The sequence below is a fragment of the uncultured Tenacibaculum sp. genome (assembly GCF_947494125.1).
Lineage (GTDB): Bacteria > Bacteroidota > Bacteroidia > Flavobacteriales > Flavobacteriaceae > Polaribacter.
Genome location: NZ_CANLTU010000002.1, coordinates 403,701 through 519,043, shown reverse-complemented (window position 1 = coordinate 519,043; position 115,343 = coordinate 403,701). Strand labels below are relative to the sequence as shown.

The window sequence follows — 115,343 nt, the reverse complement described above, 5'->3', positions numbered from 1 at the left end:
TCCTGGTTTTAAAGCAGTTCCTTGTTCAAAAAACTGAGTCCCTAAAATTCGCTTAAAACTTTTCATATACCTACCATAACCATTATTAACATAGGTATTAGTAGCTAAATCTCCATAGATAGGTTTGTCTATTTCTTCAAAAGGAAAAAACACACTGCTTGGCAGTGATTTACTATTACTTTCAAATGGAACCATTACTGTTTTCCCATCTTTATAAACAGTACTAATTGTATTTGAAGTCCCAAAATCTAATCCACAGATATTATGCATACAGTCAAAAATTGAAAAGCGTGCAATTTACAATTAATCTTTAGTTATCTAAACAATTAAATTACTCTTTTACAAACTAGTTATAAAAGTCATAACCCTCACACTACACAATCCCAAACACTTAATAATCAATTAAATAAAACAAAAATGTATTCAATAATAATTTAAGACATGTGACTTTTCTTTTTTTAGAGTGTCACAATTTACAAGAACACTAATTATTAATAAATAAAAAATATTCAATTATGAAAAAACTATTATTAGGGGTATTAGTAACTATGGGGATAAGTGTTTACTCACAAGATTTACCACAAAATCCTGAACCTGGAAAATGTTATGTACGTTGTAAAACTCCAGAAGTATGGAATAACGAAGATGTTACTATTGAAATAGCTCCTGCTTACAAAAGAATTGTAACACATCCTGCAGAATATAAAACAGTTACAGAAAGAGTTATAACTAAAGAAGCGGGTCAACGTTTAGAAATTGTACCTGCTGTATGGGAAAACAAAATGGTAACCTATACCGCAAAAGATGATGCGAATAGATTACGAATTGTTAAAGCAACTTTTAATCCTGATGAAAAAACAATTGAAACGAAGGCAGCTTCTGCTCGTTGGGAAATGAGTGAAAAAGCTCCTGATTGTGAATCTAGCGATCCGAATGATTGTAGATACTGGTGTTATAAACCAACGCCTGCTAAATTCAGAACAATTCCAATTACTAAATTAAACAGAGACGCAAGTACTGAAAAAATAGCGGTTTCTGGATTTGAAAAATCATATACTAAAAGAGTAATGGTAAAGCCACCTACTACTCGTAGTATAGAAATTCCTGCTATTTATAAAGAAATTAAAAAAACTGTATTGGTTAAAGATGCATGGCAAGAAGAAGTTACAATACCTGCTAAATATCAAAAAGTTACAAAAGAAGTTTTAATAAATAAAGGAGGATTAACTACTTGGAAAGAAGTTGAGTGTGAATTATTAACCTACAATCCATTACCTATTAATTGGAATTTAGGGAGTGCCACTTTAACTTCTGCTGCAAGAAGATTAATTGACAGTAGATTATTACCTGTATTAAAAGATGGTGTTCAAGTTGAATTAGCTTCTCATACTGATTCTAGAGGTTCTAAAGAATCTAATTTCGACTTGTCTGAAAGAAGAGCTCAATCTGTAGCTAATTACCTAATATACAAAGGTGTAAATGCTAGTCAATTAGTAGCTAAAGGTTACGGAGAATCTAGACTTAAAAATAGATGTTCTGATAGAGTTGCTTGTACTGAAGCTGAACACAGAGTAAATAGAAGAACTGAGTTTAGAGTTATTAATCAAAAATAACCCCTGAACTATCGCCCTTCAAAGCAAAAAACCGTTGGAATCCAACGGTTTTTATTTTTTTATAATAGTTTGAAAAAATGGATAATAATACTCGGTTAATATTAATCCCTTTTTATAGCCTAAAACTTTTTGTTTATAATTTATAAAGAGTAACGTTGGATACGAGGTAACTTTAAACTTTTTTACCAACTTTTTATTTACTTTCAGCTTTTCTTCACTAACCAAATCTTTGTTTAATGGTATGTCTGCTTCATATAAAATGAAATGCTTTTTTGATAAATCATTAAATTGTTGACTACTAAACAACTCTTTGTCTAATTTTTTACAAGGACCACACCAATCTGATCCTTTAAAGTAAACTAAAAGAGGCTTTTTTTCATTCTTTGCCTGTTTTAATGCTTCTTTGTACGTATTAGACCAATTTGTTTTCTCATTTACTTCTAAATGATTTTGTGAAAACAATACACTTTTAGTTACCAATAAAAACGCTATTAATACTACTTTTCTCATTTATGAAATATTATATGCCCTAAATGTAACAAAAATAATACCATTACTAATTTTAAAAAATTAATCTATTTTTCTAATTGTAGAACTACCTATAATTATTCCTTTTTTTAGTGTTGCCGCTCCTTTATATAAAACTTTGGTTTCTCCAAAAGCACTTACTCTAATTTTTTCTGAAGCATTGAACTTAAAAACTCCATCTCCGTACGAGGTTACTTTAACTTCTTTAGCCATAAGATCTGTAGCTAAAAACGTTGCTTCCCCATACGATGTTACTTTTAACTCTTTTACCTTTCCTTTGTTTATAGTTACTTTACTACTTCCATAAATAGAAAATCGTAATTTATTTGCTTTCACATTATTTATAACTGTTTTCGATTCTCCATATAAACGTATTTTACTTTCTGTTGCCAATTCTAAACTCTTAAATTCTATCTTCTCCTCTCCTCTTATAGAAAATATTTTTACTGGACTATGACGAACAATAATTTTAGCTTTGGTTCCTTTATAAATTGGTACTTTCCTTTTTGTATTATTATAAACTACCTTTTTATTTTTTGTTGTTGTTTTTGCTCCTTCTAAATAGATATGTAGTGTTTTATTTTTTAATTCATATAAAAATTTCTCTTCTGGTATTGCTATACTTTCTATTTCTATACTAGATTTATTCCCCTCTACAAATACGGTTTCTATATGTGGGCTAATAATTATTTTATTACACTCCCCTTGTAAATCAATTGTTTTATTTTGAGCTATTAAGGCAATATTCATTAATAATGTTAGCACTAAACATATGTATATTCTATTTTTCATAATTAACCTATTTTTATTCAAATTTTAAATATTTAATTAAATCTATTCTTGTTGCATTATAGGCTTTTAAACCTACAACAACTATTACCAATAATACTAATATTAAAGGTGTTATAATATATGGAAATATGGGCATTTCTATTCTATACACAAAATTATCTAACCAATTTTGCATTAAATAATAAGCTATTGGTACTAATATAATGGAAGCTATTAGCGTTATTCTTAAAAAGTTTTTTATCAACTGAAACATAATTTCTTTTACCGATGCTCCTAATGTTTTACGAATAGCTACTTCCTTTAAACGTTGTTGTATGGTTAGTGTTGCCAATGCAAACAACCCTAATAAAGCTATAATAACTACGATTACTGATAATATAAAAAACATACGCTGTTGTTTTTTATATTTATCATACGTTTTTGCAAACTTTTTATCTAAAAACTGATATGTAAATGGATATTTAGCATCTACATTTGATTTCCAGAAGCTTTCAATTTTAGCAATGGTATTGTCTATATCATCTGGCTTAATTTTAAACTGAACCGCTGGTAACCATTTTTTTGAAAAATCAAAGTTTTCCCATAGTGCAAAAAACATTGGAGCTATTTTTGTGTCAAATCCATCAAAATGATAATCTTTAACCATTCCAATCACTTCCATGGGAGCATCATTATCATCATCTAACCAACCTAAACCTAATTTCTCTCCAATAGGATTGTTATAAATTCCTAATTGTTTCGCTGCTGTTTCGTTTATTATAATTTTATTAATACTATCGGAAGCTATATTTTTTGAAAAACTCCTTCCTTTTATAACTTTTATGTTAGCAAAATCTATATAATTATAATCTACTAAGTTTGATGCGGAATTAAATCGTTTATCGTTTATTTTATGAATTAAAGATGTTCCATTTACAAAGCCCTCTCCTGGTACAAACATACTAGATGTGATATCTATAATATTTGGATGGTTTGCTAATACCTTTTTTGTTAATAGATATTTATCATAACTTTTCTCAATACTATATACATCTACAGATAAGATTTGTTCTTTATCAAACCCTAAATCTTTTTCAATCATATAATTAATTTGGCTACTAACTATTAACATACTAATAATAAAGAAACCTGAAATTAAAAATTGTAAGCCTAGCATAATGTTTCTAGCTAAATTCCCTTTTTTGCTTTTAGAAACACTTCCTTTTAATACTTCTATTGCTTTAAAATTAGATAAATACAATGCTGGAATACTTCCTATTGAAAATGATATTAAAATTACACTAACAAATAATATTCCTAAAGATTTAGTTTCAAAAATAGAAATTTCAACTTGAATAAATTCGTTAAAAAAAGGCAGCGCTAATTCTACAATTATTAATGCAAAAACAAACGATACTAAACCTTGAATTACAATTTCAAATACATATTGAAATAATAATTTTCTTTTAGATAAGCCAAGCGTTTTCTTTACCCCTACTTCTTTCGCTCTCTGACTTGCAGACGCTACTGATAAATTAATAAAATTAACACAGGAGATAATAATTAAGAGTATTGATAAACCTAGTAATACCATTAATAATTGATAATTACCTGTTCCACTAGGTCCTGCTCTTTTTGCTGTACTATGTAAATATATAGTACTTAACTTATCTAATAAAATACCTGGAGCATCAAACTTCTCATCAAACTCTTCTAATGTAACTCCTTCTTCTAGAGCAAATTTTTTATACACATTAACTAATATTCGAGTCATTTTTTCCTTAACCAACTCTATATCTGAACCTTTAGATACTCTACAAAATAATTCGTTATTATGATTCCCCCAATGAACCTCAAAAGGAGCTTCATATTGTAGCAATAAATCCGGCTCCTGATGTGCGTTTTCAGGAATTTTATAAACACAAGCTACAATATAATTTATTCCATTAATTTTTACAGTATTACCCACTGTTTTACTTCCTTTAAATATACGTTCTGCATATTCTACTGAGAGAGCTATATGCTTTCTTGTCTCAGCAAATTTTTGAACTGAACCTTTAACTATTTCAAAAGGGAAAAAATCAAAAAAATGAGGTTCAGTCAAAATTGTTTTATCTGTAAACTCATTTACATCTTTGTACTGTATTACTCTACTTCTATAAAAAGGATTTACCATTAAAGCTTCGGTAACTTCTGGTATTTCTTTTGGATATGTAAGATACATACCTGGATTTACCGTATACCAAACTTCACCAGATTTTGGTCGTTTTAAGTTTACTCTATAAACATCTTCTTTATTTGGATTCCACTGATTATAACTTTCTTCTTCGTTTAAATATAATAAAACGATTAATAAACCTGCTAAACCTAATGTTAATCCACTAATATTTATAAATGTATTTAGCCAATTTTTCTTGCTATTCCTATAAAATATCTTAAACCATAACTGTAACATACTATTCAAATTTTAGATATTTAATTAAATCTACTTTAGTTGCATTAAAAGCTTTTAAGCCTACAACCAAAAACACTAATAGTATTAATATTAAAGGTGTTATAAAGTATGGTAATAAAGGCATATCAATACGGAAAATAAAATTATCTAACCAACTTTGCATAAAATAATAAGCAATTGGAATTAATATTACTGATGCGACCAATGCTATTCTAATAAATTTTTTAATTAACTGAAACATAATATTTTGCACACTAGCACCTAAAGCTTTACGTATAGCTACTTCTTTTAACCGTTGTTGAATAGTTAATGTTGCTAGAGCAAATAAACCTAGAAGTGATACTAGTATTACTATAACTGTTAATGTAGTAAAAATGACTTTTTGCTTTTGATACTTTCGATATGTACGTGCAAATCGTTTATTTAAAAACTGGTAGCTAAATGGATACCCTTGCTCTACATTCTGCTTCCAATAATCTTCAATATCTGCGATGGTTTCTTCTATATTAGCTGGTTTAATTTTAAATTGCACAAACCTAAAATTTCGCTTCATCCAGTCAAAAGAATTCCAATGCATCATTATAATTGGAGGTATTTTAGTATCCATACCATATACATGGTAATCTTTAACCACACCTATTACATTTAAATTTTCTCCATTATTATCTTCTGACCTAAATCCTGTTTTAATTTTCTTTCCTATTGGATCGTTATAAATTCCAAATGACTTAGCCAATGTTTCATTAATTAATACATTTTTAATGGTATCTGATGCTAAATCTGTTTGTAAACTTCTACCCATTATAACTTTCAATTCAACCATATCCATGTACTCAAAATCCATTGCATTACTATTGGTTTGAACTGATATATCTTTATAACTTACATTGGTTGAGTTTGAATTCCCTCCTCCTGGAAGAAAATAATTACTTGTAACAATATCTATATTTGGATGTTTTATTAATTCTTTTTTAGCTAATAAATATTTTTTATACCTATCATTTGGATCGTTTATAGCGACTGTTATTACTTGGTCTCCATTAAACCCTAAGTCTTTATTCATTATATAGTTTACCTGCTTGTAAATAATTAATGAACCTATTAGAAAAAAACCAGATATTAAAAATTGAAATCCTAGCATAATATTTCTCGCGAATATTCCTTTTTTACTTCGAGAAACATTACCCTTTAATACTTCTACCGATTTAAAATTAGCTAAATAAATTGCTGGTATATTTCCTATTATAAACGATATGATTACAGCAATTAAGCCTACTTGATATATAGTATTACCTTCTAAAATTGAGATTTCCTTTCGCATGAAATCATTAAAATATGGCAGTAATAATTCTACAAAAATTACTGCAAATACATAAGCTATAATTCCCTGTAAAACTACTTCCAAAACAAATTGACGAGCTAAGGTTAATTTAGATAATCCTAATGTCTTTTTAACTCCTACCTCTTTTGCTCTCTGTGTTGCTGAAGCTGTAGATAAATTAATAAAGTTAACACATGAAATAATAATTAATAATATTGATAAACTTAACATTATAAGTATTAGTTCATAATTTCCTTTTCCTTCAGGCCCTGCATCGCCTGTTAAAGCTTTTAAACGGACATCTGTTAAAGGCTCTAATAATGTTTTAGTACCGTATTTCTCTTCCCATTCTTGAGTAGAAATCCCTTCCCTTTTCGCTTCTGGTTCTGTTTGATTTTTAAACCAAATTTCATCCATTTTTTGTATCAGGTTACCAGTTTCTGCTCCTTCATTAGTTTTTATAAATAATCCATAAGAGAAACTACCCCAATTTCCTTCTGGGTCTTTTTCATACTGGGTTACTATTTGAGGCATAAAATAATGCTTCCCTGTTATTTTATAAACTAAAACTACAGTAAATACTCTTTTGTTTATTTCTACTGTTTCCCCTATTGCTAAAGATACTTTTCCAAAAAGAAGTTTTGCTTTTTCTTCAGAAATAGCCATATGATTTCTTACTTTTTCAAATTCTTTTACGCTTCCTTTAATAACTTCAAATGGAAAGAATTCAAAAAAATTAGGTTGTCCAAGAAGAATATCTCTTGAATATACTTTTTTTCCTGCTGCTAATAATACACTATCATCATACCAATTACTTGACATATATACTGAAGATATTTCTGGAATATCTTCTTTATACTTAGCACCTTCCTTAGCTGTGTTACTAGCCCATATATCTCCATCAGACATTTCATGTACCACTCTATAAATTGAAGCCTTATTTTGGTTAGTACTATTATAACTTTCCTCGTCTTGTAAGTATAATAGTACAATAAGTAATCCGGCTAAACCTAAGGTTAGTCCCATAACATTAATTAAAATGTTTAACCAGTTTTTCTTACTGTTTCTATAAAATATTTTAAACCACGTTTGTATCATATCCTTTTTATTGAACTAAAATATCTACTTTGTGTTCGTTTTTCTTTTCCGAAACAATTTCTCCATCTTTTAATGTAACTACTCTTGATGAAAATTGTGCATCATATGAAGAGTGTGTTACCATTATAATAGTAGCTCCAGTAGCATGTAATTCTGTTAATAATTCCATTACTTCATTACCATTTTTACTATCCAAGTTTCCAGTAGGCTCATCTGCAAGAATTAATTTTGGTTTGGTTACTAAAGCTCTAGCTACCGCTACTCTTTGCTGCTGCCCTCCAGATAATTGTAATGGGTAATGCTTTGCTCTATGCGCAATTCCAATACGCTCTAATATTTCATTAACTCGTTTTTTACGCTCTGAAGATTTTACATTATTATAAATTAATGGTAATTCTACATTTTCATAAACTGTTAGCTCGTCTATTAAATTAAAGTTTTGAAATACAAAACCAATATTCGCTTTTCGTAAACTAGCTCTTTGCTTTTCTGTATAATTTGCTACTTCAGTTTCATCAAACAAATAGCTTCCTTCATTTGGTGCATCTAATAATCCTATTATATTTAATAAAGTAGATTTTCCACATCCAGATGCTCCCATAATCGAAACAAATTCTCCTTCTTTTACTTCTAAATTTAATGCGTTTAATGCTGTAGTTTCAACATCTTCAGTTCTATATACTTTGGTTAATTCTTTTATTACTATCATGTTTTTATTTTTTATTTCCATTTTAATTTAAATCTATCAGTAGTCTTATAATCTCTAATTCCTATTTTATAAAGACTATACTTTTAATGGACAAGAATTTGCTAATAACAATATTAAAAATATACTTATTCTTACCATCACTTTATTATTATTGAATATTTATTTCTTCTACGTTTTTAAAATCATCATAGTTAGATGTAATTACCTTATCTCCTTCTTTTAAACCATCTAAAACTTCATAATAAAAAGGATTTTCCCTACCTATTTTTATAGTTCGTTTCACTGCTTTATTTTCAGAATTTAAAACAAAAACCCATTTTCCATTTGTTGAATGATAAAATTGACCTTTGGATATTAATAATGCTTTGCTGTTATTTGATAAAAAGACTTTACTTTTTAAAGACATTCCTCTTTTAATGTCTTTAGGTAATGAATCCTTTTTAAATTGTAGCTCTATTTGAAATTGTCCATTAATAACTTCAGGGTGTATTTTAGAAAGTTCAATTTCATAGGTTTTAGTATTTATAGCTACATTACCTTGAATCCCTTCGTTTAGTTTTGCTATGTAATACTCATCTACCTTAGCCATTAATTTATAACCATTTAACACATCTATCTTACCAATTGGTTGCCCTTGATTATAGCTTTCACCCAAAATAGGATTAAAAGAAGATAACAATCCATTAACAGGTGCCTTAACAATAAAATTTTCTTTATTTTTTCTAAGTAACTCTAAGCTCTTTTGCATATTTGTTATTGAAGTATTTATTCTAAATAACTGAGTATCTCTACTCTTTTTTTCTTCTTTAACACTTAGCTTTATAACATTATTTCTTTCTTTTTGAAATTGAAATTGTTGTGCTGTTTTCTGATAATCATTCTTAGCAACCACTCCTTTATCAAAAAGCTTTTTATCTAAATCATACTGACGTTTTGCATTTTTAAAATCATTATCAATACTTAATAACTGTTGGTCTAATGTTAGTTGTTGATTTTTAATATTAACCCTAATATTTCTTAAATTATTAATTTGCTCTACAATTGCTGTCTCTTGTGTTAAATAATTTAACTCGGCATTCGGGTTATACACTTTAAGTAAAGGTGTACCTTTTTTTATCGTTTGCCCACTTTCAACAAAAATTTCGGCTACAGATCCTCCTTGAATTACATTTACTAATACCGATGTTTTTGGCTCTACAGTACTATTAAACAATACAACATCTTCAAAATCACCACTCGATACTTTACGTATACTTATATCTGTACGTTTTAAATTTACTTGGCTTTTACGAGTAACATTCATTAAGATAATTGCTACTAATAGTGCTATTGGAACTCCCCATAATATCATCTTTTTTGTTTTTTTGTTTTTTGGCTTTATTTTCTTATCCATTACTTTTATTGCTTTGTTTGATCTTACTAAAACGATAAATGTGCCACCAAAAAACACTTTACTAAACACCTGTAGATTAACAAGTTAATATTTTTATTAAAAATTTAAGTGTTCAAAATCGAACATTTATTTGTTCAAATTCAAACAACTATGTAACTATGTACTATTATGAGAAAAAAAGATGCAACCATATTAATTGTAGATGACGATGATGATATTTTATTTTCTGCTAGAATAAGCTTAAAAAAATATTTTTCAGAAATTATCACTACTAATAATCCTAAAAAAATTAGTAATCTTCTTACCAATAATATCATAGATGTTGTATTACTTGATATGAATTATCGTATTGGTTTTGAAGATGGTAAAGAAGGACTTTATTGGTTAAAACAAATAAAAGAAATTAGTCCAGAAACAACAGTAATATTAATGACAGCTTTTGGTTCTGTTAATTTAGCTGTTGATGCTATAAAACAAGGTGCTACAGATTTTATTTTAAAACCTTGGAAAACAGAAAAGTTATATGCAGTTGTTAATGCTGGTGTTGAATTGGCTAGATCGCTAAGAAAGACTTCTCAACTGTCAATTGTTCAAAAACAGCAGGATAAAGATTTTCTTCAACAAACCGAGCATATTATTGGTAATTCTTCAGCAATGAAATCTGCCATGAAATTAATGCAAAAAGTTGCTCCAACTGACGCTAATATTTTAATCTTAGGTGAAAATGGTACTGGTAAATATGTATTTGCAAAAGAAATCCATTTATTATCAGAAAGAAAAAATCACCCATTTATTCATGTCGATTTAGGTTCTTTAAATGAAAATTTATTTGAAAGTGAGTTATTTGGTTATACTAAAGGTGCTTTTACTGGGGCACAAAAAGATACTTTAGGTCGTTTTGAATTAGCCAAAGGGGGAACTATTTTTTTAGATGAAATTGGTAACCTTCCACTCCACTTACAAGCTAAATTACTAACTGTAATACAGAACAGAAAAGTAACTCGTCTAGGAGAAGGAACTCCCCGTGATATAGATGCTCGTATAATTTGTGCTACCAATGCGCCTATTCATGAAATGATTGAAAAACAAACTTTTAGGCAAGATTTACTCTTTAGAATTAATACCATAGAGTTAAATTTACCTTCTTTAAGAGAAAGAAAAGAAGACATCCTTTTATTAGCAAATCATTTTTTAAAAAAACTATCAAAAAAATATAGAAAAAGTATTATTGAGTTTTCTAAAGAAGCTACAAATGCAATGAAAAACTATCAGTGGCCTGGTAATATTAGAGAAATAGAACATATAATAGAGCGTGCAGTTATTATTACAGATTCAAATAATATTCAATTAGAGGATTTACATTTTTCTACAAAAAAATTGAATGTATCTTTAAGCGACAATCTTAATTTAGAAGAAACAGAAAAAATGCTAATTCAACAAGCAATGAATAAACATCAAGGTAATATATCTAAAGCTTCTAAAGATTTAGGGCTAACTCGAGCTGCTTTATACAGGCGTTTAGAAAAATTTGGACTTTAATATTTTGGGGAAATTACAAATTACACAGATTATACTACGTATTCTATTACTTATTATTAATGGAATCATTATTTTTTACACATACAACAAAGAGTTTATAGCAAATACTATAGGTTTTTCTTTTATTCTGAGTTTTCAAATATTCTTATTTATTGATTATTTAAAAAAACTATTTTCTGATATAGAGAAATCTATTGATTGTTTATTATACAATGATTATTCAAATACTATTTCAAAAGAAAAAAGAAAAAACTCATTACATAATAAAACTGCTCTACTACTAGAAAAGCATCGAAAATTAAGTTTACAGGCTTCTTCTGAAACTTTAATATTCAATAATATTATTGAAAGTTTAACTATTGGGGTTCTTATTTTAAGAAAAGATGCTAAAGATAATATTCAAGTATTTCAGATAAATAAAGCTTTTACTGATTTTTTAAAGATTCCTAGATTTTATAATTGGCAACTATTAAAAGAAAGAGTAGGAAACTTATCTCAATTTATTTCTGAATGGAAACATTTAAAACATACCATTACTTTAAAAATTAATAATAAAGAAGAAAATTTCTTTTTAAAAAGTTCTGCTACTAAAACTAACGAGTATCAATATTTAATTATTACGTTAGAAACTATTCAACAATTAATAAATAAAAAAGAAAAAGAAGCTTGGTATAAATTAATGAATGTTATGTCTCATGAAATTATAAATACCATAACGCCAATAAGTAGTTTAGCTGAAAATTTAGAAGGCTTAATTCAAGATGAAGCAGATGATGAAACTTTAGAAGAACTTTCAACAGGGTTAAAAATTATTAAAAAAAGATCAAAACATTTAACTTCTTTTGTAGATACCTATAGAAAATTAGCTGAGTTGCCTTTACCGAATAAAGAAAAATTAAATTTAGTTCCTCTCGTAGAGAATACAATAAGCTTATTTGACAAAGAGTTCAAACAAAATAAAATTCAAATCGAACTATTTACAATTGTAAACAATGAGGTTTTAGCTGATAAAGAGCAAATTGAACAAGTAATTATTAACTTATTATCCAATTGCATTTATGCTTTAAAAGGTATTTTAAAACCAAAAATAACTATTACAATAGAAACTACTAAGGAGAATCGTACTCACTTAAAAATAAACGATAATGGGGTTGGTATTTCTAATGAGATTAAAGATAATATATTTGTACCCTATTTTACTACCCGAAAAGATGGGTCTGGTATAGGCTTAACCTTAAGTAAGAGTATAATTGAAGCACATAATGGTATTATACAGTTTAAATCGTCTCTTAATTCTACAACTTTTACGCTAACATTCATTAACTAAGCACTAATTTACTTTTGTAAACATCAACTTATTCAATTATTAGCTTATTAATTGTATCCATATTACTTTCTTTTTTATAATTCTCAGCTTAAATACTAGTATATTATCAATTGAGTTACTTAGTTAAAGTATTTTAAGGCATTAGTACACAGATTATTCTATTTTTTACATATGTATACTCTATTATTAGGCCATTTTTAAGGGAATAGCACTGTATTACATATGTAACTCAACAAATGTCATTGATTATTCATGAATTGCACCTCTAAATAGATTTTTCTTATAAAAAACACTTAACTAACTTATTTAGAGCTGATTGAATACGATTACATAGAGTGTTTGTTTACTTATATATCAATTAAATTAAAAATAAATGCAAATTTATTTGGTTACAAAGGTAAATACATGTATATTTACAATCGTAAACAATAAATATATGTTTACAATTGTTAAATGATAGAGAGGCTAAAAAATATTTTAGATTATTACAATTTATCAGCCTCTAATTTTGCTGATAGAATTGATGTACCAAGATCGAGTATCTCACACCTGCTCTCTGGAAGAAATAAACCGAGCTTGGATTTTATTATAAAAGTTGAAAAGGCTTTTGAAGAAGTAGAATTGGATTGGTTAGTATATGGTAAAGGTAATTTTCCAAATACATTAAAAGAAGATTTTACAAATATTGAAGAGACTAACACTCCTCCATCATTATTTTCAAAACCTTCTCCTGACGATATTTCAAAAAAAAATAAAGAAATTTCGCTACAAGAGCAACAGGTAATAATAGATAAAAAGATAAAAAATATAGTTGTCCTATATGATGACGGTACTTTTGATGATTATAAAAAAAAATAGCATACAAATATTTTCCCTACCCCTTGAATATTAATCACCCCGCTAAGAGAACCCCTCTTTTCTTAGCCCCCACTAAGAAAATATTTGATTTCTTGATTCCCTCAAGAACCCCTTAACATCTTGGTCCCCTCCAAGATACCCTTAAGTTAAAAAGTCTGTATCAAATAAATGATACAGACTTTTTTTTATTTATAAAATATTGTTTACTTCTAAGTCAACATTCCTCCATCAACAGATAAAGTTTGCCCAGTAACATAAGCACTCATATCAGAAGCTAAAAATACACAAGCATTAGCAATATCTTTTGGAGTACCTCCTCTTTTTAAAGGAATTTCATTTCTCCAACCTTCTACAACTTTCTCATCTAATTTTGCTGTCATTTCAGTTTCAATAAATCCTGGAGCAACTACGTTACTTCTAATATTACGAGATCCTAATTCTAAAGCTACAGATTTTGAAAATCCTAAAATACCTGCTTTTGAAGCTGCATAATTTGCTTGACCAGCATTTCCTTTTAACCCAACAACTGAACTCATATTTATAATAGATCCAGCTCGTTGCTTCATCATCGGACGAATAACCGCTTTTGTTAAATTAAATACAGATTTTAAATTTACTTCAATTACTTTATCAAAGTCATCTTCAGAAATACGCATTAATAAATTATCCTTTGTAATACCTGCATTATTTACTAATACATCGATAGTTCCAAATTCTTCTAAAACATTTTTTGCTAACTCTTGAGCTGCATCAAATTCTGCTGCATTTGATTGATACCCTTTTGATTTTACTCCTAATTTTGCCAATTCTTTTTCTAACGCAACTGCTGCATCAACAGATGAACTATAAGTAAATGCAATATTACATCCTTGATTTGCAAACTCTAAGGCAATTCCTCTACCAATTCCTCTAGTAGCTCCTGTAATAATTGCTGTTTTATTTTCTAAAAGTTTCATTTATTAGTTGTTTTTATAGGTCAAATATAAAAATAAAATCCTGCTAAAAAATAAACTTTAGCAGGATTTAAATAGATAAATATTAATTTTATTAAGATTTTATCTTTTTCTCGTTAACATAATTAAATAAATAATCAACTTCTAACTCTTTGATTTTACCTAATTTTTGTAATGACTTAACATCTAAGTCTTTTTTATTTCCAATTACCATTACATTATACGACTCTCCTTTCACATTTTTATCAAAAAATGCTTTTAAATCTTCGATTGTCATATTCTTAATAGTATTGTACATTGCCTCTCTATTGTCATTATCAATTCCTAACTTTTTCAATCTTTCATAAGACCAAAAAATGTTAGATTTTGTAATTCTTTGTGCAGCTAATTTCTTTAATGTTGCATTTTTCGCAGCGTTAAATTGTTTTTCAGCTTCTGGCATGTTATTCATTAAATCCATCATTGCATCTACTGCTTGTGATAATTTATTTGCTTGAGTTCCAACATATGCCAATACATAATTAGGATCATCTTTCTTTCTTGCATTACTATAAGATGCAAATGCAGAATACGCTAAAGATTTACTTTCTCTAATTTCTTGAAATACAATTGATGATAATCCGCTACCAAAATATGTATTGAATAAAGTTGACGCAGCCATATTTTCAGCTTTAAAAGGCTCTCCTTTTGCTAAGAAAATAAGTTCTGTTTGCACCATATCATAATTAGTAAAGAATACATTGTCTCCTGTTGCAGTTTCTGTATACTTTTGTGCTTCTGGATATTCTTTTAATTCTCCATATATTTTATGATAATCATTTAAAGCAGTTACAGCAGCATTTACATCTTTACCATAGTAAAAAATACGTTGCTTGTAATTTTTCATTCCTTTAACAATATTTACTAAATCTTCTGGTTTAATAGCTTTTAACTCATCAATTTGCATAATATTTCTTAAACGAGAATTTTCACCATATTTTCCGTAGCTATATAATCCATTCCAAAGAATATTTCCTTTTTGTGTCTTACCATCTTGACGTCCTTTAAATATTTTTTCTACATATTTATTATACGCTTCTTGGTCTGCTTTCGCATTATCCCATAAATGCTCTAATAATTCTAAACCTTTTGGTAAATTTTCTTTTAATCCTCTTAAACCAACATAAGTTTTATCATCTTGAGCGCTTACATAATAATCTACTCCTAATTTATAAAACTCTTTTTTTATTTCTTCTGCAGAATATTTATCTGTTCCTATATATTCTAAGTAACCAGCAGCAAGACTTAATTTTTTGTCATTATCTTTCCCCATATCAAAAATGATATTTAAGTCAAATAAATCATTGTTCTCATTTAAAACATATGATACTTTAATATCATTAGCCATTTTTGTTTCTTTAATAGCTGTTTTATAATCAACAAATTTTGGTTGTAATGAAGCTGATTTTACTTTATTAAATTCTTTTAAGAATTCTGAACTTTTATCTCTATTTAATTTTACTGGAGTAATTCCAGGATTTTGAACCTTTACAATATTCTTATCTTCTCCTTTACGCTTATATGTTACAACGTAATTATTTTGATAAAATTTATTAGCAAAATCTACTAACTCTTGTTTAGATACTTTCTTTAAATCTTCTAAAAACTGTACCTTATCTGCCCAATTTTCATGATGGATAAAAGCATTAAAATAAGCACTTGCTAAAGCAGTATTGTTTTCATACTGACGTGTTTGACTTAATTTTAAGTCATTAACTACAGCTTCAATCATCCACTCGTCAAATTCGCCTTTCTTTAATTTTTCGATTTGACCTAATAATAAATCCTTTACTTCATCTAAAGTTTGACCAGATTTAGGTGAACCTGTAAATGAATGGTATCCATAATCATTTAAAAATGTTGGAGAACATCCTGCTCTTTGCACAACTTGTTTTTGATTTAAGTTTAAATCTATTAAACCTGCATTACCATTTGCCATAATCATATCGCAAAGCGTAACCATTTTTTCTTCTTCCGTATTAACTCCTCCAGATCTAAAAGCTATAGAAATTGATTCAGATGTTGGTCCAAATACTTCTTTTATAATTGGTTGTGCAATTGGATCTTCTTTTGGTAAAACTGGATGCTCTAATTCTTTCTTCTCAAACTTTCCAAAAGTTTCATTTACTTTTTTAATAGTAGCATCAAAATCTAAATCTCCAACTAAAACAACTGCCATGTTATTAGGCACATAGTATTTATCAAAATAATTATAAATATCTATCATTGAAGGGTTCTTTAAATGCTCTCCTGTACCAATAGTAGTTTGTTGTCCGTATGGGTGCTTTGGAAATAATCCATCTAACATTGCTGCATAACGTTTTCTAAAATCGTTATCCTGTCCTCTATTAAATTCTTCAAAAACAGCTTCTAATTCTGTATGGAATAAACGTAATACTAATGTACTAAAACGTTCAGCCTCTAAGTTTAACCACTTATCTAATTCATTAGCAGGTATTTTATTCTTATACACTGTTTCTTCAAACCAAGTATGTGCATTAGTACCTGTTGCTCCTAAAGATGCAGTCATCTTATCGTACTCATTTGCTACTGAATAATTAGATGCTTCTAAAGAAACTTTATCAATCTCTTTATACAACGCTAATTTCTTTTCAGCATCTTCTTCTGTTCTATGTTGCTCGTATAAATCAGAAATTTTCTTTAAATATTCTTTTTCTTTTTCCCAATCAGCAGTACCAATTTTATGAGTTCCTTTGAAAACCATGTGCTCTAAATAGTGAGCCAAACCGGTTGAGTTTTTTGGGTCGTAATTAGAACCTGCTCTTACTGCTATATACGTTTGGATTTTTGGCTCATCAGTATTTTTACTTAAATATACTTTTAATCCATTATCTAAAGTATACAAACGTAACCCTGTTGGATCGTTTGTTACGGTTTCATATTTAAAACCATTCGTACTTGTGTGTTGTTCTGTTTTTACTTCGCTTGCTGAAGTTGTGGTTTTTTTACAACTTACTACAGAAACAAGTAACATGCTAAATAATAGCAATTTAATTCTTTTCATTTTTATTGGTGTTTGATTAAATTAAAAAATCCGTTGAATTTACTAATTCAACGGATCTTAGAGAAATATATTTTATTTTTTTAACAGTTTTTTACAAAAACTATGCTAAAACTTTTGCTACCATTTCACCAATTTTAGCTGGAGAATTTACAACATGTACTCCATTTTCTGCTAAAATTTTCATTTTTGCTTGTGCAGTATCATCAGCTCCACCTACAATTGCTCCGGCATGTCCCATTGTTCTTCCTGCTGGTGCAGTTTGACCTGCAATAAAACCAACTACTGGTTTACGGTTTCCATCAGCTTTAATCCATTTAGCAGCTTCCGCTTCTAAATTACCTCCGATTTCACCAATCATAACGATTGCTTCAGTTTCATCATCATTCATTAATAATTCAACAGCTTCTTTAGTAGTTGTTCCAATAATTGGATCTCCACCAATACCAATTGCTGTAGTAATTCCGAATCCTTGTTTTACAACCTGATCAGCAGCTTCATAAGTTAAAGTACCAGATTTAGATACAATACCTACTTTACCTTTTTTGAAAATAAATCCTGGCATAATACCAACCTTAGCTTCATCTGGAGTAATAACTCCTGGACAGTTAGGTCCTACTAAAGTACAATCTAATTGATCGATGTATGCTTTAACTTTTACCATATCAGCAGTAGGTATACCTTCAGTAATACAAATAATTACTTTGATTCCTGCTTCTGCAGATTCCATAATAGCATCAGCAGCAAAAGCTGGTGGTACAAAAATAATAGAAGTATCAGCTCCTACTTTTTGCACAGCTTCATCAACTGTATTAAAAACTGGTTTACCTAAGTGCTCTTGACCTCCTTTACCTGGAGTAACACCACCAACTACGTTTGTTCCGTAATCAATCATTTGACCAGCGTGGAAAGTTCCTTCGCTACCAGTAAAACCTTGTACAATAATTTTTGAATCTTTATTTACTAAAACACTCATGGGTTTTTATTTTAATTTTGCTTCACAAAAGTAATCGTTTGATATTGATTTGTGAAAATTTTTATTTGTTTTTTTGCTCTTTTAAAAATCGCTTGATTCCTGCTATTTCTTTTAGCTTTTCTCTTGATTCTGAAATAGGTGTTCCAAAGTAAGTTTTTCCTCCTTCAATAGATTTTGTAACCCCTGTTTGACCTAATATTATAGCTCCTTTTCCTATTGTAATTCCGCTATTGGTTCCTACTTGCCCCCAAATAGTTACTTCATCTTCTATAATAACACAACCAGCAATTCCTGTTTGTGATGCTATTAAACATTTCTTTCCTATCATAGTATCATGACCTATATGTACTTGATTATCTATCTTTGTTCCTTTGCCAATTGTCGTATTTCCTGTTACTCCTTTATCTATTGTACAAGAAGCTCCTAGATCTACATTATCTTCTATAACAACCTTTCCTCCTGATATTAATTTATCAAAACCTTCAGGTCTATTTTTATAATAAAAAGCATCTGCACCTAAAACTGTATTTGCATGAATTGTAACATTGTTTCCTATTATAGAATTACTATATATTGTAACATTTGGGTGAATAATACAACCTTTACCTATAACAACATTATCACCAATAAATACATTTGGTTGAATTACTGTACCCTCTCCTATTATTGCTGACTCTGAAATACTCTTCTGAGATGCTATAAATGGATTAAAATGTTTTGTTATTTTATTAAAATCACGAAAAGGATCCTCTGAAATTAATAAAGCTTTTCCTTTTGGGCACTCTACTCTTTTATTAATTAAAACGATAGTTGCCGCTGATTTTAATGCTTTATTATAGTACTTAGGATGATCTACAAAAACAATGTCTCCTTCTTCTACTACATGAATTTCATTAATTCCCTTTACAGGAAAATCTTTATCACCAACAAACTCTACATTTAATAGTGTAGCGATTTGTTCTAAAGTTTGTATTTGTTTAAATTTCATTTAAAAGAAATTCCCGCTAGCGCGGGAATCGTTTTATTCTTTAATACGTTCTTGGTATGTTCCTTTTGTTGTTTCAATTTTAATTTTATCACCTTCATTAATAAATAAAGGAACATTTACACGAGCTCCAGTTTCTACTGTAGCTGGCTTTGTTGCATTCGTTGCGGTGTTTCCTTTAACACCTGGCTCTGTATGCGTTACTTCTAAAATTACACTTGCAGGCATATCTACAGATAAGGGCATATCATCTTCTGAATTGATAATTATAGTTACCACTTCTCCTTCTTTCATTAACTCAGGTGAATCTAAAGCACTTTTTTCTAATGTAATTTGAGAGTAGTCAACTTGGTTCATAAAATGAAAAGTTTCTCCTTCTTTATATAAATATTGAAATTTATGTGTTTCAACTCTAACGTCATCAATCTTTCTTCCTGAAGGAAATGTGTTATCAATTACTTTTCCACTAGTAACACTTTTTAATTTTGTTCTTACAAATGCCGGTCCTTTTCCTGGTTTTACATGTAAAAATTCAACAACTTTATATATGTCGTTGTTATATCTCATGCATAATCCGTTTTTAATATCTGATGTTGTTGCCATTCTGCTTAATCTTTATTTTATTATTAAACTGCTTAATTTTTATAACTTTAAACAATCTTTACTTTTAATTTGCTTTAAAATATCCTTTCATAATTCCGCGATGCGAATCTTTTATAAATTGAATAATTTCATCTCTTTCTGATGTTGCTTGCATTTCTGCTTCAATTATAGCAATCGCTTGAGAGTTATTAAAATTTTTCTGAAATAAAATTCTAAATATATCTTGAATCTCTCTAATTTTTTCAGTTGTATAACCCCTTCTTCGTAATCCTACTGAATTAATTCCTACATATGATAAAGGCTCTCTTGCAGCTTTTACATACGGTGGTACATCTTTACGAACTAAAGAACCTCCGGTAACAAAAGCATGACTTCCTACTGAAGCAAATTGGTGTACTGCTACCATACCTGCTAAAACTACATTATCTCCTACATTAACATGGCCTGCTAAAGTGGTATTATTTGAAAAAATACAATTATTACCTACAAAACAATCATGTGCGATATGACAATATGCCATTATTAAACAATTGTCTCCTACTTTAGTTTTCATTCTATCAGTAGTACCTCTATTTATTGTAACACATTCACGAATAGTAACATTATCTCCTATTTCTACTGTAGTGTCTTCATCGTTGTACTTTAGATCTTGTGGTATTGCTGATATAACAGCTCCTGGAAAAATCCTACAATTTTTACCTATACGAGCACCCTCCATAATAGTTACATTAGATCCAATCCATGTACCAGATCCAATCTCAACATTTGAATGTATCGTTGTAAAAGGTTCTATTACTACATTTCTAGCAATTTTTGCTTGTGGATGTACGTATGCAAGTGGTTGATTCATAAAATTATTGTTTTTTTGCTATTTGCGCCATTAATTCAGCTTCAACAACTATTTTATTATTTGCATATCCATAAGCTTGCATATGACAAATACCTCTTCTTATTGGAGTTATTAATTCTGCTTTAAAAATTAACGTGTCCCCAGGTAATACTTTTTGTTTAAATTTAACATTATCCATTTTCATGAAATACGTTAAATAATTTTCTGGATCTGGTACTGTATTTAAAACCAATACTCCTCCACATTGTGCCATAGCTTCTACTTGTAAAACTCCAGGCATTACTGGTGCTCCTGGAAAATGCCCAACAAAGAAATTTTCATTCATTGTTACATTTTTCATTCCCACTACATGTCTATCAGACAACTCTAAAATTCTATCTATTAATAAAAACGGTGGACGGTGCGGTAAAATCTCCATAATTTTATGAATATCCATTAATGGCTCTTCATTTAAATTAAATGTAGGAACATTATTACGTTTCTCTTTCTTTATAATTTTAGCTAGTTTCTTAGCAAATAGTGTATTTACTAGATGTCCAGGTTTATTAGCAATAACCTTACCTTTAATTCGAGTACCTACTAAAGCTAAATCTCCAATAACATCAAGTAATTTATGACGCGCCGCTTCATTTGCCCAATGCAATTCTAAATTATCTAGAATTCCGTTAGACTTTATTTTAATATCATCTTTTTTAAAGGCTTTCTTTAATTTTTCTGTTGTACTTTCTGATAATTCCTTATCAACATATACAATCGCATTATTTAAATCTCCTCCTTTAATTAAATCATTTTCTAGTAACATTTCAATTTCATGTAAGAAACTAAAAGTTCTTGCTGCTGAAATATTTTCTTTAAAATCTGAAATTTTATCTAGAGTTGCATTTTGGGTTCCTAAAATTTTAGTTCCAAAATCTACCATTGTTGTTACTTGGTACTCTTCTGAAGGCATTAAAATTATTTCACTTCCAGTAGTTTCATCTTTATATGATATAATTTCTTTTACAACATATTCTTCTATTTCAGCATCTTGCTCAACAATACCAGCCTCTTCTAATGCTTTAATAAAAAACTTAGATGAACCATCCATAATTGGTGGTTCTGATGCATCGATTTCAATAAGTAAATTATCAATATCTAAACCTACTGCTGCTGCTAAAACATGCTCTGAAGTTTGAATTTGGACACCTTTTTTCTCAAGATTTGTTCCTCTTTGAGTATTTGTTACATATTCTGCTTTTGCTTCAATAATCGGTGTTCCTTCTAAATCAACACGTTTAAAGGCAAATCCATGATTCACTGGTGCTGGTTTAAATACCATTGTAACTTCATTTCCTGTATGCAATCCTACACCAGATAATGTAACTTCGTTTTGTATTGTTTTTTGTTGTTTACTCATTTTTTATTTTTTGAGCATTGAACTCCTTTTCTATTTTGTGTATTGTTGATGCTAACTTCGGTAAGTTTTTAAAATAAACGTAAGATTTATTATAATCTGAATAACCAAATGCTGGTGTACCTTGGACTACATCTCCGTCTTTTATATTCCTACCAATTCCTGATTGAGCTTGAATTTTCACATTATTGCCTATAGAAATATGTCCAACAATTCCTACTTGGCCTCCAATCATACAGTTTTCACCTATTTTTGTTGAACCTGCTACTCCTGTTTGTGAAGCTATTACAGTATTCTTACCTATTTCTACGTTATGTGCTACTTGTATTTGATTATCTAGCTTTACTCCTTTTCTAATAATCGTTGAACCTAGTGTAGCTCTATCGATTGTAGAATTCGATCCTATATCTACATTATCCTCTATAATTACATTTCCAATTTGAGGTATTGCTTTGTATTCTCCATTTTCATCTGGAGCAAAACCAAATCCATCAGAGCCTATAACACTACCAGAGTGAATCTTACAATTATTTCCTATTTGTGTTTCTGAATAAATCTTTACACCTGCAAAAATAACTGTATTATTGCCTATTCTTGTGTTATCCCCTATATATGAATTTGGATAAATTTTTACATTTTCTCCAAGTATAACATTTTCCCCAATGTAAGCATATGCTCCAACATATTCATTTCCACCTAACTTTGCAGAATCAGCAATGAAATGTGGATTCTCTCGTCCTGTTTTATTATTTTTTGCTTCATTATAAAACTCTAATAACTTTGAAAAAGATTTATACGCATTTTCAACTTTAATTAATGTTGTTTCAATCTTTTTTTCAGGCTCAAAACTTTTATTAACTATTGTTATTGAAGCATTTGTAGTATATATATATGAATTATACTTAGGGTTTGATAAAAAAGTTAAAGACCCACTTGTCCCTTCCTCTATTTTAGAAAGTTTATCTACTTCTATATTAGGATCCCCTACAATCTCACCTTCTAATATATCAGCTATTTGTTTTGCTTTGAATTTCATTATCTGCAAAAGTAATTATTTTTGTTCAATTACATCACCTAAGTAATTTTTATGATTAGATTAAATCATTTTTTTTGGGTAACATAAATAGTATTTTATTACTGGTTTTGTTAAAGCTTTTAAATTTAACTGATCTGATGCTTTGGCTATATCTATTAACTTACCTGTTTTTGAGTAAATTTTTATAGGTTTTTTTGTATTATATGCCTGATGCTTAACTCTGTTAGAAATAACAAAGTAATTTATATTCTCTTTATTTATATGTTCATTTTTTATTACTCTACTTAATATTTCTTTTTGATATTTACTATCAAATGGTTCTTCTTGAAGCTCAATTTTCAATAAATTTCGATGAATAATCATCTTTGCTAAAAATGATAAAACATAATCTTTATGATTAACCCATTCTTTTATAGCTGCCATTACATCATAATCATCTAATTCAGAAAATATATTTAGTGTATCATTTGTAAAATTTTCTTCTGTTATTTTTGTGTATAAAAAATACCTAAAAGCCTTACTTGCAGGTAAATCTATACCTTTCATTGCTAATTCTTTGGCTCTTTTTAAAACGTTTACCAAGGTATTTTCTGCAACTAATCCTGTTTTATGTAAATATACTTGCCAATACATTAAACGCCTTGCAATAATAAATTTTTCAACAGAATAGATTCCTTTTTGTTCTATTACCAATTCATCGTTTACAACATTCATCATTGTAATTAAACGATCTGAAGAAATATTTCCTTCCGCTACTCCTGTATAAAAACTATCTCTTTTTAGGTAATCTAAACGATCTATATCTAACTGACTTGAAATTAGCTGATATAAAAATTCTCTATCATACTTTCCTTCAAAAATTTGTATTGCTAAGCTTAACTTTCCTTTAAACTCTTTATTCAGAGCTTTCATAAATTTTAATGAAATCTCCTCGTGTGTTATACCATTTACAATACTATGTTCTAATGCATGAGAAAAAGCTCCATGACCAATATCATGTAATAAAATAGCTATATACAACGCATTTGCTTCATCATTAGATATTTCTACTCCTTTTGTTCTTAAAATACGTACAGCCTTTTGCATTAAATGCATACAACCAATTGCATGATGAAACCTTGTATGGTTAGCTCCTGGATATACCAAATTAGATAAGCCCATTTGAGTAACTCTTCTTAAACGTTGAAAGTATGGGTGTTCTATAATATCAAAGATTAATGAATTTGGTATTGAAATAAATCCATAAATTGGATCATTTATAATCTTTAATTTGTTCGTTTTTTGACTATTCAAAATATATAAATACTTCTATTTTAAACAAAAGAATCATAATTTATCTACAAAAGCAAATTAAGAAAAGCTTTATTAACGTATTTTTAGCTTTTTAATACACAACAAAAGCACTTTTTAACGTTATTTTTAGTGTAAACATGTAAAAATTAATATGAGGAATATAGATATACTTTGGGTTGATGATGAAATAGATTTATTAAAACCACACATACTTTTTTTAGAAAAGAAAAATTATTCTGTAACTACATCTACAAATGGTGCGGATGCTATTGATTTAGTCGACGAACAAAACTTCGACATTGTTTTTTTAGATGAAAATATGCCAGGTATTACTGGTCTTGAAACTTTATCTGCCATAAAACAAAAAAATGCAAATCTTCCTGTAGTAATGATTACGAAAAGTGAGGAAGAATATATAATGGAAGAAGCTATTGGCTCTAAAATTGCCGATTATTTAATTAAGCCAGTAAATCCGAATCAAATATTATTAAGTTTAAAAAAGAACTTAGATCTTTCTCGTTTAGTTTCAGAAAAAACAACTTCTAATTACCAGCAAGAATTTAGAAAAATATCAATGGATTTAGCCATGGTAAATTCTTATGAAGAATGGAGTGAATTATATAAAAAACTAGTTCATTGGGAACTAGAACTAGAAAACATTAACGACACTGGAATGTTAGAGATTTTAGAGTCTCAAAAATCTGAAGCAAACTCACAATTTTTTAAGTTTATAAAAAAGAATTATCAGAATTGGTTAACTAGCGATGATAAACCTACTTTTTCACATACTTTATTTAAAGATTATGTAGTTCCTAATTTATCAAAAGATCAAGGTGTATTATTAGTTGTTATTGATAATTTACGTTATGATCAATATAGAGTTTTGGAGCCTTTTATAAACAATTACTTTAAAAAAGAAGAAGAACATTCATACTACAGTATTTTACCTACTGCTACTCAATATGCTCGTAATGCTATATTTTCAGGATTAATGCCTTCTGAAATGGAAAAAAGGCTTCCTAATTATTGGAGAAATGATACTGATGAAGGTGGTAAAAACTTATTTGAATCCAATTTCCTTGATGCACAAATAAAACGCTTAAGTCTAGATATTCAACACGAATATTATAAAATAGTTTCATTAAAAAGTGGTAAAGATTTAGCTGACAATTATAATGGTACAAAACAAAACGATTTAACAGTAATCGTTTACAACTTTGTAGATATGCTTTCACATGCTAAAACCGAAATGGAAGTTATTAAAGAATTAGCTGGTGACGATAAAGCATATAGATCTTTAACTGTTAGCTGGTTTAAAAATTCTCCTTTGTATGATATTATTCAAAAAGCTCAAAAATTAGGACAAAAACTTATTATTACTACAGATCACGGTACTATAAACTCTAAAAACCCAACTAAAGTTATTGGTGATAAAAATATTAGTTCTAATCTTCGTTATAAAACTGGTAGAAGTTTAAGTTTTGAAGACAAAGATGTATTTGCAGTTAAAAATCCAAAAGATATTTTTCTACCAACTGTAGCTATAAACAGTCCTTTTATTTTTGCTAAAGAAGATTTATTTTTTGCTTACCCCAATAATTATAATCATTTTGTTAAATATTATAAAAACACCTATCAACATGGGGGAGTTTCATTAGAAGAAGTAATTATACCTTGCTCAATTTACAACCCAAAATAATGAGGTTTTCACTTTTTTTTCTATTATCCTTTCAACTTTTATTCTCTCAAGAGAATGAATTAAGTACAGCTAGTTTAGAGCTAATAAAACAAAAAGTCACGTACGACCCTAGTTATTTTTCAATACCTTATCCAAATGGGGATGTTCCTATGGATAAAGGTGTTTGTACAGATGTTATTATAAGAGCTTATAGAAAATTAGGTATAGATCTTCAAAAAGAAGTACATAATGATATGAAAAACAACTTTTCTCTATATCCTAAAATTTGGGGATTAAAGTCTACCGATAGAAATATAGACCATCGTAGAGTACCCAATTTAATGGCTTTTTTTAGTCGAAAAGGAGTCGTAAAATCTATATCAATCAAAGCAAAAAATTATATCCCTGGTGACATTGTTTGTTGGAATTTACATGGTGGAATTACTCATATTGGTATTGTAGTAAATAAAAAAACAAAAGATAATAAACGATATATGATTGTACATAATATTGGTAGTGGTCAAGTTCTTGAAGATTGTCTTTTTGATTTTAAAATAATTGGACATTATAGATATAAAAACTAAATTTCTTTAACACTTTATAGTTCTTTATTTTTGCATACTATGAACAAAAATTATTCTTTAAACGAATTAAATTTAATAGCCGGAGATATTATAAAAAACGCTCAAAATAAAGTGTTATTATTTCATGGCGATATGGGAGTTGGAAAAACAACATTAATAAAAGAAATATGCAAAGTTTTAGGGGTTGAAGATGTTGCTCACTCCCCTACTTTTTCTCTAGTAAATGAGTATCAAACTAAAATGAATAATACCGTTTACCATTTTGATTTTTATCGAATTGAAGAAGAAGAAGAAGCATATGATATGGGAGTAGAAGATTATTTATACAGCGATAATTGGTGCCTAATTGAATGGCCAGAAAACGTTAAAAATTTACTACCTTTAGATGCTGTTCCTATAAAAATAACACTTTTAGAAAACGGTCAACGAAATATTCAACTATAAATCAACTAATTAAATGGGGTATACTTCACCTTTCACCAAAGAACAATTAATGCCACAACCTGAAATGCTTGAAATACAAAAGCAAAAAGGTGAATTATTTATAGGATTACCTAAAGAGACTCATTTTGAAGAAAAACGTATTAGTTTATCTCCAGATGCAGTATCAGCATTAGTTGCTCATGGTCATAGAATCGTTGTAGAAACTGGCGCTGGAAATGGTGCTAATTATAGTGATAAAGAATATTCTGACGCTGGAGCAAAAATATCGTACGATATTAAAGAAGCTTTTGCTTGTAATATTGTTTTAAAAGTTGAACCGCCATCTTTAGATGAAATAAAAATGTTAACGCCTCAGGCTGTTTTAATTTCTGCTTTACAACTTAAAACTCAAAACAAAAAATACTTTCAAGCTTTAGCAAAAAAACGGATTACTGCTATAGCTTTTGATTATATAAAAGATGAGCATGGTGTATACCCTATAGTGAAATCGTTAAGTGAGATTGCTGGTATTGCATCTATGCACATTGCTGCTGAATTAATGACTACTTCAAATGGCGGAAATGGTTTGTTATTAGGAAATATTGGTGGAGTTCCTCCAAGTGATGTTGTAATATTAGGAGCTGGAACTGTTGGTGAATTTGCTGCTCGTTCTGCTATTGGATTAGGTGCTCGAGTTAAAGTTTTTGATAATTCCATAACTAAACTACGTAAACTACAACACTGTATTCAATCACCAATTTATACTTCTACAGTACAACCAAAAACTCTAGCCAAGGCTTTAATGCGTTGTGATGTTGCTATTGGTGCCATTAGAGGTAAAGATCGTTCTCCTGTAATAGTTACTGAAGGTATGATTGAACAAATGAAAGATGGTGCTGTTATTGTTGATGTTAGTATAGATCGTGGTGGATGTTTTGAAACATCAAAAATTACCACACATAGTAAACCTACGTTTAATCAACACGGCGTTATTCATTATTGTGTTCCAAATATCCCTTCTAGATATGCTAGAACAGCTTCTGTTTCTATTAGTAATATATTTACTCCTTATTTATTAGATATTGCAGAAGAGGGTGGTTTTGAAAATGCTGCGCGTTTTGATAAAAGTTTACGAAATGGCATGTATTTCTATCACGGAATTTTAACTAATAAAACGGTAGCTGATTGGTTTGATTTACCTTTTAGTGATATCAATTTATTAATTTTATAATAAGTTATTTCTTTCTACATGGTAATGAAAACTCAAAACAAGTTCCTTTATCAATATCACTAGAAATTTTTAACTCGGTTTGATGTAATTCCAATATTTTTTTTACAATTGATAGTCCTAAACCGATGCCTTTATTTCTATTATCTATATTAAATTGAGTGTAGCTTTCTAAAATATGTTCTTGATTTGATATACATATACCTTTTCCTGTATCTATTATTTTTAATGTTACATTCTCTTTATTTTCGTCTAAGAGCTTTATAGTAATTTTTCCTCTTTTAGGTGTAAATTTTATAGCGTTTTCAATAATATTTTGAATAGCTCTTTCAATTAATAACACATCAGCATATACTGGTTTTACAGCTTGTTCTTTAACTACCAATAATTCTATTTCTTCCGATGCTGAAATAAGGTTATATCGTTTTTGCAAATCAAGTACTAAATTAGAGATATTAAAAAATTCTTTTTTAACTTCTATTTTTTTCGCTTCAAACTTAGTATGTTCAAAAAGTTCGTTTATCATATTCCCCAAATGACTTGCACTTTTTTCAATAATAGACATAAAAAGAAACCTATCTTTTACTGTTATATTTTCTTTTCTTTTCAAGGTTTCAACATATCCTTTAATAGCTGTTAATGGAGTCCTCAAATCATGTGCTACATCAGCTATAAAATCTTTTCTGAATTGATTTACTTCATTTATATGTTGAATATTAAGTGAAATAGTTTCCGCCATACTATTATAAGTTAATGCCAAAATTGATAGATCAGAATTAGCTGCATTAGGTATTCTACTTGATAAATCCCCTTCTTTAAATTTATTTACATAATAAATTATAGAACGTAAATTACCTGTTAAAAACCAAATACTTATCCAACCAACAATTACAGCAAACAGCATGGTAATCAAAGTAGAACGTACACCTAAATCAAAAAAAAACTTAGTAAATAATTTTTCACAAACTTGCTCATATTTCTGACTAGCCAATACAATATATATATAACCAGAATATCCATTTTTTTCAAAAGAAGCCGCAGAGAATATTTTTTTATTCTCTTTATTTCTAGGATCGTCTCCTAAAATATAAGACTTATTATTGCTTATAAATTCTTTTATTGGTTTTAGATCTACCGATTTAATATTTTTATCATTTTCTGGGTGTTCTAAAACTACTGAGTAAACAATTTCACCTTTTTTATTTAACAAATACACTTCGATAGCTCTATTTACAGCCATCATATCATGCATCAAATCATCAAATAAGTTTTTATTTACCTCACCATTTTCTAAAAAAGGTGAATCCTCTCTAAATTTCTCGTCAACTAAATGTGTTGCTACATTAGCATTTAATTGCTGCGTTGTTTGGCTATAAAATTGTTTTAAAAGAAAAAAAGTAGTGCAAATATATACACCACCTATAATTAATATAATTATAAAAAAAGCGCATTTTATTTTTTTAATTAATTTGTTTGAAACTGTTTTGTGAATATCCATCGGTCAAAGATTTTAATTCTTCATTAAATTTATAACCAACGCCCCAAGAAGTTAATATGTATTTAGGGGTCTCAGTATTTATTTCTATTTTATTTCTTAGTCTATTAATATGTGAATTTACTGTATGTCTATACCCTTCAAAATCATAACCCCATATCAGATCTAACAAAGAATCTCTACTAAATACTTTACCAGGTGTTGAAGCCATTAAAACTAACAATTCAAATTCTTTAGGAGAAAGCTCAATCTTTTTTGAGTCAATTAATACTTTTCGCTGTTCAATATCAATATATAAGTCTTCAAATAATAATCTATCATACGATTCATCTACCTTCTTATTTATTAATACTGTATTTCTTCTAATAACAGCAGACACTCTTGCTAGTAACTCTCTAACACTAAAAGGTTTTGTCATATAATCGTCAGCTCCTAGTTCTAACCCTAAAATTTTATCTATTTCATTGCTTCTAGCTGTTAGCATGATAATTGGTGTTTGTTTATGCTTTCTAATTTTTTTGCAAATTTCAATTCCGTTCAAATTAGGTAATGTTAAATCTAAAACAATTAAAGAAAAACTCTCTTTAAGTGCCATATTTAAACCTTCAATACCATCTATACAGCTTGTTACTTCATAGTGATTATCTACTAAGTTATACTCAATTAATTTAGCTATAGCAACGTCATCTTCAATAATAAGTACTTTTTTCATTTTACAGAATTTCGGGGGATTCGGTAGCTAACTTAAAGAAATATACTGTGATTTAAAAATGATTTTTGTGTGATACTTCTGTGATACTATTAAAAGTTATTTACATCATTAAAATAAAGCTGCAGCATAAAATGAATATTAACTTAATTAAAACACCATGAAAAAAACAGCCTCTAATGATGATATTCTATATGAAAGAAAAATAGAAATAGGTAAGAAAAAATTACATTATCTAAAACCATCAATACAGAAAAAAAACATTAGTAATTTATCTATTCAAGAACAAGTAAAGTTTATTGAATATGGCATAGCACCTTTAGTTCCTCCGAAACACAAAAACATTTTAGAAGCCTTTGAATATTGGGTTTCAAAAACACCTAAAGCTACTGCTGCTATTCATTTAAACAATACAATTAGTTATAAAGAATTAGATAATCAAGCTACCATATTAGCGCTTTTACTAAAACAAAAAGGAATTTCTTCTGGAGATAGCATTGGTTTATATATGCATCGCTCTTTAGATATGTTAATAGGTATTATTGCCTGTTTAAAACTAGGTGCAATTTATGTTCCGCAAGACCCTCGAATTGTTCCTAAAAGCATGCTTAATTCTATATATAAATTAAGTAATTCATCTATTATAATTTCACATTCAGATTATCAGAATCAAGAATTATTTCAGGAACAAATTGAAGTTGTTTTTATAGATAAAGAATTATCAAAAGATATTCATCAACGTTTATATGGAAGTGTTAAACTAATTAATCAAAAAGGAAATACTCCAGATTCTGTATGCTTTGTCTTATTTACTTCAGGAACAACAGGAATACCTAACGGTGTTCAGGTTACTCATAAAAACTTATGCAATATTTTATATACAACACCAGGTAACTTAAATATAAAACCAGGTACTAAAGTAGCTCAAATACTTAATATTTCATTTGATATGGCCGCTTGGGAAATTTTAGGCTGTTTAGGAAATGGAGGTACTTTACTTATTAGAGGTAAAAGCATACAAGATACAGCACAAAAAGCTAATGTTATTATTGCTACTCCAACGGTACTTACAACTATAGACCTAAATAAATGTAAATCAATTGAAACTGTTGCTGTTGCAGGAGAGCCTTGCCCTGAAATTTTAGCTAATAAGTGGGCAAAAGTTTGTGATTTTTATAATTCTTGCGGTCCAACAGAAACTACCATTGTAAACACAATGAAAAAATGTGGTTTAAAAAACAAAGAACTATCCATTGGAAAGCCTACACCTAATAACACAGTTTATATTTTAAATGAAAAACAAGAACCTTGTAAAATTGGAGAAGTAGGAATAATGTGGGCTGGCGGTAATTGTGTAACTAAAGGTTATATAAATAATGGTGAATTAAATAAAAAACGCTATGCCAATGACCCATTTTTAAATAATGGTGATTTGATGTTTAATACTGGTGATTTAGGTAAGTGGAATTCTGAAGGAGAATTAATTCATTATGGAAGAGTTGATGATCAAGTGAAAATCAAAGGTTTCAGAGTAGAACTTGATGCTATTTCAAAAATAATTGAACGCACTACCGACGTAAAAAGAGCTGTTACATTAAAACACCAAAACTTTTTAGTCTCTTTTATTAGTGGAAGATTTAAAAATAAATCTAAAGTTTTAGAAACCTTAAAAAATAACATTTCTAAAGAACTCCCCTATTATTATTTACCAACTGAATTTATTTTCATGGAAGAACTTCCAAAAACCTCTAGGGGTAAAATAAACAAGTCTGAATTAAAGGAGTTTTTAATCTAAATGAAGTTAAAATAAGATGGAAAAAATAATGTTACCTCCGAAAAAAAGCTTTCTATATCGTTTAGGAAAACACCCTTGGTTTATTCCTTATCACAGGTTATTTATACTCATTGTTTTAATTAATGCTGGGATAATGATAAAAGCATTTACAACGTGGAATTGGTTTTCTTTAGAAAACATACAACTAAATAAAATAGCAGAACTTATTTTATACAATTTTACTCTAGCTATAATAATAAGGCAACAGTATGTTATTAATATTCTTTTTAAAATAGCTACAAACGCACCTAAAAAATGGCCTTTAATTATAAGAAGAGTATGTGCTAAAGTATATCACTTTGGTGGATTACATAGCTCTAGTGCTACAATGGGAACTCTATGGTACATCATATTTGTTATATGTTTATATTATAACTATATATATAAACTTCATAACATAAGCATCGTTATTATATTAGTAACAACACTAATACTAAGTCTTTTAATTGGTATAATTATTACCGCATTACCAAAAATGAGAGCTAAATACCATAATCAATTTGAAATAGTTCATAGACTAGGTGGATGGTCTGTTCTGTTTCTCTTTTGGGTGCAAATGGTTTTATTTTTAAGTATGCAGCATTCTTTACATACCATAACAAAAAGTTTAAATTTTTGGATCCTTATAACCTTAACAATAAGTGTAGTATTACCATGGTTACGATTAAAAAAAGTAGCAATTAATATTGATAAGCCTTCAAACCATGTTGCTTTAACTTCTTTTAATTATGGTGTTACTCCATTTGCAGGATCTTCAACAGCATTAAGCAGAAATCCTTTATTAGAATGGCATTCATTTGCCAATGTTCCTTCACCAGAAAAAGATGGTTTTCGTTTAACTATTTCTAGAGCTGGGGATTGGACTGGTAATTTCATTAATGATACCCCTCAAAAAATATGGGTAAAGGGAATACCTACAGCCGGTGTTGGAAATGTAGATAAATTATTTAAAAAAGTTATATGGGTTGCTACTGGTAGCGGAATTGGACCATGTATACCGCATTTACTTTTAAACGAAACCCCTTCTTTGTTAATATGGGCAACAAGAAATCCTGAAAAAACATACGGAAAGGAATTAGTTAATGAAATTAAAGAAGTGCAGCCAAATGCTATTATTTGGGATACTGATGCCAATGGGAAACCCGATTTAGTTAAACTAGCGTATAAGGCGTACATAGACTTCAATGCCGAAGCAGTAATCTGTATTTCAAATCAGAAGCTAACTCAAAAAGTAGTCCATAATATGGAGTATTTAGGGATTCCAGCCTACGGTGCCATATGGGATTCTTAAAACAATAAAACTAAAATTTTAAAAATATGAATGTACTATTTAAACAAATAGATAGGGTTCTTATTGCCCAATTAAACCGTCCTAAAGCTTTAAATGCTTTGAACTCAGAAATCATGCACGAACTATTAATTGGATTAGAAAAATACGATTTAGATCCAAAAATAGGTTGCATTGTACTTACAGGAAATAAACACTTTTTTTGCGCAGGAGCTGATATTAAAGAAATGAATAAAATGAATGCTTCACAAATGATTGAGGTAGATTATTTTAATCATTGGGAACGTGTTAAGAAAATTAAAACTCCCATAATTGCAGCCGTTTCAGGTCATGCTTATGGTGGTGGTTGCGAATTAGCTATGATGTCCGATATTTTATATGCTTCTACAACTGCAATTTTTGGGCAACCAGAAATTAAACTTGGAGTTATACCTGGTATTGGAGGCACCCAAAGGCTTACTAAACTTGTAGGTAAAGCAAAAGCTATGGATATTATTTTAACAGGTAGAAATATTACCTCAGAAGAAGCTAATACAATTGGTTTAGTATCACAGGTTTTCCCAAAAGAAAGTTTTATGGAGTCTGTTATGAATAAAGCACATATTATTTCAAATTATTCAAAAACAGCTTTAAAAACAGCCAAAGAAGCTATTAATCAAGCCTTAGAAACTGGGCTTACTCCTGGTGTAGTTTTCGAACGAAAATTATTTCACTCATTGTTCAATACACACGATCAACAAGAAGGTATGAAAGCCTTTATTGAAAAACGAGTTCCTCAATTTAATATTATAAAATAAAAACTAATAACATGAAAAAATTATATATAACAACAGTAATCATTTTTTTATTTACACTTTCTATTAATTCACAAAAAAATAAAGATACTAAAACCTCTTTTGCAATTATGCCCATACACAATAGTGGTGCAGGTTTTAATAATGTTTTTTTAGGCTCTTATGAATTAAAGCCTCGAAAAAAATTAACTTTTTACAGTGTCTTTTGGGTAAATCCTTCTTTTGGAAATCAAGGAAAAGATTTGTTTTTAGAAACTGGTATTGGCTTAGGTTTTATATCTAAAAATAAAAAATGGTACTTCAATCCTAGTATAGGCTTTGGTCATGGTAAATTATTATCACAAACAGCTGGTACTAAAATAGCAGAAAGTATTATACCTAGTATCTTTTTAGTTCATAATTCAGGTCGTTTCGAGTTTGAAGCTTATACAGCATTTTATAAAAGTTTACGTGGCGAAGGAAATTCACAAGATTTGTTACTAAACTGGTTAATACCAGGTTTTAAAGTTAATAAACATTTATCATTGGGTGGTTTTTACGAACATCTTGGACAAACAAGAGTTGATAATGGAGAAAAAGTAACATTATATCAGTTTTTAGGAGGGTATCTAAAAGCTACTTTAAATAATGGTGTTTGGTTTCGTTTTGCCTTTGGTCCTAATATTTCAAGCGATAATGTCAATGCTGATGAGTTTTATAAAATTCAAGCTTTCATACCTATTTAATTAAATTTTATTGGGGGGATGCTATTAACATTCTGTTAATAGCGACTAAACAGCGTAATCTTTAAAAAGATTACGCTGTTGCATTGGGTATACTTATTTTTATCTATACTTTTGCACCTCAAAATTAAATTATGAATTTGTTAAAACGTTTTGGTTATTATTTTATAGGTTTAGCCTTAGGCTCACTTGTAGTACTTTTTATTTGGAAGGGAAAAGATGTTTCTTTTGAATATGGTATGGACGCTCGTACTTTAAAAACTATTCGTATAAAAAAACGTCTATTTTCTAATAATGCGACGCAAACTTTAATTAATTCAGCAATAGATACAGCCACAATATCTGCTATTTTAAAGAATGGTGATGTAAATTTTGGAAAAAGTAATGCTCGTTTAAAGCCTTGTGCTGAGTATTTTATTACAGGTAAAGACAGTTTAGAACATATTGATATCTATGTTATTAGATGCGATTCTACATCTACTATTAAGACAATAACTATTAATTAACAGTTCTTGTATTTATCATGTAAGCCTACTCCGCTTAAAATCATTGGGATTATTTTTTCTAACCTTTTTAATTTCGTAGCTTCTCTTTTAGCTTCAGAAATATAATCTGCATAATCTCTTTTTTTACTTAACATAAATTTCCCAAAACACTCTTGGAGTTCTTGATTTTTGTCTAACTCTAATTGCAGCTCTATTGGTATTATTAATGGCTTTGTATTTCTCTTTGGCTTTAATTCTTTTCCTTCTTCTGAATTTTGAATAGCTTCTAAAACATATTCTTTTACTAAACTAACATCTATCTCTTCTAACTTATAAAACCTCCATTGACGCATCGCCTTCGTTTTTCCCTCTTGAGCGTTTTCTAAAACTTTTTTATCATCTTTTAAAAAACTACCTTGAAAAAACCATAGTCCACAATAGTTTTTAAATGCAGATAGCCCTAAAATATTTTTATTTTTATACGTGTATACTGGAGCACTCCATTTTATAGCTTCTTCTAAAGGTAATTCTAATAAAACCGAACGCAAGAGATTTAACTCTTGCGTCCATGTATTTTTATCGGTAATATATTGTGTTACTTTATCATTCATTATAAAAAAATATTTTTTAAATAATTTACAATCGTCGTAATAATATTAGTTTGCTATATCACTTGTAAATTTTATACGCATTAAACGCAATTCATCATCATCATAATCTCCATCAAACTCATCTAATGCTTCTTGAATTTTATCTGTCTCAGATTCCATAAAATAATCATGAATCTCTTCTTGTTGATCTTCGTCTAATAAATCATCAACAGCATAATCAATATTTAATTTTGTTCCAGAAAAAACAATCGCTTCCATCTCTTTAATAAGTTCTGACATTTCTAATCCTTTTGATTTAGCGATGTCTTCTAAAGGGAGTTTTCTATCTGTATTTTGAATTATAAATAACTTTAATCCTGAATTTACTCCAGTACTTTTAACTATTAAATCATCAGGACGCATGATATCATTCTCCTTAACATAATCAGTTATAAGCTTTACAAAATCTTTACCATACTTTTTGGCTTTTCCTTCTCCAACTCCATGAACTTTTGATAATTCATCTAATGTAATTGGGTACTTCAATGCCATATCATCTAAAGATGGATCTTGAAATACTGCAAAAGGAGGTACACCTAAACGTTTACCTACATTTTTACGTAAGTCTTTTAGCATTACCACTAATTTGTCATCTACTCCTCCACCTGTTGACTTAGTATTTGTTATTATCGTTCCGTCATCATCTGTATCGTACACATGGTTTTCTGTCATCATAAACGATTCCGGGTTTTCTATAAACTTTTTACCGTTTTCTGTTAACTTTAAAACGCCATATTGCTCAATCTCTTTCCTAATTAAATCTGCTACTAAAACTTGTCTAATAAGTGCCATCCAATAATGATTGCTCTTTTCTTTTCCTATCCCAAAGAAAGGTTGAGCAGTAGTTTTATGAGATTTTAAAAGTGCATTTTCTTGTCCAATTATTGTATTCACAACCTCTTTGGGTTTATACATTTCATTGGTGTTTTTTATTACAGATAATAAAGTGCGAACTTCTTCTTTTGCTTCATGCTTCTTTTTAGGATTTCGCATATTATCATCCATGTCAGCTCCTTCACCAGTTATAGCATCAAACTCTTCACCAAAATAATGAAGTATATATTTACGTCTATTCATAGACGTTTCTGCGTAACCAACTACTTCTTGCAATAATGCATGACCAACTTCCTGCTCTGCAACAGGTTTATTTGCCATAAATTTCTCAAGTTTCTCTATATCTTTATATGAATAAAAGGTTAAACAATACCCCTCTCCTCCATCACGTCCTGCTCTACCAGTTTCTTGATAGTAACTTTCTAAACTTTTTGGAATGTCATGGTGAATTACATAACGAACATCTGGTTTATCTATTCCCATACCAAATGCAATAGTTGCTACAATAACATCACAATCTTCCATCAAAAACATGTCTTGATGCCTTGCTCTTGTTTTTGCATCTAACCCTGCATGATAAGGAAGTGCATTAATCCCATTAACTTGTAATACTTGAGCAATTTCCTCTACTTTTTTACGACTTAAACAGTATATAATTCCTGTTTTTCCTAAACGTTGTTTTATAAAACGAATGATATCTTTTTCTATATCTTTCGTTTTCGGACGTACTTCGTAAAATAAATTAGCTCTATTAAATGATGCTTTAAAAACATTAGCATCACTCATTCCAAGTGTTTTAAGTATATCTTCTTGTACTTTCTCTGTAGCAGTTGCTGTTAATCCTATAATAGGGACATTATCAATCTGCTTAATAATTGTACGTAAATTTCTATATTCTGGTCTAAAATCATGTCCCCATTCAGAAATACAATGAGCTTCATCAATTGCAACAAAAGAAATTGTTTGTCTTCTTAAAAACTCTACGTATTCTTCCTTAATTAATGACTCTGGCGCTACATATAATAGCTTCGTAATTCCTGCCTCTATATCTGATTTCACCTGGGCTATTTCAGATTTATTTAAAGACGAATTTAACACATGGGCAATACCATGGTCTTCCGATATACCTCTAATGGCATCGACTTGATTTTTCATTAAAGCAATTAATGGAGAAACAACTATAGCTGTTCCTTCTTTCATTAACGCTGGTAATTGATAACATAATGATTTTCCGCCCCCCGTTGGCATTATTACAAAAGTGTTTTCATTTTTTAGAATGCTATTTACAACATCCTCTTGTAGACCTTTAAATTGGTTAAAACCAAATATTTTTTTTAATGATCCATACAACTCCGACTGCTCTATATTCATCTCCTAATATCAAAAATTAAAAATGAGAACTAAACTACAAAAAAACTATTACATACATAGAAGAAATTTTCTTTTTATTAAAAAGTTTTTCTTCTTAAATATTCCTACTTTTACACTTTAAATTTTACTTAAAACTTTTTTAACTTGAAAGACGCAAACGCTATTCTCTCAACAGCAAAAGAAACCATACTTTTAGAAAGTAATGCTATTGCTAATTTAGCAAATTTATTAGACAGTTCATTTATTGATGCCGTAAATTTTATTTTCAATTCAAAAGGACGTGTAATTGTTACTGGAATTGGAAAAAGTGCCAATATTGCCAATAAAATGGTTGCTACTTTTAATTCCACAGGTACTCCTGCCGTTTTTATGCATGCTGCAGATGCTATTCATGGTGATTTAGGAAATGTACAAACTAATGATGTAGTAATTTGTCTTTCAAAAAGTGGTAATACTCCTGAAATTAAGGTTTTAGTCCCTTTAATAAAAAGTTCAAATAATAAAATAGTGGCTATTACTGGTAATCCGGATTCTTTTTTAGGAAAAAATGCAGATTTTCTTTTAAATTCTTTTGTTGAAAAAGAAGCTTGTCCTAATAATTTAGCTCCTACTACCAGTACTACTGCTCAATTAGTTTTAGGAGATGCTTTAGCTGTTTGTTTATTAGATTTACGTGGATTTACAAGTAGTGATTTTGCTAAATACCATCCAGGTGGTGCTTTAGGAAAACGTTTATACTTACGTGTTTCTGATTTGATAAAAAATAACCTAATTCCGAAAGTTAACACCACTGACAAGGTAACAAATGTTATTGTTGAAATTTCAGAAAAAAGACTGGGTGTAACTGCAGTTATTGATAATGATAATAGATTATTAGGAATAATTACTGATGGTGATATTCGTAGAATGCTTAGTAAAACAACAAAAATTGATGAGCTAACAGCTAACGATATTATGAGTAAAAATCCTAAGACTATAAATGTTGATGCTATGGCTGTTGAAGCGCTAGAAACACTAGAAAACAATAGCATTACACAAATTTTAGTTACAGATAATAATGACAACTACGTTGGTGTAGTTCATTTACATGATTTAATCAAAGAAGGTATATTTTAAAATGGCTGTAAAAGAAATGTCTTTTTTAGACCATCTTGAAGAATTAAGATGGCATTTAGTAAGGAGTTTTGCTTCTATTTTTATAGTTGCAATAATTATTTTCGCTAATATTAATTTTGTTTTTAACGAAATTTTATTAGCACATTTAAAACCAGATTTTGCTACTTATCAATTCTTTTGTAAAGTTTTTTCTTTCATAGGAATAGACAGTAGTTTTTGTTCCATAAATTTTAAACAAACACTACAAGCACTTAATCCTACACAACAATTAATGACTGGTATTTGGTCATCTTTAATCCTAGGGTTCGTAGTTTCTTTCCCTTATATACTATGGGAGTTTTGGCGTTTTATAGCTCCTGGTTTACATAGTTCAGAAAGAAAAAAATCAAGAGGATTTATTTTTACCTCTTCTTTCTTATTCTTCTTAGGGGTATTATTTAGTTATTATGTAATTTTACCTATGTCGGTATATTTCTTTTATAATTTTGAAATATCTGACGCAATTCAAAATAATTTTAAACTTGAAGCGTACATAAGTCTTATTACAAATACTTTGTTAGGTGTAGCTATTTTTTTCGAACTACCTGTTGTCATATTCTTTTTAACTAAAATAGGTTTAATTAGCCCTAGTTTTTTAAGAAAATATAGAAAGCATGCATTGGTTCTTGTATTAATACTATCAGCAATTATAACACCTCCAGATATTGCTAGTCAAGTAATAGTATCAGTACCTATCATGATTTTATATGAATTAAGTATTTATGTATCTCAATTTGTTATAAAAAAACAACAAAAAAATGTCACAAAAAGTCCAAGAGTTTAACGACTATAGAGCTAAAATGAATGATAAAATTTTAGCTTCCGATAATAAAGTAATGAAACGTATCTTTAATTTAGATACAAACGCTTTTAAAGAAGGTCATTTACCTGCAAAAACTAAAGAATTATTAGGTTTAGCTGCTTCTGCAGTTTTACGTTGCGATGACTGTATAGCGTATCATTTAGAAAGCTCTCACAAGAATGGAGTAACTAAAGAAGAAATGATGGAAACTATGAGTATTGCAACCTTAGTTGGTGGTACTATTTTAATTCCTCATCTACGAAGAGCTGTTGAGTTTTGGGAGGCTCTTGAAGAAAACAGTTAACAGATTATTAAGTTTTCTGTTTGTAGTTTTACTGTACTTTCGTAAAACCATTCAGAAATAAACGAATTATAATTAATGAAATTAAGAGCAGATAACATACAAAAGCTTTACGGTAGTAGAAAAGTTGTTAAAGGAATTTCTTTAGAAGTAGAACAAGGAGAAATTATAGGTTTACTAGGCCCAAATGGAGCAGGGAAAACTACTTCTTTTTACATGATTGTTGGTATGGTAAAACCTAATGATGGTCATATTTTTTTAGATGATGAAGAAATTACCACTGATGCTATGTATAAACGTGCTCAGAAAGGTATTGGTTATTTAGCACAAGAAGCTTCTGTTTTTAGAAAATTGTCTGTTGAAGATAATATCTTATCTGTTTTGGAATTTACTGATAGAACTAAAGCTGAAAAAAAACAGCGATTAGAAGAATTAATTGATGAATTCAGCCTTGGTCATGTTCGTAAAAATAGAGGTGATTTATTATCAGGGGGAGAACGTCGTAGAACAGAAATTGCTCGTTGTTTAGCTTCTGATCCAAAATTTATTCTATTAGATGAACCTTTTGCTGGAGTTGATCCAATTGCTGTTGAAGATATTCAAGGAATTGTAGCTCAACTTAAAAATAAAAATATTGGGATTTTAATTACTGATCATGATGTACAAGCTACGCTAGCTATTACCGATAGAACCTATTTAATGTATAATGGTGGTATTTTAAAAGAAGGAACACCTGAAGAGCTTGCCGATGATGAAATGGTACGTAAAGTATACCTTGGTAAAGACTTTGAATTAAAGAAGAAGAAATTTTAAGTTCTTATAACAAATAAAAAGGAGCTTTAAAGCTCCTTTTTATTTGTTATATTATCTATCTTAAATACTAAAACATATAACCTATCCCTATTTGAAAAGGTCTTGAATAAAATTTTGGTCCTACACCATTTTTTACAAAATTAGATAATCCATGATTATACCTAACTTCAAAAAACAAACCATTATTTAGCTCATATCCCAAACCTCCATTTAAACCTATACTAGAACTTTTTAAAGAATCCGTACCAGTTCCAGCACTTACAATAAACCCTACTTGAGGACCAACTTGGATATTTACCCCCGCTATCACAAAGTATTTCAACATTACAGGAATACTCACAAAATTTACTTTATAATCTTTAGCCCCTTCAGAAGAAAATAAAATTTCTGGCTGTATATGAAGTTTCTTACTTAGTTTAAAATCGACTAAACCACCAACATAAAAAGAAGTTCTTTCATCTGTATTACCAGATGTTGATGGTAATTCTACTTTAATTTTAGAAACGTTTAAACCTCCTTTTACACCAAATTGTTGTGAGTAAGAAGTTAATGAAACTGTAATTAAAGCGGCTAATACCAATAATTTTTTCATAACACTATTTTAAATTTTAAGTGAGCAAAAATATTTTTTTTCAAACACTTATAAAACTTTATTTAATAAAAACTATAATAATAGATCATACTAGAGCTCAAAGCTATTTTTCATATATTTAAGTTTTCAATTAACACCCAAATAATTATGTCTAAAAAAATTGGTTTAAAAGAAGCAATGTCTATCGGTATAGGTGGAATGGTTGGTGGAGGTATTTTTGCTGTTCTTGGTTTAGCTGCTGCTATGGCCAAAGGAGGAACTCCAATATCATTTTTAATTGCTGGGCTTATTGCTTTAATTACTTCTTATAGTTATGTGAAACTTTCTTTAAAATATCCAGATCGTGGAGGAACTGTTAAGTTTATTAACCAAGGATTTGGTATCAGTATTTTTAGTGGAGGAATAAATAATTTATTATGGGTTAGTTATATTATTATGCTTGCATTATATGCATCAGCATTTGGTTCGTATGCTCCTAACCTATTACAATTAACTAATGATAAAGTTGTAGATTCTCATATTTACGCTACTGCTATTGTTATTTTAGCTACAGCTATTAACTATTATAGTATTGCTGTTGTTGGAAAAATAGAATCGTATGCTGTAATTATAAAACTTATTATATTATTAAGTTTTGTTGTTGTTGGACTTTATGGTTTATTTGGAAATCCACACTTAGAACAATTATCTCCAGAACATTGGGAGTCTCCTTTTAAATTACTAACAGCTGGTATGGTTATTTTTGTAGCATATGAAGGCTTTGAACTTATAGCCAATGCTGCTCCAGATATAGAAAACCCTGAGAAAAATATTCCAAGAGCCTACTATTGGTCTGTAATATTTGTTATTTTTTTATATATCATTATTGCAGCTGTTACAGTTGGATCTTTAGCTTTTTCTGATATTGCCAATGCTCAAGATTATGTTTTAGCTGAAGCTGCTAAACCTATGCTTGGTAAAATTGGTTTTACCATTATTACTATTGCTGCTTTAATATCAACTTTTTCAGCTATTAACGCTTCTTTATATGGTGGTACTAGAGTAAATTATGAAATTGCTGAAGATGATGAGTTACCTTGTGAATTTACCCATAAGCTTTGGAATCAACCTATAGGTTTGTTAATAACTGCTATAGCAACAATTATATTAGTTAACACCTTAAAATTAGAAAGTATTTCTACAGCTGGAAGTGTTGGGTTTTTATTAATTTTTGCAGTGGTAAATTATGTTAGTTTTAAATTATACAAAGAAGTAAATGGCAAAAGAACAATTCCTTTATTAGGTTTTATTCTTTGTACAGTAGCAATGGTAGCTTTATTAGTACAACATTATTCAGTAAGTAAGTCTGATGTTTTTATCGCTTTAGGAATTATTGTATTTTGTTTTGCAGCTGAATTTATCTACAAAAAAACTGAACGTAAAAAAACTAACAATTAATGAACGATATTAAAAACATTGATCATCTATTAAATAAATGGCAACAATCTATTTTAGATTTTTTACCAAAAATTTTATTAGCTTTAATTGTTCTAATTAGTTTTTATTTTATTGCCAGGTTTTTTAAAAGTTTCGGCCAAAAATTTTATACTAAAATATTTAAAACAAAACCTGAGGCTGTTAAAATTATCGCTTCTATAATTTATTTTTTCTTTTTATTTTCAGGAGTCTTTTTAGCACTTGAAGTATTAGGTTTAGAAAATTTATTAACCAAATTATTAGCTGGAGCGGGTATTGTTGGTATTGTTGCTGGTTTTGCTTTTAAGGACATTGCTTCTAATGCTTTTGCTGGTTTTTTATTAAATGTACAGCACCCTTTTAAAATTGGCGATTGGGTTAAAATTAATAACACCTTTGGCACTATTGAAACTATTAGTTGGATTACTACTTCAATAAAAACAGTAACTGGGCAAGAAGTTTTTGTTCCTAATCAACTAATTTACAATAATACATTTACCAATTATTCTACCTATGGAAAAAGACGAATTGTTTTAAAAAGCGGTGTTTCTTATGGTGATGATTTAACTTTAGTAAAAACTGTTACTTTGGATGAAGTCAATAAAATTAGTAGCCTACTTAAAAATGAAACTGTAGATTTTTATTTTACTGAAATTGGAGATTCTACTTATAACTTTGAAGTTCGGTTTTGGATTAACTTTACACATCAAAAAGATTATTTAAAAGCTAAAAGTGATTTCATTATTCATATAAAAAAGCGGTTTGAACAAGAAAATATTTCAATAGCTTACAATGTTACTACACTTGATTTTGATGTAAAAGGCGGTGTTAATATTTTTGATAAACCAATTAATACTAAAACTGAATAATGCTTAGTTTTTTAAAAAATGTTTTTAATTACTTTTTTAATAGCAATACTTTTCAAAAAGGTGCTGCTTTAGCATATTATACTGTTTTTTCTTTATTTCCAATAATTATTATCATCACCTCTATTCTTGGGTTCTTTTTTGGAAAACAAGCTGTTTCAGGTGAAATTTTCGAACAATTAAAAGATATTTTAGGAAATGATGCCTCTATACAAGTTCAAAATATTATTAAAAATCAACATATAAATCACAATTCAATACTCACAGCTCTTATTGGTTTTGCTACTTTACTATTAAGTGCTTCTGGTATGTTTAGTCAAATTCATAATGCCTTTAATAGTATATGGAACATAAAAGAAAAACCTAAAAATAGCCTTATACGCTACTTTACAAAGCACCTATTTTCTTTTTTTATTCTTATTTCGCTGTTTTTTATTTTAATTATTAGTACTTCTTTAAATAGCTTTCTTTTAAAACATTCAAGTCATTTACAGAGTAGTTACCTATTTTCTTACATCTACGAGCATATCATCTCTTTTCTTATAACTTCAATAATGTTTTCTATTATGTTTATGTATTTAGGTGATGCAAAAATTAAGCTTAAACCTGTAGTTATAAGTGGAGTATTTACTTCTTTTTTATTTTTAATAGGTAAGTTTATTATTAGCTTTTATTTAAGTAAAAGTCATATTTCAACAACTTTTGGAGCTACTAGTATATTAGTATTAATAATGCTTTGGGTATACTACACTTCGCAAATTATTTTCTTAGGAGCTTCCTTTTTAAAAGTTTTAAGCGATAAACTAAACCTTCCTATTTTGCCCAATAATAATGCGGTAAAAATAATTCAACAAGAAGTCGATAAATAAATAAGATATTTTTAGCTAGAGTTTATTTCAAGTCTTTCTTCAGAAAAACAAATTCTTGATTTTCTTTAGGATAATCAGAAATGCGCCCAAATACTTTATAACCGTTATTTAAGTAAAAATCTTCTGCTTGAAAAGAAAATGTATCTAAAATAGCAATAGTTGCCCCTAACTGCTTTGCTCTATTTTCTGCTTCTATAAGTAGTTTGGTTCCTAAACCTACCCCTCTTGTATCTTCTCTCGTCCAAAGGATATCTATTTTAAAGCCTGCGTAATAACCTATATACCCAAAAACTCCTCCTACAACTTCATTGGCATCATTTTTAGCTACTAATTTTATAGACTCTTGAACTTTCTCAAGAATCCGTTCTGTTTGAAAATCATTTTATGCGTTTATTCCATTTAAAACAGTTTCTCCTTCTTCTTTTGTAATGCACTCAACTATTTTCATTAGCTCTTCACCAAATTATTAATTACTGAAAAAATAACATATAAGAGAATAATTAAAGGTACAGCTACAAATTTTAAAACTATTAAAAGTAATATAGATACTAATAAGAATATGTATTTTAAACGATTCTCTTTAAATCCAAAAGTTTTAAATTTTAATGCAAATAAAGGTATTTCTGCATTCATTAAGTAGGTTAATAATACTGTGATTACTATTAAAAAATACTGATTATTAATAATATCTATAAAAAAAGATTGCTCGCTAAACTCTACTATTAATGGCAAAGAAACTACAAATAGTGTCATAGCTGGTGTTGGAATACCAATAAAAGAATCAGATTGACGTGTATCTATATTAAAATTAGCTAACCTGTATCCTGCTCCTAAAGTTAATAACAATCCTAAATATGGTAAATTGCTTCCTGTTGCTCCATAAGAATCAATTCCAAAATAACTTGCTGCATCTACATCTAATGCACTTATAAAAAGCTGTAGCATAATAATACCTGGTACTACCCCACTAGTAACCATATCTGCTAAACTATCAAGTTGTTTTCCTAACTCTCCTTGAACATTTAACATTCTTGCTACAAAGCCATCAAAAAAATCAAAAACGATACCTGTAGCAACTAAAATAGCAGCACCTACAAAATCTCCTTTAATAGCAAAAATAGTGGCTATAGTACCACATAATAAGTTCCCTAAGGTTAATAAATTTGGAATATGTCTTTTCATGCTTATAGTATTCTGTATTTATAGCGAAAATAAGAAATCATTTTATCAAGTTTTAGATTTTACTTTTTTTTTGTCATATTTGTTAACAATAGCTATAAACAGAAAAACATGCCTATTCTTTCTTGTAATTTTAATCCAAGTTTACCATTTAAAAGTGCTCATTTTAATACAATGTATCGTCCTTTATTTATGAAAGATACAATTAATTATAAACGAGAAAGAATTACAACTTGGGATGCTGATTTTATTGATTTAGATTTTTCAATAATAGGTTCTAAAACATTGATTTTATTAATTCACGGTCTTGAAGGAAGTTCTGAATCTAACTATATGATAACAAATTCAAACCACCTAAACACTATTGGTTTTGATACTGTTTGTATGAATTTAAGAGGTTGTAGCGGAGAAGATAACTTACTTTTAGAAACCTATCACAGCGGAAAAACTGATGATGTAGATTTTATTATTAAATACCTCACAAATGACTATGATTATGAAAATATTGTAATTATTGGTTTTAGTTTAGGAGGTAATTTAACATTAAAATATTTAGGTGAATATGACAATAAACCTTCTCAATTAAAAGGTGCCATAGCAGTTTCTGTCCCTATAGATTTAACTACTTCACAAGCGGAGCTAGGTAAATTAAAGAATAAACTATATATGACTGAATTTTTAAAAACCATGAAAATAAAGTTATTAGAAAAAGCAGAAAGGTTTCCTGAATTTCAACTAAATAAAGATTTATTATTCAAAGCTACTAAATTTCGTCACTTAGAAAAGCAATATACAGTTCCTGTTTTTGGGTTTAAAAACTCAGAAGATTACTGGTTAAAAGCTAGCTCAAAGCCATATATCCCTAAAATAGAAGTACCAACACTACTTATTAATGCTTTAGACGACAGCTTTTTATCAAAAGAATGCTACCCTTTAGAAGAAGCTAAAAATATGTCTAATTTTCATTTACTGACTCCAAATTATGGAGGTCATGTAGGTTTTATGTCTTCTTTTTCAAATTCTGAGAATAAATGGCTAGAACAAAAAATAACTGGATTTATACAAAACAACATAGGTATTAATACTTAAAAAATAATATCCTTAAAAAAGTCAAAATTTTCTAATCATAAATTATCATATTTGTATAACCTAATTAGCTATTTTTTTTAGATTCATATCATGTTGAAAAAACACATTTCTTTCTTATTCATTTTATTCAGTTTTAACTATACTTTCTCACAAGTTTCTTCTACGTTAAGTTTATCAACCTTTTCACAAATTAGCATTATTACTTCAGGTCCAGGAGAAGCTTTATATGAAAAATTTGGGCATACAGCTATTCGTGTTAAAGACCCTGTTTTACAATTGGATTTACTATATAATTACGGTATTTTTGATTTTGACAACCCTAGTTTTTATACCGATTTTACTAAAGGTTATATGAAATATAAACTAGCTAGATATCCATTCCATTTAGCTTTAAAAAGCTCACAACAGGATAAACGTTGGGTTAAGGAGCAAATACTAAACTTAACTCAAGAACAAAGAAATCAGTTTTTCCAAATTTTAGAAATTAATGCTACTCCAAAGAATGCTGGTTATTTTTATGATCCTTTCTTTGATAATTGCGCTACTAAACCACGCGATATTATTAAAAAAGTATTGGGTGAAAAACTAATTTTTAAAGACAATTTTATTACCAAAGATCAATCATTAAGGCAATTAATGAATATAGAAATACACCCTAATACTTGGGGAAGTTTAGGTATTAATGTTGCTTTAGGAAGTAAATTAGATAAAATTGCTACACCTAATGAATATTTATATTTACCTGATTATGTTTTCGAAGCACTAAACGCTTCAAAAGTTATAAAAAATGATAAAGAAGAAAACTTAGTTTTTAAAACAAGTATTTTATTAGATTTTAAAGAAAAAGAAACAAATAGCGACAAAATTAGTCCATTTTTAATATTATTATTAATAGCTCTAGTTGGTGTATTTATTACTTATAAAGATTATAAAAACAGAAAAAGAACAAAGTGGTTAGATTTCACTTTATTCTTTTTGACTGGTATTATTGGACTTTTAATAGTGTATTTATGGTTTTTCACAAATCACAGTACAGCGCCAAATAATTTTAATTTTTTATGGGCTTTAACACCAAATATTATAGTAAGTTTCTTTTTATTAAAAAAACATACTCCAAAATGGCTTATAAAATATCTTAAGTTTTTAATACTTTTATTAGCTTTCATTCCAATAATTTCGATTACTAAGATTCAATTATTCTCAATAACCTTAATCCCTTTATTTATCTTATTAGGAGTTAGATATTGGTTTTTACAAAAAACTTTGAATAGCTAATTCATAACTTTGTAATCCAAAACCAGTAATAACACCTTTTGCATTTCCAGCAATATAACTTATGTGACGAAAATCTTCTCGTGAATGGACATTAGATATATGCACTTCTATTACTGGAGTTTCAATTCCTTTTACAGCATCACCAATTCCCACAGATGTATGCGTATAAGCTGCAGCATTTAAGATAATACCATCATAACTAAAACCAACTTCATGAAGTTTATTAATAAGCTCTCCTTCAATATTTGATTGAAAATAATACAATTCAACATCACTATATTTCTCCTTTAAACTTTTAAAAACATCTTCAAAAGAATTTGTGCCATAAATTTCTGGCTCACGTTTTCCTAATAAATTTAAATTAGGTCCATTTATTATAATAAGTTTCTTCATTATTGTTTATTAACTTTAGTAAAAATACTCTTTTATTTTTTTTTGCATAAAAAAAGGAAGCTAAATAGCTTCCTTTATAAAATTATTTATACTTTATTATAATTTAAATACTCCTCCAATGTTAAAGCTAGAACCTACATTCATTCTATCGAAAAGGCTAGACTTAACAATATTAGTAATTCCTACTAATCCTTGAGCATCAAACATTAAACTAAAATTATCTGACACTTCCAATTTATAACCAATACCATAAGAGATACCTAATTGAAACCCTTTTACTTCGTTTTTAAAAGAAATACCATTCTCATTTTCTGCAGTTAACAAGAAACCAGGAGTTACACCAAAATTTAAATTCCATTTTCTAGTACTACCAAAATGCCAATTGGCATTTAAAGGAATATTTAAATAATCTAAATTTGCTTCTTGAGAACCAAATTCAGTTCCCATTTTATCATAATTTAATCCAGAACGCAAACTCCATCTATCATTAAAAAAGTAATCTGCATTAACTCCAAATCTAACAGAATTTTTCGCATCTAATCCCTGTACTTGATCTCCATTAAATGTCGAAGTAGAATAACCTACATAAGGAATTAATTCAATATCCCCTGATTCTCTTTCTTGTGCACTTGCAGTTAAACCAAATGCTACCATAGCAATAACTAATAATCTTTTCATAATATTTTTTTTTAAAAAATTGTCCGGCAAAAATATACTTTTTTATAAAACCTACAAATTTTATTTCTAAGAATAAAAAAAGGCTTAATTATGCAATGCATAACTAAGCCTTTTTAAAAATTAATTTCTTCTATTTCTTATAAAGAAAAAGAGTAAACTCCACCTAAACCAATTGTAGAAGCAGTACCTCCATCAAGGCTTACACCTGAATAATCAGCTTGGATTGTAATTTTTTCAGAAACTTTGTAACCTACTACTGGTCTGTAATAGAAACCACTTTGAGTATTTGCTGAAGGTCTTACTCCGATTCCATATCCTAAATCAGCACCAACGCTAAATTTTTCAGATACACTATAACGAGCAGCTGCAGATACAGGTAAAAAAGCGAAATCAGCTCCAGCTCCATTAAAATGTAAATAAGATACAGAAGGTCCAACTTTAAAGTCATCAGAAACTTTAAATAAGTAGTTTGCTTCAATAGCTCCAGTTACATCAAAAGCATCGCTAGCGTCACCTACTGGTAAACCAATAGTACCTCCAACGTTTAATTCTCCTTCTTGTGCGTTAACAGCCATACCAAATGCCATCATAGCAACTAATAATAATTTTTTCATAATTTTAATTTAATTAATTATAATTTCGTCCGGCAAATTTAAATCTATTTTTACTCTTGATTGCATTTTTTTATGATAAAAAAAACATAATTTTATAATGAACTGGAAACAAGCTACATCGGACTATATAAACTATTTAAAAATAGAAAAAGGGCTTTCAAAAAACACCATTGACAGCTACTTAAGAGATGTGAAAAAGCTAATTTTATTTATTAATTTACTTAAAAAACATCCAACTCCTGTAAATATTACTTCAAATACCATTCAACAGTTCATATATGAAACTAGCAAGAGCATTAATCCTAGAAGTCAAGCTCGTTTAATATCTGGCCTACGTAGCTTTTTTGATTATCTAGTTTTTGAAGATTATAGAGAAGATAACCCTACCGATTTAATAGAAAGTCCTAATATTGCTAGAAAATTACCTGACACCTTAGAAAAAGGAGAAATAGATGCTTTAATTTCTGCAATAGATTTAAGTCATCCTCAAGGAGAGCGAAATAAAACCATTATAGAAACTATATATAGTTGTGGACTTCGTGTAAGTGAATTAATAAATTTACAACTTTCGGACCTGTTTTTTGATGAAGGCTACATCCGAGTTCTTGGAAAAGGAAACAAATACCGGTTTGTTCCTATACATATTACTACCATTCAGCGCTTAAATTTTTATATAAACGATATTCGTTGTAAAATTATTCCAAAAGTTGAAGATGAAGATATTGTTTTTTTAAACAGACGAGGAAAACGATTAACACGTCAAATGATATTTATAATCTTAAAAAATCTAGCTACTAAAATTAACCTTAAAAAAAGTATTGGGCCACATACTTTACGCCACTCCTTTGCAACTTACTTATTAAAAAACGGAGCAGATTTACGAGTTATTCAACAATTATTAGGACATGAAAGCATTACAACTACAGAAATCTATGTGCATTTAGATACAAGTTATCTTAAAGAAGTGGTTGAATTACATCACCCTAGAAGTGATGCTAATTTAAAAGAAGAATGAAAATAGCGGGTACAAAAAAAGGCAAGCTACCTACATCACACTGCTCAACCTAATACCCTTGCTGCGTTCCCGCCCTGGGGGATTCAAAGGGAGCTAGTTGTGTAGGACTTGCCGCTGCAAATTTACAGCCTTTTTTGAAAAAAACAACAAAAAAAAACTAGTATTTTTTGTAACATTTTTAACTCTTTGAATACTAATGTATTGTTTGGTATATTTTTTTAAAAATTAAAATCATCCAAAACAAAATAATATATTTGTTAAACTAACTAAATTCACACAATGGAAAATCAAACAAACAGTAAAAGTATTATTATTAACAACGGTTTAATCTTAGGTACAATTAGCGTATTAATGAGCTTAATTATGTACGCCTTAGGAAATCACTTAAATCCACATTGGTCATTATCTTTAGTTTCTACTATTTTCACTATTGCATTTATTATTTTAGGAATAAAAAAGTATAAATCTATTAATGATGGTCTTATTTCTTGGGGACAAGCTGTAAAAATTGGTGTAGGTATAACAATATTAGCAGCATTAATTAGTGTTATTTATAATTATATTTTTATTTCTTTTATTGAACCTGACTTTATGAACCAATTACTAGAAGTACAGAATCAAAAAATGATAGACGGTGGAATGTCTGAAGAACAAATTGAAGCAGCTAATGAGATGAGCAAGAAATTTAGTTCTCCTTTAATAACTAGTGCTATAGGTATTATTGGAGCTGCTATACTAGGTTTTATAATTTCAGCAATAGCAGGTGCTATTATGAAGAAAACAGAAGAAAACGATTATTAAGAAGAGTTTAAGAGGTAATAGTTTAGAAAAATTAATAAAGACTTTGTAACTTTACCTTTTTAAATTTTGCAACAAATAATATGGATATATCGGTAGTAATACCACTTCTAAACGAAGAAGAATCTTTACAAGAATTACACGATTGGATTGCAAAAGTTATGCAATCCAATCAATTTTTATACGAACTTATATTTATTGATGATGGTAGTACCGATACTTCATGGCAAGTAATTGAAGAATTATCATCTAAAAACAAATCAGTTAAAGGAATACGCTTTCAAAGAAACTATGGAAAATCACAAGCCTTAGATGCAGGTTTTGGTATAGCGACTGGTAGTGTTGTAATAACGATGGATGCTGACTTACAAGACAGCCCAGACGAAATCCCTGATTTGTATAACCTTATAATTAACGAAAACTTCGATTTAATTTCTGGTTGGAAAAAGAAGCGTTATGATAACGTTGTTACTAAAAATATTCCTTCAAAATTATTTAATTGGGCAGCTAGAAAAACATCTGGATTAAAATTACATGATTTTAATTGTGGATTAAAAGCCTATAAAAACGAAGTTGTTAAAGCAGTAAAAGTAAGTGGCGAAATGCATCGTTATATTCCTGTTTTAGCAAAAAATGAAGGTTTTAATCGTATTGGAGAAAAAGTTGTACAACACCAAGCACGTAAATATGGAGTAACTAAATTTGGAATAGATCGTTTTATAAATGGTTTTTTAGATTTAATTACCATTTCATTCTTATCTAAGTTTGGAAAAAGACCAATGCACTTTTTTGGTCTCTGGGGTAGTTTTATGTTTATTTTCGGGTTCTTTTCTGCCTTTTTTATTGGTATGATGAAACTATATAGACTTTCAGTAGGAGCAAAAACTATTTTAGTTACAAGTAATCCTTGGTTTTATATAGCACTTACTTCAATGGTTTTAGGTACTTTATTATTCCTCGCTGGCTTTTTAGGAGAATTAATTATTAAAAGTAACCCCCAACAAAAGCATTACGCAGTTAAAGAAAATTTAAATTTTTAAAACCCGTATCTTTGTACGTTTTTAATTTTACACATGGAAGAGATCTTAAATAAAGCTAAATTATGGCTTTCTGATTCATTTGATTCAGAAATAAAAGAAGAAATTCAACAATTAATCGATACTAACTCTAATGATTTAGCTGATCGATTTTATAAAAATTTAGAGTTCGGTACTGGTGGAATGCGCGGTGTAGTTGGAGCAGGAACTAACCGAATTAATAAATATACTTTAGGAAAAGCAACTCAAGGCTTAAGTAATTATTTACACAAAGTATATCCAAATAAAGAATTAAAGGTAGCTATAGGTTACGATTGTCGTCATGATAGTAAATGGCTAGCAAAAGTTGTTTCAAATGTATTTTCAGCAAACAATATTAATGTTGTTCTTTTTGAAGACCTACGCCCTACTCCCGAATTATCATTCGCAGTAAATCATTTAGGTTGTGATGTTGGAATTGTATTAACAGCTTCACATAATCCACCTGAATATAATGGATATAAAGTATATTGGACTGATGGAGGTCAAATAGTACCTCCTGAAGATAAAGGTATTATTGATGAAGTAAACTCATTAGAGTTTACAGATATTAACTTTAATGCTAATGAAAAACTTATCTCTACTATTGGAAATGAAGTAGACGAAGCTTTTTGGAATGCATCAATTAAAAATGGAACCTTCAATGTAAAAGGACGTAATGATTTAAAAATTGTTTTTACCTCTTTACATGGAACATCTATAAAATTAATACCAGAAGTTTTAAAACGTGCTGGGTATACACAAGTTCATATTGTTGAAGAGCAAGCAGAACCAAACGGAAGTTTCCCTACAGTAAAATCACCAAACCCAGAAGAACCAGAAGCTTTACAAATGGCTGTTGATTTAGCAAATAAAATTGACGCTGATATTGTTTTAGGTACTGATCCTGATTCTGATAGAATTGGAATTGCAGTTCGTGATTTAGACGGAAACATGAAATTATTAAACGGAAATCAAACCATGAGTATGATGACCGACTTTTTAATTAACGACTGGAAAACACAAGGAAAATTAAACGGAAAACAATTTGTAGGATCTACTATTGTTTCAACGAATTTAGTAAATGAAATTGCTGATTCTTACGGAGTAGAAACCAAAGTAGGTTTAACTGGTTTTAAATGGATTGCTAAAATGATTAAAGACTTTCCTTCTCTAGACTTTATAGGAGGTGGAGAAGAAAGTTTTGGGTATATGGTTGGTGATTTTGTTCGAGATAAAGATGCTGTTACCTCTGCCCTATTGGCTTGTGAAATTGCCGCTGATGCTAAAGCAAATAACAGTTCTTTTTACAAAGAATTATTAAACCTTTATACACGTCATAACTTTTATAAAGAACATTTAATAGCTATTGTAAAAAAAGGAATGGATGGAGCAGCACAAATCAAGCAAATGATGATTGATTTACGCAACAGTCCTTTTACAGAAATAGACAACTCTAAAGTTGAATATTTATATGATTATCAGTCTTCTATTAGAAGAAATTTAATTACTGGAGAGAATACTACTATTGAAGTTCCAAAATCTAATGTATTAATTTATCATACTCAAGACGGAACAAAAATAGCAGCTCGTCCTAGTGGGACAGAACCAAAAATAAAGTTTTATTTCAGTGTAAAAGCTTCATTAGATACTATTGAAAACGCTCAAGAAACTGAAGATAAATTAGATGCTAAAATTCAACGAATTATTAAAGAATTAAATTTATAATGGGATATTTTAAAGACATTTTAAAATATGAGAAGAAATATAGAAAGTTTACCGTTTTAAATATTGTATTCAATATTTTTTATGCACTTTTTAATGTGCTTTCTGTATTAGCATTTATTCCGGTTTTAAATATTCTTTTTGGAAAAGAAAAAAAAGTTATTTTAAAACCTGAATATGAAGGAATAACTAACCTTGGAAGTTATGCTGAAGGTAATTTTAATTATTTTATCTCTCAAAAAATAATTAATGATGGTGAGATTAATGTGTTGTTTTTTATATGCATGTTATCTTTATCTCTTTTTTTTCTTAAAAACTTTTTTAGATATCTAGCTTCCTATTCTATAACCTTTTTAAGAACAGGTGTAGTTAAAGATTTAAGAGATAAATTATATAATAAACTGGTAGAATTACCTATTTCGTATTTTACAGAAAAAAGAAAAGGTGACATTATAGCTCGAATGACCTCAGATGTACAAGAAGTTGAAATCTCTATACTAACTTCAATTGAAGCAATTGTAAGAGAACCTCTTACTGTTATTATAGCTATTTCAATAATGATTTCAATGAGTGTTAAACTAACCTTATTTGTCTTTATTCTACTTCCTGTTTCTGGTTTTATTATTTCATCTATTAGTAAAAAACTAAAAGCAAGTTCTGTAAAAGCCCAAAAAGAAACTGGAACATTTTTATCTTTTATAGAAGAAACATTAACTGGTTTAAGAGTTATAAAAGGTTTTAATGCTGAAAGTGTTATTGAGAATAAGTTTAATAAATCAACTACTAAATTTAAAAATTTAATGACTAGTGTTTTTCATAGACAAACATTAGCATCTCCTATGAGTGAATTTTTAGGTTCAGCAACTATTATTGCCATTTTATGGTATGGAGGTAGTGAAGTTATAAATAAGACTAGTGATTTAGAACCAAGTAAATTCTTAGCTTATATTCTTTTATTTTATACAGTTTTAAACCCTATAAAATTAATTACAACTGCATATTATAACATTCAAAAGGGAGAAGCATCTGCTGAAAGGATTATGCAAGTTTTAAATACAGAAAACAGCATAAAAGATAAAAAGAATGCTATTAATAAAGAAAACTTTGAAAGCGAAATTTCTTTTAGCAATATTTCTTTTAAATATAAAGATGAATATGTTTTAAAAGATTTTTCATTAACAATTCCAAAAGGACAAACGGTTGCCTTAGTTGGTCAATCTGGAAGTGGAAAATCTACCTTAGCCAATTTAATTACTCGTTTTTATGATGTAAATAAAGGAGATATTTCAATTGATGACAAAAATATAAAAGACATTTCAAAAAAGTCTTTAAGAGATTTAATGGGAATTGTAACTCAAGACTCTATTCTTTTTAACGACACTATTTCTAATAACTTAAAACTTGGAACAGAAAATGCATCTGAAAAGGAAATTAAAGATGCCTCTGAAATCGCAAATGCTTATGAGTTTATAAAAGACTTACCTGAGCAATTTGAAACGAATATTGGTGATAGTGGTAATATGCTTTCTGGTGGACAAAAACAACGTTTGTCTATTGCCAGAGCGGTTTTAAAAAATCCACCTATCATGGTTTTAGATGAAGCTACTTCAGCATTAGATACTGAATCAGAACAACTAGTTCAAGCAGCTTTAGAAAAAATGATGGAGAATAGAACTTCTTTAGTCATAGCCCATAGATTATCTACTATTCAAAAAGCTGATAATATAGTTGTTTTAAGAAAAGGACAAATTGTAGAACAAGGTAAACATGAAGAATTATTGAACAAAAAAGGTGAATACTTTAAACTTGTTTCAATGCAATCATTATCATAAATAAAAAAAGAGAAGTTTAAAACTTCTCTTTTTTTATACTTGTAATTCTAAACCTAACTTCTTTCCTCTTTCAATCATAAAATTATAAGAAGCTTCATGTTCATTAGGGATTTTACCATCTAAAATTGCTTCTTTAATAGCTTCTTTAATTTGCCCAATTTCTCTACAAGGAGTTAAATTAAAAGCCTTCATTATTTCTTCACCAGTAATGGGTGGTTGAAAATTACGTACTCTATCTCGTTCTTCAACTTCTTTAATTTTTTCACGAACTAATTCAAAATTTTTATGATAGCGTTTAAACTTCTTAGAGTTTTTTGTAGTTATATCAGCCTCACACAAAGTCATTAACGAATCTACATCATCACCAGCATCGAAAACTAATCTACGTACAGCAGAATCTGTTACCTCGCTAGCTAAAACAATAGGACGAGAACTTAATAATACCATTTTTTGAACAAACTTCATTTTGTTATTCAATGGCATTTTTAAACGTTTGAATAATTTATATACCATTTTAGATCCTACAAACTCGTGCGCATGAAACGTCCAACCTTGCTTTTTATGATAACGTTTTGTAGGTGCCTTACCAATATCATGTAATAAAGCAGCCCAACGTAACCATACATCTTCGGTGTTTTCAGAAATATTATCAACAACCTCTAATGAATGGTAAAAATTATCTTTATGCTTTTGCCCTTCAATCTCCTCTACTCCTTTTAAAGCAATTAATTCAGGTAGAAGTTTTTTTAATAAATCCGTTTCTTCTAAAAGTAAAAAACCAATTGAAGGTTTTGGAGATTCTAATATTTTATTTAATTCAACTACAATTCGCTCTCTAGTAATAATATCTATTCTAGAAGCATTCTTTGTAATTGCATTTAATGATTCACTTTCAATTGTAAAATCTAATTGAGATGCAAAACGAATTGCTCGCATCATACGCAAAGGATCATCAGAATACGTTATATCTGGATCTAATGGTGTTCTAATTATTTTAGCTTCTAAATCAGATATTCCACCAAAAGGATCTAATAATAACCCAAATGAATCTTTATTTAAACTTAACGCTAGCGCATTAATAGTAAAATCGCGTCTATTTTGATCATCTTGTAAATTTCCAGATTCAACCTCTGGATTTCTACTATCTTCTGTATAAGATTCCTTTCTAGCACCAACAAACTCTATTTCCGTTTCTTTATAACGTAACATTGCTGTTCCATACGTTTTAAAAACCTGTACTTTAGGAGTGTTAGGTAATAAAGAAGCTACTTTTTGTGCTAATTCGATTCCGCTACCAACGGTAACAACATCTATATCTTTAGCATTTCCTCTTTGTAAAATAAAATCGCGAACAAACCCACCTATCACATAACTTTCTAGTTGTAATTCTTCTGTTGCTTTTGATATATATTGAAATATTTCAGCAGTAATTGCCTCTTTATAATATTGCTGTTGCATCTAATTATTCTCTTATCACAATTACAGAACCTTTATCAATTCTTAAAATTGTAGATGATTTTTTTGTTTTCTTCTCTCTATGCAAATCTACCACATAATCTACACTATTTAAAATAGCTTTACTTATTTCTGTAAATGATTTTGGTGTTGGTTCTCCACTCATATTTGCCGAAGTTGACACTATAGGTTTTCCAAATTCTTTTATTAATTCTTGACAAAATTTATCCTGCGGAATACGAATTGCGACTGTATTATCTGAAGCAATTGTATTATCAGCTAAGTTTTTAGGATTGTTATATATAATTGTTGTAGGCTTTTTACTTTCCTTTAAAATTTTTAAAGCATCTTCAGGTATTTCACCAATATACTCCTTAAGCATTTCTATTGAATCTACTAAAATGATTAAACTTTTAGATTCTACTCTATTTTTAATTTCAAAAATTCTTTTTACAGATGCTGCATCTGTAGCATCACAACCTATCCCCCAAACGGTATCTGTAGGATATAAAATGACATTTCCTTTTCTTAAATATTTTTCTGATTTGTGAATTTCTTCCAACATCTTTCTATTATCTTTTTACCCCTGTTTTTATAACTATTTAAGTACATTTGTTCAAGAATACAAAATTACAATTCTTCTCACACAAAAACTAAATATGGTAATTATAAGAATAGTTGGTGGCCTCGGAAATCAAATGTTTCAATATGCATATGCAAAAGCACTTCAACTCTCAGGATACAATGTAGAAATTGATATCTCAAAGTTCAAAAAATATAAACTTCATGGAGGATATCAATTAGATAAATATAAAATTGATTTAGATTCCGCAAGTTCATTATCTATAAACCTAGGTAAATTAGGTTTAAAAAAATCTGTAAAAGAAAAAAGCCTTCTTTATAATCAAAGTTTCAAATCATTAAAAGGAAATGAATTTATAAAAGGTTATTTTCAAACTGAAAAATATTTTTCAGAAATAAGAGATACTTTATTAGAACAGTTTAGTGTTAATACTGACTTAGCAGATTCAACAAAAAATTATAGTGCTCAAATTAAAGAAGCTAAAGTTAGTTGCTCTTTACATATAAGAAGAGGTGATTATATTTCTGATCAAAAAGCAAATAGTGTACATGGTACCTGTAGTTTAGAATATTACCAACAAGCAATTGAACTTATAACTAAAAAGTTTGGTGAAGTTAAATTTTTTATTTTTTCTGATGATATTACTTGGGTTAAAAATAACTTACCAGTAGAAAATGCTGTGTACGTAGATCACAAAACAATACCTCATGAAGATATTTATTTAATGAGTTTATGTAATCATAATATTACAGCTAACAGTACTTTTTCTTGGTGGGGAGCTTGGCTTAATAAAAACGAAAATAAAACTGTTATAGCACCTAAACAGTGGTATATTGATAAGGAAAATGAAATAGTTCCTCAAAACTGGGTTAGAATATGAAATCATACAAAGTCTACTATATAAATTTAGAGAAGAGTATTCAGCGTAGAAATTTTATGCAGGATCAATTTAAAAAGCTGAATGTTCCTCTTGAAAGAATGCCTGCTGTATATGGGAAAGAATTACCTAGTAATTTTTTAACCAAAGCTAAGAAGCAACACAATATTCTTACACACTATCCTTACTTAAATGATGGTGAAATTGGGTTAACTATGACCTATTTTAAGCTTTGGGAAATTATTCAACAACAAGAAGAAGAGTATGCCATTGTTTTAGAAGATGATGCACTTTTAGATGTTGATTTTTTCAAAGATTTGCCTACTATTTTAAATGAAATTACAACTGAAGACTTTGTTGATATTTCTGGAAGAAAAGGTTTTTATACTTTGAATGAAACAGCGTATACTACTAAGTATTTAGTAGCGCCACTACAAACTACTGGGCAAATAATAGGAAAAGATGCCGCTGCAAAGCTTTTTAACAATTTAGGAGTATACTATTCTCCAATTGATGTGATAAAGCAAGATGTTTTCAAACATAAGACCCCAGTATTAGTTACTCGAAAAGCGTATGTAAAAAGTAACGATTTTAATATCGGAGGTACTACAATTCAACAAAAAAAAATGCCTCTGTATAAAAAAGCGATAAGAGAAATTCTTCGTCCTTTATGGCAACTAATAGCTTTTTGTACATACAAAACATATAGATGCATTAGAAACTACCGTTTTTATAAAAAATAAGAACTTACGTTATAAACTAAAAAAACACCAGATACTCTGGTGTTTTTTTAGTTTAATGACATAAATAAAATGCCATATACAAATATTGAATATTTGACTATACAGCTACATCGTACTCTCTTAAAGCATCGTTTAAAGAAGTCTTCTTATTCGTACTCTCTTTACGTTTACCTATAATTAAAGCACAAGGAACTTGATATTCTCCTGCTGCAAATTTCTTAGTATAACTACCAGGAATTACTACAGAACGAGCTGGAACTATTCCTTTCATTTCTACAGGTTCATCACCAGTAACATCAATAATTTTTGTACTCATCGTTAGTACTACATTTGCTCCTAAAACAGCCTCTTTCTCTACTCTAACACCTTCAACAACAATACAACGAGAACCAATAAAAGCACCATCTTCAATAATTACTGGAGCGGCTTGTAAAGGTTCTAAAACACCACCAATACCTACACCTCCAGATAAATGTACATTCTTTCCTATTTGAGCACAAGAACCTACCGTAGCCCATGTGTCAACCATAGTACCTTCATCAACATAAGCACCAATATTTACATAACTTGGCATTAAAATAGTACCAGAAGAAATATAAGCACCATGACGTGCCACTGCATTAGGAACTACACGAATTCCTTTAGCTTCATAATCTCTTTTTAATGGAATTTTATCATGGTATTCAAAAATACCAGCCTCCAATGTTTCCATTTTCTGGATAGGGAAATATAATACTACCCCTTTTTTAACCCATTCATTCACTTGCCATCCATCTGCTGTTGGTTCCGCTACACGTAATTCACCAGCATCTAATAAATCAACAACTTTTCTAATTGCATTAATCGTAACATCTTCTTTTAATAAATCACGATTATCCCATGCTTTTTCTATAATAGATTGTAATTCTGTCATTTTTAAAATTTTCTACAAATATAAAATCTCCGTTTCAATGTAACGCGAAGATACATTTTTTAAACAGATGTTTGCGCATTGTTTAAAATGCGTATTTTTGCCAAAAACTAATATATTTGGGACGAATTTTAGCCATAGATTTTGGAAAAAAAAGAACAGGAATTGCTGTTACAGATGAACTACAAATAATAGCTTCTGGTTTAACAACAGTAAATACAAAAGAGCTAATTACTTTTTTAATAAATTACACTAAAAAAGAGAATGTTGAATTATTTGTTATTGGTAAACCTAAACAAATGGATAATTCAGATAGTGAAAGTGAAGCCTTAATACTTCCTTTTTTAACCAAACTAGAAAAATCTATACCAACAGTGCCTATAAAACGGATAGATGAACGTTTTACCTCTAAAATGGCTTTCCAGACAATGATTGATAGTGGTTTAAAAAAGAAACAGCGTCAAAATAAAGCTTTAGTTGATGAAATTAGTGCTACAATCATTTTACAATCGTATTTGTACAACAAATAATTTTCTACCCAAACCATTCTTTGTATTTTTGCACTCTTAAAAATTAAAAAATACATGATTTTACCCATTGTTGCTTACGGAGATCCCGTACTACGTAAAGTAGGAAAAGAAATCGATAAAGAATATCCGCAATTAGAAAAATTAATTGCAGATATGAGAGAGACAATGTATAATGCACAAGGTGTAGGGCTTGCTGCTCCACAAATAGGGAAAGCTATTCGCTTATTTTTAATTGATGCTTCTCCTTTTGCAGATGATGAAGAATTAGAAGAAGAAGATAGAAACGTATTAAAAAATTTTAATCGTGTTTTTATCAATGCTAAAATTGTAGAAGAAGAAGGAGATGAATGGGCTTTTAATGAAGGTTGCTTAAGTATTCCTGATGTTCGAGAAGATGTATTTCGTCAAGAAATCATTACCATAGAATACCAAGATGAAAATTTTGAAAAGCATACAGAAACGTTAAGTGGATTAGCTGCTCGTGTATTTCAACATGAATACGATCATATTGAAGGAGTTTTATTTACAGATAAACTTTCTTCATTAAAGAAAAGATTAATAAAAAAGAAGTTAGAGAATATATCTAAAGGAAAAATTGACGCAGGATACAGAATGCGTTTTCCAAATGCCAAAAGAAAATAGTCTTTAAAACTTTAAAATATTTTATATATGGAATTTAACAAAATTATTGCCGTTACTGGTAAACCAGGATTATTTGAAATTTTATCACAAACTAAAACAGGAGTTATTGTAAAGTCTATTGTTGATGGTAAACGTTTTCCTATTACAGCTACACACAATGTAAGCTTATTAGAAAACATTGCTATTTACACATACGAAGAAGAGGTTCCTTTAGCTAAGATTTTCAAAAACATTGCAGACAAAGAAGATAATAAAGAAGCTATTTCTCATAAAGAGAGTGCTGCTAAATTAACAAATTACTTTTCTGAAATTTTACCTGATTTTGATGAAGAGCGTGTATATGCTTCAAACATTAAAAAAGTAATTCAATGGTATAACAGTTTAGCGAAGGCTAATTTCGACTTTAGTACTTTAGCCACTGAAGCTGTAACCACTGAAGAGGAAGAATAAATCATGAATACTCGTAAGGATCAATTAGAGGCATTTAATCGTTTGTTAGATATTATGGATGAACTTCGTGAGAAGTGCCCATGGGATAAAAAACAAACCTTAGAAAGTTTACGCCATTTAACAATTGAAGAAACTTACGAACTGGCTGATGCCATTTTAGACAACGATTTAGAAGAAATAAAAAAAGAATTAGGCGATGTGCTTTTGCACATCGTCTTTTATGCTAAAATAGGAAGCGAAAAGAAAGCTTTTGACATTGCAGATGTAGCTAATTCTATTTCTGATAAATTAATTAGTCGTCATCCTCACATCTATGGAGACGTTAAAGTTGAAAACGAAGAGGATGTAAAAAGAAACTGGGAAGCACTAAAACTTAAAGAAGGAAAAAGTTCTGTTTTAGAAGGAGTTCCAAAAAGTTTACCTGCTGTTGTAAAGGCAAACAGAATTCAAGAAAAAGTTGCTGGAGTAGGTTTCGATTGGGAAGAACCACATCAAGTATGGGAAAAAGTTCAAGAAGAAATTTCTGAACTTAATGAAGAAATTGAAAAAGGAAACCAAGAAAACATTGAAAAAGAATTTGGCGATGTATTATTCTCTATGATTAATTACGCTAGGTTTATTAATGTAAATCCTGAAAATGCTTTAGAGAAAACCAATAAAAAGTTTATCAATCGTTTTCAATATTTAGAAAAAGCTGCTAAAAAAGAAGGAAAAGAAATTTCTGAAATGACGTTAGCAGAAATGGATGTTTTTTGGAATGCATCAAAAAAACACTTCAAATAATATAATTTAACAAATACACTTCCGTATTTTATTTTATTCTTAACAGAGGAAAATCACTTTTTTCCTAAAAGATAAACCCTGTAAATAAATGGGGAAAAATCCAATTATTATATTTAGTAACTTTATTATCAACCAATTACATAACTTAATATAATAATTATGAGAAAAATGCCCCCCGGCCTTCTATCATTAATCGCCGCTATGGTATTAATGGTAAGTTGTAACGAAAATGAGTTACAAACCGCACAAGAAACTCAAACAGTTTCAAAAGAAGTACTTCAAAAATTAAAAGATTTTAACATCAATACCAATGGTGTTCAAATTAGCAAACAACATTTACCCGATGGAACATCTGTAGACAGATATCTAGTTGAAGGAGATATTTATTTAAGTCATGAACAAATCATGGGTTTTAACAAAATATCTAATTATTTAGGTAAAAATTACAGAACCACTAATTTAGTTACTCCTGGTACTACTATAGATATTATGGGGTATAATGCTAACAATGCTTTAGGTTTATCTAGTAATGAGCAAACTGCCTTAACCATGGCTGTTCAAAACTATAACAACCTTAATTTAAGTATATCGTTTAATCTAACTTTCGGAACCAATTTTAGTAATAAAGACATGGTGGTTTATGTAGACCCTTATGTAAGTGGTTCTGGTGGATCTGCCAGTTTCCCTTCAAACGGAAATCCAAATAAATGGATAGAAATACATGGAATGTCTGGTTTAAACCTTGATATTATTGAACATGTTATTACGCATGAAATTGGACATTCAGTAGGTTTTAGACATACCGATTGGCAAACTAGACAAAGTTGTGGAGAAAATATAAATGAAGGAGATGCTGGTGTAGGTGCTATTCCTATACCTGGTACAACCGCAGGTTATGATCCAACTTCTTTAATGCTTGCTTGTTTTAATTCTGGAGTTACTGGAGAATTTAACAGTAATGATATAATAGCGTTAAATTATTTATATTAGCATTACTTAGAATAGAAATAGTAATAAAAGCTTTCATTTAAATTGGAAGCTTTTATTTTTTTGAATTACTATATCAAACGCGTATTTTTACTGTATGGATATAATAATTATTACGGGAGGAAGTAAAGGGATTGGTAAAGCTTTGGTTGAAAAGTATGCAGCTGAAAACTATAAAGTCTACTCACTTTCAAGAAGTATTGCTGATTTAAAAAACTGTACTCAAATTCCTATTGATTTATCTAATACTATAGAGATGCAGCGCTCTTTTAAAACGCTGTTAGATAATCTTAACAAAATTGAGATTTCATCCATTACACTTATTAATAATGCTGGAAGGCTCGGCACAATTGCTAATTTAGAAAATATTGAGTCGGATGATATCTCTAAAAGTATTCAATTAAACACCACTACTCCACTTATTTTATCTAGTTTATTTATTAAAAGCTTTGAAGATTTAAGTTGTAAAAAACAGATTATTACGATCTCCTCTGGTGCTGCAACAAAACCTTACGAAGGTTGGAGTGTTTACTGTACTTCTAAAGCTGCCATTGACATGATGACAAAAGCTATAGCGGCCGAGCAACGTGAATTAAAAAACGGACTAAAATGTGTAGCCATTTACCCAGGTGTAGTTGATACCAATATGCAAACTACCATTAGAAGCACCAATAAAAAAGACTTTAAAAACCTACAACGTTTTATCGATTTAAAAGAAAACAACGAATTATATACTCCAGAGTTTGTAGCGAATTCAATTTTTAAAATTGACACAGAAAATCAATTAGAAAACGGAGCTGTTATTGATATTAGAAATTTTTAAACTAAAACTTTATTTTAGTGCTACGCTATTTATTTACTCCACTAACATTAACACTACGTGTTTATATGAACTTTTATTATATAAATTATTAGCACCTCGTGCTCTAAAAAATTTAATAATATATTAATACCAACACCTCGTGCTAATAAAAACTTTTAAAAAATAAACTATCAGCACCGTGTGTTTATGAAAACTTCAATAGTAGATAACATTAACACCTTGTGTATACAAAAACTTACTATTAAAAAACTCTTAACATCTTGTGCTAATAAAAATTTTAAAAAAATAAACTATCAACACCGTGTGTTTATTAAAACTTCAATAGTAGATAACGTTAACTCTTTGTGCCTATCAAAACTTACTATTTAAAAACTCTTAACATAATACGTTTATAAAAACTTCTCGTTAAAATTTACTAAAACATGTGTTTTATTATATTTGTTTAAAAAATTATTTGTGCTTTTATTACTTTATATCCTGTCTATTTAAAAGTATTATATAACTAAAATTAATTGTAGGTATTAAAAAGTAGTTAGGTATGTATTTAGTAAAACACCATCACAAAATAAATGGTGGAATTTTGGAAATAAAACGAGAAATGACAATAAGACAAGAAATCGACAAAGATTTTAAAAATGTTTTTAATCTAATTGAAAAAGCATTTAGAACTGAAGTATACAGTGACCATAAAGAACAATATTTAGTAGAAAGATTAAGAAATTCAGAAGCTTTTATTCCTGAATTATCAATCGTTGCTGAAATAGATGGAAAAATTGTTGGGCATATTTTAGTAACAAAACTAAAAATTAAAGGTAAATTTAACGAGTTCGATTCGTTAGCACTTGCGCCTATATCTGTCCTTCCTGAATTTCAAGGAAAAGGAATTGGCGGTAAATTGATACTCGAATCACATAAAAAAGCCAAAGAATTAGGGCATAAATCAATCGTTCTATTTGGGCACGAAAAATATTACCCAAAATTTGGTTATAAACAAGCAGATAAATTTGGAATTGAATTACCTTTTAAAGTTCCTAAAGAGAATTGTATGGTAATCGAACTTATAGAAAATGGGCTGAATGGTATTAGCGGAATTGTTGAATATCCTAAAGAATTTAATGGTTAAGAAAAAAGACAACACCATAAATAAGGTATAACCGCAATTATGGTGGATTCTATTACATCCACTTAAAATTAATAAAGTTTATGGCAGACCGAAAATTAAGGTGTGTAAACTTTTAACTAACTGTTATATGAGACCTTTGACTGTAATTTAAAATGAAAAAGATTGAAATAAGAACCATAAAAGAGCCAAACTTATCAGGAAATTTTTCAATAAGCAATCTAAATACTTTGCTTTCTGAAAAAGATATGATAGAACAGACGCATCGTCACGACTTCTTTTTTGTCCTTGCTATAGAAAAAGGAAATGGAGAACACCAAATTGACTTTACCAGCTATGCTATTCTTAATTATTCTGTCTTTATTCTTCGTCCAGGTCAAGTACACCAATTAATCTTAAAAAAAGAAAGTAAAGGTTATTTGATGGCATTTGATAACAGTTTTTATGCTCCAAAAGAGAAGTTAAAAAAAGAAATGCTCTCAATAGTAAGTAGAAATAATTATTATAAACTAGAAACAGAAATTTATAATAGATTAATTCCTATTCTTGAATGTATTCTCTCTGAGTATTCCAACAAAAAAATAATGTTTAGAGATAATATTAAAGCAAATTTAGATTTGTTTTTTATAGAATTATTTCGACAAACTAAAAACTCAGACACTCTAACTAAGAATAATTCTTATGATATCAGTACACTTGAAAAGCTATTAAAGTTACTTGATATTCATTTTTATAAAAATAAGCAAGTAAGCTATTATGCCAACCAACTAAACCTTAGTACTTATCAATTAAACTCGATTACTAAAAAAGCATTAGGAAAAAGTTGTTCACAGTTAATCAACGAACGCACATTATTAGAAGCTAAAAGATATTTAGTAGCAACATCTAACCAAATAAATGAAATTTCTTATCATTTAGGATATGATGACACTTCATATTTTATTCGCTTTTTTAGAAAACAAACCGGGTTAACACCAGCGATTTTTAGACAAAGTTTCAAATAGTCCTATAATACTTAAGATTTGTGTCATTTCAACTCTCCTACCCAAAACTACCTTTGTTGAAAATTAAAAAACACAAATATGACTTCAATATTACAGGCTATTTTAATAGGCACAGGAGCTACACTTTTTATGGATTTGTATGCTTTAATATTAAAACTATTCAATATAAAATCACTTGATTATAAATTTGTAGGTCGCTGGGTAGGATATTTTCCAAAAGGAAAGTTTTCTCATCATAAAATAATGGCATCAACACCGATTAATCATGAATTACTCTTAGGTTGGATAACTCATTACCTCATTGGAATCACATTTGCTATTTTCTTAGTTCTTGCGTTCGGAAAAAAATGGTTAGAAAACCCAACTCTAACGCCAGCTTTAATTATTGGTATTATTACTATTGTTGGCCCATTCCTGTTAATGCAACCTGCTTTTGGTTTTGGGATTGCTGGTTCAAATTTACCAGACCCGAATAAGGCAAGACTTATGAGCCTTATAACACATTCTGTATTTGGAATTGGTTTATACCTAAGTGCAATGATATTAAACCAAATAGCAAAAATACTTTAAGCCATAGAAAGAGAATGAAAATAATTAAAATGAAAGTAAAATATTCTTTAACATTGCTATTAAGTATATTATTACTTAATTGTTCTAAAGATTACAGAGAGCAGCAATCTTTATCAGAAACAACAGAAACTGTTTATACACTTCCTATAGTAGTTCATATTGTACATGTAGGAGAAAGTGTAGGAATTGGTTATAATTTATCTAAAGAGCGTATTTATGATCAAATAAATACGCTTAACAACGATTTTAGAAAAAAAGAAGGAACCCTAGGCTATAACACACATATTTTAGGAGCAGATGCCAAAATAGAATTTAAGTTAGCTAAAATAAACCCTAATGGCAATCCAACAGAAGGCATTACGAGAGTTAATTTTCAAGATGTAACTATAGATGTAGAAAATGACTGGTTTTTTGATGATTTACCATATTATGGATATTGGAACAAACAAGAATATATAAACATTTGGGTGTTCCCTTTAGATGGTGTTTTAGGTCAATCTTCAGTACCATATATCAATATACCTGGTCTCGAAAATGCAAACCCAAACGGTACTACTGGAATATTAATTACCACAGCTTATTTTGGTACAACCAATACAATAAACAACCTTAACCTTGGCAGAACTCTTACTCATGAAATGGGGCACTTTTTAGGCTTAGAACACTTGTGGGGGAAAACAGAAAATGCCAATTGTATGGAATTTGATGATTATTGCAATGATACTCCTCTAGTTTCTAGAAGAACTGAGAACTGCGATAATATACAAAATTCATCTTGCAATGGAGAATTTGCTCTCACACAAAACTATATGGATTACACCTCAGATGCCTGTATGAATATGTTTACAAAAGATCAAGTAGCTAGGATGCAATATGTTTTAAAGAATAGTACAGTTAGGTCTTCATTAATAACATCATTAGCTATTAATAGAGATTAGTAAAACTGTATTCGTTGCACTACTAAAAAATACTATTCATTTAATAAAAAATACAATTCCTGTATTCTACATTTTATTATATTTGAAATAAAAAAATTGCGCGGATTTTAGTACACTATATTTTATCTGTTATTAGGAATATTGTTTTATAAGTGAGAATATAAATAAACTTACTTTTAAAGTATTATGATTCCGAGTAGTTAACTAAATCAGGTAAATAATAAGAATAAAATTCCGCATATAAACAAATTGTAGCTAATTAGAAAAAACACATGAAAAACATCACCTTTTTACTTTTATTTTTTTGTTCATTAAATACAATTGGACAGAAAAAACTAAAAATTGAAATAGATAATCCTGAGCCTAGAGTTGGACAAAGCGTTACTTTTTCTATAAATGTTGACTTTTTGACTGATTACTTCAAAAAAGAGTTAGGAAAAAATATCGATCTCACTCGTTCATCCTCAATTTTCGGAATGCAATCAGATAATTTTGAAAGGGTAATTATTTTCGAAAAAGCAAAAAAATATGAAGTTGGACCTTTTGATTTCGAATTTAACGGTAAAAAATATACAACTGAAATTATTAAAGTAAAAGTTCTTCCCAAATTACCAATGGAAAATGGACTTTGGTTAAGAACAACAGAATCTGATGGTCAACAATATCTTATTCTTGAACAGTTGATAAGTAACGAATCTAATAAAACAGATAATGAAAATGGTGGTTATTCTCATACAATTGGTGGTGTAAAGCCAGAAGGAAAAGAATTCGCTGAATTAAATGAGGAATTAACAAAAGGAGTTGAATTAAGTAATTACAGTTCAGCTACTAATACTTTGAAACCTGAAGGTGCTGGATTGTTTGATACTGGTTTTTCATATTCAATCAAAAAGTATAAAATAAAATTTGAGGAAAATTTTAATGGAGAATATATAATCACGGAAACTGACTTTAAAAATTTACCTGAAAAGTTTGATATTAGGAAAATTGAATTAAAAAAATAATTGGCTACAATTAATATGAATTTAGGTACTTAACCAATATTTAATAAAATAAAAAACATGACTTCAAAAGAGAGATTAGAATATTGTACTATTTGTGAAAATAGAATAGTTGACTTTAAAAATGGACTGATTTGTAGCCTAACTAATCAAAAACCTAATTTTGAAAACATTTGTGATTTTTTCACAAAAGATGAAAAAGAAGCCGAACGAAAACTTAAAATGAAACTTGATGCAGCTGGAACATCAAGAAGTCAAAATGGTTCTTTAAATCCTGCAAAAAACATCAATTATGGGATATTCTTAACTATATCTGGAATTCTTGTATTATTACTCATATCTCTTTTATTTGGTGTCATAATTTTAACAACAGGTATTTCATTTATAATTAGAGGTAATTCGCAGAAGAAAATATTAGCAAAAAATAAATCTTTTAATAAAAAATTGAAAGGAAAATAATGGGATTTAACATATCTGGTTTAGCAATAAACAAAAACTATGAAAATGATTTTAGTCAACTACAAAAAGAGTTAGGTTGGAATTTAGAAAAACAATCTGAAATTGATTTTGAAACAGCTTCTTCAAATTGGACAGAAGATGGTATTTGTGATGTATATTTTTCAGAAAAAGGGACTTTAATGTTTATTAATATAGATAAATGTTCCGAGTCTTTTCCTTTAAAAAATGATCATACCTTAACCTTTGCTCTTTCAGAAACTTCAATGGTTTTTAATCTAAATTATTGTGAAAATGGAATTGAAAAACGTTCCATTTTAGAAGTAGAAGATAATAGAATACAAGATGAAGGTAAAATACTTGCCATAGAAGAAAGCTCAGAAGATACTGCTGATATTATTTGGAATCAAATAGAAGTTGTTATTGGAAAAAGATTTTGGGATATAGAACCAGATGAAAAAGCTGTTCGGAATTGGAGCTGATTTAACTTTAGAAATATTAAGATCTTCATTAGACATATTAAAAAAACATAAAAAACCAAAATCAAATTTGTTTGGCTTTATTACTAAAAATAAGTATTGGGAGAATAAAAAAATTGAACAAGTGTTAGACAAATTAGATGATGAATATTATAATTTGGACGATAAAGAAAACTTGACAGAATTACTGGGGAATTATTTACGAAGCTTCGAAATAAAACAACATTAATAAATTTCCTAAAAAACAAACAAAATTCTAACTATTAGAAAATTATAATATATTAGTAACCAAAAATTAGCTTAGTGTTAAAAAAAATTGATTATCTATTTTTTGGTTATGTACTCATAACAACCATCCTCTTATTAATTTCTTGGAATCAATCCCCAAAATCTTTAGAATTATTAGGTACTAGAGGAATTATTGTTCTGGTAGTTTTAGGAATCATCTATCTAAATAGTAAACTAAAGAATTCCATTTTAGAATTAATCAGAAACATATATCCTGTAATAATAAGTGGGTATTTTTATTCGGAAACCGTATTTTACAATAAGTTTATTTGGGGTAATTTAGATCAAAAATTAATCGATTTAGATCAATATCTATTTGGATTCCAACCCAGTTTAGTCTTTTCAGAATACTTTTCTAACAAACTTTTTAGCGAGTTAATGTACTTTGGGTACTTTTCATTCTATTTACTAATTACAGGCTTTGTAATAGTTGTCTATTATAAGCTTACAAAAGAAACTACAGCTTTAATTTTTAAATTTTCGGCATCCATGCTACTGTTTTATTTGTTTTTTGGAATAGTTCCCGCAGCGGGTCCACAATTTTATTTTCCTTCACCAGAAAAAGATTTGCCCGTAGCATTTGTTTTCGATAAAATAATGCATTTTATACAAGCCAATGCAGAACAACCCACAGCAGCATTTCCAAGTTCGCACGTAGGAATTTCAATTATCATTTTACTTTTACTTAGAAAAAGAGCGCAATTAGTATTTAAAATTGCTATTCCGTTTGTAATAATTTTAATCTTTTCTACCGTATATATAAAAGCTCATTATGCCGTTGATGTTATTGGCGGAATACTAATTGCACCAATTATCTTATATTTAGCATCAGTTTTATATAAAATTCCCTTTTTAAATAAAGAAATCAAACTTTAATTTATCACATGATTCAACTGAAAGAAGTTAAATCCAAAAAGGATTTAAAAACATTCATACAGCTTCCTTTTAAAATTCACAAAAACCATAAAGAATGGTTACCACCATTAATTTCTGATGAATGGAAAGTGTTTGATAAAACAAAGAATCATTCATTTAAACATTGCGATACGCTCATACTTTTAGCAGAAAAGAATAATGAAATTGTTGGTAGAGTTATGGGAATAATAAACCATACTTACAATACCGGTAATAATGAGAAAAATGTTCGTTTTTGCTTTTTAGAATGCTATGACGACGCTAAAGTGTACGACTCCCTAATATCTGCTGTTGAAAAATGGGGACAAGAAAAGGGAATGAATACTATTGTTGGTCCTTTAGGCTTTTCAGATAAAGATCCACAAGGTTTTTTACTAGAAGGTTTTAATGATCCTATGACGGTGATGGTTACCAACCCAAGCTTTGAATATATGATTTCTCATACCAAAAGAAACGGTTTTAAAAAGAAGTTAGATATATTTCAATACAGAGCACAAATACCCGAAAAAACTCCAGAAATCTATACTAAAATTGCCGATAGAGTTAAAAGAAGAGGATTTAAAGTTTTAGAGTTTAAAAAGTCGAAACATGTGAGACCGTATGTAAAACCTGTTTTCGATTTAATCAATGCCACATATAAAGATATTTATGGTTTTGCTCCTTTAGAAGATATTGAATCTAAAGAATTTTCTGAACGTTTTTTGCCTTTACTAAAGCCACAATACATAAAAATTGTGGTAGACGATAAAAGTAAAGTTGTCGCTTTTGTAGTAGCTATGCCCGACATAAGCAATGGCTTTAAAAAAGCCAATGGAAAACTATTTCCGTTTGGATTTATTTATATCCTTAAAGCCTTTAAACAAACCAATCAATTGAATTTATTATTAGGTTGTGTTAGTGAAGAACTACAAAATTCGGGTTTAATAGCTTTAATGGCGCAGTCTATGTACAAATCAGCTAAAGAAAACGGATTAACAGTTTTAGACAGTCATTTAATATTAGAAGACAACAAAAAAATGCGTGCTGTGATGGAACGTATGGAGCATGAAATTTATAAAAAGTATCGAATTTTTGAAAAGATTTTGTAAATAGATTACTTTATTTGCAATGAATATTGATAATATTAAAACGGATTCTCATTCATATAAAAATTGTATCTAATTTCTATGAAAACACTTTTTGAAAATAAAAAAAATAAAATTAAATACAATAGGCTTTTAAAGAGTATGCTTATAAGTGTACCTATTTCAGCTCTTATATTTAGTTTTTTCAAAAGTTTTTTGAGCTGGACAAAACCCGAAATTAAGGAAATTTTGATTTTTATTTTGATCCTTGGTATTTTAAAATTGGGAGAAGCTCTCATACATAATTATAGAAATCATTTAGAGAGTATTACTTTGGATTATGAGAATGAAAAAATAATGTTTAGCCATGTAGTACTATCAAAAGAAAACACGAAAACCACAATGGAATTAAAAGAAATAAAAATCTCGGAAATAAAACACGTGCCTGTTTCTTGGTTTTCATTCATTAATTATTTCTGGATATCAGACGAGAAATCAAAAATTAAAATTTCTACAGCTGGGCATGAAAACAAAGATATTATACTAAATAAAATTCACTCTGAATTAAAAAACATACAACAAAATGTATAATTAATTGCTTAGTCTAAGTTATTTTTGAATGTACTCGCTCAAAGCCAAAACTAGTAATTTTTAATTACTTTTGGTGAAAATAGTGTAATCGTACACAAAACGTTGGCAGTAATTATCAAAATTAACTGAAATAAATAAAAATGACCAGAGAAGAAAAAATAGAATTCTATAATGTTTTAAATAAAGGGCAATTTTTCATTAATTTTCCTGTGATGTTAGTCATGTTTGGTCTTATGGGACTTTCATATTATTTAAACAAAATTGATATTATTTCAAAACCAATAATGTTAATTTGTTTAGTTGTTTCATTCATTTCTGGATGGTTAGTTTGGTCATTATTTATTGCTAAATGGAGAATTTTTGCTTTTGAAAAAATAGATGAAAAATTTCATTTGAATTTAAAAAACGAAGCCATTAAGGCTAAATTAATCTGGCCTGATGGTCACATTTTTGAAAAAACTGAAATACGTACTAAAGAACAAAAAATAAAAATTAAAGCTATAAATGATAGAATTAATGAATTAAACAATATTAACTAAACAATGAATATTGTCGACTTCATCATTGGTGCGTTATTAATGAATGCTATGCCACATCTAATTTTCGGGCTTACTAAAACTTATTTCCTTGGATTATTTGGATATAGACCTAAAGGAAATATTGTCTAAGCCATTCTTCAATTTTTCCTTTGCTGCTTATTATTCTATTTCAACTATGGATATAAAGACCTATTAAATAATAGTTATTTAATAGAAGGAATTACTGTACTTTCTCTATATTTTATATTTGGTAAGTTTCTCATTAAATTTTATGGAAAACAAAAAACTACAGTTAACAAAACCTATAAATAATTTAGGTTTTAAAACTAACAATATAAAACAAAACCGAAAAGTTTATGGCTCATGACTATACGAAGTTCGTGAATTCTCGGCTACGTACTATACTAATAGTCGAACCGTTAGTGAAACTTTAATAAGCATCTACATCAATAATAAAACGAATAGGTCTAAAATCTTTTACAGCTTCAAAGGTATTTCTAACTTTTACTAATTGTTCTTTCGTTTTACCTAAGGATTGCTTTGGTGGGATTTTTATAACCAAGTTTTTAATATACTGATTTCTAATACGTGAAACTGCTGGTGCTGTTGGTCCTAATACATTTTCTCCAAATACATTTTGTAGCGACTTCGCTAACCAATTAATACCACTATCTACCCTCGTATAATCTTTATGCTTTAAAGTAATTTTAATCAGCCTATAATAAGGTGGATAATGAAATTGCCAACGATCTTGCAGCTGCTCTTTATACATTTCGGTATAATTCGTTGTAGAAACTTGTTGTAATATTTGATGATATGGATTGTAAGTCTGTATCGCTACATTCCCTTGTTTCTTAGTTCGTCCTGCCCTACCCGACACTTGCACCATTAACTGGTACGCACGTTCATGTGCTCTAAAATCAGGAAAATTTAACATGGAATCGGCATTTAAAACACCAACTAACGATACATTTTCAAAATCTAATCCTTTAGAAAGCATTTGAGTACCCACTAAAATATCTATTTCTTGCGCTTCAAAAGCCCCAATTATTTTTTGATATCCATATTTACCACGAGTGGTATCTAAATCCATTCGCCCGATATTATGGTTTGGAAATAGTTCTTTTAGCTCCAATTCTATTTGTTCAGTACCAAAACCTTTCGTATCTAAAGTAGTACTACCGCAAGCGCCACAATTATTAGGCATTGCACGTTGGTAATGACAATAATGACACTTTAATTCTTTTCGAAACTTATGAAATGTTAAACTAACATCGCAATTAGGACACTGCGGAGAAACCCCACAAGTAGTACACTCTACCACAGGAGAAAATCCTCTTCTATTTTGAAACAAAATTACTTGCTCTTTTTCTTCCAATGCCTCGTTAATCATTTTTAGCAAACGATCAGAAAAATGACCTTTCATTTCCTTCTTTCGATGTTTTTCTTTCACATCAATCAATTCAATTTTGGGTAATTGAATATTTCCAAAACGTCGATTTAATTCAACAAAACCATATTTATTTTGTTTTGCATTGTAGTAACTTTCTAACGAAGGTGTTGCCGATCCTAACAATACTTTTGCATTGTGTAAATGCCCTAAAACTACCGCAGCATCACGTGCATTATATCTCGGTGAAGGTTCAAATTGTTTATATGAAGATTCATGTTCTTCATCGACAACAATTAAACCTAAGTTTGAAAAAGGTAAAAAACCAGAAGAACGTGCTCCTAAAATTATTTGTGCTTTGGGCTTATTCTCTAATACATTATTCCAAACTTCAACACGCTCATTCATTGAATATTTTGAATGAAATACAGATATAAAGTTTCCAAAATAGTTTTGTAAACGAGTTATTATTTGTGTGGTTAATGCTATTTCAGGTAACAAAAACAACACTTGTTTTCCTTCTGCAATAACCTCTTTTATCAGTTTTACATAAATTTCTGTTTTACCAGAACCTGTAACTCCGTGCAATAAGGTAACATTTTGTGTTTCGAAACTAGTTTTAACTTCATTAAAAGCTTGTTCTTGAAACTCATTCAATGCTTTTATTTGATTGGTTTCTCCTTGAAAGCTAATTCTATCAGTTTGAATTTGATAAAACTCAAAAATATCTTTGTCTACCAATGCTTTTAAAACAGCAGATGAAACTCCAGATTTTTCTTCTAAATCTTTAGCTTTTATAGGCTTTTTAGAAGTTGCTAACTGAAAATATATAAGAACAGCTTCTCGTTGTTTTTTTGCTCTTGAAAGTTCTTCTAATAAACCTTGAAGTGCCTCGTTAGAATTGTAAACAGCATTCAAACGGACATATTTTACCAATTTTGGTTTATATGTCTCGTAAATTTCTTCTTTAATATAAACAGCGCTTTTTTCTATCAAGCCATTAATTATAGGCAATACTGTTTTCTTTCCAAGAATATTAACTACTTGATGAATTGTTAGTTGAGAATGATGTTGTAAGGCTTCAAAAATTAAAAACTCTTCATCTGTTAAAACAGATTCATCAGTAAAGTCTTCATTTTTATAAATTATAGTTTCACTCTCTAATAAAAAAGCAGAAGGCAATGCAGCTCTATATACATCTCCTAATGAGCATAAATAATAATTAGAAATCCATTGCCAATGTTTTAATTGACGCTCATTTACAATAGGTTGATCGTCTAATATTTGCTGAATATCTTTTGCTTCATACAACTCTGGTGCATTTTGATGAATATTGAACACCAAAGCTGTATAAATTTTACTTTTTCCAAAAGATACCGCTACCCGCATTCCTTTTTTAAGAAATGAAAACTCTGCTTCTGTTACCGAATAGGTAAACGTTTTTTGCAGTGGAATGGGTAATATGACGTCGATGAAATATGACATTACTCTATTATTTCTATAGGTGAAGGAAGTGGAGGTTTTTGATAAATAATATTTCCATTCTTATCAAAATATCTAAAATCTGGTTCTAATAATATTTGAAGAGGATATACTTTCTTTAAAGAATCTATATTTTGTTTTTGAAAACTATTAATAAAATTAAAATAAGAAACTGAAATTGTATCTAGTGCTTTAGATATTCTTTCTTTTGATTTTTTCTCAAAATTACGATATCTAATAATAATTAAGTTTTTATTAGGGTTTTCGCAATGCATAGGGTCTTTTCCAAAGTTTAAAAACTCTTTATGTAAGTATTTTTCTAAAACCTTAACTTTTAAAACCTCTTTTTCATTAAAGAAAGTTTTATCATCCTTAAAATTACCTTCTAACCAAATCGTATTTCTATCTTTAGGGCAAAATGTAGGTAAATGACAAGAAATAACTAGGTTTATATTTATAGGTAAATCTTTATTATTTAACCTAATAAATTGATTTTTACTTGCTATTTCTTCATAATACTTGCATTTCTCAGGAGAATCTTTAAAACCATGTATTGTATCAAAAGAAAAAACAAAAGTTGAATCTGTATTTTTTTGAGTAGGGAAAATATCTTTCATTGTTAAAACTCTTTCTTTTGGAGTTTTTGAACAAGAAATTATCACTACTAATAAAATAGGAATTATATATGTTAAAAGCTTTTTCATCTAATATCAAAACTACACAAAAATCACTACATTGTAAACAGAAAAATTAGTGTATTTATGACTTCATCAGCATGGAAAAACAAAGGAAAATTCTTAACCATTAATAATCAGCAAGTTTTTGTAATAGATGAAGGGACTTCTAACGACACCTTGGTTATTTTACACGGCTATCCTACCTCTTCTTTTGATTACTATAAAGCACTACCCTTTTTAACTAAAAAGTACAGAGTTATTATTCACGATCATTTAGGTTTTGGTTTTTCTGATAAACCTTTAAACTATTCCTATTCATTAATTGAACAAGCTGATATGGCTTTATTAGTATGGGAAAAACTAGGCTTAAAAAGTATAACACTTTTGGCACACGATTATGGTACTAGTGTAGCTACTGAAATCGTTGCGAGAAATAATCAGAATCAATTAAAAATTACGATTGATAAACTAATTTTATGCAATGGAAGCATGCATATTGAATTGGCTAAACTAAGAACCATTCAAAAATTATTAAAAAATAAATTAACGGGTAAATGGGTTGCTAAATTGGCGAATCAAGCGATTTTTAATAGCAACATTAAAAAAATATACTTTGATGCTAAGAAAGTTACTCAAGAAGAATTAAATGAAATGTGGTTTCAAATAAACTATAATAACGGACGAAATGTTATTCACTTACTAAGTAATTATATTAACGAGCGTTACTTCTTTTGGAATCGTTGGATTGGTGGATTGACAAAAACTAAAATCCCTACAAAAATTGTTTGGGCTACCCACGATCCTATTGCTGTAAAGGCAATTGGTGAACAATTACAAAAAGAAATACCCAACAACGAATTGCTTTGGTTAGAAAATACAGGACATTTTCCTATGTTAGAAACTCCTGAAGGATGGAGTAAATTGATACTAAGCTAGCTTATAAAATCTAAATACAATTTCTCAACTTTAGCTCTAGCCCAAGGCGTTGTTCTTAAAAATTTTAAACCTGATTTATAAGTAGGATTATTTCTAAAAGCATTAATCTTTAAAATATCTCCTAATTCTTCCCAACCATATTCTAAATATAATTCTTCTAGCATGGTTGCTAATTTTATTCCGTGTAGTGGGTTGTTTGGTTGTTCTTGGCTCATATTCTATTTAAAGCTGTAAAAGTAAAGATTCTACTTGATTAATGTATCCAATAAACTTCTAACTTTTGCACTATTCCAATTTGCAGGCCCTTTTTTCTCCATAACAATAGCACCTTTTTTATCTACAATAAAAGTTGCTGGTATTGTTTCGCTATTAAACTGTTCTGGTCTTTTACTTAGCGGATTATAGGTTGGCAACCTATAGTTATTTTTTTTATAGAAATCAGAAATAACACTCCAATCTTCACTACTTACAAAAACAAATTCAACCTTATCTTTATAATCATTGTACAATTCTTGAATATTTGGCATTTCTGCTCTACATGGAGGACACCAAGTAGCCCAAAAACTAACAAAAACAACTTTATTTTTTACCTGATTAAAATCTATACTTGCGGTATTTAATCCTTTTAAATTCCAGTTATAACTAGTTAATTGCTCTCTCTTTTCAACTTTAATTGTTGATGGAGAAAAAGAAATTAATCGAATAAAATACACCTTAGTAGGCGGATATAATAGCAAACCTATTATAACAACAAATACACTATTATAAATTGTCTTTTTAGTAAACTTCATTAGTCCAAACTAGGCAATACAAAATCGTTTAACACACTTTTCTTTGCCATCATCTCTTCTATTGCCTTCACTGTTCTTGGCGCTTCGTTTGATAAATTTACTGGAGTATCTTTTGTAATTAAAATGTCGTCTTCTATACGAACGGCTATTCCCCACCATTTTTTATCACATTTACTTCCTTCTGGAATATAAATACCTGGCTCTACAGTTATAACCATATTTTCTTGAAACTTCCCATAAGTTCCTGGATCATGTACATCTAATCCAATATGGTGCGACGTTCCATGAGGGAAATACATATGTTTTTCATCTAACGACTTAATAATTCCTAAATCTAACAGCCCTTGATTTATTACTTGTTTTGCTTCTTGACCTGGTTGCCAAAATTGATTTCCTGCTTTAGAAACTGCTATACCAGCATTTTGTGCTTTTAAAACAATATTATAAATAGCTTTTTGCTCTGGAGAAAACTTCCCATTAGCAGGAATTGTACGAGTAACATCGGCTGTATACCCTCTATATTCCGCACCTAAATCCATTAAAACTAACTCATTATTAACCTTCGTTTTATTGTTTTCTATATAATGTAAAATACAACCATTATTCCCTGCTCCTACGATAGATGGATATCCTTCATATTCTGCACCATACTTTTTATATACAAACTCATGAATTCCTTGAATTTCTGTTTCAGACATTTCAGACTTCATCGCTTTCATCATTTCAACTTGGCCTATAGCCGAAATACGAATTGCTTTTGTTAACAATTTCATTTCTTCTGGAGTTTTTATTTCTCGCATTTCTGCCATTCGAGTAGATAAAAACTGAATATCAATATTAGATTTCTCATTCAATTTTAACTCCGCTTTTTGTTGAAACTCTTTTTTTAATTTATTATTTGTAGCGTTTTTATACCCCATCAATAGTTTATCTCTTTTAAAACTAGGATAATATGTAATCGCTTTTCCTATTATTTGAGCTACATTAGCACTATTCTCTACTGGTGTAGATTTTATTAATTCGTATACGTATTTCTTTTCTTTTGATAAAAATGATGATGGATTGTATCCTGATTTACTTTTAAAAGTATTTACTAAATCGTAAACTTCAGCTTTATTTCTTTCTGAATTTCTATAGTCATCTTTGAACTTTTCTATAAAAATTTGATCAAAATTTTTAAAGTTTAATTCATCTGAAATAAAATCCTCTGCATTTTTAGCAACTTTAAAACCTAACTCTTTTTTTGTTCCTTCTATTCCTAATCGCTTTCCATTCCACAGTTCTGCTCTAGGGTCATTTTTTTGAACATATAATATTTCATTATAAGTATTCCCTTTATCATCTGTTTGATTCTCAGAAAATAATACTAAAACAGCATTTGGTTCACGATACCCAGTTAAATAATAAAAATTTGGGTCTTGATGAAAAACATAATCTACATCATTTGCTCTATTTCTTATTGGGTTTGCAAATACTATTGTAACAGAATTCTTAGGCATTTTAGATCGTAGAACCTCTCTTCTGTTCTTATGAAAATCTGCGGATAAATAATCTGTAGGTGTTTGTGCAGTTACAGTATTTAGTACTCCTAATAAACAAACAAATAGTATTCTTTTAAACATTTTTTAGCTTTTATTGATTCTCAAATGTAACATTCTTTCATTTATAATAAGAAAATATTAACATATTTTTAGGTAATAATTCATTGAAATATTAAACAGAATCTGACTATTTGTTTCTCAATTTTTCAATACTTTAGCGATACTTTAAAACAAACAATTTTAAAATGAAAAATACTGCTTTAACACATATTCATGAAGCTTTAGGTGCTAAATTAGTTCCTTTTGCTGGTTATAACATGCCTGTACAATATGAAGGTGTAAACATTGAACACGAAACTGTAAGAAAAGGAGTTGGTGTTTTTGATGTAAGTCATATGGGTGAATTTTTCTTAAAAGGAGAAAATGCTTTGGCTTTAATTCAAAAAATATCATCTAATGATGCTTCAAAATTAGTGCCTGGAAAAGCACAATATAGCTGTATGCCTAATGCTGATGGTGGTATTGTTGATGATTTAATCATTTATATGATTAGTGAAACTGAATATATGCTTGTTGTTAATGCTTCTAATATTGAAAAAGATTGGAATTGGATTTCTCAACACAATGATTTAAATGTTGCAATGGAGAATCGTTCAGAAGAATGGTCTTTATTAGCTATTCAAGGTCCTAAAGCTGCCGAAGCTATGCAATCGTTAACCTCTGTAGATTTATCTACTATTAAGTTTTATACATTTGAAATTACCGATTTTGCTGGATTGCCAAATGTAATTGTTTCTGCTACCGGATATACTGGTTCTGGAGGTTTTGAAATTTATGTTAAGAACGAAGATGTGGAAGCTGTTTGGAAAAAAGTTTTCGAAGCTGGTGCTAATTGGGGTATAAAACCTATTGGATTAGCTGCACGTGATACATTACGTTTAGAAATGGGATATTGTTTATATGGTAATGATATTGACGACACTACTTCTCCTCTTGAAGCTGGTTTAGGCTGGATTACTAAGTTTACAAAAGACTTTGTAAACGCTGAAGCTTTAAAAGCGCAAAAAGAAGCTGGTATTACTAAAAAACTAGTTGCTTTTGAATTAACTGAACGCGGTATTCCTCGTCAAGGCTATGATATAGTGAATAGTGATGGTGATAAAATAGGAAGAGTTACTTCTGGTACTATGAGTCCTTCTTTAAGTAAAGGAATTGGTTTAGGTTATGTTACCAAAGACTTATCGAAAGTAGATTCTGAAATTTTTATTCAAGTACGTAAAAAACAAATTCCTGCAAAGGTGGTTAAATTACCTTTTTATAAAGGATAATTAAATTACTATTTATACATAAAAAAAGCAGCTCAAAATGAGCTGCTTTTTTTACTACTTCTTCTTTTATTAACTATTCTTCTTTTTATCTTTTGAAGCTTTATTCCAAATTTTAATTTCATCATCTTTCGTTACCCCTCCTAAAACTTCTACATTAACACCGTCAGAAGTTCCAAGTTTTATATCTCTTTTTTCAAATTTATCATCACTAACTTTAATTTCAACATAAGGCTTCTCAGTTTTCTTATCAAACTTTAACAATGCTTCTTTTATTGATAATACACTATCTTTTTTCTCTAAAACAATATCTGCATTTGCACTATAACCTGCTCTAATAAAATATTTATCATCTAAAGTTACATCCGCTTTTATTTTAAATTGTACTGCTCCTCCTTCTTCAGTTCCTTTAGGAGCAATGAAGTTTAATTTTGCTGGGAATTTTTTATCTTCAATAGCACCTAATGCAACTTCAATATCTGTTCCTTTTATTAATTTCCCTACTTCAGACTCATCAACTTTCCCTTCAAAAATCATTTTAGTCATATCTGCAATACGAGCAATCGTAGTACCAGCATTAAAATCGTTAGTTTGAGTAACCTGATATCCTTTTTTAACAGGAATCTCAACAACCATACCCGATGTAGTTGCTCTAATACTAGTATTTGCTGCATTTCCTAATCCAGAAGTAGTTCCTTTTTTAATGATATCCATATCTGAGCGTGCATTAGATAATGCTTGTCTTGCGTTATTAAAATTCAATTCAGAATTTTCAAATGCCTGACGAGAAATTACGCCTCTATCAAATAATTTCTTATTTCTATCAAATTGTACTTTTGCATTTTCAAATGAAAGTTTTGCATTTTTAACACTTCCATTTGCTCTATTTAAAGATGCTACATTTGGTACAACTCTAACAGTTGCTATTAAATCTCCTACTTTAACTATTGCTCCCTCTTCTACCAAAATCTTATCAACAATACCGGCAATTTGAGGTTTAATTTCTACTTCTTCTAAAGGAATTACTTTTCCAGTTGCTACCGTTTTTTTAATAATTGTTGTTCTAAACGGTTTTTCTGTTTCAAATTCTACTATATTTTTTTTGTTCTTTTTCCCGAACCAAACTAGTGCTACTACAAATAGTACTAAAACAATTCCTAAAATAATTTTTGCTCTTTTACTCATGATTTATTGTTGATTTATTCTTCTCTTAATGCTTCTATTGGTTTAACTATTGTTGCCATATAGGCTGGTATTAATCCTATTAATGTACCTAGTACTACTAAAGTTGTAAATGCTATTAAAATAATTGGAATATTTACCGTTGGATTTATTAATGTCGCATCTGGTCCTTGACCAAAAGCTGAATCTATTAAAAATAAAACTAATGCTCCAAAAACAATTCCTAACATACCTGCTACTGTAGTTAAAAAAACAGATTCCAATATAATTTGTTGTCTAACACTTTTTGGTGTTGCTCCTAAAGCTCTTCTAATTCCAATTTCTTTTGTTCGTTCTTTTACTGTTATTAAAAGAATATTTCCAATTGCAAATACACCTGCTATTAATGTTGCAATACCTACAAACCATGTAAGAAACTGCATTCCTGTTAAAAACCCTGTGAATTTTGCTATTTCAACTCCTAAATTTACACTTCCAAAAGCTCTTTTATCATCTGGGTGTACTTTATGTAAATTTTTTAAAGTTAATAATACATCTTTTTCTAATTGCTTAATATTAACACCTTCATTAGCTGTAATCATCATCCAATGAATCTTATCTCCCATGTTGTATATCTGCTGATATGTTGTAAATGGAATGTATGCTGTATCACCGTCAAAACTTATTCCGTTAGACCTTTTGTAAACTCCTATCACTTTAAAATTGATATTATTTACTTTTATATATTGACCAACTGGTTTTTCGTTTTTATCAAATAACTGTTTATAAATATCCTCTGCTATTACTACTACTTTAGATTTTGTAGCAATATCATTCTCATTTAAAAACCTTCCATAAATCAATTCTTTCTTTTGCACTTGATCTAATACAGGATAATCTCCACTTACTTGAAAACTCCCCGATTTAAATCCTTTAATTAACTGTGCATTTGTTTGACTTCTAGGTGCTAATAGTTTTATATCCTTAAACTCTTCTTTTAAAATTTTAACATCTGTTAAAGTTGGTAAGAATCGTCTACCTTTTTGAAACCCTTTAAAAGGGGTATCTGTAGATTGTGTCCATATAAAAACACTATTTGTTGCAAAGTTTCCAAAAATCTTTTTAAAGTTATTTTCCATCCCTCTGGCTGCTCCTAAAAGAACTACCAATAGAAATATTCCCCATAGTACCCCAATAATAGTAATTATGGTCCTAATTTTATTTTTACGGATGCTTCCGTAAATTTCTTGCCAAGTATCTGAATCAAATAAAAATCTCATAATTAATCTGCTCTTAATGCTACAATTGGTTTGATTCCTGCAGCTCTTTTAGCTGGTACATAACCTGCAATTAAACCTGATAATATTAAAACAATAGTTGCTCCTATTACAATTCCAGGGCTTACACTTGGATCTTTGATAAAATACTTCTCTAAGCTATCTCCTATTAAACTTAAAATATAGGTTCCTAATGACAAGCCTAAATAACCTGCGATTGTTGTTATTAATACGGATTCTTGCACTACCATTCCTATAATAGATGCTGGTTTAGCTCCCAATGCTTTTCGTATTCCAAACTCTTTAGTACGCTCTTTTATAACAAAAATCATAATGTTACTAATCCCTATTATTCCTGCTATTAAAGTTCCAGATCCTACAAAAATTACAATAAAATACAAAGCCAACATAAAAGTTCCAATTCCTTTATTAGCTTCTGCCATATTACGAACTGATAATGCACTTTGATCATCTGGATGAATTCCTAATTTTTTACGTAAATCACGCTCCATTTTATTTCCAAATGCTATTGCTTGATCTAATGTTAATTTAGGATCATAACCTATGTTTATTTGACTAATATGATCATTATTACCATATATCATTTGTGCAGTAGTAACTGGCATGTAAGTTTGACGCTCTTCATTATCACCTCCATCATCAGAAAAAATTCCTATAATTTTATATGAAATTCCACTTACATTAACTCTTTTTCCTAAAGCTGGTTTTTCGCCAAATAAATCTTGTTTTACCAATCGACCAATAACAATAACTTTTGCTTTTTCTTTAATATCTCTTTCATTAATATATCGTCCTTCATCCATGATAGTTTTTTCTAAAAACTGGTGATCTGGATGAACCGCTCTTAATCGATAATTATCTGATTTATTTTTATATGAAATATTAACACTCTTATATATACGTGCTGTTAAATGCTGAATTTTATCTTCATATTCATTTTTAACGTAATTAAAATCTTTATTTTTTAATTGGATTCTTCTTCCCGTTTGTAATCCTTTATAAGGCTTTGATGTTTTCCACACTCTTACAAACATTGAGTTTTGAGCATCATCTACAAAAGCTCCTTTAAATGAATTACTTAACCCACTTACAATACCAAATAATAAGGTAAACAAAAGTATAGCAAAAGCTACCGTAAAACCAGACATAACTGATCTTAACTTATTTTTACTTATGCTTTGGAATATTTCTCTCCAACGATCTAAGTCAAACATAATTAAACTGCTTTAGCTTTTGTTTTAGTTTTTGAAGTTAACTCATCACTTATAATAACTCCATCTTTTAAACGAACAACTCGATTTGTTTGCTCCGCTACTTCTTCCTCATGTGTAATTACAAAAACCGTCATCCCTTCATCATTAATTTCTTTTAACAAATCCATTACAGAATCGGTTGTAGTAGAATCTAATGCTCCTGTTGGCTCATCTGCTAATACTACTTTAGGTTTCGTTACTAAAGCTCTTGCAATGGCTACACGTTGTTTTTGTCCTCCTGAAAGTTCATTTGGTAAATGATTTGCCCACTCTTTTAAACCTACTTTCTCTAAATAATCTAACGCTACTTTTAAACGCTCTTTTCTTGCCATTCCTTTATAATAAAGAGGCAACGCTACATTTTCTAATGCTGTTTTATAAGATATTAAATTAAAAGATTGAAAAACAAACCCTAGAAATTTATTACGTAAGACTGCTGCTTTCTTCTCATTTAAATTTTCAATTAATTGACCATTTAAATAATAATTTCCTTCATCATGCTCGTCTAGTAATCCAACAATATTTAATAAAGTTGATTTACCTGATCCTGAAGATCCCATAATAGATACAAATTCACCTTCTTTAATATGTAAATCTAATCCTTTTAAAACATGAAGTGAGTCTTTACCTATTGGGTAAGATTTGTGTAAGTTTTCTATTCGAATCATTGCGTTAGTTAATTTTTATACTAAAATAAATACTGATATATATTTTTATTACCAATAAAATGTTAAATCGCTATTTACTTTTCTACTAGACGCTTAATTTTGATTTATGTTACACGTTTTTATACTTATTTATAATTTAGCTTTATTAAAACTCTAATAAATGATTGATTTACCTGTTAATAAAAAAATAATTTTGTTTGATGGCATTTGCAATTTTTGCAATGATGCTGTACTAAAAACTATAAATTATGACAAAGAAAATCAATTTGTATTTGCTTCTTTACAGTCTGATATTGGTAAAAAAATTACAAGTCATCTAGGTATAAATACTTCTAAAATTGATTCTATAATTCTTTACGATCCTGATATAGCTTATTATATTAAATCTACTGCTGCATTAAAAATAATGAATGAGTTTGGCGGTATTTGGAAAGTCTCTAAATTTTTCTTGATTTTCCCAGAAACTATTCGAAATATTGTTTACAATTTTATTGCCAAAAACAGGTATAAATGGTTTGGTAAGAAAGAAGAATGTATGATTCCTTCTAAAGAAGTTAAAGAAAAATTTTTATCATAAAAAAACGTACTTAACTAATTAAGTACGCTTTTTAAAAAATTATATTTAATTTTTTCTTAGAAATTAAATCCTAATCCAAATTTAAAATTTCTTCCTCTTGTTGAGAAACCTAAAACTTCTTGATAATCTTCGTTTAAAATATTAGATATATTAAACATTAATCTAACATTATCATTTAACTTATGATTTGCAGAAAAATCTAAAAGAGAATACGATTCTAAAACTGTGCTTACACTTGGCCAAGGTCTAAAATCTGTATCATCTCTATCACTTATAAACTGATAATTCAACCCTAAATTAGTAGCTTTATAAGTATAATTTACTCCTGCGTTGATTTTATGTTTTGGAATTCTAATAGCTATAACATCATTTTTAGTATAAGCATAATTTGCATTTAATTGCAAGTCCTTAATTAAAGAATAGTTTACAGAAAACTCTAATCCTTTAATAGTAGTATCTCCTAAATTATCCATTTTAAAAGTTGTAGAATTATATGCTATAATATTATCTACATCTCTATTAAAATAAACTGCATTTAAAGTAAGAGAATTATATTTATACTCTACTCCTCCTTCATAAGTTGCACTTTCTTGAGGCTTTAAATCTATATTACCCCAAGATGCATATAATTCTTGAACTGATGGCGCTAAAAATGCTGTACTATACGATCCTAAAAATTTAATATATCCATTATCTTGTTTTATAGTATATGATGGATTTGCATTATAAACAAAATGGTTTCCATATTTGTTATGATTATTTAACCTTACCCCTGCATTTAAATTCAATCCAAAATCAGAAACAAATACTGCATTCACATAAGGATCTATCAATTTTGATACTGGCTTTTCGCTATAAACCGTTTTAGTTAACTCTGTTTGCCCAAAAGGAATAGCATATGTTTCAATGCTATTATCTTGATAATTTACACCCCCTACTAAATATAAGTTATCAAACTTGTGTTTTACGTAAGCATCAACTATGTAATTTTCACCGTTACTTTTCCCAGGAAATGATGTTTGTGTTCTATCACTTTTATATTTGCTATATGTAGCATTTATATGAATACTACCATTTCCATATTTATACTCTGGAGATATTCCAACTCTGTAGCTCATGTCTTCAGAAAAATTATTTCCATCAGTAAAAGCTCCTGCATCATAATTATTGTCAAACTCACTATAACTACCAAAAGCTTTAATAGAAAAATTCTTATTTACTCTATATCCTAACTTTAAGTTAGTTCCAATTCTTTTAAAAGAATCATCTTTAAATTCTACATTAGTATTTTCAGATTTTGCTGCTGAAAAACCATTAGATTGTAATGACGAAAAACCAACCAAATAATTAAACTTATTGATTTTCCCGTTAACATTAGCGTTACTTTGAATGATAGTTCCGTTTTTAGATTCTTGCGAATTATTAGTTCCAAAAAACATTGCTACATCTGTATTAACTACCCCACTTTTTGCTTCTTTTAATTTAATACTAACAACTGCAGTTGTAGCTCCAGAACCATACAATGTACTAGCTGCTCCTTTAATAATCTCAACAGACGCTACTTCATTTAAATCTAAAAGTCTTAAATCATATCCTCCAGAAATTCCTGCTGGATTAGATACCTGTACTCCATCAATTAATACTACAACTTCTTTAGTAGCCCCTCCTCTTACAAAGAATCCTAAATTTTGTCCATTAGAACTTGTATTTCCATTTATTTCAATACCTGCTATAGTATTAATTAAATCGACCAAGTTCTTTCCTTGATTTTTTTTAATTGTTGCTGCTGTTATTTTGTGAACAACCTTACCTGAATTTTCTTTCTTTAATTTAAATCTGGAATCCGTTATTACAACTTCATCTAAAATTTCTGTTTTTTCTTGCTCTTGATCTTGAGCAAAAGATTTTGTGCTAGCAAAAGACAATGCTACCGCACCAACAATTAGTAATTGTTTTTTCATTGATAATGATTTAATTTTACAATTAATCAGGTTAAATTTTTGTACAAAAAAGTTTTAAGTACATTAACTTTTATCCCGAAAGTTTTACTTATTTTTTTGGCAGGTCTCCTGGCTTGCGTCTTGTAACTTACCTTCCCATTATTAATAAACAGTGGCTAAAAAGTTTTTAGTTACAAGCTATATAGCTTACAGTTGCGGGAACAGCTTCAGTTTTTAACTGAATTCCCTTTTAATTTTCTCTATTGATAAATAGAGAAAAACCAAAAATCGGCGCAAATCTATAACATTATTATAAATTAACTTTAATTAAATCATTATAATTTGAGAATTTTATTTTTAAACTATCAGAAACGTTATAATATTCAGGATGAATCATTTTTGATAAACATTCTATACCATCCACTAAAGTACTGGCTGATGATTGTGTAAACATAGCAAAATCTGCAATATATACTTCTCTATTTTTTACCGCTTTTAAAGTCTTCCACTCTGGTTTTTCTTCTAAAAACTTCATATCTTCAAGTGTACGCTCTATTCCATATCCACAAGGAGCAATAACTAATACTTCTGGGTCATATTTTACAATTTTATCCCAAGAAATAACAATACTATCTCCAGATGGATGTGATAACAAATCTATACCTCCAGCGTAACCAATTTGATGAGGAATCCAATGTCCACAATTAAATAACGGATCAATCCACTCCAATAACATTACACTTTTTGACTGAATTCTATTAGCTCTTTGAACATCTACAATACTATAAATTCTTTCCTTTAATTTATTTACATAATTAAGTCCAATCTCTTCTTTATTCATAGCTCTTGCTATGGTAAGTGCATTATTAAATACGTCTTCTAAAGAATTTGGAGTTATAGAAATTAACTGAGGTGTCTTTTCTAATTTATAGGCTGATTTTGCTACAGACTCTGTGTCTATTTGGCAAACATCACATACATCTTGTGTAAAAATAATGTCTGGTGCTATATTTTCTAAAACTGGTTCATCTACATAATACAAAGTACCACCTTCTGCTTTTGTTTTTGAGAAAATAGCTGTTATTTCTTTACTAGATAATGTTTTACCTTCTAATTTATAACGAACAGCAACTTTCTTTTCTTCTAAGGCTATTCCCGGACATTCAAATGTAATGCCTTCTAAATATTCTTGTAAACCCATATCGTAAATCATTTGAGTTACTGCTGGCATAAAAGAAGATACTTTCATAAATATTAAATTTAATTGGCAAAAATACATAGTTCTCTTCTATAATTTTCTTTTTCTAAAAAATCTTTCCAATATTTGCTTTGAATTTATTTCTTCAACATGATTTATTATATAACAGGCGGTGAACGTTCAGGAAAAAGTAGTTATGCGCAACAATTAGCAGAATCATTATCTGATACTCCTTATTATTTAGCTACCTCTAGAATTTGGGATGAAGATTTTAAAAAACGTGTAGATAGGCATGTTTCGGACAGAGATGAACGTTGGACTACTATTGAAGAAGAAAAACTAATTAGTAGTAAGATATCTGAAGAAATGACTGTAGTTATTGATTGTGTTACTTTATGGCTTACTAACTTTTTTGTAGATACAAAATATGATGTTGAAAAAGCTTTAAAACTAGCTAAAGATGAAATTAAAGCATTGTCTCAAATAAATGCTAAAATTATTATTATTTCAAATGAAATTGGTATGGGATTACATGCTACAACTGAATCTGGAAGAAAATTTACAGAACTTCAAGGTTGGGTAAATCAATACATTGCTAAAAAAGCTGATAAAGCCATATTTATGGTTTCTGGTTTGCCTTTAACATTAAAATAACTTACAATATTATGTATATTACTCATATAGCTCCTTTATCAAAAGCTATAAAAAAAGAATTACAAGAAAAAATAGATTTCAAAACAAAACCTATTGGTTCTTTAGGAGTTTTAGAAGATATAGCCCTACAAATTGGGTTAATTCAAAATACCCACTCTCCTATTTTATCTAAGCCATCAATAGTTGTTTTTGCTGGAGATCATGGAATTGTAAACTCGAATCCTGTTAGTCCTTATCCACAAGAAGTTACCCAACAAATGGTTTTTAACTTTTTAAATAATGGGGCAGCAATTAATAGTTTTTGTAATCAGAATAATATTTCGCTAAAAATAGTAGATGCAGGAGTTAATGCAGACTTTGAAAGCATTCCTAGTTTAATTAATGCTAAAATTTCAAAAGGAACTAAAGACTACAGTATAGAAAAAGCGATGAGTACTGATGAATGTCTATTAGCTTTAGAAAAAGGAAAAAGTATTGTCCAAAAAATTTTTAATGAAGGTACGAATGTTATTGGATTTGGAGAAATGGGAATCGGTAATACTTCTTCTGCTTCACTTTTAATGAGCTACTTTACCAATATTCCCATTGAAGAGTGCGTTGGAAAAGGTACTGGTTTAAATAATGAAGGTGTAATTAAAAAAGCCCAAATTCTTCGTACGGTATTTGATTTACATTCAAAAAAAATTAAAGCCCCAATAGATGCTTTAGCTTCATTTGGTGGTTTTGAAATTGTAATGATGTGTGGTGCTATTTTAGAAGCCGCTTCTTTAAAAATGACTATTTTAATTGATGGTTTTATTGTTACTGCTGCTTTATTAGTTGCACAAGCAATAAATAAAAACGTATTAGAGTATTGTATATTTTGTCATACTTCTGGTGAACAAGGGCATGAAAAAATGTTAGGTTTCTTAAAAACAAAACCTTTATTAAACATTGGATTACGTTTAGGTGAAGGTACAGGTGCTGCAATTGCTTTTCCTATTGTAAAATCTGCTGTTAGTTTTTTAAATGAAATGGCTACTTTTAAAAGTGCTAATGTTTCTGAAGCTTAAACCTTATTTATGAAAAAACAAATTCATTATTTTTTAACAGCTGTTTTATTTTTCACAAGAATTCCTTGCCCTAAATGGGTAGATCATTCTCCTGAAATACTGAATAAAAGTAGTCGTTATTTTTCTTTAGTAGGAACACTTATTGGTGCTATTTCTGCCGTAATCTATTATGGAGCTTCTTTTATATTTAGTCCAATTATTTCTATTATACTTAGCTTGATTGCTTCTATATGGGCTACAGGAGCTTTTCATGAAGATGGTTTTGCTGATGTTTGTGATGGTTTTGGTGGTGGTTGGACCAAAGAAAAAATTCTAACAATAATGAAAGATTCTAGATTAGGTACTTTTGGTGTTGTAGGATTAACTTCTATACTTTCTTTAAAAATAGTAAGTTTAAATGAACTTAATGAAAATTTAAAAAACATTCCTTTAATAATTATTGCAGGACATACCATAAGTAGATTTGTAGCTACAGTATTGTTATATACACATAAATATGTTAGAGATATTGATAGTGCTAAAGTAAAACCAACAACTCAAAAAATGAGTACTAAATCACTTATTATCTCTGGTTTCTTTGGAATATTACCTCTTATTTTTTTTAAAGATTTAAAAGTCTTTGGAGTGTTAGTTCCTCTACTATTAGTTTATCTATATATGAGTAGTTTTTTTAAGAAGTGGATAGGCGGTCAAACTGGAGATTGTGCTGGAGCTTTACAACAAGTTTCAGAAGTTGTTTTTTATTTATCATTATTAGTTCTATGGAAATTATTTTAATTCGTCATACAACACCTAATATAGCAAAAGGAATTTGCTATGGCCAAGCAGACATTCCTTTAGCAGATACTTTTGCTGAAGAAATTATTCCTATCTTAAAAATAAATGAGCTAAATAGTTCTAATACCATTTACTACTCTAGTCCTTTACAACGTTGTAAATTGTTAGCACAAAAGCTATCTGATACAATAAACTTCGATAATCGTTTAAAAGAGCTTGATTTTGGTGATTGGGAGCTTAAAAAGTGGAATGATATTAATAAAAATGAGCTTGACATTTGGATGAATGATTTTGTAAACGTTTCTACTACCAATGGAGAATCGTATCTCGATTTACATAATAGAACTGTTGTCTTTTTAAATGAAATAAAATTATTAGAAAAAGAAAAAGCTATTATAGTAACACATGCTGGTGTTATTAGAAGTTTATGGTCATATATTAATAACAGTCCTTTAGAAAAATCTTTCGATTTAAAATTAGATTACGGACACATTATAAAATTTACAGTATAATTAAAATGAAACATTTTTTATCACTAGCTATTATTTCTTTATTATTCTTTCAATGTAAAAAAGCTGAAAGTAAAGAGGTTACAAAATCAGTAGAAATGCATAGCCCTATTAAATATGCCAAGGGCTTTGATATTATTACTCAAAATGGACAAAAAAAACTGGTTTTTAAAAGAGTTTTTCAAAACTCAAAAAAACAGTTTACTTACACACTTACCAACACTACGAATATTTCTAAAAATGAATTAAAAGTCCCTATAAATGAATTAGTAGTTACAAGTACTACACATATACCAATGTTAGAACTATTAAGTAGTGAAACTAAATTAGTTGGATTCCCTCATACAAAGTATATATCTTCTGAAAAAACTAGAAAACTTATTGAAGATAATAAAGTTGTAGAATTAGGTTCTGAACAAAATATGAATACTGAAAAACTAATGGATTTAAACCCTGAACTGGTTATTGGCTTTTCATTACACCCTAATAATAAACTATATGAAAACATAAAAAAATCTGGAATCCCTGTCATATTCAATGGTGATTGGTTAGAAGAAACTCCATTAGGAAGAGCAGAATGGATTAAATTTTTCGGAGCTTTACTTAACAAAGAAAAAGAAGCTGATAGTATCTTTAAAATTATTGAATTAAACTATACAAGAGCTATAGAAATAGCTAAAAACAATAAGAAAAAACCTCCTACAGTTTTATCTGGAAGTATGTTTAAAGATGTTTGGAACTTACCTGCTGGAGAAAGTTTTATGGCTACTTATTTAAAAGATGCCAACTTAAATTATTTATGGAAAGAAACTAATGGAACTGGTAGTTTACAATTAAGTTTTGAAAGTGTTTTAGATAAAGGTAAAAATGCTGATTACTGGATTGGCTGTGGTTTGTTTGAAACAAAAGAGCAAATGCTTAGCGCAAATAAACATTATAAAGAGTTTAATGCTTTGATTCAAGGTAATGTTTATACTATAGGTAGTAAAAAAGGAAAAACTGGAGGACTTTTATATTTTGAATTAGCTCCTGTAAGACCTGATTTGGTTTTAAAAGATTTTATAAAAATTACAAACCCAAAACTATTACCTAATTATAAATTAACTTTTTTTGAAAAACTGAAGTAAAAATAAAAACCACCTGAAAATTGTTTTCTGGTGGTTTTTGCTTTTAATACCCATTTAAATTAAACACTACACAAACGCACTACTCCACTCTTTAACTTTAATTGAGTAAATGTAAGATCGTTTGGTTCTATCCTACCTGATGCTACTAAGTCTTGTTTTCTTTGAAACCTTGTAATAGTATTACGAGTTTTAGAACCATATTTACCATCCTCTTTTAACTGAGTAGTTGGACCTCCTTCTGATATAGGTACTTTATTAAATAACGATTGTACTAACAATACATCACTACTATTATTTTCGCTCCTTGCCCCTACAGAACTCGTTAAATCTTGAGACAAATCAGTATAATCTCCATTAACACTTCCATTATCAATCGGATTGTTATTGTTTACTGGATTATTAGAATTATTACCGCTTGTATTACTACTAGAAATAATTTGCATAGACGGAGCTTGCCCTCCCGTTGCTGAACTTTCAGATACTATATGGTTTTCCCATTCAGATTCATTTGCACTAGAAGTCGTTCCTATTCTTACGTATAAAGTAGTAGATTCCTTTAATTGATTCCATATATGTAATGGTATTGAAAAACGATTATTGGTTAATCGATTACTAACTGTACTATCGTCCCAAGAAAAGAAACTATTTTGAGCATTCCCATTATTTCTCCAGTATCCGTAATCAAAAAGTTGTTCGTCATTAACAATTTCTATGTAATAATAATTGTTAGTTCCTGTAATTATTTCAAATTCAGGTATACCGTCAGCTATATTCCATGTATTTGGAACTATAACCCTAGGTATTTCTACTGAATTATTCCCATTATTATTGTTATTATCAGTATTGTTATTATTATCGTTACTAACTCCTGTAATCGGCCAACCTGGTGCATTTACTATAAAAGGTTTATTTCCTGTAAATGTACTTAAGTTGCTACCTATACTCATAAAGTTTGGTTCTTGATCAGATTGTTGTGTTAGTACTTTCTGCTTTATATCTCTATGAAACTGACTATAATTTTTGGTATAACTACCCGAATTCCATGTCTCTTTTACTTTACTTGTAAAAAGACCATTTGTTCCGTAATCATAACTAAATTGATGATCTTGACAACCAGAGATTAAAATAATAGATGCCTTTAAAGTCTGAGATTTAATATTACTATTTCTATATTGAATTTCCTGATAGAATTCTTGGTTATTCACGTAGTTTTCATAACTTTTTTCTGCTGGAAGTAATCTTACTTTTACATTTTCTTCTGTCTCTTTATTTACAATCTTTAAAACTTCTTTGTCAAAGTTTTTCGTAATAGTTTTTAAAGACATTTTAGATCTCTTCATTTTTTGATTTAATATCATAGATTTTAACATGGTACCACTATGACAACTATCTGATAATACAAAGACTCTTACTCCTTCATTAAACCTCAGCCATAAACTATACAATTCATCATCTAAAAATTGTCTATTATAAAGTACCCAAGATTCGTCTTGTCCATCTGATTCACTATCTGACGTAGTATTTGGTATTGAAGATCCATGTCCAGAATAGGAAATAAAAAAGATATCTCCATTCTGTAATGTACTAGCTGCTCTAGTAATTTGTTGTGTTATACTTGAAGATGTGGCTTGGTTATCTAATAAAATAGTTGTTTCATATCCTTGCCTACCTGCGATGCGAGACAAATCATTCGCATCATTTACACAGCCCGATAAAGGTAATTTGCTTCCATAAACTGCTGGATCTACCTCATTTATTCCGATGTGTAATGAAATTCCTCTTGCCATAATTAAAAGTTTTAGGTTATTGTATCTTGTTTTATATTAATTATACTTCCTTGTTGAGAAAAATTGTGTGATATCCAATTAGATTCAACTATTAAGTTTTCTTTTGTTTTATATTTTATATAATATCCGAATTGAGTACTTGATATTATTTCATCGATAGGTATTAATAGCTCTATTTCTTTTTGAGGTATACCATCAAAAAACTCAAGTTTAGCATAAGGTGTTTTGTTTTGACACCCTATATGAACTTCTAAAAGTTGTCCAAAATCATCGCTTGAAAGAAAATCAAAGCAAATAATTTGTTGAAATAAATCCTCTATATATGTATAGTTTTCTGATAAAGCTTGTTGATCTGTTTGAATTGAATATATTGGAATTAAATTTTTAGATTTAATTTCATTATTTATCGTAGAATATTCTTTAGAGACTATATACTTCTGAACAGGAATAAAAGTATTTTTTGAATCAACATCATAAAGTCTATCTATATATATCGGGCTTTCTAATTCATTGGTAAGCTCTACTCTGTTTCCATTGTATTTTATCTTGATGCCTTCTCCAGACCATGGTTGTGCTATATAATCAAGAGAAACTATTAATTGAGTTCTTACAATTAAACCATCATCAAGTTTTTTAGTGTAAAGCCCTGTTATTCCTCCATTTTCTAAAAGAGATTTACACAACTGTGAATTTCTAATATTAGTTTCAAATGTGCCCCTTATATAGTGATCAAACGTGAAAGTATTTGAATCTTCAATAATAGAGTCTGATAAATTCCAATTAAATGTTTCTTCCCCATCTCCTTCAGTAATATATTTTATATAAGGTTCATAAGCCGTAAAATTGCTTAGAGATTTCTTTAACATAACTCTTTCTTGATATGAAATATCTGGCTCTAATTTTAGATCTACAACACATAAACTATTATTATAATCTTCTATATCTATAGCTCCATGTAAAAATAATTCTGGAGAAAATTTCTCTGGATTCTCTAGTTTCCTTGATAAAATATACCTGTTAGGAACTACAATAAATAACTCTGGTGTTATGTTAGATTTATACACCTCGTACTTTGGATGTCTTAATTCGTTTATCTTAGAATAAAGAGCATGCTTTATTTGCCCTATTTTCATAGGTTCACTACATCCTATAGAATTAAAATTATTTCCTTTTTCTTCTACATAATAATCGCCATATTTTGTGCAATCATAAGAAAGAAGTATGGTTTTTTCTAAACTACTCTCTAGATAGATATATTTATCTTTTAATGCTGTATGTAAATTGGCTACATTATAATTCAACTTATAATTACTTACCATTACTGCATTAAAATTGTTTTTAGTTTTTTTTGATAATACTCGTTTAACTTTTAAACGATCTCCTAAAGTACTTTTTGGATTCTTTTTTTGTAAGCTTAGCTTATTAAAGTTATTTAATGACAAATGTGTACCTATATGAAGTCCCGAGAATAAATATGATAAAGTATTCACTTTCTTAACCATAGACTTAAAACTATAGTTTATCAATAAACTTGCTTTTGAATTATTAGGAAGTGTTGGAGTAGAAAGTGTAGCATATAGTAATCTTACCCAATTATTAGATACATTAAATTCTAATTTTATTGTTTGCCCCACTCTTTTAGAAATAGAAGAATACAAATATGTCTGTTTACTCTTTCCGTTTTTGTCTATATATGGTAGCTTTATTTTATAAGTTGTAGTTAGCCTTTTTAAAAGCTTGTGTCTAGTTTTCTTTGGTAAATCTCTTATCCAACTTTTATTTATAAAACTTTTTATACTAATGATAAGCTTGCCTTCTAGAGCGGGAGAACCATCAGGCTGTACTCCTATTTTCTTAAAACTAAATTTAAATGGAGATGCATTAAAAGAAGTTCCTTTTTTAGGATGTTCAACTTTAAAATCTGGTTTTACCCAATAAAACTTTTTATACTTATAGTCTATCCAAAAATTATCATTTAAACTATCTACTTTAGGATAGTATTCTTTCTTTACAAGATTTAAACTTGAAATTAGTGACAATTGATTTAGTTCTGGCTTTAAAACTGTTGTCACATTAGCAGAAAAAATACTTGAATTATTTAATTTAAAGTTTTGTATACCATTAGTAAAATTTGCCGCATGAACAATTGTCTTTGAAACACTTTTCTTTTTAAAAACTTTAGGAATATATGTCTTTAATTGTAGCGTATTTTTTTCAATATAATAGTAGTTTGTATTATTTTTTAAAACCTCTTTAATATCATGAAAAAAGGGTATTAAGTCTTTAAAAATAACTGATTCTTTTTTCCAAACATCATAACATTTAAAATTATACTTAAGACTTAAAGTACTATTATCTTCCCCTCCAACAGCTATTATCTTCTTTACAATTTCATTACTAAAATTAATTTGAAATTTAATTGATTCTAATAATCCTTGTATCCTTATAGTTTCAATTATATTAGAATTGTTATCGACTATAGAAACCTCTCCCTCTTGTACAAATGGTAACTCAGATTTTCTAGAAGGTGAAAATAATATTTTAAGGTTTGATGTAGAGTGTATAATACTATCTGTATTTATTTCATCATTTACTCTAGACATAACAACATCTAACTTCGTTTTAGATTTATCCATATCAAAATCAAAAGAAAAAGGAAATGGTTTTTCTTTTGGCACAGAAGTATCCTTATTAATTTTTTCAGTATAAGTTGTGAATTTTGAATACATTTCCTTTTTATTTTGAAAGCTTAAGTTTGACAATTTGTTGTTTTGCCAAACTCAGCTATTTTGATTTGTTGTTTATCTATTAGTTTACTGATGGTGGTTGCATACTTAAAACTCTCTCCATAGGTTTATTTTTCTTAGCTCCAACAGAAAACATTCCATTAGCTTCAACTATAACACCTGATTTTTTTACAGATTTGGTAGATGGTGGTTGATTTGTTTGTGGAGGCGTAAAGTCTTCATCATGAGCTAGACGTTCAGGAATTTCTACTGTACGTTTAACAACTACACCTTCATCTTCTGGTGTAGGAACACTTATAATTAACGGTCCACTTGCTGCTCCTCTATTCCATGGTCCTGTCCATTCCATTCCTTTGGTAAATAATCCGCCAAGGACAAAAACTTTTACTTGATATTTATAATAAGCATGTACCGTTTTATCTGAAGTAAATACAGACCAGTACTTACCTTCCGTTTGAGTATCAAAATCAAATCTAAATGTAACAGGATCAAACCTTACATTACCATCATCATCTACAATATCATCTCCGTTTTCATCTGTTGCTTGGAAAGTAACTTCTACAAATTGTTTAGCATTCTCTAAGAAAACATTCATATTAATAGGACCTAAGCGTATACGACTTGCATCATCTGCTCTTACCTCTAGAATAATATCATTTGTTAATGTTCCGTTTTCTCCTGGATCAAGTTCAATTTCATTATCTTCTATTTGAACTCTATTATTTGGAAACTCAAATGGATCTGGCGGTTCAAGCATGCTTACTTTTCGTTTTACATAAGTTAGCCCTGCTTTCCAATCTACTGGTGGATTCTCTACATGCTCTTCTAATTTTTGAGTAACGGCACATTCCCATGTACGATCTGGAGCATCTGAGCCTAAGAAAGGAGGAATGGTACCTGTCCACATAATTTCTCCTCTGGTATTAGGGTAACCAATTTGAACACTCATATGTGATACTGGTTCTCCTACCCATTTTTCTCCTAATTTTGGCCAATTACAAACAGGTTTTACTACGCGAGCTAATTTCCTTGGCCAATCGTCTAGGTATAAGGTCTGAAAATACAGAGGCTCTTTTTCTGGATTTCTTTCTATTTCTTCAGCCATTCCTTCTAAAGAACTACTAATTAAATGTTCTTGCAAATAGGAAACTTGCCTAGTTTCATGATAATACAAACTTAAATTGGTGCTATCTCTTCTATATTTTAAAGACATTCCTCCTCCCCAAAGACCAGATAAACCTCCTCCTGAACTTTCTGCTGCTTCGACATCTGGTTGTGGTGGATCAAAAATTACAGTTTGAGCTTGTTCCATAAACTTCTCTACAATAAAATCTGTACGTTCTACTACTTGCCTAGTAATCTCTTCTGGATTAGGAATCATAGCATTGTTGATTTTTACATCAACGTCTATAGTTCCATCCATTCTCATATTATTTATTTCTGCTTTTACATCTGCAGAAAACCATAAGTACCTCCCTTTAGCATGAGCCGAAAAATGTTCGAAAATGCGTTCCCAATTTCCTCTTATTGTTATTTCAAATGCTGGTATCCAAAAAGGCATTTTTACATTCATAGCTACATTTACTGGCGTATAAGAACCGTGAAATGCACTCCATAAAATACTTGTTGGATAGGTACCTACCAATGCTGTAAAGGCATTTTGTCCCATAGGGTCTATACTTCCTATTCCTTCTCCCTGCATCTTCCAAAACCATGGTTGTAAATTTTTAGCGGCCTTATTCTTTCCATAATTTCTAGAACTAAAACCTTTCTTACTTATAAAAGACGGCACAGGTCTTTTAACATAATCTAAAGGTTGGGTACTTCTTGTTCCTGGTGGTACTGGTTCATCTGTAACAGGCGTAACAGGCTCTACTACACTACCATCTTCATTTGGTGATAAATTAGTAATACTTGTTTGGTTATGAGTAATTATTACAGGTCTAAAAATTGGGGTAACATTATTTCTAATTCCCCAGAAAAAATCATTACTTCCTTCAAATTGCTCAATGATTTTTCGTTGAGACTCTTCCAAAACATGATTTGGAGGAGCGCTATTTACTGTGAATCCTAAAACTCCTCCTGCTACTTCTCTTTGGCCTTCCTCTTCTGAAACACCAACATTAGCATTAGAGCTTTGTACTCCTGCAAAACGAATAAGATTAAACATTAAATCACCATCATCTCTACCTTCTTTTCGGGCAAGATGAATATAATTAGGTAGCCAATAAAAAACTGGAGCACTACCATTTCTTTGAAGTTCATGATTATTAGCGTCGGGATAATAAAGTAACTCGTACCCGTTAGCCACTATTGGTTGTCGCCCACCTGCCAGTGTAGGTCCAATTGCATTAACTGCCATAGTAAAAAAATTTTATTAACCTACTCTAATATCATTACAGTTTTCGGCTTCCCTGTTTTTAACTGTTCCAAATTTCCATCAAGCTGTAAGTAATATTTATGAGTGTTCAACTAAAAAAATTACGGTGTATAACTAAATATAAATAGGTTTGTTAACCTTTTGGTTTTAGGTTTATTACCCTTACTATAAAGTGGTAATTAATTGTTATTTTGTAACATATAAAAATCAACAAATCAAACGATTATGAAAAAAGCACATTTTATTTCTACAGCTTTAATAGCAATTACAGTATTTACCATTTATAACTGTTCTTCAACCAAAGGTTTTAGTACTTATAAGAACAAAATCATCTGTTCAAATTATTCTAAAGCTCCTTTAAGTAAATTACCTATTGGATTGGTAAAAGATATGATTCATGGTTATAAAAAAAATCAATTAACTGAAATTAATGGAAACTTAGGTATTAATGATGCGCAAGCCATTTCTTTTGATTTAGAGACCTTAAAACGATTTGTATATCATATAGAAGCTATTTCTAAAAGTAAGGATAGTACTATATCGGATAAAGATTTAGGTGTACGAATTTACTATGCTGCTTATCCTGAAAAAAGAAAATGGAAAAATTCCAGATATGCTGGTGCTTTAGATGGATTTATGGATAACCCTATTACCGAGCAATATGAAAAATTACACACAATTATAATAATGCCTACAATTAAAAGAGACGAGACTTATTTTGATTTTAATCCTACAGATATACGAACGTATACTAAAAGACTTCAGGATGTTGGTGATAAACAAAAAATTAACGATTATTCTAATCCAGAGAACACAATTGTTACTTTGAGCTTAATGTCTAAAGCTCCAAGTTCTTCTGGAACTACTAGTACTGTTGCTCAAAATCATGGTGGTTTGTTTCCCCCAAACACTTTTGATGGTTCTGGCTTTTAAATCTTTTTATCCTTGAATTATTTCCCAGTATTACATAAGATATTAATAGGAATTGAATTTCTTTCTGCTTTAGTTGCTTTTCTTTATTTTTTCAAATTAAAGAAAACTTACTGGAAATGGTTTTGCCTATACCTTATCTTCATTTTCACTCAAGAGTTAATATGGACCTTCGATTTGTTTTCTTTAAGTGATAATCCACTTTATAACAATTATTACTATACTTTTTTTGGCATACCTATTCAATACATATTCTTTTATTGGTTATACGCATATAAATCACTAAAACTAAAAAAGTTGTTTTTTATATTTCTTCTTATATACATTTCTACATATATACCTGTAGGTTTTTACATAGAGGAAATGAAGTTATCATATTCTATAAATCTAACTGTAGGAACCGCCTTACTTAGTTTTCTAGTAGTCTTAGAGTTTATAAAACAAATTAAAAATGATAATATTCTTGAATTTAATAAAAACAAGATGTTTTACATTACTGTTGGTGTCATTTTATTCTATATTGGAACTTATCCTTTTTTTGCTTTTCATGATATTCTAATTAAAGATGAGTATATTACTATTTGGAATATGTATTACATATACTTTCTAGTATCTAATTATTTAATGTATTTATTATTTGCAGCTTCTTTTATATGGGGGAAACATCATTTAAAATAATGTTAATCATTTTTAATGTAATCTTTATTGCCTTTATAGCGGCAATAATTATTTTCATTAAACAATACAGGATAAAAAAAAGGAGCCATTTAAGAGAGTTAGAAACAATTGATGTTCTTCATAAAAAAGAATTATTAAAAACTCAAATGGAAATACAAAGCCAAACTATGAAATATATTGGTAGAGAGATCCATGATAATATAGGTCAAAAATTAACCTTGTCAAGCTTATATCTACAGCAACTTGTTTTTGAAAATAAAGCAAAAACACAGGATATTATGAAAAATATTGATACGGTAAATAATATTATAAATGAATCTCTAACTGAATTAAGATTACTCTCAAAAACTCTAACTGATGATACTGTAGATAAAAGCACAATATCTGAACTTATTAAAATTGAGTGTAAAAAAATAGAAGTTCTTAAAACTCATAATGTTGTTTTTAATAATAATTTAAATCTAATTTTATCTTCATATCAAACTAAAAGTATTCTATTAAGAATTACCCAAGAATTTTTACAAAACAGTATAAAACATGCTAATTGCGATTGTATAGAAATTTCTATTTTTAATACCAATAACATCTTATTTCTAGTATTAAAAGACAATGGTGATGGTTTTGATATAGAAAATGTTAAAACGAATGGAATTGGGCTAAAAAACATGAAAAAACGAATTGAGATGATTAACGGAAAATTTGAGATAAAAAGTGATAGTAACGGTACAGTATTTACCATAGAAATTCCTTTGTAAAATGAAATATACTATAGCTATAATTGACGACCACATTTTAATTGCCAACGCATTAAAAAGTATTATATCCAACTTTAACCAGTTTAAAGTTGTTCATCTTAGTGAAAATGGAGTTGATTTTAAAAACAAATTAGAATCTAAGCATATTATACCTGATTTAGTTTTATTAGACATAAGCATGCCTATAATGGACGGGTTTGAAACTGCCAAGTGGATAAAAGAAAATTATCCTGATATGTTAATTATGGCCTTAAGTATGCAAGATGATGAACAAAGCTTAATTAAAATGATTAAAAATGGAGCTAAAGGATATATGCTAAAAAATACACAACCTACTTTACTGGAAGAAGGACTTAATAAACTTATAGAAAAAGGGTATTACTTTCCAGACTGGGCATCTAGTAAGATTTTGACTTCTATTAGTGATAATACTATTAATGCTGACTTAAAAAGTAAGTTATCAGAAAGAGAAATTGAGTTTTTAAAATACACTACTACAGAAATGACTTATAAAGAAATTTCTGAAAAAATGTTTTGTAGCCCCAGAACTGTAGAAAACTATAGAGATAGTTTATTTGAAAAACTTGAATTAAAATCTAGAGTTGGTTTGGCTGTTTATGCTCTTAAAAATGGCTATGCTGAATAATATTTAGAAGAAATTAGTTATTGAGTAATTGTTCTAAAGGTTAAATTTATTCTTGGGCGATGAACTTTCTTAGTAGGTGGTAATCGATGTAACCAATGTGTTTGTGTTTCATCTTTCATTACCAATAAAGAACCGTGCTCTAAAACTTTATATACCGTTTCTTTGGTTTCTTTGTGTTTAAATCCAAACTTACGTTCCGATCCTAAAGTTAACGAAGCTATTGCCCCATTTTTCTTTAAATCTTTTTCTCCATCAGAATGCCATGCCATACCTTCTGAACCATCATGATACAAATTTAACAAGCACGAATTATATGTTTCTTTTGTTTCCTTTTCTATTAGATTTTTTAATTCTAATAATTCTTTTGTAAAAATCAGTGCTGTTTTTGTTCTATTCGAATATGAATATTCAAATGGTTTTTCTGCATACCAAGCTACTTTCCTTTTTGTAATTATTAATTTACCAAAAACTATAGCCTCATCATTTTTCCACGTTATAGATTTTAAAAGACTTTTATAATAATTATCAGCTTGTTCTTTAGATAATACTATCCCATAATAATTTACTGTCCCGTCTTTTGGTAACAGATTAATAGGTGATTCGGTAAATTGTGAAAATAAATCCAATTAAATAAAATAATATCCAGAAAAAGGAGATGGACAAGGAAGTAAACAACACCAACCTATGAAAAACTCCCGTCTAAAAACATCAATTAATTCTGATAAAGGTTTTGCTAAAAAAACTAATGATAATAATGCACTTACAAGTTTGAAGTAAATAGTTTTATTATTTACTTCTTTGTATTCAAAATTAATAATACCTAAATTCTTTTCCATACTCAAATATAATAAAAAACTCCCGCTTATAAAGCGAGAGTTTTAATACTATTTATTTTAGTTTTTAATTTCTAAACTTGTTTCTTGTTACTATGGCTTTCAATTTTTGTTTTAAATCTCTTCCTGTATCATAAACCATTTGTTCATTTGAAGGAAAACGCACAGACCTTACTTTAATTAAGCTTAAAAATGAATCATCAAGAGCTCTTTTATCCCCATCATAATCTGCATAGATGTGTTCAAAAACAAACTCACTTTGAATTGGAAATCTTTCTACTAATTGATTTGTTTTATTATCTATATACTTAACTACTCCTATAACTTTGCTTGTTTTAAATTGGGTAAACCTATATAAGTGACATCTAATTTTTTTAAACTTATCTATCTTAATTTTATTTCCTAAGCTATCTTTAACAAATCCTCCTTGGTCATTTTTTAAATATTTAAAACCATTTTTGATTCGTTTTTCTTTAATAATTTCTTTTTCACGAATTTGCTCTGGGGAAACATCAATTTGTCTTAAGTTCAATTCTAAATCAAAATCGTAATTTATTTCTTCATTTCTTTTTGAATGATAAACTGTCCACAAATTATTTAAACCATAGGTATCTATCGCCAATAAATCATCTTCTAATCTTCTTGGTATAATTTGTCTTGTCTCATTATTTACAGTTAAAAAAATATAATCAGTTCCTCGTGCATGAGCTTCCTCAATTAAGTTTCTTGTATTTTTATAATTAGGATTAATTTTATTTAGATATTGAAGTTCATCAAAGGCTCTTCTAAAATTCATCTTATTATAGCTCCCTGTTTCTAATAAATCTGTACCTTTTTTATATAAAAAATTAGAATAGTTTTCTTTTGCAGTTATAATTTGGTCATCATAATTTACCAGTTGAAACCTTACATCATCCCCAGACAAAACATCTTTTAATGGTAATAGAGGTCTTATTCTCTCTTGTCTGTTATTTAACCGCTTATAAAGGTTAAAGATTACTTCAAAATTTTCTGGATTACTTTCTTTTTTTAAAAAAGCTATTTTAGATACATCTCTATCTACCGCTTTTTTAAAAGCATTTTTTAGCATAATAACATAAGGCTGATTCTTTTTCTTATACTTATTTTTTGCTAAATTTTTTATTGATAATGAAATGGCTTTTTCATAATTACCCGAATTAATAGCTTTTTCTGTAGTTTTAACACTACTACAAGAAAGCATTATTAGAGTTGTAAATACTAGTAGTAAAGTAGTTTTATTCATAAAATTTAGGTTTCGATAGGAAAGACAACTATTGTGCCAAAACTAAGGATTCTTTTTCTATTTAAATTCTATTTTCTAACTTTTTACTCTAGTAACTTTGCCATTGCTGTTTTTACTATTTCTATGTTTTTTGCTCTGTTTGTAAGATTCTCTTTCTTCTGTTTTTGTACTACTTGACGTAATAAATTAACTCCTACTTTATCAAAATTATATTGTTTGTATTGAATTCCTTTAGCTACAATATCATCTGACAAGTTTTGAATAGCTTCAGTTTTATTACTTTTTGCTATTTTATCAAATGCTTTTTTATACAAACTTTGTATTTTCTTATTCTGACTTAAAAACATACCAGACATCACATTACCTGCTATAAAAGTTAGTTCCTCATCATCATTTTCTTCCAAATAAATTCTAGTTAATGGAGTTGCTATTATTTTTTTAACTTCTAATGGTAGCGTTTTAGATTTTTGAATGGCCAACGCTTTATCTACATAGTACATTCCTACTAAAGATTTTCCTAAAACAGAATATGATTCGCTTTTTAAGCCTTTTTCAAAAACCGTTTTTAATTCTGGATCTGTTAACTTCCCTAAGGTTTCTATTGCAGTTGCTTGCACTAAAGTTTTAGGGTCGTTCATAGCTATTTGCTTAATTTTTTCAATAACTCTTTTTTTAGAGTACTTATTAATTAAGTTTATATTCTCTAATGCTAAGATTCTTATTTTATAAAAATCATCACTCATTGCATTTGCAATAGCATTAAATGCCTTTTTATCGTCTTGTTTTTTTGCTACTTCTAATAAAGCCTCTCTTTTATGAATATAATTTTCTGCATATTTAAGTTGATGTATATAATCACTTAAAACTTTGTTTTCATTTATATCACATAACAATACTCCATCTGCATTTACTTGAATTAAATCTGGTTGCTCTGTATAAGGCAATGTAAAAGAAGCGTCTTTACCTTTTACAAAAACATTATGACGTGTACGTTTACTTGCTTCAAAAATATCTATAGCAAAAGGAAATGCAAACTCGTTTGCTTGGTTTTGAATAATATTAACCGTAACTGTTTTTCTTAACTTATTAAAATCATAAGATATTTCTAATTTTGGGTGTCCACTATTAAAATACCATTGATTAAAAAACCAGTTTAAATCTTTTCCTGTTACTTCTTCAAATGCTAAACGTAATTGATGTGCTTCACCAGTTCCATATTTATTAGCTGTTAAATACTTATTTAATCCTGCGTAAAATGCTTCATCTCCTAAATATTTACGTAACATATGTAAAATAGCTCCTCCTTTGTTATAACTAACCCCATCGAACATATCTTCTTTATCATGATAGTTAAAACGCACTAAATGTTTATCAAAATTTTGACCATTTTTATAACCTTGAGAATCTTCAAACAAATGAGCATCAGCATCGTTTTTTCCATATTTATGTTCTCTCCATAAATACTCGCTATAATTCGCAAAACTTTCGTTAACCGTTAAATTACTCCAACTTTCTGCTGTTACTAAATCTCCAAACCAATGATGAAAAGCCTCATGTGCTATGGTATTTTCTTGCACATTATTATCTATCAATTGCCCTGGCATTTGATATGCATTCTCTCCATGAATTACTGCTGTTGTATTTTCCATAGCTCCACTTACATAATCACGTCCAACTATCTGAGCATATTTATTCCATGGGTACTCTATTCCCGTTATTTTTGAGAAAAATGCTAGCATTTCTGGAGTATTACCAAAAATCTCTTTTGCATACGGCGCATATTCTTTTTCAACATAATAATCTACGGGAATATTCTTATAGGTGTCTTTTACTATTTCATACTCACCTATTCCCATAAAGAATAAATATGGAGCATGCTTTTGAGTAAAATTCCAATAATCTGTTCTTGTACCATTAGCATTATTTGTTTGTTTTTCTAATTTCCCGTTAGAAAGTGTTACAAACTTATTAGGCACAGTAATAAAAATTTCTTGTGATGTTTTCTGATTTGGTGAATCTATTGTAGGAAACCAACAACTACTCGCTTCCGTTTCACCTTGAGTCCAAATTTGAGTTGGTTTGTTTTTATCTAAACCTGTAGGATTAATAAAATACAATCCTTTTGCTGAAGTTATTGCTGCACTACCTTTCTGCTTTACTTTTTCGGGACGTGCTGTATATTTTATATAAATTGTAAACTTTTCATTTCGTTTATAAACACGAGGTAAATCAATAATTAATTGAAAATCGTCATAATTATAATCTAATGGCTTATTATTCATTGTTATCTTATGAATAGCCATTGCTTTTGCATCTAAAGTTACTTTACTTGTTTCATAAAAATGTGGTTGTAATGTTACCCATTCTTCTCCGTTTAACTCTTTATCTTTAAAATTAAAATCTACTTTTAATTTAGTATGAATTAAATCGTGTACTTTATCTTTTTCTCCTCTGTAAAGATCATTAGATTGAGAAAATAATGCAATACTAAAAAGAGTTATAATTAATGTGAGGGTTTTCTGAAACTTCATAAATTCTTTTCTTTGATTTTCAAAAATAGGAAAATCTATTGGTAGGCTTGTTAATGAGGCGTTAAAAAGAAAAAACCATCAAAATTTGATGGTTCTTTTATAATATATCTATAAAGGTTAATCCTCTATTCTTTCAATTTTTGCTCCAATAGATTTTAAACGAGCTTCTATATTTTCGTACCCTCTATCTATTTGCTCAATATTATTAATAATACTAGTTCCTTTTGCTGATAAAGCTGCTATTAATAACGAAATACCTGCTCTAATATCTGGTGATGTCATCTTGGTAGCTTTTAATTGAGATTGAAAATCATGCCCAATTACCGTAGCTCTATGTGGATCACACAAAATAACTTTAGCTCCCATATCAATCAATTTATCGACAAAAAACAAACGGCTTTCAAACATTTTTTGATGTATTAAAACAGTTCCTTTTGCTTGTGTAGCTATTACTAAAACAATACTTAATAAATCTGGAGTAAATCCAGGCCAAGGTGCATCAGAAACAGTTAATACTGATCCATCAATATAATTCTGAATCTCATAACTTTCTTGCTCTGGGATAAAAATATCATCTCCTCGCTTTTCTAAATTGATTCCTAATTTTCTAAATACATTAGGTATTTGCCCTAAATCTTTCCAACTAACATCTTTTATTGTTAATTCAGAACGCGTCATAGCAGCTACACCAATCCAACTACCTATTTCAATCATATCAGGTAATACTCTATGCTCGCAACCTCCTAAAGATGTTACTCCTTCAATAGTTAATAAGTTAGATCCTACTCCTGTTATTTTTGCTCCCATTGAATTCAACATTTTAGATAATTGTTGAATGTAAGGTTCACATGCTGCGTTATATATTCTTGTTGTTCCTTTTGCTAATACTGCTGCCATAACAATATTTGCTGTTCCTGTTACTGAGGCTTCATCTAGTAACATATCTGCTCCTACTAAACCAGTTTCAGTTTCAACTCCGTAGAAATATTCTTCTTTATTATAACGGAACTTTGCTCCAAGATTAATAAATCCTTCAAAATGCGTGTCTAATCGTCTACGTCCAATTTTATCTCCTCCTGGACGTGGAATATATCCTTTTCCAAAACGAGCTAATAACGGACCTACAATCATTATTGATCCTCTTAAAGAACTTCCATCTCTTTTAAATTCAGCTGACTCTAAATAGTTTAAATTAATTTCATCTGCTTGAAAGCTATAAGAATTTGCTCCTAATTTATCTACTTTAACACCTAATTCTCCTAAAATAAAAATTAGTTTATTTACATCAATAATATCAGGAATATTATTGATTACTACTTTTTCAGGAGTTAATAAGACCGCGCATATTATTTGTAATGCTTCATTTTTTGCTCCTTGAGGTGTAATTACTCCGTTTAATTTGTGACCTCCTTCAATTTTAAATGATGCCATTTACTTTTTTCTATATTTATTGTTACTGTAGTTCGTTTTTCCTTTATGTTGTCCCTTGTGCTGTCCCTTGTGTTGCCCTTGGTTACTTCGCTTTCTCAATAAGTTCTTACTTTCAGACAAAACTTCTTCAGACTCTCTTAAATCTATCTTTCTATCAGATAAATCATATAAATGCTTAAAAATAACAGCATCATCAACAGTATCTTTATTCCAGTTTAAATAGCATTTTTTCATATGATTTGCTATTGTAAACACTAAAGCTTCTCGCTTATCTCCTTCTTCCCAAGTTAATGCTATATCTATCATTGTTTGGATATTGTTACCATAGTAACGATATTTTGAAGCTGATTTTGGGTAAGCTAATTTTGTTGGTTTTTCTGTTAACTCTTCTTTTGAAGGTGTTTCATAAGGTGAATCTACATCTAATTTAAAATCAGCTATTATATGTAACTGATCCCATAACTTATGTTTAAAATCTGGCACATCTCGTAAATGAGGTTGTAAATTCCCCATTACATCTATAATCGCTTTTGCCATTGTATTTCTTTCTTCTTTAGATTCTAAAGCGATACAATGGTTTACTAATTTCTGTATATGTCTCCCGTATTCGGGGATTATTAAATTATTTCTTTCCGAATTATATTCTAAATCAAACGTCATTTCTCTTTATTTATATATGCAAAATAGGTAATTATTATGAATTAACTACCCGATTACTTTTAATTTTGCGAATTGTAATAATAATTTCTTCTTCCCTACAGTACCAAACTTAATTTCTGCTTTTTTATTTGGTCCTTTACCTTCTAATGCTATTACTTCTCCTGTTCCAAAGCGATTGTGCTCTACAAAATTACCTACAACAATTTCTCCGTCAAATAAATTCATCTTTGAATTTACTTCCGAGACTTTTTTCATTCTGCTTTTTGGAGGTATATCACTTGGTTTTTCCTTCTTCGCTAAAAACTCTTTACGCTTTTTCTGAATTGGTTTTTGAAAACGAATTTTTGTAGGCCCTTCTTCAAATAAACTTGCATCAATAAATCTATTTGCTGATCGTTCTGGTACTTTTGGCGCTAAATATTCTACATATTTATCATCAATTTCTTCTAAAAAACGACTTGGTTCTCCATCTGTTAATTTCCCCCAACGATAACGTGTTTGCGCATACGTTAAATACGCTACTTTCTCTGCTCTTGTTAGTGCTACATAAAATAAACGTCGTTCTTCTTCTAATTCATTTCGAGTATTCATACTCATTGCAGATGGAAAAAGACTTTCTTCTAAACCAACTATGTATACATAAGGATATTCTAACCCTTTTGACAAGTGAATAGTCATTAATGATACGCAAGGAGTATCGTCTTTCTCACTATCAAAATCAGTTGCTAGTGCTACATCTTCTAAAAATGAAGTTAGTGAAGCATCTTCTCCTGTTTCTATTTTATCAGTAATAAAGTCTTTAACTCCATTTAATAATTCTTGAACATTCTCAACTTTATTCACTCCTTCTGGAGTACCATCTTTTTGTAAATCTTTTACTAATTGTGTTTGTTTTACAACCAAATCTGCGATTTCAAAAGCATTCATTTTTTGTGCTTCTATTTGAAATCGTTGCATCATTCTAACAAAGTTCTCTAATTTCGTCTTTGTTCCTGAATTTATTTTTATATCTACTTTGTCTAAATTCAGTAAAATTTCAAAAATTGATTTTTGATAATGATTTGCTGCTATTGCTAATTTATCAATTGTTGTTGCCCCAATTCCTCGAGCTGGATAATTAATAATTCTCTTTAAAGCTTCTTCATCATTCGGATTTATTAACATACGTAAATATGATAATAAATCTTTTATTTCTTTTCGTTGATAAAACGATATTCCTCCATAGATTCTATACTTTATATCTTTTTTTCGTAAAGCATCCTCCATTGCTCTTGACTGTGCATTGGTACGATATAGTATTGCAAAAGAATCACTTGTTAATTGATTATTTATCTGATTTTCCCATATAGATTGTGCTACGAAACGACCTTCTTCTCCATCAGAGATTGTTCGCATTATTTTAATGCTTTCTCCTGCATCATTTGCTGTCCAAACTTCCTTATCTAACTTTGTTTTATTTTTATCTATAACACTGTTTGCAGCCTCTACAATATTACTTGTTGATCGGTAGTTTTGCTCTAGCTTAAATGTTTTTACATCTGGATAATCCTTTTGAAAATTTAGAATATTATTGATGTTTGCTCCACGGAAACTATAAATACTTTGTGAATCATCTCCTACCACACAAATGTTCTGAAAGCGATCTGCCAGTGCCCTTACAATTAAATATTGTGAATGATTTGTATCTTGGTACTCATCAACCATTATGTATCGGAAACGATCTTGATATTTTGCTAATACTTCTGGAAAACGTGTTAATAACTCATTGGTTCTTAACAATAAATCATCAAAATCCATTGCACCAGATTTAAAGCACCTCTCTACATAAGCCTTATATATATCTCCTACTCTTGGTCTACTCGCTTCCAAATCTGCTTGTTGTAAATCTGAGTTATTAAAATAGGCTCTAACTGTTATTAGACTATTTTTAAATGATGATATTCTACTTAAAATTTGTTTTGGCTTATAACGATCTTTATCTAAGCTCATTTCTTTGATAATCGTAGTTATTAACCGAACTGAATCTTGAGAATCGTATATTGTAAAATTAGATGGATATCCTAAACGATCTGCTTCTGAACGTAATATTCGTGCAAAAACGGAGTGAAAAGTTCCCATCCATAAATTTTTGGATTCACTTTGCCCTACAACTCCAGCAATACGTTCTTTCATTTCACGCGCTGCTTTATTTGTAAAGGTTAACGATAAAATATTAAAAGAATCTACTCCTTGTTGCATCATATGCGCTATACGATAGGTTAAAACTCTCGTTTTTCCTGATCCTGCTCCTGCAATAATTATCATTGGGCCATCTTTTTGCAAAACGGCGGCTCTTTGTGGTTCGTTAAGTTGTTCTAAATAAGTGCTCAATAGAAAAAAGTTGAAAGAATTTTTAAAACGGAAATTTAACCATTCTTTTAGGTTTTATAAAGAATGTGAACTTTTTTTTATTCACAAATATAAATTTAGTGCAAATCTATTTTTATACTGCTCATTCATCCTATTTTTAAAGAAGACTTGTATCTTAGCCTTTCGTTTAATTATAAGAAAAATGGAAGATAAAATTTTAGAAGGATTAGCTTATGCACTACCCGCTTTAATTACTGGTGGAGTTGCTTATTTAATATTAAGTCGATTTATAGAACAAGATAATAACGAGAAAAAGTTTAATGCTTTAGTTGAAAAAAAACGTGAGAGTTTACCTATAAAACTTCAAGCATATGAACGTTTATTATTATTTTGTGAACGTATTAACCCTTCAAAATTATTAACTCGCATTAACCCTATTGGTGATAATACTAACAGTTATTTACAACTTTTAATTGCCAATATTGAACAAGAATTTGAACATAACTTGGTGCAACAATTATATGTTTCTGAAGATAGTTGGAAAGCTGTATTAGCTGCTAAGCTTACTATAATTGCTAAATTTAGAAAAACAGCTGAGACCTCAGAAACTGCTAAGGAATTACGTGAAAAAATATTGGTTGATTATTCTCAAAATGAAAATCCAACCCAAACTTCTATAGCCTTTTTAAAACAAGAAGTGAAGAAATTGATTTAATAATCAATTTCTTCACTTCTATTAATACTTTAGTACAGAGAATTACTAATTTAATATTTTTTGCAACATAGAAAACACCTTTCTCTCAATTACATCAACAGTTCCATCTGCAAAAAAAACTTCTTTAATATCGTTTATTAATTCTTTTCTATCTTCTATTGAATATGAAT

Annotated in this window: 111 protein-coding genes, 1 other RNA gene and 1 riboswitch (2 of these 113 cut by a window edge); of the genes, 60 read left to right on the top strand and 52 right to left on the bottom strand. The window is 29.1% G+C overall.

The window, feature by feature from the left end:
* Positions 1-270, bottom strand: partial view of an Hsp70 family protein gene (locus Q0881_RS05920; RefSeq protein WP_299157704.1) — the beginning only. 975 nt of this gene lie to the left of the window's left edge; only the first 270 of its 1,245 coding nucleotides appear in the window; the start codon lies at positions 268-270; the stop codon falls past the left edge of the window.
* 245 nt (positions 271-515) lie between these two features.
* Between Q0881_RS05920 and Q0881_RS05915 the strand changes: the two genes are divergently transcribed.
* Positions 516-1,613 (top strand): OmpA family protein, encoded by a 1,098-nt coding sequence (locus Q0881_RS05915; RefSeq protein WP_299157702.1) that lies wholly within the window; start codon positions 516-518, stop codon positions 1,611-1,613.
* Positions 1,614-1,664: 51 nt separating this feature from the next.
* On the opposite strand, the gene Q0881_RS05910 is transcribed toward Q0881_RS05915, so the two are convergent.
* From Q0881_RS05910 to Q0881_RS05885, 6 genes are all read right to left on the bottom strand, one after another.
* A complete protein-coding gene (locus Q0881_RS05910) occupies positions 1,665-2,123 on the bottom strand; it encodes a thioredoxin fold domain-containing protein (protein WP_299157700.1) in 459 nt (152 codons plus the stop codon).
* A 60-nt stretch (positions 2,124-2,183) separates the two neighbouring features.
* Positions 2,184-2,933: a DUF2807 domain-containing protein gene (locus tag Q0881_RS05905; RefSeq protein ID WP_299157698.1), complete on the bottom strand. Its 750-nt coding sequence runs from the start codon at positions 2,931-2,933 to the stop codon at positions 2,184-2,186.
* Positions 2,934-2,946: 13 nt separating this feature from the next.
* Entirely contained in the window at positions 2,947-5,367 is a 2,421-nt protein-coding gene (locus tag Q0881_RS05900) for an ABC transporter permease (protein WP_299157696.1), read from the bottom strand.
* A gap of 1 nt (position 5,368) precedes the next feature.
* Positions 5,369-7,786 carry an ABC transporter permease gene (locus Q0881_RS05895; protein ID WP_299157694.1) on the bottom strand — a complete coding sequence of 806 codons (2,418 nt, stop codon included), beginning with the start codon at positions 7,784-7,786 and terminating at the stop codon, positions 5,369-5,371.
* A 7-nt stretch (positions 7,787-7,793) separates the two neighbouring features.
* Entirely contained in the window at positions 7,794-8,495 is a 702-nt protein-coding gene (locus tag Q0881_RS05890) for an ABC transporter ATP-binding protein (protein ID WP_299157692.1), read from the bottom strand.
* Positions 8,496-8,643: 148 nt separating this feature from the next.
* The gene (locus tag Q0881_RS05885; protein WP_299157690.1) at positions 8,644-9,888 is read right to left on the bottom strand and encodes an HlyD family efflux transporter periplasmic adaptor subunit; all 1,245 of its coding nucleotides are present in this window, start codon (positions 9,886-9,888) and stop codon (positions 8,644-8,646) included.
* A 168-nt stretch (positions 9,889-10,056) separates the two neighbouring features.
* Between Q0881_RS05885 and Q0881_RS05880 the strand changes: the two genes are divergently transcribed.
* The 3 genes from Q0881_RS05880 (at position 10,057) to Q0881_RS05870 (ending at position 13,612) form a co-directional block, all read left to right on the top strand.
* Entirely contained in the window at positions 10,057-11,427 is a 1,371-nt protein-coding gene (locus Q0881_RS05880) for a sigma-54 dependent transcriptional regulator (RefSeq protein WP_299157688.1), read from the top strand.
* A gap of 4 nt (positions 11,428-11,431) precedes the next feature.
* Complete coding sequence (locus Q0881_RS05875; RefSeq protein ID WP_299157687.1) at positions 11,432-12,754, top strand: HAMP domain-containing sensor histidine kinase; 1,323 nt, start codon at positions 11,432-11,434, stop codon at positions 12,752-12,754.
* Between the two features lie 453 nt (positions 12,755-13,207).
* Positions 13,208-13,612 carry a helix-turn-helix transcriptional regulator gene (locus tag Q0881_RS05870; RefSeq protein ID WP_299157685.1) on the top strand — a complete coding sequence of 135 codons (405 nt, stop codon included), beginning with the start codon at positions 13,208-13,210 and terminating at the stop codon, positions 13,610-13,612.
* A 209-nt stretch (positions 13,613-13,821) separates the two neighbouring features.
* Here Q0881_RS05870 and fabG read toward each other — a convergent pair whose 3' ends face one another.
* From fabG to Q0881_RS05825, 9 genes are all read right to left on the bottom strand, one after another.
* Positions 13,822-14,568 (bottom strand): 3-oxoacyl-[acyl-carrier-protein] reductase, encoded by a 747-nt coding sequence (fabG, locus tag Q0881_RS05865; RefSeq protein WP_299157683.1) that lies wholly within the window; start codon positions 14,566-14,568, stop codon positions 13,822-13,824.
* Positions 14,569-14,659: 91 nt separating this feature from the next.
* The gene (locus Q0881_RS05860; protein ID WP_299157681.1) at positions 14,660-17,629 is read right to left on the bottom strand and encodes a M16 family metallopeptidase; all 2,970 of its coding nucleotides are present in this window, start codon (positions 17,627-17,629) and stop codon (positions 14,660-14,662) included.
* A 100-nt stretch (positions 17,630-17,729) separates the two neighbouring features.
* On the bottom strand, positions 17,730-18,602 hold the full coding sequence (gene sucD / locus Q0881_RS05855) for a succinate--CoA ligase subunit alpha (protein WP_299157679.1): 873 nt from the start codon (positions 18,600-18,602) through the stop codon (positions 17,730-17,732).
* A gap of 61 nt (positions 18,603-18,663) precedes the next feature.
* Positions 18,664-19,590 carry a UDP-3-O-(3-hydroxymyristoyl)glucosamine N-acyltransferase gene (locus tag Q0881_RS05850; protein ID WP_299157677.1) on the bottom strand — a complete coding sequence of 309 codons (927 nt, stop codon included), beginning with the start codon at positions 19,588-19,590 and terminating at the stop codon, positions 18,664-18,666.
* Positions 19,591-19,623: 33 nt separating this feature from the next.
* Positions 19,624-20,190 (bottom strand): elongation factor P, encoded by a 567-nt coding sequence (efp, locus tag Q0881_RS05845; protein ID WP_299157675.1) that lies wholly within the window; start codon positions 20,188-20,190, stop codon positions 19,624-19,626.
* A gap of 64 nt (positions 20,191-20,254) precedes the next feature.
* Positions 20,255-21,040, bottom strand: coding sequence for an acyl-ACP--UDP-N-acetylglucosamine O-acyltransferase (gene lpxA / locus Q0881_RS05840; RefSeq protein ID WP_299157673.1), 786 nt, complete (start codon positions 21,038-21,040; stop codon positions 20,255-20,257).
* Between the two features lie 4 nt (positions 21,041-21,044).
* A complete protein-coding gene (locus Q0881_RS05835) occupies positions 21,045-22,436 on the bottom strand; it encodes a bifunctional UDP-3-O-[3-hydroxymyristoyl] N-acetylglucosamine deacetylase/3-hydroxyacyl-ACP dehydratase (protein ID WP_299157671.1) in 1,392 nt (463 codons plus the stop codon).
* Entirely contained in the window at positions 22,429-23,469 is a 1,041-nt protein-coding gene (gene lpxD, locus Q0881_RS05830; protein WP_299157669.1) for a UDP-3-O-(3-hydroxymyristoyl)glucosamine N-acyltransferase, read from the bottom strand. The genes Q0881_RS05835 and lpxD overlap by 8 nt, the downstream gene beginning before the upstream one ends.
* A gap of 60 nt (positions 23,470-23,529) precedes the next feature.
* Positions 23,530-24,762 carry an HD domain-containing protein gene (locus Q0881_RS05825; RefSeq protein WP_299157667.1) on the bottom strand — a complete coding sequence of 411 codons (1,233 nt, stop codon included), beginning with the start codon at positions 24,760-24,762 and terminating at the stop codon, positions 23,530-23,532.
* 151 nt (positions 24,763-24,913) lie between these two features.
* Here Q0881_RS05825 and Q0881_RS05820 point away from each other — a divergent pair, with 151 nt between their 5' ends.
* Genes Q0881_RS05820 through Q0881_RS05805 form a run of 4 tightly spaced genes read left to right on the top strand, consistent with a single transcriptional unit; the run spans position 24,914 to position 28,678 of the window.
* The gene (locus tag Q0881_RS05820) at positions 24,914-26,461 is read left to right on the top strand and encodes a bifunctional response regulator/alkaline phosphatase family protein (protein WP_299157665.1); all 1,548 of its coding nucleotides are present in this window, start codon (positions 24,914-24,916) and stop codon (positions 26,459-26,461) included.
* Complete coding sequence (locus Q0881_RS05815; protein WP_299157663.1) at positions 26,461-27,024, top strand: DUF1287 domain-containing protein; 564 nt, start codon at positions 26,461-26,463, stop codon at positions 27,022-27,024. The genes Q0881_RS05820 and Q0881_RS05815 overlap by 1 nt, the downstream gene beginning before the upstream one ends.
* Positions 27,025-27,063: 39 nt before the next feature.
* Positions 27,064-27,468 carry a tRNA (adenosine(37)-N6)-threonylcarbamoyltransferase complex ATPase subunit type 1 TsaE gene (tsaE, locus tag Q0881_RS05810; RefSeq protein ID WP_299157662.1) on the top strand — a complete coding sequence of 135 codons (405 nt, stop codon included), beginning with the start codon at positions 27,064-27,066 and terminating at the stop codon, positions 27,466-27,468.
* A gap of 13 nt (positions 27,469-27,481) precedes the next feature.
* Positions 27,482-28,678, top strand: coding sequence for an alanine dehydrogenase (locus Q0881_RS05805; RefSeq protein WP_299157660.1), 1,197 nt, complete (start codon positions 27,482-27,484; stop codon positions 28,676-28,678).
* A 4-nt stretch (positions 28,679-28,682) separates the two neighbouring features.
* Here Q0881_RS05805 and Q0881_RS05800 read toward each other — a convergent pair whose 3' ends face one another.
* The gene (locus tag Q0881_RS05800; RefSeq protein ID WP_299157658.1) at positions 28,683-30,173 is read right to left on the bottom strand and encodes a HAMP domain-containing sensor histidine kinase; all 1,491 of its coding nucleotides are present in this window, start codon (positions 30,171-30,173) and stop codon (positions 28,683-28,685) included.
* The gene (locus Q0881_RS05795) at positions 30,136-30,882 is read right to left on the bottom strand and encodes a response regulator transcription factor (protein ID WP_299157656.1); all 747 of its coding nucleotides are present in this window, start codon (positions 30,880-30,882) and stop codon (positions 30,136-30,138) included. Before Q0881_RS05795 ends, Q0881_RS05800 begins: the two co-directional genes overlap by 38 nt.
* Before the next feature lie 157 nt (positions 30,883-31,039).
* On the opposite strand from Q0881_RS05795, the gene Q0881_RS05790 reads away from it, so the two are divergent.
* The 5 genes from Q0881_RS05790 (at position 31,040) to Q0881_RS05770 (ending at position 36,023) form a co-directional block, all read left to right on the top strand.
* Positions 31,040-32,674, top strand: coding sequence for an AMP-binding protein (locus tag Q0881_RS05790; RefSeq protein ID WP_299157654.1), 1,635 nt, complete (start codon positions 31,040-31,042; stop codon positions 32,672-32,674).
* A 16-nt stretch (positions 32,675-32,690) separates the two neighbouring features.
* Positions 32,691-34,004 (top strand): hypothetical protein, encoded by a 1,314-nt coding sequence (locus Q0881_RS05785; protein ID WP_299157652.1) that lies wholly within the window; start codon positions 32,691-32,693, stop codon positions 34,002-34,004.
* A gap of 26 nt (positions 34,005-34,030) precedes the next feature.
* The gene (locus Q0881_RS05780; protein WP_299157650.1) at positions 34,031-34,798 is read left to right on the top strand and encodes an enoyl-CoA hydratase-related protein; all 768 of its coding nucleotides are present in this window, start codon (positions 34,031-34,033) and stop codon (positions 34,796-34,798) included.
* 11 nt (positions 34,799-34,809) lie between these two features.
* Positions 34,810-35,520 carry a DUF6733 family protein gene (locus Q0881_RS05775; RefSeq protein ID WP_299157648.1) on the top strand — a complete coding sequence of 237 codons (711 nt, stop codon included), beginning with the start codon at positions 34,810-34,812 and terminating at the stop codon, positions 35,518-35,520.
* 131 nt (positions 35,521-35,651) lie between these two features.
* Positions 35,652-36,023, top strand: coding sequence for a DUF4258 domain-containing protein (locus Q0881_RS05770; protein ID WP_299157646.1), 372 nt, complete (start codon positions 35,652-35,654; stop codon positions 36,021-36,023).
* Here the strand turns inward: Q0881_RS05770 and Q0881_RS05765 are convergent.
* Complete coding sequence (locus Q0881_RS05765) at positions 36,020-36,613, bottom strand: DUF1801 domain-containing protein (RefSeq protein ID WP_299157644.1); 594 nt, start codon at positions 36,611-36,613, stop codon at positions 36,020-36,022. The genes Q0881_RS05770 and Q0881_RS05765 overlap by 4 nt on opposite strands.
* Positions 36,614-36,658: 45 nt before the next feature.
* The gene (locus Q0881_RS05760) at positions 36,659-38,857 is read right to left on the bottom strand and encodes an ATP-dependent DNA helicase RecQ (RefSeq protein WP_299157642.1); all 2,199 of its coding nucleotides are present in this window, start codon (positions 38,855-38,857) and stop codon (positions 36,659-36,661) included.
* Between the two features lie 144 nt (positions 38,858-39,001).
* Between Q0881_RS05760 and Q0881_RS05755 the strand changes: the two genes are divergently transcribed.
* From Q0881_RS05755 to lptB, 4 genes are all read left to right on the top strand, one after another.
* Positions 39,002-39,973: a KpsF/GutQ family sugar-phosphate isomerase gene (locus Q0881_RS05755; RefSeq protein ID WP_299157640.1), complete on the top strand. Its 972-nt coding sequence runs from the start codon at positions 39,002-39,004 to the stop codon at positions 39,971-39,973.
* Between the two features lies 1 nt (position 39,974).
* Positions 39,975-40,796, top strand: a complete 822-nt coding sequence (tatC, locus tag Q0881_RS05750; protein WP_299157638.1) for a twin-arginine translocase subunit TatC — start codon at positions 39,975-39,977, stop codon at positions 40,794-40,796.
* Complete coding sequence (locus tag Q0881_RS05745; protein WP_299157636.1) at positions 40,771-41,118, top strand: carboxymuconolactone decarboxylase family protein; 348 nt, start codon at positions 40,771-40,773, stop codon at positions 41,116-41,118. Before tatC ends, Q0881_RS05745 begins: the two co-directional genes overlap by 26 nt.
* Before the next feature lie 75 nt (positions 41,119-41,193).
* Entirely contained in the window at positions 41,194-41,928 is a 735-nt protein-coding gene (gene lptB, locus Q0881_RS05740) for an LPS export ABC transporter ATP-binding protein (RefSeq protein ID WP_299157634.1), read from the top strand.
* Positions 41,929-41,995: 67 nt separating this feature from the next.
* On the opposite strand, the gene Q0881_RS05735 is transcribed toward lptB, so the two are convergent.
* Complete coding sequence (locus Q0881_RS05735; protein ID WP_299157632.1) at positions 41,996-42,520, bottom strand: porin family protein; 525 nt, start codon at positions 42,518-42,520, stop codon at positions 41,996-41,998.
* A gap of 147 nt (positions 42,521-42,667) precedes the next feature.
* Between Q0881_RS05735 and Q0881_RS05730 the strand changes: the two genes are divergently transcribed.
* The 3 genes from Q0881_RS05730 to Q0881_RS05720 are packed head-to-tail and all read left to right on the top strand — an operon-like array spanning position 42,668 to position 45,710.
* Positions 42,668-43,957 carry an APC family permease gene (locus Q0881_RS05730; RefSeq protein WP_299157630.1) on the top strand — a complete coding sequence of 430 codons (1,290 nt, stop codon included), beginning with the start codon at positions 42,668-42,670 and terminating at the stop codon, positions 43,955-43,957.
* Positions 43,957-44,844, top strand: coding sequence for a mechanosensitive ion channel (locus tag Q0881_RS05725; RefSeq protein ID WP_299157628.1), 888 nt, complete (start codon positions 43,957-43,959; stop codon positions 44,842-44,844). Before Q0881_RS05730 ends, Q0881_RS05725 begins: the two co-directional genes overlap by 1 nt.
* Entirely contained in the window at positions 44,844-45,710 is an 867-nt protein-coding gene (locus Q0881_RS05720) for a YihY/virulence factor BrkB family protein (protein ID WP_299157627.1), read from the top strand. Before Q0881_RS05725 ends, Q0881_RS05720 begins: the two co-directional genes overlap by 1 nt.
* A gap of 22 nt (positions 45,711-45,732) precedes the next feature.
* Here the strand turns inward: Q0881_RS05720 and Q0881_RS17870 are convergent, their stop codons facing one another.
* Positions 45,733-46,071, bottom strand: a complete 339-nt coding sequence (locus Q0881_RS17870; protein WP_366139555.1) for a GNAT family N-acetyltransferase — start codon at positions 46,069-46,071, stop codon at positions 45,733-45,735.
* An 86-nt stretch (positions 46,072-46,157) separates the two neighbouring features.
* Entirely contained in the window at positions 46,158-46,892 is a 735-nt protein-coding gene (locus Q0881_RS05715) for a CDP-alcohol phosphatidyltransferase family protein (protein ID WP_299157626.1), read from the bottom strand.
* A 108-nt stretch (positions 46,893-47,000) separates the two neighbouring features.
* On the opposite strand from Q0881_RS05715, the gene Q0881_RS05710 reads away from it, so the two are divergent.
* Positions 47,001-47,978, top strand: coding sequence for an alpha/beta fold hydrolase (locus Q0881_RS05710; protein WP_299157624.1), 978 nt, complete (start codon positions 47,001-47,003; stop codon positions 47,976-47,978).
* Positions 47,979-48,068: 90 nt separating this feature from the next.
* Complete coding sequence (locus Q0881_RS05705) at positions 48,069-49,253, top strand: DUF4105 domain-containing protein (protein WP_299157623.1); 1,185 nt, start codon at positions 48,069-48,071, stop codon at positions 49,251-49,253.
* Here the strand turns inward: Q0881_RS05705 and aroQ are convergent.
* From aroQ to Q0881_RS05690, 3 genes are all read right to left on the bottom strand, one after another.
* Positions 49,230-49,646, bottom strand: coding sequence for a type II 3-dehydroquinate dehydratase (aroQ, locus tag Q0881_RS05700; protein WP_299157622.1), 417 nt, complete (start codon positions 49,644-49,646; stop codon positions 49,230-49,232). The genes Q0881_RS05705 and aroQ overlap by 24 nt on opposite strands.
* A 96-nt stretch (positions 49,647-49,742) precedes the next feature.
* The gene (locus tag Q0881_RS05695; protein WP_299157621.1) at positions 49,743-50,324 is read right to left on the bottom strand and encodes a porin family protein; all 582 of its coding nucleotides are present in this window, start codon (positions 50,322-50,324) and stop codon (positions 49,743-49,745) included.
* 137 nt (positions 50,325-50,461) lie between these two features.
* Entirely contained in the window at positions 50,462-50,938 is a 477-nt protein-coding gene (locus Q0881_RS05690; protein WP_299157620.1) for an outer membrane beta-barrel protein, read from the bottom strand.
* 97 nt (positions 50,939-51,035) lie between these two features.
* Here Q0881_RS05690 and xerA point away from each other — a divergent pair, with 97 nt between their 5' ends.
* Positions 51,036-51,953, top strand: a complete 918-nt coding sequence (xerA, locus tag Q0881_RS05685; RefSeq protein ID WP_299157619.1) for a site-specific tyrosine recombinase/integron integrase — start codon at positions 51,036-51,038, stop codon at positions 51,951-51,953.
* Between the two features lie 16 nt (positions 51,954-51,969).
* Here xerA and ffs read toward each other — a convergent pair.
* An RNA gene (gene ffs, locus Q0881_RS05680) (signal recognition particle sRNA small type) lies at positions 51,970-52,067 on the bottom strand.
* 165 nt (positions 52,068-52,232) lie between these two features.
* Between ffs and Q0881_RS05675 the strand changes: the two genes are divergently transcribed.
* From Q0881_RS05675 to Q0881_RS05660, 4 genes are all read left to right on the top strand, one after another.
* Positions 52,233-52,754 carry a DUF4199 domain-containing protein gene (locus tag Q0881_RS05675; RefSeq protein ID WP_299157618.1) on the top strand — a complete coding sequence of 174 codons (522 nt, stop codon included), beginning with the start codon at positions 52,233-52,235 and terminating at the stop codon, positions 52,752-52,754.
* Positions 52,755-52,834: 80 nt separating this feature from the next.
* Positions 52,835-53,791: a glycosyltransferase family 2 protein gene (locus Q0881_RS05670; protein ID WP_299157617.1), complete on the top strand. Its 957-nt coding sequence runs from the start codon at positions 52,835-52,837 to the stop codon at positions 53,789-53,791.
* Positions 53,792-53,824: 33 nt separating this feature from the next.
* Positions 53,825-55,534, top strand: a complete 1,710-nt coding sequence (locus Q0881_RS05665) for a phospho-sugar mutase (protein WP_299157616.1) — start codon at positions 53,825-53,827, stop codon at positions 55,532-55,534.
* The gene (locus Q0881_RS05660; RefSeq protein WP_299157615.1) at positions 55,534-57,363 is read left to right on the top strand and encodes an ABC transporter ATP-binding protein; all 1,830 of its coding nucleotides are present in this window, start codon (positions 55,534-55,536) and stop codon (positions 57,361-57,363) included. The genes Q0881_RS05665 and Q0881_RS05660 overlap by 1 nt, the downstream gene beginning before the upstream one ends.
* Positions 57,364-57,396: 33 nt before the next feature.
* On the opposite strand, the gene Q0881_RS05655 is transcribed toward Q0881_RS05660, so the two are convergent.
* Both Q0881_RS05655 and Q0881_RS05650 read right to left on the bottom strand, forming a co-directional pair.
* Positions 57,397-58,821, bottom strand: a complete 1,425-nt coding sequence (locus Q0881_RS05655) for an HD domain-containing protein (protein WP_299157614.1) — start codon at positions 58,819-58,821, stop codon at positions 57,397-57,399.
* A gap of 4 nt (positions 58,822-58,825) precedes the next feature.
* Positions 58,826-59,383, bottom strand: a complete 558-nt coding sequence (locus tag Q0881_RS05650; protein WP_299157613.1) for an L-threonylcarbamoyladenylate synthase — start codon at positions 59,381-59,383, stop codon at positions 58,826-58,828.
* Between the two features lie 94 nt (positions 59,384-59,477).
* Between Q0881_RS05650 and Q0881_RS05645 the strand changes: the two genes are divergently transcribed.
* Positions 59,478-60,281, top strand: coding sequence for an alpha-1,2-fucosyltransferase (locus tag Q0881_RS05645; protein ID WP_299157612.1), 804 nt, complete (start codon positions 59,478-59,480; stop codon positions 60,279-60,281).
* Positions 60,278-61,021: a glycosyltransferase family 25 protein gene (locus Q0881_RS05640; protein WP_299157611.1), complete on the top strand. Its 744-nt coding sequence runs from the start codon at positions 60,278-60,280 to the stop codon at positions 61,019-61,021. Before Q0881_RS05645 ends, Q0881_RS05640 begins: the two co-directional genes overlap by 4 nt.
* 97 nt (positions 61,022-61,118) lie before the next feature.
* On the opposite strand, the gene Q0881_RS05635 is transcribed toward Q0881_RS05640, so the two are convergent.
* Positions 61,119-61,934 (bottom strand): 2,3,4,5-tetrahydropyridine-2,6-dicarboxylate N-succinyltransferase, encoded by an 816-nt coding sequence (locus Q0881_RS05635; protein ID WP_299157610.1) that lies wholly within the window; start codon positions 61,932-61,934, stop codon positions 61,119-61,121.
* Positions 61,935-62,050: 116 nt separating this feature from the next.
* Here Q0881_RS05635 and ruvX point away from each other — a divergent pair, with 116 nt between their 5' ends.
* The 18 genes from ruvX to Q0881_RS05545 all read left to right on the top strand — a co-directional run bounded on the left by ruvX (position 62,051) and on the right by Q0881_RS05545 (position 75,111).
* The gene (ruvX, locus tag Q0881_RS05630) at positions 62,051-62,461 is read left to right on the top strand and encodes a Holliday junction resolvase RuvX (RefSeq protein WP_299157609.1); all 411 of its coding nucleotides are present in this window, start codon (positions 62,051-62,053) and stop codon (positions 62,459-62,461) included.
* A 54-nt stretch (positions 62,462-62,515) separates the two neighbouring features.
* Positions 62,516-63,103, top strand: coding sequence for a peptide deformylase (gene def / locus Q0881_RS05625; RefSeq protein WP_299157607.1), 588 nt, complete (start codon positions 62,516-62,518; stop codon positions 63,101-63,103).
* A gap of 27 nt (positions 63,104-63,130) precedes the next feature.
* Entirely contained in the window at positions 63,131-63,553 is a 423-nt protein-coding gene (locus tag Q0881_RS05620) for a DUF5606 domain-containing protein (RefSeq protein WP_299157605.1), read from the top strand.
* Positions 63,554-63,556: 3 nt separating this feature from the next.
* Positions 63,557-64,336, top strand: coding sequence for a nucleoside triphosphate pyrophosphohydrolase (gene mazG, locus Q0881_RS05615; protein WP_299157603.1), 780 nt, complete (start codon positions 63,557-63,559; stop codon positions 64,334-64,336).
* Positions 64,337-64,495: 159 nt separating this feature from the next.
* Positions 64,496-65,326: a M57 family metalloprotease gene (locus Q0881_RS05610; protein WP_299157602.1), complete on the top strand. Its 831-nt coding sequence runs from the start codon at positions 64,496-64,498 to the stop codon at positions 65,324-65,326.
* A gap of 94 nt (positions 65,327-65,420) precedes the next feature.
* Positions 65,421-66,146, top strand: coding sequence for a (S)-benzoin forming benzil reductase (locus Q0881_RS05605; protein WP_299157600.1), 726 nt, complete (start codon positions 65,421-65,423; stop codon positions 66,144-66,146).
* A 598-nt stretch (positions 66,147-66,744) separates the two neighbouring features.
* Entirely contained in the window at positions 66,745-67,269 is a 525-nt protein-coding gene (locus Q0881_RS05600; protein ID WP_299158133.1) for an N-acetyltransferase, read from the top strand.
* A gap of 152 nt (positions 67,270-67,421) precedes the next feature.
* The gene (locus tag Q0881_RS05595) at positions 67,422-68,270 is read left to right on the top strand and encodes an AraC family transcriptional regulator (RefSeq protein ID WP_299157598.1); all 849 of its coding nucleotides are present in this window, start codon (positions 67,422-67,424) and stop codon (positions 68,268-68,270) included.
* Between the two features lie 78 nt (positions 68,271-68,348).
* Positions 68,349-68,840 (top strand): DUF2938 domain-containing protein, encoded by a 492-nt coding sequence (locus tag Q0881_RS05590; protein WP_299157596.1) that lies wholly within the window; start codon positions 68,349-68,351, stop codon positions 68,838-68,840.
* A 14-nt stretch (positions 68,841-68,854) separates the two neighbouring features.
* Entirely contained in the window at positions 68,855-69,778 is a 924-nt protein-coding gene (locus tag Q0881_RS05585) for a M43 family zinc metalloprotease (protein ID WP_299157594.1), read from the top strand.
* A gap of 272 nt (positions 69,779-70,050) precedes the next feature.
* Positions 70,051-70,782 carry a hypothetical protein gene (locus tag Q0881_RS05580; RefSeq protein WP_299157592.1) on the top strand — a complete coding sequence of 244 codons (732 nt, stop codon included), beginning with the start codon at positions 70,051-70,053 and terminating at the stop codon, positions 70,780-70,782.
* 57 nt (positions 70,783-70,839) lie between these two features.
* Positions 70,840-71,238 carry a hypothetical protein gene (locus Q0881_RS05575; protein ID WP_299157590.1) on the top strand — a complete coding sequence of 133 codons (399 nt, stop codon included), beginning with the start codon at positions 70,840-70,842 and terminating at the stop codon, positions 71,236-71,238.
* A complete protein-coding gene (locus tag Q0881_RS05570; RefSeq protein WP_299157588.1) occupies positions 71,238-71,717 on the top strand; it encodes a hypothetical protein in 480 nt (159 codons plus the stop codon). The genes Q0881_RS05575 and Q0881_RS05570 overlap by 1 nt, the downstream gene beginning before the upstream one ends.
* On the top strand, positions 71,689-71,943 hold the full coding sequence (locus Q0881_RS05565) for a hypothetical protein (protein ID WP_299157587.1): 255 nt from the start codon (positions 71,689-71,691) through the stop codon (positions 71,941-71,943). Before Q0881_RS05570 ends, Q0881_RS05565 begins: the two co-directional genes overlap by 29 nt.
* 74 nt (positions 71,944-72,017) lie before the next feature.
* On the top strand, positions 72,018-72,878 hold the full coding sequence (locus tag Q0881_RS05560; protein ID WP_299157586.1) for a phosphatase PAP2 family protein: 861 nt from the start codon (positions 72,018-72,020) through the stop codon (positions 72,876-72,878).
* 8 nt (positions 72,879-72,886) lie between these two features.
* Entirely contained in the window at positions 72,887-74,005 is a 1,119-nt protein-coding gene (locus Q0881_RS05555) for a hypothetical protein (RefSeq protein WP_299157585.1), read from the top strand.
* A gap of 78 nt (positions 74,006-74,083) precedes the next feature.
* Complete coding sequence (locus Q0881_RS05550) at positions 74,084-74,572, top strand: hypothetical protein (RefSeq protein ID WP_299157584.1); 489 nt, start codon at positions 74,084-74,086, stop codon at positions 74,570-74,572.
* A gap of 140 nt (positions 74,573-74,712) precedes the next feature.
* The gene (locus tag Q0881_RS05545) at positions 74,713-75,111 is read left to right on the top strand and encodes a hypothetical protein (RefSeq protein WP_299157582.1); all 399 of its coding nucleotides are present in this window, start codon (positions 74,713-74,715) and stop codon (positions 75,109-75,111) included.
* Positions 75,112-75,541: 430 nt separating this feature from the next.
* On the opposite strand, the gene priA is transcribed toward Q0881_RS05545, so the two are convergent.
* Both priA and Q0881_RS05535 read right to left on the bottom strand, forming a co-directional pair.
* Positions 75,542-77,986: a primosomal protein N' gene (priA, locus tag Q0881_RS05540; RefSeq protein WP_299157581.1), complete on the bottom strand. Its 2,445-nt coding sequence runs from the start codon at positions 77,984-77,986 to the stop codon at positions 75,542-75,544.
* A complete protein-coding gene (locus tag Q0881_RS05535) occupies positions 77,986-78,687 on the bottom strand; it encodes a hypothetical protein (protein ID WP_299157580.1) in 702 nt (233 codons plus the stop codon). The genes priA and Q0881_RS05535 overlap by 1 nt, the downstream gene beginning before the upstream one ends.
* 57 nt (positions 78,688-78,744) lie before the next feature.
* Here Q0881_RS05535 and Q0881_RS05530 point away from each other — a divergent pair, with 57 nt between their 5' ends.
* Positions 78,745-79,596, top strand: a complete 852-nt coding sequence (locus Q0881_RS05530) for an alpha/beta hydrolase (protein ID WP_299157578.1) — start codon at positions 78,745-78,747, stop codon at positions 79,594-79,596.
* Here the strand turns inward: Q0881_RS05530 and Q0881_RS05525 are convergent.
* Genes Q0881_RS05525 through Q0881_RS05515 form a run of 3 tightly spaced genes read right to left on the bottom strand, consistent with a single transcriptional unit; the run spans position 79,593 to position 82,009 of the window.
* Entirely contained in the window at positions 79,593-79,811 is a 219-nt protein-coding gene (locus Q0881_RS05525; protein WP_299157576.1) for a VF530 family protein, read from the bottom strand. The genes Q0881_RS05530 and Q0881_RS05525 overlap by 4 nt on opposite strands.
* A gap of 30 nt (positions 79,812-79,841) precedes the next feature.
* Entirely contained in the window at positions 79,842-80,387 is a 546-nt protein-coding gene (locus Q0881_RS05520; protein WP_299157574.1) for a TlpA disulfide reductase family protein, read from the bottom strand.
* On the bottom strand, positions 80,387-82,009 hold the full coding sequence (locus Q0881_RS05515) for an aminopeptidase P family protein (RefSeq protein WP_299157572.1): 1,623 nt from the start codon (positions 82,007-82,009) through the stop codon (positions 80,387-80,389). The genes Q0881_RS05520 and Q0881_RS05515 overlap by 1 nt, the downstream gene beginning before the upstream one ends.
* Positions 82,010-82,173: 164 nt before the next feature.
* On the opposite strand from Q0881_RS05515, the gene gcvT reads away from it, so the two are divergent.
* Positions 82,174-83,256, top strand: a complete 1,083-nt coding sequence (gene gcvT / locus Q0881_RS05510; RefSeq protein ID WP_299157570.1) for a glycine cleavage system aminomethyltransferase GcvT — start codon at positions 82,174-82,176, stop codon at positions 83,254-83,256.
* Between the two features lie 69 nt (positions 83,257-83,325).
* Here the strand turns inward: gcvT and Q0881_RS05505 are convergent, their stop codons facing one another.
* From Q0881_RS05505 to Q0881_RS05490, 4 genes are read right to left on the bottom strand one after another with little or no spacing between them, the layout of a single operon-like run.
* Positions 83,326-84,438 carry an efflux RND transporter periplasmic adaptor subunit gene (locus tag Q0881_RS05505; RefSeq protein ID WP_299157568.1) on the bottom strand — a complete coding sequence of 371 codons (1,113 nt, stop codon included), beginning with the start codon at positions 84,436-84,438 and terminating at the stop codon, positions 83,326-83,328.
* A gap of 14 nt (positions 84,439-84,452) precedes the next feature.
* Positions 84,453-85,694, bottom strand: coding sequence for an ABC transporter permease (locus Q0881_RS05500; RefSeq protein ID WP_299157567.1), 1,242 nt, complete (start codon positions 85,692-85,694; stop codon positions 84,453-84,455).
* A gap of 2 nt (positions 85,695-85,696) precedes the next feature.
* Positions 85,697-86,926 (bottom strand): ABC transporter permease, encoded by a 1,230-nt coding sequence (locus Q0881_RS05495; protein ID WP_299157565.1) that lies wholly within the window; start codon positions 86,924-86,926, stop codon positions 85,697-85,699.
* A gap of 2 nt (positions 86,927-86,928) precedes the next feature.
* Positions 86,929-87,633 (bottom strand): ABC transporter ATP-binding protein, encoded by a 705-nt coding sequence (locus Q0881_RS05490; RefSeq protein ID WP_299157564.1) that lies wholly within the window; start codon positions 87,631-87,633, stop codon positions 86,929-86,931.
* Between the two features lie 160 nt (positions 87,634-87,793).
* On the opposite strand from Q0881_RS05490, the gene Q0881_RS05485 reads away from it, so the two are divergent.
* Positions 87,794-88,210, top strand: a complete 417-nt coding sequence (locus Q0881_RS05485; protein WP_299157563.1) for a DCC1-like thiol-disulfide oxidoreductase family protein — start codon at positions 87,794-87,796, stop codon at positions 88,208-88,210.
* Between the two features lie 56 nt (positions 88,211-88,266).
* Here the strand turns inward: Q0881_RS05485 and Q0881_RS05480 are convergent, their stop codons facing one another.
* Together Q0881_RS05480 and Q0881_RS05475 are read right to left on the bottom strand one after the other, a co-directional pair.
* On the bottom strand, positions 88,267-90,171 hold the full coding sequence (locus Q0881_RS05480) for a TonB-dependent receptor (protein WP_299157561.1): 1,905 nt from the start codon (positions 90,169-90,171) through the stop codon (positions 88,267-88,269).
* A gap of 80 nt (positions 90,172-90,251) precedes the next feature.
* Positions 90,252-90,451: riboswitch (cobalamin riboswitch) on the bottom strand.
* A 9-nt stretch (positions 90,452-90,460) separates the two neighbouring features.
* A complete protein-coding gene (locus tag Q0881_RS05475) occupies positions 90,461-91,399 on the bottom strand; it encodes an ABC transporter substrate-binding protein (protein WP_299157560.1) in 939 nt (312 codons plus the stop codon).
* A 99-nt stretch (positions 91,400-91,498) separates the two neighbouring features.
* Here Q0881_RS05475 and Q0881_RS05470 point away from each other — a divergent pair, with 99 nt between their 5' ends.
* Genes Q0881_RS05470 through Q0881_RS05450 form a run of 5 tightly spaced genes read left to right on the top strand, consistent with a single transcriptional unit; the run spans position 91,499 to position 95,467 of the window.
* The gene (locus tag Q0881_RS05470; protein WP_299157559.1) at positions 91,499-92,002 is read left to right on the top strand and encodes a bifunctional adenosylcobinamide kinase/adenosylcobinamide-phosphate guanylyltransferase; all 504 of its coding nucleotides are present in this window, start codon (positions 91,499-91,501) and stop codon (positions 92,000-92,002) included.
* Positions 92,003-92,013: 11 nt separating this feature from the next.
* Positions 92,014-93,054, top strand: a complete 1,041-nt coding sequence (gene cobT, locus Q0881_RS05465; protein ID WP_299157558.1) for a nicotinate-nucleotide--dimethylbenzimidazole phosphoribosyltransferase — start codon at positions 92,014-92,016, stop codon at positions 93,052-93,054.
* A gap of 9 nt (positions 93,055-93,063) precedes the next feature.
* Positions 93,064-93,831: an adenosylcobinamide-GDP ribazoletransferase gene (locus tag Q0881_RS05460; RefSeq protein WP_299157557.1), complete on the top strand. Its 768-nt coding sequence runs from the start codon at positions 93,064-93,066 to the stop codon at positions 93,829-93,831.
* The gene (gene cobC / locus Q0881_RS05455; RefSeq protein WP_299157556.1) at positions 93,816-94,343 is read left to right on the top strand and encodes an alpha-ribazole phosphatase; all 528 of its coding nucleotides are present in this window, start codon (positions 93,816-93,818) and stop codon (positions 94,341-94,343) included. Before Q0881_RS05460 ends, cobC begins: the two co-directional genes overlap by 16 nt.
* A 5-nt stretch (positions 94,344-94,348) precedes the next feature.
* Positions 94,349-95,467, top strand: coding sequence for an ABC transporter substrate-binding protein (locus Q0881_RS05450; RefSeq protein ID WP_299157554.1), 1,119 nt, complete (start codon positions 94,349-94,351; stop codon positions 95,465-95,467).
* Between the two features lie 59 nt (positions 95,468-95,526).
* Here the strand turns inward: Q0881_RS05450 and Q0881_RS05445 are convergent, their stop codons facing one another.
* From Q0881_RS05445 to Q0881_RS05435, 3 genes are all read right to left on the bottom strand, one after another.
* Positions 95,527-97,254, bottom strand: coding sequence for a caspase family protein (locus tag Q0881_RS05445; RefSeq protein WP_299157552.1), 1,728 nt, complete (start codon positions 97,252-97,254; stop codon positions 95,527-95,529).
* A gap of 11 nt (positions 97,255-97,265) precedes the next feature.
* Positions 97,266-99,983, bottom strand: a complete 2,718-nt coding sequence (locus tag Q0881_RS05440; RefSeq protein WP_299157550.1) for a hypothetical protein — start codon at positions 99,981-99,983, stop codon at positions 97,266-97,268.
* A gap of 79 nt (positions 99,984-100,062) precedes the next feature.
* On the bottom strand, positions 100,063-102,363 hold the full coding sequence (locus Q0881_RS05435) for a hypothetical protein (protein ID WP_299157548.1): 2,301 nt from the start codon (positions 102,361-102,363) through the stop codon (positions 100,063-100,065).
* A gap of 243 nt (positions 102,364-102,606) precedes the next feature.
* Between Q0881_RS05435 and Q0881_RS05430 the strand changes: the two genes are divergently transcribed.
* From Q0881_RS05430 to Q0881_RS05415, 4 genes are all read left to right on the top strand, one after another.
* The gene (locus tag Q0881_RS05430) at positions 102,607-103,314 is read left to right on the top strand and encodes a hypothetical protein (protein ID WP_299157546.1); all 708 of its coding nucleotides are present in this window, start codon (positions 102,607-102,609) and stop codon (positions 103,312-103,314) included.
* A gap of 360 nt (positions 103,315-103,674) precedes the next feature.
* Complete coding sequence (locus tag Q0881_RS05425) at positions 103,675-103,989, top strand: hypothetical protein (protein ID WP_299157544.1); 315 nt, start codon at positions 103,675-103,677, stop codon at positions 103,987-103,989.
* Positions 103,989-104,744 carry an ATP-binding protein gene (locus Q0881_RS05420; protein WP_299157542.1) on the top strand — a complete coding sequence of 252 codons (756 nt, stop codon included), beginning with the start codon at positions 103,989-103,991 and terminating at the stop codon, positions 104,742-104,744. Before Q0881_RS05425 ends, Q0881_RS05420 begins: the two co-directional genes overlap by 1 nt.
* Position 104,745: 1 nt before the next feature.
* On the top strand, positions 104,746-105,390 hold the full coding sequence (locus Q0881_RS05415) for a response regulator transcription factor (RefSeq protein WP_299157540.1): 645 nt from the start codon (positions 104,746-104,748) through the stop codon (positions 105,388-105,390).
* 17 nt (positions 105,391-105,407) lie between these two features.
* Here the strand turns inward: Q0881_RS05415 and Q0881_RS05410 are convergent, their stop codons facing one another.
* From Q0881_RS05410 to Q0881_RS05380, 7 genes are all read right to left on the bottom strand, one after another.
* Positions 105,408-106,016 carry an alpha-ketoglutarate-dependent dioxygenase AlkB gene (locus tag Q0881_RS05410; protein ID WP_299157539.1) on the bottom strand — a complete coding sequence of 203 codons (609 nt, stop codon included), beginning with the start codon at positions 106,014-106,016 and terminating at the stop codon, positions 105,408-105,410.
* Positions 106,017-106,226, bottom strand: a complete 210-nt coding sequence (locus tag Q0881_RS05405) for a hypothetical protein (RefSeq protein ID WP_299157537.1) — start codon at positions 106,224-106,226, stop codon at positions 106,017-106,019.
* A gap of 64 nt (positions 106,227-106,290) precedes the next feature.
* Entirely contained in the window at positions 106,291-107,487 is a 1,197-nt protein-coding gene (locus Q0881_RS05400; RefSeq protein WP_299157536.1) for a hypothetical protein, read from the bottom strand.
* Positions 107,488-107,570: 83 nt separating this feature from the next.
* Entirely contained in the window at positions 107,571-110,018 is a 2,448-nt protein-coding gene (locus Q0881_RS05395) for a M1 family metallopeptidase (RefSeq protein ID WP_299157535.1), read from the bottom strand.
* A gap of 117 nt (positions 110,019-110,135) precedes the next feature.
* Positions 110,136-111,449: a UDP-N-acetylglucosamine 1-carboxyvinyltransferase gene (gene murA, locus Q0881_RS05390; protein WP_299157533.1), complete on the bottom strand. Its 1,314-nt coding sequence runs from the start codon at positions 111,447-111,449 to the stop codon at positions 110,136-110,138.
* The gene (locus tag Q0881_RS05385) at positions 111,450-112,109 is read right to left on the bottom strand and encodes a DUF4290 domain-containing protein (RefSeq protein WP_299157532.1); all 660 of its coding nucleotides are present in this window, start codon (positions 112,107-112,109) and stop codon (positions 111,450-111,452) included. It lies immediately after the preceding gene.
* 45 nt (positions 112,110-112,154) lie between these two features.
* Positions 112,155-114,479, bottom strand: coding sequence for a UvrD-helicase domain-containing protein (locus Q0881_RS05380; RefSeq protein ID WP_299157531.1), 2,325 nt, complete (start codon positions 114,477-114,479; stop codon positions 112,155-112,157).
* Positions 114,480-114,660: 181 nt separating this feature from the next.
* Here Q0881_RS05380 and Q0881_RS05375 point away from each other — a divergent pair, with 181 nt between their 5' ends.
* Entirely contained in the window at positions 114,661-115,173 is a 513-nt protein-coding gene (locus Q0881_RS05375; RefSeq protein ID WP_299157530.1) for a hypothetical protein, read from the top strand.
* A gap of 45 nt (positions 115,174-115,218) precedes the next feature.
* Here the strand turns inward: Q0881_RS05375 and Q0881_RS05370 are convergent, their stop codons facing one another.
* On the bottom strand, positions 115,219-115,343 hold the final stretch of the coding sequence (locus tag Q0881_RS05370) for a hypothetical protein (RefSeq protein ID WP_299157529.1). It continues 202 nt past the right edge of the window; only the last 125 of its 327 coding nucleotides appear in the window; its start codon lies off the right edge, out of view — the gene reads right to left on this strand; the stop codon is at positions 115,219-115,221.

Coding starts and splice junctions, on each gene's coding strand:
- Q0881_RS05915 (WP_299157702.1), top strand. CDS start 516: ATGAAAAAACTATTATTAGGGGTATTAGTAACTATGGGGATAAGTGTT.
- Q0881_RS05910 (WP_299157700.1), bottom strand. CDS start 2,123: ATGAGAAAAGTAGTATTAATAGCGTTTTTATTGGTAACTAAAAGTGTA.
- Q0881_RS05905 (WP_299157698.1), bottom strand. CDS start 2,933: ATGAAAAATAGAATATACATATGTTTAGTGCTAACATTATTAATGAAT.
- Q0881_RS05900 (WP_299157696.1), bottom strand. CDS start 5,367: ATGTTACAGTTATGGTTTAAGATATTTTATAGGAATAGCAAGAAAAAT.
- Q0881_RS05895 (WP_299157694.1), bottom strand. CDS start 7,786: ATGATACAAACGTGGTTTAAAATATTTTATAGAAACAGTAAGAAAAAC.
- Q0881_RS05890 (WP_299157692.1), bottom strand. CDS start 8,495: ATGATAGTAATAAAAGAATTAACCAAAGTATATAGAACTGAAGATGTT.
- Q0881_RS05885 (WP_299157690.1), bottom strand. CDS start 9,888: ATGGATAAGAAAATAAAGCCAAAAAACAAAAAAACAAAAAAGATGATA.
- Q0881_RS05880 (WP_299157688.1), top strand. CDS start 10,057: ATGAGAAAAAAAGATGCAACCATATTAATTGTAGATGACGATGATGAT.
- Q0881_RS05870 (WP_299157685.1), top strand. CDS start 13,208: ATGATAGAGAGGCTAAAAAATATTTTAGATTATTACAATTTATCAGCC.
- fabG (WP_299157683.1), bottom strand. CDS start 14,568: ATGAAACTTTTAGAAAATAAAACAGCAATTATTACAGGAGCTACTAGA.
- Q0881_RS05860 (WP_299157681.1), bottom strand. CDS start 17,629: ATGAAAAGAATTAAATTGCTATTATTTAGCATGTTACTTGTTTCTGTA.
- sucD (WP_299157679.1), bottom strand. CDS start 18,602: ATGAGTGTTTTAGTAAATAAAGATTCAAAAATTATTGTACAAGGTTTT.
- Q0881_RS05850 (WP_299157677.1), bottom strand. CDS start 19,590: ATGAAATTTAAACAAATACAAACTTTAGAACAAATCGCTACACTATTA.
- efp (WP_299157675.1), bottom strand. CDS start 20,190: ATGGCAACAACATCAGATATTAAAAACGGATTATGCATGAGATATAAC.
- lpxA (WP_299157673.1), bottom strand. CDS start 21,040: ATGAATCAACCACTTGCATACGTACATCCACAAGCAAAAATTGCTAGA.
- Q0881_RS05835 (WP_299157671.1), bottom strand. CDS start 22,436: ATGAGTAAACAACAAAAAACAATACAAAACGAAGTTACATTATCTGGT.
- lpxD (WP_299157669.1), bottom strand. CDS start 23,469: ATGAAATTCAAAGCAAAACAAATAGCTGATATATTAGAAGGTGAGATT.
- Q0881_RS05820 (WP_299157665.1), top strand. CDS start 24,914: ATGAGGAATATAGATATACTTTGGGTTGATGATGAAATAGATTTATTA.
- Q0881_RS05815 (WP_299157663.1), top strand. CDS start 26,461: ATGAGGTTTTCACTTTTTTTTCTATTATCCTTTCAACTTTTATTCTCT.
- tsaE (WP_299157662.1), top strand. CDS start 27,064: ATGAACAAAAATTATTCTTTAAACGAATTAAATTTAATAGCCGGAGAT.
- Q0881_RS05805 (WP_299157660.1), top strand. CDS start 27,482: ATGGGGTATACTTCACCTTTCACCAAAGAACAATTAATGCCACAACCT.
- Q0881_RS05800 (WP_299157658.1), bottom strand. CDS start 30,173: ATGGATATTCACAAAACAGTTTCAAACAAATTAATTAAAAAAATAAAA.
- Q0881_RS05795 (WP_299157656.1), bottom strand. CDS start 30,882: ATGAAAAAAGTACTTATTATTGAAGATGACGTTGCTATAGCTAAATTA.
- Q0881_RS05790 (WP_299157654.1), top strand. CDS start 31,040: ATGAAAAAAACAGCCTCTAATGATGATATTCTATATGAAAGAAAAATA.
- Q0881_RS05785 (WP_299157652.1), top strand. CDS start 32,691: ATGGAAAAAATAATGTTACCTCCGAAAAAAAGCTTTCTATATCGTTTA.
- Q0881_RS05780 (WP_299157650.1), top strand. CDS start 34,031: ATGAATGTACTATTTAAACAAATAGATAGGGTTCTTATTGCCCAATTA.
- Q0881_RS05775 (WP_299157648.1), top strand. CDS start 34,810: ATGAAAAAATTATATATAACAACAGTAATCATTTTTTTATTTACACTT.
- Q0881_RS05770 (WP_299157646.1), top strand. CDS start 35,652: ATGAATTTGTTAAAACGTTTTGGTTATTATTTTATAGGTTTAGCCTTA.
- Q0881_RS05765 (WP_299157644.1), bottom strand. CDS start 36,613: ATGAATGATAAAGTAACACAATATATTACCGATAAAAATACATGGACG.
- Q0881_RS05760 (WP_299157642.1), bottom strand. CDS start 38,857: ATGAATATAGAGCAGTCGGAGTTGTATGGATCATTAAAAAAAATATTT.
- tatC (WP_299157638.1), top strand. CDS start 39,975: ATGGCTGTAAAAGAAATGTCTTTTTTAGACCATCTTGAAGAATTAAGA.
- Q0881_RS05745 (WP_299157636.1), top strand. CDS start 40,771: ATGTCACAAAAAGTCCAAGAGTTTAACGACTATAGAGCTAAAATGAAT.
- lptB (WP_299157634.1), top strand. CDS start 41,194: ATGAAATTAAGAGCAGATAACATACAAAAGCTTTACGGTAGTAGAAAA.
- Q0881_RS05735 (WP_299157632.1), bottom strand. CDS start 42,520: ATGAAAAAATTATTGGTATTAGCCGCTTTAATTACAGTTTCATTAACT.
- Q0881_RS05730 (WP_299157630.1), top strand. CDS start 42,668: ATGTCTAAAAAAATTGGTTTAAAAGAAGCAATGTCTATCGGTATAGGT.
- Q0881_RS05725 (WP_299157628.1), top strand. CDS start 43,957: ATGAACGATATTAAAAACATTGATCATCTATTAAATAAATGGCAACAA.
- Q0881_RS05720 (WP_299157627.1), top strand. CDS start 44,844: ATGCTTAGTTTTTTAAAAAATGTTTTTAATTACTTTTTTAATAGCAAT.
- Q0881_RS05715 (WP_299157626.1), bottom strand. CDS start 46,892: ATGAAAAGACATATTCCAAATTTATTAACCTTAGGGAACTTATTATGT.
- Q0881_RS05710 (WP_299157624.1), top strand. CDS start 47,001: ATGCCTATTCTTTCTTGTAATTTTAATCCAAGTTTACCATTTAAAAGT.
- Q0881_RS05705 (WP_299157623.1), top strand. CDS start 48,069: ATGTTGAAAAAACACATTTCTTTCTTATTCATTTTATTCAGTTTTAAC.
- aroQ (WP_299157622.1), bottom strand. CDS start 49,646: ATGAAGAAACTTATTATAATAAATGGACCTAATTTAAATTTATTAGGA.
- Q0881_RS05695 (WP_299157621.1), bottom strand. CDS start 50,324: ATGAAAAGATTATTAGTTATTGCTATGGTAGCATTTGGTTTAACTGCA.
- Q0881_RS05690 (WP_299157620.1), bottom strand. CDS start 50,938: ATGAAAAAATTATTATTAGTTGCTATGATGGCATTTGGTATGGCTGTT.
- xerA (WP_299157619.1), top strand. CDS start 51,036: ATGAACTGGAAACAAGCTACATCGGACTATATAAACTATTTAAAAATA.
- Q0881_RS05675 (WP_299157618.1), top strand. CDS start 52,233: ATGGAAAATCAAACAAACAGTAAAAGTATTATTATTAACAACGGTTTA.
- Q0881_RS05670 (WP_299157617.1), top strand. CDS start 52,835: ATGGATATATCGGTAGTAATACCACTTCTAAACGAAGAAGAATCTTTA.
- Q0881_RS05665 (WP_299157616.1), top strand. CDS start 53,825: ATGGAAGAGATCTTAAATAAAGCTAAATTATGGCTTTCTGATTCATTT.
- Q0881_RS05660 (WP_299157615.1), top strand. CDS start 55,534: ATGGGATATTTTAAAGACATTTTAAAATATGAGAAGAAATATAGAAAG.
- Q0881_RS05655 (WP_299157614.1), bottom strand. CDS start 58,821: ATGCAACAGCAATATTATAAAGAGGCAATTACTGCTGAAATATTTCAA.
- Q0881_RS05650 (WP_299157613.1), bottom strand. CDS start 59,383: ATGTTGGAAGAAATTCACAAATCAGAAAAATATTTAAGAAAAGGAAAT.
- Q0881_RS05645 (WP_299157612.1), top strand. CDS start 59,478: ATGGTAATTATAAGAATAGTTGGTGGCCTCGGAAATCAAATGTTTCAA.
- Q0881_RS05640 (WP_299157611.1), top strand. CDS start 60,278: ATGAAATCATACAAAGTCTACTATATAAATTTAGAGAAGAGTATTCAG.
- Q0881_RS05635 (WP_299157610.1), bottom strand. CDS start 61,934: ATGACAGAATTACAATCTATTATAGAAAAAGCATGGGATAATCGTGAT.
- def (WP_299157607.1), top strand. CDS start 62,516: ATGATTTTACCCATTGTTGCTTACGGAGATCCCGTACTACGTAAAGTA.
- Q0881_RS05620 (WP_299157605.1), top strand. CDS start 63,131: ATGGAATTTAACAAAATTATTGCCGTTACTGGTAAACCAGGATTATTT.
- mazG (WP_299157603.1), top strand. CDS start 63,557: ATGAATACTCGTAAGGATCAATTAGAGGCATTTAATCGTTTGTTAGAT.
- Q0881_RS05610 (WP_299157602.1), top strand. CDS start 64,496: ATGAGAAAAATGCCCCCCGGCCTTCTATCATTAATCGCCGCTATGGTA.
- Q0881_RS05605 (WP_299157600.1), top strand. CDS start 65,421: ATGGATATAATAATTATTACGGGAGGAAGTAAAGGGATTGGTAAAGCT.
- Q0881_RS05600 (WP_299158133.1), top strand. CDS start 66,745: ATGACAATAAGACAAGAAATCGACAAAGATTTTAAAAATGTTTTTAAT.
- Q0881_RS05595 (WP_299157598.1), top strand. CDS start 67,422: ATGAAAAAGATTGAAATAAGAACCATAAAAGAGCCAAACTTATCAGGA.
- Q0881_RS05590 (WP_299157596.1), top strand. CDS start 68,349: ATGACTTCAATATTACAGGCTATTTTAATAGGCACAGGAGCTACACTT.
- Q0881_RS05585 (WP_299157594.1), top strand. CDS start 68,855: ATGAAAATAATTAAAATGAAAGTAAAATATTCTTTAACATTGCTATTA.
- Q0881_RS05580 (WP_299157592.1), top strand. CDS start 70,051: ATGAAAAACATCACCTTTTTACTTTTATTTTTTTGTTCATTAAATACA.
- Q0881_RS05575 (WP_299157590.1), top strand. CDS start 70,840: ATGACTTCAAAAGAGAGATTAGAATATTGTACTATTTGTGAAAATAGA.
- Q0881_RS05570 (WP_299157588.1), top strand. CDS start 71,238: ATGGGATTTAACATATCTGGTTTAGCAATAAACAAAAACTATGAAAAT.
- Q0881_RS05565 (WP_299157587.1), top strand. CDS start 71,689: ATGAAAAAGCTGTTCGGAATTGGAGCTGATTTAACTTTAGAAATATTA.
- Q0881_RS05555 (WP_299157585.1), top strand. CDS start 72,887: ATGATTCAACTGAAAGAAGTTAAATCCAAAAAGGATTTAAAAACATTC.
- Q0881_RS05550 (WP_299157584.1), top strand. CDS start 74,084: ATGAAAACACTTTTTGAAAATAAAAAAAATAAAATTAAATACAATAGG.
- Q0881_RS05545 (WP_299157582.1), top strand. CDS start 74,713: ATGACCAGAGAAGAAAAAATAGAATTCTATAATGTTTTAAATAAAGGG.
- priA (WP_299157581.1), bottom strand. CDS start 77,986: ATGTCATATTTCATCGACGTCATATTACCCATTCCACTGCAAAAAACG.
- Q0881_RS05535 (WP_299157580.1), bottom strand. CDS start 78,687: ATGAAAAAGCTTTTAACATATATAATTCCTATTTTATTAGTAGTGATA.
- Q0881_RS05530 (WP_299157578.1), top strand. CDS start 78,745: ATGACTTCATCAGCATGGAAAAACAAAGGAAAATTCTTAACCATTAAT.
- Q0881_RS05525 (WP_299157576.1), bottom strand. CDS start 79,811: ATGAGCCAAGAACAACCAAACAACCCACTACACGGAATAAAATTAGCA.
- Q0881_RS05520 (WP_299157574.1), bottom strand. CDS start 80,387: ATGAAGTTTACTAAAAAGACAATTTATAATAGTGTATTTGTTGTTATA.
- Q0881_RS05515 (WP_299157572.1), bottom strand. CDS start 82,009: ATGTTTAAAAGAATACTATTTGTTTGTTTATTAGGAGTACTAAATACT.
- gcvT (WP_299157570.1), top strand. CDS start 82,174: ATGAAAAATACTGCTTTAACACATATTCATGAAGCTTTAGGTGCTAAA.
- Q0881_RS05505 (WP_299157568.1), bottom strand. CDS start 84,438: ATGAGTAAAAGAGCAAAAATTATTTTAGGAATTGTTTTAGTACTATTT.
- Q0881_RS05500 (WP_299157567.1), bottom strand. CDS start 85,694: ATGAGATTTTTATTTGATTCAGATACTTGGCAAGAAATTTACGGAAGC.
- Q0881_RS05495 (WP_299157565.1), bottom strand. CDS start 86,926: ATGTTTGACTTAGATCGTTGGAGAGAAATATTCCAAAGCATAAGTAAA.
- Q0881_RS05490 (WP_299157564.1), bottom strand. CDS start 87,633: ATGATTCGAATAGAAAACTTACACAAATCTTACCCAATAGGTAAAGAC.
- Q0881_RS05485 (WP_299157563.1), top strand. CDS start 87,794: ATGATTGATTTACCTGTTAATAAAAAAATAATTTTGTTTGATGGCATT.
- Q0881_RS05480 (WP_299157561.1), bottom strand. CDS start 90,171: ATGAAAAAACAATTACTAATTGTTGGTGCGGTAGCATTGTCTTTTGCT.
- Q0881_RS05475 (WP_299157560.1), bottom strand. CDS start 91,399: ATGAAAGTATCTTCTTTTATGCCAGCAGTAACTCAAATGATTTACGAT.
- Q0881_RS05470 (WP_299157559.1), top strand. CDS start 91,499: ATGATTTATTATATAACAGGCGGTGAACGTTCAGGAAAAAGTAGTTAT.
- cobT (WP_299157558.1), top strand. CDS start 92,014: ATGTATATTACTCATATAGCTCCTTTATCAAAAGCTATAAAAAAAGAA.
- Q0881_RS05460 (WP_299157557.1), top strand. CDS start 93,064: ATGAAAAAACAAATTCATTATTTTTTAACAGCTGTTTTATTTTTCACA.
- cobC (WP_299157556.1), top strand. CDS start 93,816: ATGGAAATTATTTTAATTCGTCATACAACACCTAATATAGCAAAAGGA.
- Q0881_RS05450 (WP_299157554.1), top strand. CDS start 94,349: ATGAAACATTTTTTATCACTAGCTATTATTTCTTTATTATTCTTTCAA.
- Q0881_RS05445 (WP_299157552.1), bottom strand. CDS start 97,254: ATGGCAAGAGGAATTTCATTACACATCGGAATAAATGAGGTAGATCCA.
- Q0881_RS05440 (WP_299157550.1), bottom strand. CDS start 99,983: ATGTATTCAAAATTCACAACTTATACTGAAAAAATTAATAAGGATACT.
- Q0881_RS05435 (WP_299157548.1), bottom strand. CDS start 102,363: ATGGCAGTTAATGCAATTGGACCTACACTGGCAGGTGGGCGACAACCA.
- Q0881_RS05430 (WP_299157546.1), top strand. CDS start 102,607: ATGAAAAAAGCACATTTTATTTCTACAGCTTTAATAGCAATTACAGTA.
- Q0881_RS05425 (WP_299157544.1), top strand. CDS start 103,675: ATGAAGTTATCATATTCTATAAATCTAACTGTAGGAACCGCCTTACTT.
- Q0881_RS05420 (WP_299157542.1), top strand. CDS start 103,989: ATGTTAATCATTTTTAATGTAATCTTTATTGCCTTTATAGCGGCAATA.
- Q0881_RS05415 (WP_299157540.1), top strand. CDS start 104,746: ATGAAATATACTATAGCTATAATTGACGACCACATTTTAATTGCCAAC.
- Q0881_RS05405 (WP_299157537.1), bottom strand. CDS start 106,226: ATGGAAAAGAATTTAGGTATTATTAATTTTGAATACAAAGAAGTAAAT.
- Q0881_RS05400 (WP_299157536.1), bottom strand. CDS start 107,487: ATGAATAAAACTACTTTACTACTAGTATTTACAACTCTAATAATGCTT.
- Q0881_RS05395 (WP_299157535.1), bottom strand. CDS start 110,018: ATGAAGTTTCAGAAAACCCTCACATTAATTATAACTCTTTTTAGTATT.
- murA (WP_299157533.1), bottom strand. CDS start 111,449: ATGGCATCATTTAAAATTGAAGGAGGTCACAAATTAAACGGAGTAATT.
- Q0881_RS05385 (WP_299157532.1), bottom strand. CDS start 112,109: ATGACGTTTGATTTAGAATATAATTCGGAAAGAAATAATTTAATAATC.
- Q0881_RS05375 (WP_299157530.1), top strand. CDS start 114,661: ATGGAAGATAAAATTTTAGAAGGATTAGCTTATGCACTACCCGCTTTA.